This window comes from Hydrogenophaga sp. GW823-FHT04C09 (assembly GCF_058796355.1).
Genome location: NZ_JBXAIO010000009.1, coordinates 111,827 through 203,492, shown reverse-complemented (window position 1 = coordinate 203,492; position 91,666 = coordinate 111,827). Strand labels below are relative to the sequence as shown.

Annotated in this window: 92 protein-coding genes and 1 riboswitch (1 of these 93 only partly in view); of the genes, 45 read left to right on the top strand and 47 right to left on the bottom strand. The window is 69.4% G+C overall.

Annotation, left to right across the window (positions count from 1 at the left end; genetic code table 11):
* Positions 1-156: 156 nt before the first annotated feature.
* The 5 genes from AC1Q9M_RS22625 (at position 157) to AC1Q9M_RS22605 (ending at position 4,390) form a co-directional block, all read left to right on the top strand.
* A complete protein-coding gene (locus AC1Q9M_RS22625) occupies positions 157-1,089 on the top strand; it encodes a LysR family transcriptional regulator (protein WP_382156172.1) in 933 nt (310 codons plus the stop codon).
* 93 nt (positions 1,090-1,182) lie between these two features.
* A complete protein-coding gene (locus tag AC1Q9M_RS22620; protein WP_492435861.1) occupies positions 1,183-2,037 on the top strand; it encodes a hypothetical protein in 855 nt (284 codons plus the stop codon).
* Between the two features lie 28 nt (positions 2,038-2,065).
* Complete coding sequence (locus tag AC1Q9M_RS22615; RefSeq protein ID WP_382321047.1) at positions 2,066-2,641, top strand: RNA polymerase sigma factor; 576 nt, start codon at positions 2,066-2,068, stop codon at positions 2,639-2,641.
* A complete protein-coding gene (locus tag AC1Q9M_RS22610) occupies positions 2,638-3,576 on the top strand; it encodes an ankyrin repeat domain-containing protein (RefSeq protein ID WP_492435859.1) in 939 nt (312 codons plus the stop codon). The genes AC1Q9M_RS22615 and AC1Q9M_RS22610 overlap by 4 nt, the downstream gene beginning before the upstream one ends.
* A 22-nt stretch (positions 3,577-3,598) precedes the next feature.
* On the top strand, positions 3,599-4,390 hold the full coding sequence (locus tag AC1Q9M_RS22605) for an SDR family NAD(P)-dependent oxidoreductase (protein WP_492435857.1): 792 nt from the start codon (positions 3,599-3,601) through the stop codon (positions 4,388-4,390).
* A 13-nt stretch (positions 4,391-4,403) separates the two neighbouring features.
* On the opposite strand, the gene AC1Q9M_RS22600 is transcribed toward AC1Q9M_RS22605, so the two are convergent.
* Together AC1Q9M_RS22600 and AC1Q9M_RS22595 are read right to left on the bottom strand one after the other, a co-directional pair.
* Entirely contained in the window at positions 4,404-5,648 is a 1,245-nt protein-coding gene (locus AC1Q9M_RS22600) for an MFS transporter (protein WP_444687124.1), read from the bottom strand.
* Positions 5,638-6,102: a MarR family winged helix-turn-helix transcriptional regulator gene (locus AC1Q9M_RS22595; RefSeq protein ID WP_382321054.1), complete on the bottom strand. Its 465-nt coding sequence runs from the start codon at positions 6,100-6,102 to the stop codon at positions 5,638-5,640. Before AC1Q9M_RS22595 ends, AC1Q9M_RS22600 begins: the two co-directional genes overlap by 11 nt.
* A 52-nt stretch (positions 6,103-6,154) precedes the next feature.
* Here AC1Q9M_RS22595 and AC1Q9M_RS22590 point away from each other — a divergent pair, with 52 nt between their 5' ends.
* Both AC1Q9M_RS22590 and gloA read left to right on the top strand, forming a co-directional pair.
* Positions 6,155-6,697 carry a PaaI family thioesterase gene (locus AC1Q9M_RS22590; RefSeq protein ID WP_291121768.1) on the top strand — a complete coding sequence of 181 codons (543 nt, stop codon included), beginning with the start codon at positions 6,155-6,157 and terminating at the stop codon, positions 6,695-6,697.
* A 5-nt stretch (positions 6,698-6,702) separates the two neighbouring features.
* Complete coding sequence (gene gloA / locus AC1Q9M_RS22585; RefSeq protein ID WP_291121767.1) at positions 6,703-7,113, top strand: lactoylglutathione lyase; 411 nt, start codon at positions 6,703-6,705, stop codon at positions 7,111-7,113.
* A gap of 67 nt (positions 7,114-7,180) precedes the next feature.
* Here the strand turns inward: gloA and AC1Q9M_RS22580 are convergent, their stop codons facing one another.
* Positions 7,181-7,705, bottom strand: a complete 525-nt coding sequence (locus AC1Q9M_RS22580) for an OmpA family protein (protein WP_492435853.1) — start codon at positions 7,703-7,705, stop codon at positions 7,181-7,183.
* 50 nt (positions 7,706-7,755) lie between these two features.
* On the opposite strand from AC1Q9M_RS22580, the gene AC1Q9M_RS22575 reads away from it, so the two are divergent.
* On the top strand, positions 7,756-8,376 hold the full coding sequence (locus AC1Q9M_RS22575; RefSeq protein ID WP_382321060.1) for a gamma-glutamylcyclotransferase: 621 nt from the start codon (positions 7,756-7,758) through the stop codon (positions 8,374-8,376).
* A 44-nt stretch (positions 8,377-8,420) separates the two neighbouring features.
* Entirely contained in the window at positions 8,421-9,056 is a 636-nt protein-coding gene (pdxH, locus tag AC1Q9M_RS22570; protein WP_382156150.1) for a pyridoxamine 5'-phosphate oxidase, read from the top strand.
* Between the two features lie 12 nt (positions 9,057-9,068).
* On the opposite strand, the gene AC1Q9M_RS22565 is transcribed toward pdxH, so the two are convergent.
* The 7 genes from AC1Q9M_RS22565 to AC1Q9M_RS22535 all read right to left on the bottom strand — a co-directional run bounded on the left by AC1Q9M_RS22565 (position 9,069) and on the right by AC1Q9M_RS22535 (position 14,572).
* Positions 9,069-9,611, bottom strand: a complete 543-nt coding sequence (locus tag AC1Q9M_RS22565; RefSeq protein WP_382321063.1) for an RNA polymerase sigma factor — start codon at positions 9,609-9,611, stop codon at positions 9,069-9,071.
* Positions 9,612-9,613: 2 nt separating this feature from the next.
* On the bottom strand, positions 9,614-9,826 hold the full coding sequence (locus AC1Q9M_RS22560) for a YgaP family membrane protein (protein ID WP_382321065.1): 213 nt from the start codon (positions 9,824-9,826) through the stop codon (positions 9,614-9,616).
* Positions 9,827-9,932: 106 nt separating this feature from the next.
* The gene (gene folK, locus AC1Q9M_RS22555; protein WP_382325685.1) at positions 9,933-10,433 is read right to left on the bottom strand and encodes a 2-amino-4-hydroxy-6-hydroxymethyldihydropteridine diphosphokinase; all 501 of its coding nucleotides are present in this window, start codon (positions 10,431-10,433) and stop codon (positions 9,933-9,935) included.
* A gap of 20 nt (positions 10,434-10,453) precedes the next feature.
* A complete protein-coding gene (gene pcnB / locus AC1Q9M_RS22550) occupies positions 10,454-12,103 on the bottom strand; it encodes a polynucleotide adenylyltransferase PcnB (protein ID WP_382321067.1) in 1,650 nt (549 codons plus the stop codon).
* A complete protein-coding gene (locus AC1Q9M_RS22545; protein WP_382156140.1) occupies positions 12,100-12,768 on the bottom strand; it encodes a histidinol-phosphatase in 669 nt (222 codons plus the stop codon). The genes pcnB and AC1Q9M_RS22545 overlap by 4 nt, the downstream gene beginning before the upstream one ends.
* Positions 12,765-13,451 (bottom strand): DnaA regulatory inactivator Hda, encoded by a 687-nt coding sequence (gene hda, locus AC1Q9M_RS22540; RefSeq protein WP_382163911.1) that lies wholly within the window; start codon positions 13,449-13,451, stop codon positions 12,765-12,767. The genes AC1Q9M_RS22545 and hda overlap by 4 nt, the downstream gene beginning before the upstream one ends.
* A 23-nt stretch (positions 13,452-13,474) precedes the next feature.
* Positions 13,475-14,572: an AI-2E family transporter gene (locus AC1Q9M_RS22535; RefSeq protein WP_492435849.1), complete on the bottom strand. Its 1,098-nt coding sequence runs from the start codon at positions 14,570-14,572 to the stop codon at positions 13,475-13,477.
* Positions 14,573-14,731: 159 nt separating this feature from the next.
* On the opposite strand from AC1Q9M_RS22535, the gene purM reads away from it, so the two are divergent.
* On the top strand, positions 14,732-15,769 hold the full coding sequence (purM, locus tag AC1Q9M_RS22530; RefSeq protein WP_444687127.1) for a phosphoribosylformylglycinamidine cyclo-ligase: 1,038 nt from the start codon (positions 14,732-14,734) through the stop codon (positions 15,767-15,769).
* Between the two features lie 99 nt (positions 15,770-15,868).
* Here the strand turns inward: purM and AC1Q9M_RS22525 are convergent, their stop codons facing one another.
* The 9 genes from AC1Q9M_RS22525 to murJ form a co-directional block, all read right to left on the bottom strand.
* Positions 15,869-16,642, bottom strand: coding sequence for an ABC transporter ATP-binding protein (locus AC1Q9M_RS22525; protein ID WP_444687128.1), 774 nt, complete (start codon positions 16,640-16,642; stop codon positions 15,869-15,871).
* Positions 16,642-17,397: an ABC transporter permease gene (locus tag AC1Q9M_RS22520; RefSeq protein ID WP_444687129.1), complete on the bottom strand. Its 756-nt coding sequence runs from the start codon at positions 17,395-17,397 to the stop codon at positions 16,642-16,644. The genes AC1Q9M_RS22525 and AC1Q9M_RS22520 overlap by 1 nt, the downstream gene beginning before the upstream one ends.
* Positions 17,390-18,235, bottom strand: a complete 846-nt coding sequence (locus tag AC1Q9M_RS22515; RefSeq protein WP_444687130.1) for an ABC transporter permease — start codon at positions 18,233-18,235, stop codon at positions 17,390-17,392. Before AC1Q9M_RS22515 ends, AC1Q9M_RS22520 begins: the two co-directional genes overlap by 8 nt.
* A 9-nt stretch (positions 18,236-18,244) precedes the next feature.
* Positions 18,245-19,294, bottom strand: coding sequence for an ABC transporter substrate-binding protein (locus AC1Q9M_RS22510; protein WP_444687131.1), 1,050 nt, complete (start codon positions 19,292-19,294; stop codon positions 18,245-18,247).
* Positions 19,295-19,321: 27 nt separating this feature from the next.
* Complete coding sequence (locus AC1Q9M_RS22505) at positions 19,322-19,651, bottom strand: 4Fe-4S binding protein (RefSeq protein WP_382156127.1); 330 nt, start codon at positions 19,649-19,651, stop codon at positions 19,322-19,324.
* Entirely contained in the window at positions 19,648-21,285 is a 1,638-nt protein-coding gene (locus tag AC1Q9M_RS22500) for an FAD-dependent oxidoreductase (protein ID WP_444687132.1), read from the bottom strand. Before AC1Q9M_RS22500 ends, AC1Q9M_RS22505 begins: the two co-directional genes overlap by 4 nt.
* A 118-nt stretch (positions 21,286-21,403) precedes the next feature.
* Positions 21,404-22,036, bottom strand: coding sequence for an NAD-dependent epimerase/dehydratase family protein (locus AC1Q9M_RS22495; protein WP_444687133.1), 633 nt, complete (start codon positions 22,034-22,036; stop codon positions 21,404-21,406).
* Between the two features lie 120 nt (positions 22,037-22,156).
* Positions 22,157-23,014 (bottom strand): SirB1 family protein, encoded by an 858-nt coding sequence (locus tag AC1Q9M_RS22490; protein WP_291120952.1) that lies wholly within the window; start codon positions 23,012-23,014, stop codon positions 22,157-22,159.
* A 29-nt stretch (positions 23,015-23,043) separates the two neighbouring features.
* Positions 23,044-24,603, bottom strand: a complete 1,560-nt coding sequence (gene murJ, locus AC1Q9M_RS22485; protein ID WP_444687134.1) for a murein biosynthesis integral membrane protein MurJ — start codon at positions 24,601-24,603, stop codon at positions 23,044-23,046.
* A 126-nt stretch (positions 24,604-24,729) separates the two neighbouring features.
* Here murJ and rpsT point away from each other — a divergent pair, with 126 nt between their 5' ends.
* Entirely contained in the window at positions 24,730-25,029 is a 300-nt protein-coding gene (rpsT, locus tag AC1Q9M_RS22480; RefSeq protein ID WP_291120948.1) for a 30S ribosomal protein S20, read from the top strand.
* A 137-nt stretch (positions 25,030-25,166) separates the two neighbouring features.
* Here rpsT and AC1Q9M_RS22475 read toward each other — a convergent pair whose 3' ends face one another.
* On the bottom strand, positions 25,167-25,487 hold the full coding sequence (locus AC1Q9M_RS22475; protein ID WP_382156119.1) for a DUF3579 domain-containing protein: 321 nt from the start codon (positions 25,485-25,487) through the stop codon (positions 25,167-25,169).
* Between the two features lie 268 nt (positions 25,488-25,755).
* Between AC1Q9M_RS22475 and AC1Q9M_RS22470 the strand changes: the two genes are divergently transcribed.
* The 7 genes from AC1Q9M_RS22470 to kynA all read left to right on the top strand — a co-directional run bounded on the left by AC1Q9M_RS22470 (position 25,756) and on the right by kynA (position 31,980).
* Complete coding sequence (locus tag AC1Q9M_RS22470; RefSeq protein WP_382321083.1) at positions 25,756-26,955, top strand: aspartate aminotransferase family protein; 1,200 nt, start codon at positions 25,756-25,758, stop codon at positions 26,953-26,955.
* On the top strand, positions 26,952-27,893 hold the full coding sequence (argF, locus tag AC1Q9M_RS22465; protein ID WP_382321085.1) for an ornithine carbamoyltransferase: 942 nt from the start codon (positions 26,952-26,954) through the stop codon (positions 27,891-27,893). Before AC1Q9M_RS22470 ends, argF begins: the two co-directional genes overlap by 4 nt.
* Positions 27,893-28,822, top strand: a complete 930-nt coding sequence (locus AC1Q9M_RS22460) for a class I SAM-dependent methyltransferase (RefSeq protein WP_492435843.1) — start codon at positions 27,893-27,895, stop codon at positions 28,820-28,822. Before argF ends, AC1Q9M_RS22460 begins: the two co-directional genes overlap by 1 nt.
* A complete protein-coding gene (locus AC1Q9M_RS22455; protein WP_382321089.1) occupies positions 28,819-29,124 on the top strand; it encodes a YkgJ family cysteine cluster protein in 306 nt (101 codons plus the stop codon). Before AC1Q9M_RS22460 ends, AC1Q9M_RS22455 begins: the two co-directional genes overlap by 4 nt.
* 80 nt (positions 29,125-29,204) lie before the next feature.
* Positions 29,205-29,834: an arylformamidase gene (gene kynB, locus AC1Q9M_RS22450; RefSeq protein ID WP_382321091.1), complete on the top strand. Its 630-nt coding sequence runs from the start codon at positions 29,205-29,207 to the stop codon at positions 29,832-29,834.
* Entirely contained in the window at positions 29,831-31,114 is a 1,284-nt protein-coding gene (gene kynU, locus AC1Q9M_RS22445) for a kynureninase (protein WP_382328453.1), read from the top strand. The genes kynB and kynU overlap by 4 nt, the downstream gene beginning before the upstream one ends.
* 2 nt (positions 31,115-31,116) lie before the next feature.
* Positions 31,117-31,980: a tryptophan 2,3-dioxygenase gene (gene kynA, locus AC1Q9M_RS22440; RefSeq protein ID WP_382321093.1), complete on the top strand. Its 864-nt coding sequence runs from the start codon at positions 31,117-31,119 to the stop codon at positions 31,978-31,980.
* A gap of 10 nt (positions 31,981-31,990) precedes the next feature.
* Here the strand turns inward: kynA and AC1Q9M_RS22435 are convergent, their stop codons facing one another.
* The 3 genes from AC1Q9M_RS22435 to AC1Q9M_RS22425 are packed head-to-tail and all read right to left on the bottom strand — an operon-like array spanning position 31,991 to position 35,090.
* On the bottom strand, positions 31,991-33,100 hold the full coding sequence (locus AC1Q9M_RS22435) for a Rieske 2Fe-2S domain-containing protein (protein ID WP_382321095.1): 1,110 nt from the start codon (positions 33,098-33,100) through the stop codon (positions 31,991-31,993).
* An 18-nt stretch (positions 33,101-33,118) separates the two neighbouring features.
* Positions 33,119-34,096, bottom strand: coding sequence for a PDR/VanB family oxidoreductase (locus AC1Q9M_RS22430; protein WP_382321096.1), 978 nt, complete (start codon positions 34,094-34,096; stop codon positions 33,119-33,121).
* A 10-nt stretch (positions 34,097-34,106) separates the two neighbouring features.
* On the bottom strand, positions 34,107-35,090 hold the full coding sequence (locus AC1Q9M_RS22425; RefSeq protein WP_444687135.1) for a Bug family tripartite tricarboxylate transporter substrate binding protein: 984 nt from the start codon (positions 35,088-35,090) through the stop codon (positions 34,107-34,109).
* A gap of 101 nt (positions 35,091-35,191) precedes the next feature.
* Between AC1Q9M_RS22425 and AC1Q9M_RS22420 the strand changes: the two genes are divergently transcribed.
* Positions 35,192-36,079, top strand: a complete 888-nt coding sequence (locus AC1Q9M_RS22420; protein ID WP_492435839.1) for a LysR family transcriptional regulator — start codon at positions 35,192-35,194, stop codon at positions 36,077-36,079.
* Here the strand turns inward: AC1Q9M_RS22420 and AC1Q9M_RS22415 are convergent.
* Together AC1Q9M_RS22415 and AC1Q9M_RS22410 are read right to left on the bottom strand one after the other, a co-directional pair.
* A complete protein-coding gene (locus AC1Q9M_RS22415; RefSeq protein WP_492435837.1) occupies positions 36,049-36,576 on the bottom strand; it encodes an NYN domain-containing protein in 528 nt (175 codons plus the stop codon). The genes AC1Q9M_RS22420 and AC1Q9M_RS22415 overlap by 31 nt on opposite strands.
* A 257-nt stretch (positions 36,577-36,833) precedes the next feature.
* Complete coding sequence (locus AC1Q9M_RS22410) at positions 36,834-37,766, bottom strand: AraC family transcriptional regulator ligand-binding domain-containing protein (protein ID WP_492435835.1); 933 nt, start codon at positions 37,764-37,766, stop codon at positions 36,834-36,836.
* Between the two features lie 210 nt (positions 37,767-37,976).
* Between AC1Q9M_RS22410 and AC1Q9M_RS22405 the strand changes: the two genes are divergently transcribed.
* The 17 genes from AC1Q9M_RS22405 to AC1Q9M_RS22325 all read left to right on the top strand — a co-directional run bounded on the left by AC1Q9M_RS22405 (position 37,977) and on the right by AC1Q9M_RS22325 (position 55,362).
* The gene (locus tag AC1Q9M_RS22405) at positions 37,977-39,167 is read left to right on the top strand and encodes a lipid-transfer protein (protein ID WP_492435833.1); all 1,191 of its coding nucleotides are present in this window, start codon (positions 37,977-37,979) and stop codon (positions 39,165-39,167) included.
* Positions 39,164-39,604 (top strand): MaoC family dehydratase N-terminal domain-containing protein, encoded by a 441-nt coding sequence (locus tag AC1Q9M_RS22400; RefSeq protein ID WP_492435831.1) that lies wholly within the window; start codon positions 39,164-39,166, stop codon positions 39,602-39,604. Before AC1Q9M_RS22405 ends, AC1Q9M_RS22400 begins: the two co-directional genes overlap by 4 nt.
* A gap of 15 nt (positions 39,605-39,619) precedes the next feature.
* Positions 39,620-40,027, top strand: a complete 408-nt coding sequence (locus AC1Q9M_RS22395; RefSeq protein ID WP_291120917.1) for a MaoC family dehydratase — start codon at positions 39,620-39,622, stop codon at positions 40,025-40,027.
* 35 nt (positions 40,028-40,062) lie between these two features.
* Positions 40,063-40,893 carry an SDR family NAD(P)-dependent oxidoreductase gene (locus AC1Q9M_RS22390; protein ID WP_492435829.1) on the top strand — a complete coding sequence of 277 codons (831 nt, stop codon included), beginning with the start codon at positions 40,063-40,065 and terminating at the stop codon, positions 40,891-40,893.
* Positions 40,894-40,895: 2 nt separating this feature from the next.
* Entirely contained in the window at positions 40,896-42,047 is a 1,152-nt protein-coding gene (locus tag AC1Q9M_RS22385) for an acyl-CoA dehydrogenase family protein (RefSeq protein ID WP_492435827.1), read from the top strand.
* A complete protein-coding gene (locus AC1Q9M_RS22380; RefSeq protein ID WP_492435825.1) occupies positions 42,047-43,099 on the top strand; it encodes a CaiB/BaiF CoA transferase family protein in 1,053 nt (350 codons plus the stop codon). The genes AC1Q9M_RS22385 and AC1Q9M_RS22380 overlap by 1 nt, the downstream gene beginning before the upstream one ends.
* On the top strand, positions 43,092-43,880 hold the full coding sequence (locus AC1Q9M_RS22375) for an ABC transporter ATP-binding protein (RefSeq protein WP_492435823.1): 789 nt from the start codon (positions 43,092-43,094) through the stop codon (positions 43,878-43,880). Before AC1Q9M_RS22380 ends, AC1Q9M_RS22375 begins: the two co-directional genes overlap by 8 nt.
* The gene (locus AC1Q9M_RS22370; protein WP_492435821.1) at positions 43,877-45,817 is read left to right on the top strand and encodes an AMP-dependent synthetase/ligase; all 1,941 of its coding nucleotides are present in this window, start codon (positions 43,877-43,879) and stop codon (positions 45,815-45,817) included. The genes AC1Q9M_RS22375 and AC1Q9M_RS22370 overlap by 4 nt, the downstream gene beginning before the upstream one ends.
* 4 nt (positions 45,818-45,821) lie before the next feature.
* Positions 45,822-46,706 (top strand): branched-chain amino acid ABC transporter permease, encoded by an 885-nt coding sequence (locus AC1Q9M_RS22365; protein ID WP_492435819.1) that lies wholly within the window; start codon positions 45,822-45,824, stop codon positions 46,704-46,706.
* On the top strand, positions 46,706-47,755 hold the full coding sequence (locus tag AC1Q9M_RS22360; protein WP_492435817.1) for a branched-chain amino acid ABC transporter permease: 1,050 nt from the start codon (positions 46,706-46,708) through the stop codon (positions 47,753-47,755). The genes AC1Q9M_RS22365 and AC1Q9M_RS22360 overlap by 1 nt, the downstream gene beginning before the upstream one ends.
* Before the next feature lie 40 nt (positions 47,756-47,795).
* Positions 47,796-49,025, top strand: a complete 1,230-nt coding sequence (locus tag AC1Q9M_RS22355; protein ID WP_492435815.1) for an ABC transporter substrate-binding protein — start codon at positions 47,796-47,798, stop codon at positions 49,023-49,025.
* Between the two features lie 40 nt (positions 49,026-49,065).
* Entirely contained in the window at positions 49,066-50,298 is a 1,233-nt protein-coding gene (locus AC1Q9M_RS22350; RefSeq protein ID WP_382328439.1) for an ABC transporter substrate-binding protein, read from the top strand.
* A complete protein-coding gene (locus AC1Q9M_RS22345; RefSeq protein ID WP_382321127.1) occupies positions 50,295-51,116 on the top strand; it encodes an ABC transporter ATP-binding protein in 822 nt (273 codons plus the stop codon). The genes AC1Q9M_RS22350 and AC1Q9M_RS22345 overlap by 4 nt, the downstream gene beginning before the upstream one ends.
* Positions 51,117-51,260: 144 nt before the next feature.
* Positions 51,261-52,052, top strand: coding sequence for an enoyl-CoA hydratase-related protein (locus AC1Q9M_RS22340; RefSeq protein ID WP_382321129.1), 792 nt, complete (start codon positions 51,261-51,263; stop codon positions 52,050-52,052).
* Positions 52,053-52,058: 6 nt separating this feature from the next.
* A complete protein-coding gene (locus AC1Q9M_RS22335; protein WP_492435812.1) occupies positions 52,059-53,036 on the top strand; it encodes an NAD(P)H-dependent flavin oxidoreductase in 978 nt (325 codons plus the stop codon).
* A gap of 9 nt (positions 53,037-53,045) precedes the next feature.
* A complete protein-coding gene (locus AC1Q9M_RS22330) occupies positions 53,046-54,518 on the top strand; it encodes an AMP-binding protein (RefSeq protein WP_382321133.1) in 1,473 nt (490 codons plus the stop codon).
* Between the two features lie 115 nt (positions 54,519-54,633).
* Positions 54,634-55,362: a sulfite exporter TauE/SafE family protein gene (locus tag AC1Q9M_RS22325; RefSeq protein WP_382328674.1), complete on the top strand. Its 729-nt coding sequence runs from the start codon at positions 54,634-54,636 to the stop codon at positions 55,360-55,362.
* Positions 55,363-55,369: 7 nt separating this feature from the next.
* Here AC1Q9M_RS22325 and AC1Q9M_RS22320 read toward each other — a convergent pair whose 3' ends face one another.
* The gene (locus AC1Q9M_RS22320) at positions 55,370-56,263 is read right to left on the bottom strand and encodes a LysR substrate-binding domain-containing protein (protein ID WP_382321136.1); all 894 of its coding nucleotides are present in this window, start codon (positions 56,261-56,263) and stop codon (positions 55,370-55,372) included.
* Positions 56,264-56,377: 114 nt separating this feature from the next.
* Between AC1Q9M_RS22320 and phnA the strand changes: the two genes are divergently transcribed.
* The 6 genes from phnA to AC1Q9M_RS22290 all read left to right on the top strand — a co-directional run bounded on the left by phnA (position 56,378) and on the right by AC1Q9M_RS22290 (position 65,408).
* The gene (gene phnA, locus AC1Q9M_RS22315; RefSeq protein ID WP_382321138.1) at positions 56,378-57,601 is read left to right on the top strand and encodes a phosphonoacetate hydrolase; all 1,224 of its coding nucleotides are present in this window, start codon (positions 56,378-56,380) and stop codon (positions 57,599-57,601) included.
* Between the two features lie 50 nt (positions 57,602-57,651).
* A complete protein-coding gene (locus tag AC1Q9M_RS22310) occupies positions 57,652-58,617 on the top strand; it encodes a Bug family tripartite tricarboxylate transporter substrate binding protein (protein ID WP_382156052.1) in 966 nt (321 codons plus the stop codon).
* A gap of 20 nt (positions 58,618-58,637) precedes the next feature.
* A complete protein-coding gene (locus tag AC1Q9M_RS22305) occupies positions 58,638-60,332 on the top strand; it encodes a Na/Pi cotransporter family protein (protein ID WP_492435809.1) in 1,695 nt (564 codons plus the stop codon).
* A gap of 30 nt (positions 60,333-60,362) precedes the next feature.
* A riboswitch (cobalamin riboswitch) is annotated at positions 60,363-60,631 on the top strand.
* A 137-nt stretch (positions 60,632-60,768) separates the two neighbouring features.
* Positions 60,769-62,943 carry a TonB-dependent siderophore receptor gene (locus tag AC1Q9M_RS22300; RefSeq protein WP_492435807.1) on the top strand — a complete coding sequence of 725 codons (2,175 nt, stop codon included), beginning with the start codon at positions 60,769-60,771 and terminating at the stop codon, positions 62,941-62,943.
* A gap of 6 nt (positions 62,944-62,949) precedes the next feature.
* Positions 62,950-63,696, top strand: coding sequence for a siderophore-iron reductase FhuF (fhuF, locus tag AC1Q9M_RS22295; protein WP_382321144.1), 747 nt, complete (start codon positions 62,950-62,952; stop codon positions 63,694-63,696).
* A complete protein-coding gene (locus tag AC1Q9M_RS22290; RefSeq protein ID WP_492435805.1) occupies positions 63,693-65,408 on the top strand; it encodes an ABC transporter ATP-binding protein/permease in 1,716 nt (571 codons plus the stop codon). The genes fhuF and AC1Q9M_RS22290 overlap by 4 nt, the downstream gene beginning before the upstream one ends.
* On the opposite strand, the gene AC1Q9M_RS22285 is transcribed toward AC1Q9M_RS22290, so the two are convergent.
* Entirely contained in the window at positions 65,377-66,264 is an 888-nt protein-coding gene (locus AC1Q9M_RS22285; protein WP_492435803.1) for a LysR family transcriptional regulator, read from the bottom strand. The two genes, AC1Q9M_RS22290 and AC1Q9M_RS22285, sit on opposite strands and share 32 nt — an antisense overlap.
* Before the next feature lie 110 nt (positions 66,265-66,374).
* Here AC1Q9M_RS22285 and metE point away from each other — a divergent pair, with 110 nt between their 5' ends.
* Positions 66,375-68,666, top strand: coding sequence for a 5-methyltetrahydropteroyltriglutamate--homocysteine S-methyltransferase (metE, locus tag AC1Q9M_RS22280; RefSeq protein ID WP_382321150.1), 2,292 nt, complete (start codon positions 66,375-66,377; stop codon positions 68,664-68,666).
* A 20-nt stretch (positions 68,667-68,686) separates the two neighbouring features.
* Here the strand turns inward: metE and AC1Q9M_RS22275 are convergent, their stop codons facing one another.
* From AC1Q9M_RS22275 to AC1Q9M_RS22265, 3 genes are all read right to left on the bottom strand, one after another.
* Positions 68,687-69,862 carry an acyltransferase family protein gene (locus AC1Q9M_RS22275; RefSeq protein ID WP_382156041.1) on the bottom strand — a complete coding sequence of 392 codons (1,176 nt, stop codon included), beginning with the start codon at positions 69,860-69,862 and terminating at the stop codon, positions 68,687-68,689.
* Positions 69,863-69,939: 77 nt separating this feature from the next.
* Positions 69,940-70,932 (bottom strand): Bug family tripartite tricarboxylate transporter substrate binding protein, encoded by a 993-nt coding sequence (locus tag AC1Q9M_RS22270; protein WP_444687161.1) that lies wholly within the window; start codon positions 70,930-70,932, stop codon positions 69,940-69,942.
* A 192-nt stretch (positions 70,933-71,124) separates the two neighbouring features.
* Positions 71,125-72,327: an FAD-dependent monooxygenase gene (locus AC1Q9M_RS22265; protein WP_444687162.1), complete on the bottom strand. Its 1,203-nt coding sequence runs from the start codon at positions 72,325-72,327 to the stop codon at positions 71,125-71,127.
* A gap of 103 nt (positions 72,328-72,430) precedes the next feature.
* Between AC1Q9M_RS22265 and AC1Q9M_RS22260 the strand changes: the two genes are divergently transcribed.
* Entirely contained in the window at positions 72,431-73,138 is a 708-nt protein-coding gene (locus AC1Q9M_RS22260; RefSeq protein ID WP_444687163.1) for a DUF899 family protein, read from the top strand.
* 27 nt (positions 73,139-73,165) lie between these two features.
* Here AC1Q9M_RS22260 and AC1Q9M_RS22255 read toward each other — a convergent pair whose 3' ends face one another.
* The 16 genes from AC1Q9M_RS22255 to AC1Q9M_RS22180 all read right to left on the bottom strand — a co-directional run bounded on the left by AC1Q9M_RS22255 (position 73,166) and on the right by AC1Q9M_RS22180 (position 89,362).
* Positions 73,166-73,690 carry an SLOG cluster 4 domain-containing protein gene (locus AC1Q9M_RS22255; protein WP_492435799.1) on the bottom strand — a complete coding sequence of 175 codons (525 nt, stop codon included), beginning with the start codon at positions 73,688-73,690 and terminating at the stop codon, positions 73,166-73,168.
* A gap of 15 nt (positions 73,691-73,705) precedes the next feature.
* The gene (locus tag AC1Q9M_RS22250; protein ID WP_382321159.1) at positions 73,706-74,032 is read right to left on the bottom strand and encodes a hypothetical protein; all 327 of its coding nucleotides are present in this window, start codon (positions 74,030-74,032) and stop codon (positions 73,706-73,708) included.
* A gap of 15 nt (positions 74,033-74,047) precedes the next feature.
* On the bottom strand, positions 74,048-74,731 hold the full coding sequence (locus tag AC1Q9M_RS22245; protein ID WP_382321162.1) for an orotate phosphoribosyltransferase: 684 nt from the start codon (positions 74,729-74,731) through the stop codon (positions 74,048-74,050).
* The gene (locus AC1Q9M_RS22240; protein WP_382156022.1) at positions 74,728-75,648 is read right to left on the bottom strand and encodes a helix-turn-helix domain-containing protein; all 921 of its coding nucleotides are present in this window, start codon (positions 75,646-75,648) and stop codon (positions 74,728-74,730) included. Before AC1Q9M_RS22240 ends, AC1Q9M_RS22245 begins: the two co-directional genes overlap by 4 nt.
* A gap of 191 nt (positions 75,649-75,839) precedes the next feature.
* The gene (gene pyrC / locus AC1Q9M_RS22235; protein WP_492435797.1) at positions 75,840-76,889 is read right to left on the bottom strand and encodes a dihydroorotase; all 1,050 of its coding nucleotides are present in this window, start codon (positions 76,887-76,889) and stop codon (positions 75,840-75,842) included.
* 11 nt (positions 76,890-76,900) lie between these two features.
* The gene (locus tag AC1Q9M_RS22230; RefSeq protein ID WP_492435795.1) at positions 76,901-78,157 is read right to left on the bottom strand and encodes a hydantoinase/carbamoylase family amidase; all 1,257 of its coding nucleotides are present in this window, start codon (positions 78,155-78,157) and stop codon (positions 76,901-76,903) included.
* 21 nt (positions 78,158-78,178) lie between these two features.
* Entirely contained in the window at positions 78,179-79,129 is a 951-nt protein-coding gene (locus AC1Q9M_RS22225; RefSeq protein ID WP_382321173.1) for a dihydroorotate dehydrogenase, read from the bottom strand.
* Positions 79,122-79,970 carry a dihydroorotate dehydrogenase electron transfer subunit gene (locus tag AC1Q9M_RS22220; RefSeq protein WP_444687496.1) on the bottom strand — a complete coding sequence of 283 codons (849 nt, stop codon included), beginning with the start codon at positions 79,968-79,970 and terminating at the stop codon, positions 79,122-79,124. The genes AC1Q9M_RS22225 and AC1Q9M_RS22220 overlap by 8 nt, the downstream gene beginning before the upstream one ends.
* Positions 79,971-80,017: 47 nt before the next feature.
* Positions 80,018-81,229, bottom strand: a complete 1,212-nt coding sequence (locus AC1Q9M_RS22215) for an MFS transporter (RefSeq protein ID WP_444687167.1) — start codon at positions 81,227-81,229, stop codon at positions 80,018-80,020.
* A gap of 348 nt (positions 81,230-81,577) precedes the next feature.
* Positions 81,578-82,645 carry a VWA domain-containing protein gene (locus AC1Q9M_RS22210; protein WP_382156004.1) on the bottom strand — a complete coding sequence of 356 codons (1,068 nt, stop codon included), beginning with the start codon at positions 82,643-82,645 and terminating at the stop codon, positions 81,578-81,580.
* Positions 82,642-83,712 (bottom strand): DUF58 domain-containing protein, encoded by a 1,071-nt coding sequence (locus AC1Q9M_RS22205; RefSeq protein WP_492435792.1) that lies wholly within the window; start codon positions 83,710-83,712, stop codon positions 82,642-82,644. The genes AC1Q9M_RS22210 and AC1Q9M_RS22205 overlap by 4 nt, the downstream gene beginning before the upstream one ends.
* A 1-nt stretch (position 83,713) precedes the next feature.
* Positions 83,714-84,715, bottom strand: coding sequence for an AAA family ATPase (locus AC1Q9M_RS22200; protein ID WP_492435790.1), 1,002 nt, complete (start codon positions 84,713-84,715; stop codon positions 83,714-83,716).
* Positions 84,716-84,742: 27 nt separating this feature from the next.
* The gene (locus tag AC1Q9M_RS22195; protein WP_492435788.1) at positions 84,743-85,672 is read right to left on the bottom strand and encodes a S1C family serine protease; all 930 of its coding nucleotides are present in this window, start codon (positions 85,670-85,672) and stop codon (positions 84,743-84,745) included.
* 55 nt (positions 85,673-85,727) lie between these two features.
* Entirely contained in the window at positions 85,728-88,592 is a 2,865-nt protein-coding gene (gene acnA, locus AC1Q9M_RS22190; RefSeq protein WP_382155992.1) for an aconitate hydratase AcnA, read from the bottom strand.
* Positions 88,593-88,674: 82 nt separating this feature from the next.
* Positions 88,675-88,833 (bottom strand): DUF3309 family protein, encoded by a 159-nt coding sequence (locus AC1Q9M_RS22185; RefSeq protein ID WP_297403479.1) that lies wholly within the window; start codon positions 88,831-88,833, stop codon positions 88,675-88,677.
* 115 nt (positions 88,834-88,948) lie between these two features.
* Positions 88,949-89,362, bottom strand: coding sequence for a hypothetical protein (locus AC1Q9M_RS22180; RefSeq protein WP_444687170.1), 414 nt, complete (start codon positions 89,360-89,362; stop codon positions 88,949-88,951).
* Positions 89,363-89,496: 134 nt separating this feature from the next.
* Here AC1Q9M_RS22180 and AC1Q9M_RS22175 point away from each other — a divergent pair, with 134 nt between their 5' ends.
* A complete protein-coding gene (locus AC1Q9M_RS22175; protein WP_444687171.1) occupies positions 89,497-90,303 on the top strand; it encodes an MmyB family transcriptional regulator in 807 nt (268 codons plus the stop codon).
* 117 nt (positions 90,304-90,420) lie between these two features.
* Here the strand turns inward: AC1Q9M_RS22175 and acnB are convergent, their stop codons facing one another.
* Positions 90,421-91,666, bottom strand: partial view of a bifunctional aconitate hydratase 2/2-methylisocitrate dehydratase gene (acnB, locus tag AC1Q9M_RS22170; RefSeq protein ID WP_492435786.1) — the final stretch only. Its footprint extends 1,355 nt past the window's final position; only the last 1,246 of its 2,601 coding nucleotides appear in the window; its start codon lies beyond the right edge, outside the window — the gene reads right to left on this strand; it ends in the stop codon at positions 90,421-90,423.

Genomic DNA, 91,666 nt, shown 5'->3' with positions numbered 1-91,666 from the left:
TTCGATGCCTCTGCGGAGGGGTTTGCGTGCATCGATGGGATGAACTGTAAAGTTTCTGAATCAGAAGAAAAACAGCATTGAAACGACTATTGTGTTTCTAATTCAGCAATAATCACGGTTTTGACACCCGGGAAAACCCTTTAAAGGAGCTTTGTTATGGACCGCCTGGCCTCGATGCGTGCCTTCCAGAAAGTGATCGATGAAGGGGGTTTTGCGGCGGCGGCGCGCGCCATGGACATGTCGCCCGCCGTGGTCACGCGGCTGGTGGCCGACCTGGAAGACCACCTGGGCACCCGCCTGCTGCACCGCACGACGCGCCGCGTCTCCCTCACCGACGCGGGCGAGAACTACCTCGACCGGGTGCGCGTGATCCTGCAAGAGCTCGACGAGGCGCACGCGCTGGTGAGCTCGCAGACCAGCGAACTCGCGGGCGTGCTGCGCCTGCTGGCACCACCCGTGCTCGCCACGCACGTGCTCGCCCCCCTGGTCAGCGGCTTTCGGCAGGCCTACCCCAAGATCCTGCTCGACATCGACGTGGATTCCCCCCGCGAGCCCCCGATCCAGGACTACGACATCACGCTCATGGGCGCTCAGGCCTCGTTCGATGCCAACGTGATCGCGCGCAAGGTGCTCTCCAGCGTCACCGTGCTGCTGGCCTCACCCAAGTACCTGCAGCGCAAGGGCACGCCCGTGCGGCCCGAAGACCTGGAGCGGCACGACTGCCTGCGCTTCAAGCCCGCGACCGGCCGCACCCGGGGCTGGCGCCTGCTGCACGAGACGGACGAAGCCCGCTTCGTCGACATCGAGGTGCAGCCCGTGCTGTGGGCCAACCACACCGACACCCTGATGCACGCCGCGCTCGACGGCGCGGGCATCACCGCCACCACCATCGAACTGGCCGCGCCGATGATCGAGAGCGGCGACCTGGTGCGCGTGCTCAACCCCTGGATCACGGACCGGCTGACGATGTACGCGGCCCTGCCCAGCCGCAAGTTCATGCCGCGCCGCACCGAGGTGTTCCTGGACTACCTCATCGAGCAGACCCGAGCCCGCGTGAGCAGCGCGCTGGCGACCTGCAACAGCTGCTGACGCACTCCGTTACACAAAACCCGGCGCCGCCTCAACCCCGTCGAGGCGGTTCGTTCGTTTCAACCGGCTCCATCCACTGTTCGCGGAGCCCGCATGAAACCCCTCCCCTCTTTCCGCCTCGCCCTGTCCCTGGCCGCCGCGCTCGCGGCCCTGACCTCCTCGCCGGCCCAGGCCGTGGGCCGGCTCACCGACATCCAGGTGGTTGACCGCGACAGCGGCGAAACGCTCACGGTCTACCGCCACCAGGGCGAGCACTGGGTCGCCGGGCGGCCCGGCGCGCGCTACGCCGTGTCGGTGCGCAACGCCACGCCGGGCCGGGTGCTCGGCGTGGTCTCGGTCGACGGTGTGAACGTGATCTCGGGCGAGACCGCCGCCTGGCAGCAGACCGGCTACGTGCTCTCCCCGTGGCAACAGCACGCCATCACCGGCTGGCGCAAGAGCGATGCCGAGGTCGCGGCCTTCCACTTCACGGCATCGAGCGCCTCGTACGCCGAACGCACCGGCCGCCCGGCCCACGTGGGCGTGATCGGTGTGGCCGTGTTCCGCGAAAAACCCCTGCCACCACCGCCGCCGGCGGTGGTGCCCTGGCCCTCGCTGCGCGAGCAGAGCGGCGCGCAGAACCGCTCTTCGGCCGCCGACGCCGCCGCCGAAACGCAGGCCGAGAGCGAAGCACCACGCGAACGCGCCGAGTCGCTGGCCGCGCGCCGCATGGCCCCCGCCGCGCCGGCGCCGCGCCTGGGCACGGGGCACGGCGCGCGCGAGGATGCGCCCATCACCCACACCACCTTCGAGCGGCGCAGCGACCGGCCCGATGAAGTCATCCGCATCCGCTACGACAGCCGCGAGAACCTGATCGCCATGGGCATCATCCCCACGCAGGCTGTGCCGCCCAGGCCCAATCCCTTCCCCGGCGCCGTGCCCCCCGGTTACGCGCCCGACCCGAGTTGATGGTCCCCCGGCTCCCATAATCGCGGGCATGTCCGAAGAGGCCGTGCCCGCCGATGAAACCCTGATGCAGGCCTTTGCCGCGGGCGATGCGCGCGCCTTCGAAACCCTGTACGACCGCCACGCCCTGCCGGTGTGGCGCTTCGTGCAGCGCAGCGTGCACGACCGCGCGCTGGCCGATGACCTGGTGCAGGACGTGTGGTTCTCGCTGATCCGCCAGGCCCCGCGCTACGAACCCCGCGCGCGGTTTCGCACCTGGCTGTTCACCCTGGCCCACCACCGCCTGGTCGATCACTGGCGCACCCACAAGGCCCACGCCAGCCTCGATGCGGAAACCGACGACGGCGCCGCCCTCGCCGACACGCTGGCGGCCGATTCGGGCTTCGGCCCGGTGCGGCAGCTGCAGTCGCGCGAGCAGGCCCAGGCCTTGCTGGACGCGCTCGCCGCCCTGCCCCTGCCGCAGCGCGAAACCTTCCTGCTGCAGGCCGAAGGGGGCCTGAGCCTGGCCGAGATCGCGCAGGCCACGGGCGTGAACGCCGAAACCGCCAAGAGCCGGCTGCGCTACGCGCGCGAGCGCCTGCGCCAAGCCCTGGAGGCCTTTGCATGAAGCCGCAAGACGAACTGCTGCAGCGCTACCGGGAGGCCAACGCACACGACCCCGCGCGCCCCGACACAGCCCTGCGCGAGAAGGTGCTGGCCGAGGCGCGCACCGCCGCGGCCCAAGCCCGCGAAACCCCTGGGAACACAAAGCCGCCGGCCGCCAACGATTCGGCCTGGCGCTGGCGCGCCTTCGGTGGCCTGGCGGTGCTGGGCCTGGCCACGCTGGTGGTGCTGCAGTTCGATCGCGGCACACCCGAGGAACGGGAGATCGCCCTCGGCGAGGCCCAGGCGCCCTCCCGCGCAGCGGCACCGGCAGAGGCCCCGGCCGCCGCGCAGGAAGCCGCACCCGCAGCCGCGGTGCCGCCCGAACCCCGGCCCACCCCGCCGGCCGCACCGCGCCCCTTGTCCGAACGCCCGAAGCCGCGCGGTCCAGCACCGGCAGCCACCTTGCCGCCCCCCGCGCCGCCAGCTCCGGCGCCGGCAGAAGCCCCTCCTGTCGCCCCTGGTGTGGCCAACAGGGCAGCGGAGGCCGAAGCCCCTGCCGCCGCATCGACCGACATGGCGACCACGCCCCGTGCCCGTGGTCTGGCACAAGAGCAGGCCCCCGCCGCCCTGTCAGCGCGGCGTGGCGCACCCGCACCCCAGGCCATCGCACCGCTCTCGCCCGCCGCGGCCCTGCTGGCCGCCGCCGCGCGTGGCGCGGTCGCCGATGTGCGCGACGCGCTGGCCCAGGGGGCGGACGTGAACGCCGCCGACGCGCGGGGCCGCACCGCGCTCATGCTGGCCGCGCAGCGCGGCGATGCCCCGCTGGTGCGCCTGCTGCTCGGCGCAGGCGCCGACCCCGAGCGCACCGACCGCGATGGCCTGCGCGCCATCGATCTCGCGCAACAGGCGGGACACGCCGAACAGCTGCCGTCGCTGCAGGAGCGCGGACCGCGCTGAGTCCCGTCGCTACCATGGCGGCATGAACACCCCAGCCTCTTCCTCCTCCGTGCATTTCGGCCACCAGGGCCGCGTCGTCCTCGTCACCGGCGGGGCCCAGGGCATCGGCGAAGCCTGTGCGCGCCGCTTCGCGCGCGAAGGCGCCAAGCTGGTGATCGCCGACGTGGCCGACGCGCGCGGCCGCGCCCTCGCGCGCGAACTCGGCGGCACCTACATGCATTGCGACGTGGGCGACAAGGCCGACGTGGACGCCATCGTCGCACTGGCGCTGGACAGCCACGGCCGCATCGACGTGCTGGTCAACAACGCCGGCATCTTCAAGGCGGCCCACTTTCTGGACGTGAGCGAAGAAGACTTCGACGAGGTGCTGCGCGTCAACCTCAAGGGCGCCTTCCTCATGGGCCAGGCGGTGGCGCGCGCGATGGCGCAGCAGGCCGATGGCGGCAGCATCGTGAACATGAGCTCGGTCAATGGCGTGCTCGCCATCCCCAACATCGCCAGCTACAACGTGAGCAAGGGCGGCATCAACCAGCTCACCCGCGTGATGGCGCTGGCGCTTGCCGACCACGGCATCCGCGTCAACGCAGTGGCGCCCGGCACCATCGCCACCGAGCTCGCGGCCCAGGCCGTGCTCACCAGCGAAGAGGCGCGCCACAAGATCCTGAGCCGCACGCCGCTCAAGCGGCTCGGCGAACCCGACGAGATCGCCGACGTCGTGGCCTGGCTGGCCAGCGACGCGGCGAGCTACGTCACCGGCGAGATCGTCACCGTCGACGGCGGGCGCATGGCGCTGAACTACACCGTGCCGGTCTGAGCGCTGCCCTGCTTCACGCGGGCCGGGGCCGCGCCACCACGGCTTCGCGGATCGGCAGGTGGATCAGCGCCGCGCCCACGGCCAGCACGATGTCGATGTACCAGACCCAGTCGTAGCTGCCCGTGGCCTCGAACACCTGGCCACCCAGCCAGGCGCCGAGAAAGCCCCCCACCTGGTGCGCCAGCATCACGATGCCGAACAGCATGGCCATGTTGCCGGTGCCGAAGAACTTGGCCACCAGGCCCACGGTGGGCGGCACCGTGGAGAGGAAGGTCAGGCCCATCACGGCGGCGAAGGTCAGCATCACGGCCTCGGTCTTGGGCGCCAGCAGGAACACCAGCACCGCCACGGCGCGCGAGGCGTACACCAGCGAGAGCAGCGACTTCATGCGCCAGCGGCCCACGGCCCAGCCCATGGCCAGGCTGCCGATGATGTTGAACAGACCGATCACGCCCAGCGCCCAGGCACCCACCGGCGCCGGCAGGCCGCACGCGGCCACCACGCCGGGCAGGTGCGTGGCGAGGAAGGCCACGTGAAAGCCGCACACGAAGAAACCGGCCGAGAGCAGCAGGTAGCTCGGCGTGTTCAGCGCCTGGCGGATCGCCTGGCCGGTGGGCAAGGCCACCGGCGCGGGCGCCGCCCCGGCCTTCGCAGCCGGGCCCGGACCGCGCAACACCCAGGCCGCGGGCAGCGCCAGCAGCACGATCAGGCCCAGCGCCTGCAGCGCACCGACCCAGCCCAGGCCCAGCGTGAGCGCGGCGGCCAGGGGCGCCATGAGGAACTGGCCGAACGAGCCACCCGCGTTCACGATGCCGGTGGCCATGCCCCGGCGTTCGGCCGGAATCAGGCGCGCGGTCGCCGCCATCAGCACCGAAGGCCCGGCCATGCCGGCGCCGCCGGCGGCGAGCACGCCGATGGCCAGGATCAGGCCCCAGGTGCTGGTCATCAGCGGCGTGAGGTAGGTGCCCAGCGCCACCAGCAGCACACCCGCGAGCAGCACGCGCCCGGCGCCGATGCGGTCGGCCACGGCGCCCGCGAAAGGCTGCGTGAGCCCCCACCAGAGCTGGCCGAAGGCGAACGCCAGGCTGATGCTGCCCACCCCCAGACCGGTGGCGGTGTTCAGCGGCGAGAGGAAAAAGCCCATGGTCTGGCGCGTGCCCATGGTCAGCGCGAAAGCCCCGGCCGCGGCCAGCAGCACCAGCCACCACACATAGGGCGCGCGCGCGGGCGCGGCGGCGGTCAAGGTTTCAGTCTTCATGGGTGTCTTCCTCGTGAAACGCGGCCAGCCCCTGGTCCAGCAGCCCGTGCAGTGCCGCCACGGTGGCCAGGCCCAGCTTGTCGTTGAGTGAGAGTTGCGCGGCCTTCCAGCGCCGCTGCGCCTGGCGCCGCAGCTCCAGCCCGGCGTCGGTGATGTGCACGAGCCGGCTGCGCGCATCGACCCCTTCGCCCATCGCCAGCCAGCCCGCCGCGATCATGGGTTGCAGGTTGCGCGTGAGGGTGGAGGCGCCCATGTCCATGCGCCGGGCCAGCTCGCCGGGCGCCAGCGGACCGAGGCGGTCCACGTGCGTCAGCAGCGAGTACTGCGTGATCTTCAGCCCCGAGCCGGCCAGGTGCTGGTCGTAGTGCTGGGTCACGCGGCGCGTGAGCTGGCGCAGCTTGAAGTTGGTGCAACCCACCGGGGTCGGCGATGTCACCTGGGTGTCGGCATTCATGAGACGATTGTATCTACAATACTTGTACCTGCAAACAAAAAGGAATTCAACCATGACCGTCGAAGAAACCCAGGCCCAGTGGATCCAGCAATACGAGGCCGTCGTGGCCCGCATGAACGCCGGCGCGGGCGTGGGCCTGGCCAACCCCGCCGATCTCGCGGGCCTGACCGGCATGCAGCAGATGCAGGCCATGCTCGACGGCAAGCTGCCCTACCCGCACATCGCCGACACGCTGGACTTCTCGCTGGTGGAAATCGGTGAAGGCCGGGCCGTGTTCCAGGGCCAGCCCCAGCTCAAGCACTACAACCCGCTGGGCACGGTGCACGGCGGCTGGTACGCCACGCTGCTGGACTCCGCCGTGGGCTGCGCGGTGCACACCGTCATGCCGGTGGGCCGGGCCTACACGACGGCGGAACTCAGCGTGAACATCGTGCGCGCGGCCTCCTACAAGAGCGGCCCGCTGCGCGCCATCGGCACGGTGGTCCATGCCGGGCGGCAGCTGGCCACCGCCGAGGGCCGCATCGTGGGACCCGACGGCAAGCTGTACGCGCATGCCACAACGACCTGCCTGGTCTTTGAAGTGCCGTCAAAATAAGGCCCATGCGACTTCTACACACCATGCTGCGCGTGGGCAACCTCCAGCGCTCGATTCACTTCTACACCCAGGTGCTGGGCATGCAATTGCTGCGCACCTCCGAGAACCCCGAGTACAAGTACTCGCTGGCCTTCGTGGGCTACGAAGGCAACCCGGCCCAGGCCGAGATCGAACTCACCTACAACTGGGGCACCGAGAGCTACGAACTCGGCACGGCCTACGGCCACATCGCCCTGGGCGTGCCCGACGCCTACGCGGCCTGCGAGAAGATCAAGGCGGCCGGCGGCAACGTGACGCGCGAGGCCGGCCCGGTCAAGGGCGGCACCACGGTGATCGCTTTCGTGACCGACCCCGACGGCTACAAGATCGAGCTGATCCAGCGCGCGGAGAAGGAAGCGGGCCAGGGCCTGCGTTGAACGCCTGCCGGGCGTGGACGAAAAAAAGCCCGGCATGCCGGGCTTTTTTGTGGGCGCTCAGGCCAGCTCAACGCACGATCAGCACTTCCACACGGCGCGCTTCGGCGTTCTTGCCGGTGCCGGCGGTCTGCTCGGGCTTCTTCAGCTCCACCGCGCCTTCGGCCACGCCCGCGCCCACCAGGGCACTGCGCACGGCGATGGCGCGCTGCTTGGCCAGCTCGGCGTTGAAAGCCGGGTCGCCGGTCAGGTCGTGAAAGCCCGACAGCACCAGCTTCTTGCCGGCCTTGGCCGCGGCGATCGCTTCGCCCAGCGCATCGAGCGCGCCGGCGGCCAGGTCGGCCTTGCCAGACGCGAAGTAGAACTTGACCACGCCGTTTTCCACCACCACGCTGGCGTCGTCGCCCACCGGAGTGACCGTGGTCACAGCCACAACGGCCGCGACCGGAACCACTGCCGCCGGGCCGGCACTGGGCGCGGACTGGCGCGACTTGTAAATGCCCATGCCCAAGGCAAGGCCTACCGCCAACAGGATCGCGCTGATCAGCACCACCGCCACAACGCGGTACTCGGGTTCGTCATCCTGAGAGGACATGGGAAACACTCCGTGAAGAATAATGGGAAAGAACTCGACAAAGATTGTAAATGGCCGACCGTGACACCCCGAGGACGCGCGCGCTCCACGACCCTGCCCTGAGAAACGGCGCGCAGATGATGGCCCATACGCTGGCGCAATGGCGCGCGCAGGGGCCGCGTCCAGACCTCTGGGTGTTCGCCTACGCCTCGCTGGTCTGGCGCCCCGAGTTCGAGGCCGCCGAGCAGCGCCCGGCGCGCGTGCGCGGCTACCACCGCTGCCTGCAGATGTGGAGCCGCGTCAACCGGGGCACGTATGAATGCCCGGGCCTGGTGTTCGCGCTGATGCCCGGCGGCAGCTGCGCCGGCCTGGCGCTGCGCGTGCCGCACGAGCAGGTGGAAGCCCTCATGCCGGTGCTGTGGGCGCGCGAGATGCCCAACCCGGTCTACGACCCGAGGTGGCTACATTGCGACACGCCCCAGGGCCCGGTGCGCGCGCTGGCCTTCACGCTCTCGCGCCAGAGCCCCAGCTACACCGGCACGCTGAGCGACGAGCGCTACCGCGAGATCTTTGCCCGCTCCTGCGGGCGCTATGGCACCACGCTGGACTACGCGCGCCAGACCTTCGAGGGCCTGCTGCACCACGGCATCCACGACCGGGCACTGCAGAAGCTGCTGGCGCTCGCCGATTGACCCGACACAAGGCCCCGCCGGGGCCTCGCTCCTATACTGCCCGCATGAACATCGCCGACCTGCGCAAGAGCTACGAAAAGGCCGAACTCAGCGAGTCCGCCTCGCACGCCGACCCGCTGCAACAGTTCGACCAGTGGCTCAACGAAGCCATCCGTGGTGAGGTACCTGAACCCAACGCCATGACGCTGGCCACCGTGGGCTCGGACCTGCGCCCGAGCACGCGCATCGTGCTCATCAAGGGCTGCGACGAACGCGGCATCGTCTGGTACACCAACTACCAGAGCCGCAAGGGCCGCGAGCTCGCGGGCAACCCGTTCGCCGCGCTGCAGTTCCACTGGGTCGAGCTCGAGCGCGTGGTGCGCATCGAGGGCACGGTGGAAAAGGTGAGCGACGAAGAGAGCGACGCGTACTTCCACAGCCGCCCGCTGGACAGCCGCATCGGCGCCTGGGCCAGCCCGCAGAGCGAGGTGATCGAGAGCCGCACGGTGCTCGTGACCAACGCCGCGAAGTACGGCGCGCAGTTCCTGCTGAAACCGCCGCGCCCGCCGCACTGGGGCGGCTACCGACTCAAGCCCGACACCTGGCAGTTCTGGCAGGGCCGCAAGAGCCGCCTGCACGACCGGCTGCGCTACACCGCGCAGGCCGACGGCGGCTGGCTGCGCGAGCGGCTCGCCCCCTGAGGCCCGGCACGCTCAGCTTTTGGCGGGCGCGTCAGCGCCGAGCAGGTACTCGCGCACCAGTTCGCGGGCGCGGTGCAGGCGGCTCTTGACCGCGCCGGGCGGCTCGCTCAACCGTTGAGCCATCTCCGCGATGGTCAGTTCCTCGAAATCGCGCAGCAGCACCACCTCGAGGTAGTGGGCTGGCAGCGACTCCAGGGCATGGGCCAGGTCGATCCGCAGCGCACCATCCGGTCGGTCCAGCATCTGCGCTTCGGCGATGTCGTCGGTCAAGGGTTCATACCGGAACAGGCTGCGCGACAGTTTGCGGCACTCGCGCTGGATCACCGTGAACAGCCACGACGAGAACGCCGCGGCCGCCCGGAGACTTTGGACCTTTCGCGAGACCACCAGCAAGGATTCCTGGACCGCATCATCGACGTCGCTGGCGTGGCAGTGCTTGTGGGCATAGCGGCGCGCATCCGTCTGGCACAGGGCCAGCAGGCGGGCGATGGCGGCCGGGTCGCCGGTCTGTGCCACCAGGATGAGGTGGTCGCGGTCCGCCACGCTGTCCGCCATGCTCAGGCCCTCTTGTCGAGCTGGCGGCCCAACATCGCGCACATCGGGCAGAAGCCGACCAGGCCGCTCAGGGCCAGCACGGCGCCCATGACGCCGGCCCCCACGGCGACGTTCGAGACGCCCCAGTTGACCACCGCGAAAGCGATGGCCATGGCGCCCATGACCACCCGCACCACGCGCTCCCAGTTCGGGACATTCTTGACATAGATCACCATGCACTCCTTGTTGGCCGAGGAAGACCCTCAAACCCTAAGAGGCGGCAACGGAGGCAAACGGTTCGCGCCGGTGGCAAAAAAAACGCGCCATCGGGCCCCGGCTCCTTCAAGGCCGGACGCCCACCTCGATCGGCCCCGCGCGCTCGATGCGCTGGCCCGCCACCGCCCGCAGCGCGGCGGCGCTCACGAGTTGCGGCGCGATCTCCGCCAGAGGCACCTGCACGAAGGCGCGCTCGCCCATGCGGGGATGCGGCACGGTGAGCCGCGTTGAGTGAATGCGGGCCTCGCCGTACAGCAGCAGATCCAGGTCCAGCGTGCGCGGCGCGTTGCGGTAGGGCCGCTCGCGGCCTGCCGCCTGCTCGATGGCCTGCAGCGCGTCGAGCAAGGCGGGCGCGGTGAGCGTGGTGGCGACCTCGGCCACGGCGTTGAGGTAGTCCGGCCCGCTGGAATCCACCGGTGCCGTGCGGTACAGGCTGGAGGCGCGCTGCACCCGCACACCAGGAACGGCATCCAGGGCCGCAAGCGCCTCGCGCAAGGCCTTCCCGGCGTCCCCGAGGTTGGCGCCCAGGGCCACATGGGCCGTGACCTCGGCGCGCGGCGCGGCCATCACGGTGGTGTCAGCAGACCTCAGCCGCCGGCCTCGTCCGAGCCACCACCGCCACCTTCGACCGGTCCCGCGCCGTTGGGCTTGCGGCGGCGACGGCGGCGCTTCTTGGCCGGTGCCGAACCCTCGTCCAGCGGGGTGTCGTCCGACGGCGCATCCCCACCCTCGTCGCCTTCGACGGGGCGGAAACGCGGATCGACTTCGTTCGGTTCGGCAGCGGCCGCCGCCGGGTGGTCCGCGTCCGTGCGCTTGACGCGCCGGGCCTTGCTGGCGCCCGGCTTGGCCAGGTTCTCGCGGCGCTGCGCGTCCACCATGTCCTCGCGCATGGCGTCGCTCGCCGTGCTGAAGGTTTCCCACCAGTGCGCGAGTTCTTCCTCGACCTCACCGACCTGCCCGCGCAGGCGCAGGAAGTCGAAGCCAGCACGGAAACGCGGCTGCTCGACCAGGCTGAACGGGGAGGTGCCCACGCGCTTGTCGAAGCGCGGCTGCATCATCCAGATCTCGCGCATGTCCGCGCCGAGCTTGCCGCGGCCCGACACGTCGCCGATGCGGGCCTCGAAGGCGTCGTCCACCGCCGCCTGCAGGGCCGCGAAGGGCGCGGGCGGGCGCTGGTTCGGGCGCGGCGTGAGGTGCTGGTTCCAGGCCTTGCGCACGTCGGCCCAGAGCACGCAGGCCAACAGGAAGCTCGGCGCCACCGGCTTGCCTTCGCTCACGCGGCGGTCAGTGTCCTGCAGGGCCAGCTTCACGAAGTCGTCGTCGGCGCGCTGCACGACGATGTCGAGCAAGGGGTAGATGCCCGTGCCCAGGCCCACGGCCTTGAGCTGCTCGATGCTGGCCAGCGCGTGGCCGGTCTGCAGCAGCTTGAGCATTTCGTCGAACAGGCGGCTCTGAGGCACATCGGCCAGCAGCGTGTGCGACGAGGCCAGCGGCGCCAGCGTCTTGGCGTCGAAGGTGAAACCCAGGCCGCTGAGCTTGGCGGCGAAACGCACGGCGCGGATGATGCGCACCGGGTCTTCGCGGTAGCGCGTGGCGGCGTCGCCGATCATGCGCAGCGTGCGCTTCTTGGCGTCGCGGATGCCGTGGTGGAAGTCGACCACGGTCTGCGTCTCCGGGTCGTAGTACATCGCGTTGATGCTGAAGTCGCGCCGGGCCGCGTCCTGCTCGATCGGGCCCCAGACGTTGTCGCGCAGCACGCGCCCGCTGGCGTCCACCGCGTGCTTCATGCCCGCGAGTTCGCCCTTGCTGGTGCGTTCGTTGCCCGCCACCTGCTCGGCCGCGGCGTTGTCCATGTAGGCGCGGAAGGTCGAGACCTCGATGACCTCGTGCTCGCGCCCCCGGCCGTAGATCACGTGCACGATGCGGAAGCGCCGGCCGATGATGAAGGCGCGGCGGAACAGGCCCTTGACCTGCTCGGGCGTGGCGCTGGTGGCGACGTCGAAGTCCTTGGGCCGCAGGCCCAGCAGCAGGTCGCGCACCGCGCCGCCCACCAGGTAGGCCTCGAAACCGGCCTGCTTGAGGGTGTGCACCACGTCCAGCGCGCGCTGGTCCACCAGCGAACGGTCGATGCCGTGCACGCTGGCCGGCACGTCTTCGCGCTTGCCGAAGGGGTTGGCACGGCGGCCGGCAGGGGCGCTGGACTTGCCCAGCAGCCGATCGATGAATTTCTTGATCATTCGAATAGGTTCAGTGTGCGCCAGCCCCGCTCGAGGGCAATGGCGCGGAGCCGGGCATCCGGGTTGGTGGCCACGGGCTCGTTGACTTTTTCCAGCAGCGGCAGGTCGTTGATGGAGTCGCTGTAGAAAGTGCTGTGCTGCACGCGCGACCAGTCCAGTCCCCGTGCGGCCAGCCATTGTTCCACACGGGCGATCTTGCCCTCGCGGAACGACGGCGTGCCCCGGATGGCCCCGGTGGGTTCGCCGCGCGCGTCGCGCTCGAGTTCGATCGCGATCAGTTCGTCCACCCCGAAGGCCCGGGCGATCGGGCGGGTGACGAATTCGTTGGTGGCGGTGACGATGACCACCGTGTCGCCGGCGGCCTGGTGGCGCCGCAGCAGCGCGCGCGCGGGCTCGTGCATGGCGGGCTCGATCACCTCGCGCATGAAGCGCTCGTGCGCCTTCTGCGACACCGCCATGCCGTGCTCGCGCACCGCCTCGATGGCGAAGCGCACGTAGTGGTGGATGTCGAGCGTGCCGGCCTTGTAGTCGGCGTAGAAGCCGGCGTTGGCCTGGGAGAAACCTTGGGCATCGCGCCAGCCAAGCGAGACGGTGAACTCGCCCCAGGCGTAATCGGAATCGAGCGGGATCAGGGTGTGATCCAGGTCGAAGAGAGCCAATCTCATTCGTTTTCCAGCATGGATTTGATCAGGGGAATGGTGATGGCGCGCTGCGTGCGCAGCGCATAGGCGTCGAGCTGGTCGAGCAGCATCATCAGGCTGGAGAGATCGCGCGAGAAGCGGCGCAGCATGAAGTCCATCACCTCGTCGCTCAGGAACACGCCGCGGTCGTCCGCCGCGCGGCGCAGCACGGCGCGGCGTTCGGTTTCGCTCAGCGCCTGCAGCTGGAACACGTGGCCCCAGCCCAGGCGGGTGCGCAGGTCCTCGCGCAGGCGCAGGTCGGCCGGCGGGCAGGTCGCCGCCGCCAGCACCCAGCGCGAGGCGCCGTGCGCCGGGCTCTGCGCGTTGACGAACCAGTTGAAGGCCGCGGCCTGCTGGGCCGCGGTGTAGAGGTGGCAATCGTCGAGCAGCACCGCATCCCACTGGTCGTCGAACTCGGTCGGGTCCAGCACGGTGGCGTCCAGCCAGCCCACGCGGCCACCCTGCTCGCGCAGCGCCTCGCGCACCGCGCGCAGCAGGTGCGTCTTGCCGCTGCCGCTCTCGCCCCACAGGAAGGTGGGCACCGGCGAGCGCAGGGGGTTGTTGGTCCACAGGCGCAGGTGCTCGATGGCGGCCTCGTTGCCGGCCCCCACGAAGTTGGTCAGGGTGGGCAGCGGCGCGAAGCCGATGTCCAGCGCCATCTGGCGCATGGGGGGTGTGGGTCCGGCGGTGCTCATGCCTCGGGGCTTTCCGGCACCGCCGCGCGCGGGCCTTCCAGGTACAGCGCGCTGGCCATGTAGCTGCGGCGCAGGCGGCGGATCGCCACCAGCAGCACCGCGCTGGCGGGCAGCGCGATGAGCACGCCCACGAAGCCGAACAGGTGGCCAAAGGCCAGCAGCGCGAAGATGACGGCGATCGGGTGCAGGCCGATGCGCTCGCCCAGCAGGCGCGGCGTGAGGTAGAGGCTTTCCACCACCTGGCCCACGCCGTACACGGCGGCCACCAGGGCCACGCCCAGCACGGTCTGGAATTCGAGCAGCGCGGCCAGCAGGGCCAGCACCAGGCCCAGGCCGAAGCCCAGGTAGGGCACGAACACGGCCAGGCCGGTGAACACGCCGATGGGCAGCGCCAGGTCGAGGCCCACGAGCGCCAGTGCCACGGTGTAGAACACCGCGAGCACGCCCATCACCAGCAGTTGCCCGCGCAGGTACTGGCCCAGCACCGCATCGGTCTCGTCCAGGAAGCTCTGCACGCTGGCGCGCCAGCGCGGCGGGATCAGCGACTTGGTGCGCTCGACCAGGTTGTCCCAGTCCAGCAGCAGGTAGTAGGCCACGATGGGCATGAGAAACAGGTTGCCGAACACAGCGGCCAGCGCGCTGCCGCCGATGCGCAGGGACGCCAGCAGGCTCTCCAGGATCTCGCCTTCGTGACCGGACACCAGCTTGGTCAGCCAGCCGCGCACCAGGCTCACGTCCACCGACAGGCTCACGCCAAAGCGCCCGGCCAGCGGCGTGAGCCAGGCGTTGAGCCGGTTGAGCAGCTCGGGCACCTGCTCGCGCAGCAGCGGCACCTGTTTGGTGATGACGGGCACGATCAGCAGCAGCACCGCCAGCAGCACCATCATCAGCAGGGTGATGGCCAGCCCCGCGCCCAGCCAGCGCGGCACGCCCTTGCCGTGCAGGCGCTCCACCAGCGGGTGCAGCGCATAGGCCAGCGCCGCGGCCAGCAGAAAGGGCATCAGCACGGGGGCCAGCAGCGAAAGCAGCAGCCAGATGACGACCGCGATCGAGGCCCACAGCAGGGCTCGGATCTGGTTGGAGGTCAGGGGCATGGGGCGGGGGTTGGGCGGGGTGGGCAAGGGATGCGGGAGAGCAAACCCTTAAAATCAGGGGCAAATTCTATCGGGCCACCCCCCAGGGTACCCGAAAGTCCCCTCCCACCCGCGTCCAGCCCATCGACCCGCCCCGCCCTGCGCCGGGGCCGACCGCCCATGACCACCCCCTCCACCCCTCTTTCGTACAAAGACGCCGGCGTTGACATCGACGCGGGCGACGCCCTGGTCGAGCGCATCAAGCCGCTGGCCAAGAAGACCATGCGCGAAGGCGTGCTGGCCGGCATCGGCGGTTTCGGCGCCCTGTTCGAGGTGCCCAAGCGTTACAAGGAACCGGTGCTGGTCTCCGGCACCGACGGCGTGGGCACCAAGCTCAAGCTGGCGTTCGAATGGAACATGCACGACACCGTGGGCATCGACCTGGTCGGCATGAGCGTGAACGACGTGCTGGTGCAAGGCGCCGAACCCCTGTTTTTCCTGGACTACTTCGCCTGCGGCAAGCTCGACGTGGACACGGCCGCGGCCGTGGTCGGTGGCATCGCCAAGGGCTGCGAGCTCAGCGGCTGCGCGCTGATCGGCGGTGAAACCGCCGAAATGCCGGGCATGTACCCGGCCGGCGAGTACGACCTGGCCGGTTTCTGCGTGGGCGCGGTCGAAAAATCCAAGATCCTCACCGGCCAGAGCGTGCAAGCCGGCGACATGGTGCTCGGCCTGGCCTCGCACGGCGTGCATTCCAACGGCTTCTCGCTGGTGCGCAAGTGCCTGGAGCGCGCGGGCGCGAACCTGCCCGCCACGCTGGACGGCCAGCCGTTCCGCGAAGCGATCATGAAGCCGACCCGGCTCTACGTGAAGAACGTGCTGGCCGCGCTGGCCGCGCACCCCATCAAGGCGCTGGCCCACATCACCGGCGGCGGCCTGCTGGAGAACATCCCCCGCGTGTTGCCCGAAGGCACGGCCGCCCACCTGGTGAAGGGCAGCTGGCCGCAGACCGAGCTGTTCGCCTGGCTGCAGAAGACCGCCGGCATCGACGACATCGAGATGAACCGCACCTTCAACAACGGCATCGGCATGGTGGTGGTGATCGCCGCCGACCAGGCCGCCGCCTGCGCCGCCACGCTGCGCGGCCTCGGTGAAACCGTGCACGAGATCGGCAAGATCGCGGCACGCGGCGAAGGCGCCGCCGTGGTCGTGGCCTGAGTCCCGCCTTCCAGAGACACCGAGGGTCCGGCTTCGCCGGCCCAAGGTGTCGCCCCCCTTCAGGGGGGAGCGGCGAAGCCGCGCAGGGGGTGCTCCGTTTCAGCGCTTGAGCTGCCCGAGCACGCGCTGCTTGATCTGATTGAAGGCCGTGCCCGTGCGCTCGCGCGGGCGTGGCAGGTCCACATCGATCACGCTCTGCACCCGGCCCGGCCGGGGCTCCATCACCGCCACGCGGTCGCCCAGGAACACAGCCTCGTCCACGTCGTGCGTGACGATCACCACGGTGATGCGCCGCTCGCGCCAGATGCGCAGCAGTTCTTCCTGCATGTGAGCCCGGGTGATCGAATCGAGCGCACCGAAGGGCTCGTCCATCAGCAGGATGTCCGGCCGCGAGACCAGCGCGCGAGCGATGGCCGCGCGCTGCGCCATGCCGCCCGAGAGCTGGTGCGGCCAGGCTTGCGCGAACCCCGTGAGGCCCACGAGTTCGAGCTGTTCGCGGATGCGCGCCTCGCGCTCGCGCCGGCTCAGGTCCAGGCTGTCGAGCCCCAGGCCGATGTTGTCCGTGACGTTGAGCCAGGGAAACAGGCGGTGGTCCTGGAACACCAGGCTGCGCTCCACGCCCGGCCCGGCCACCGGTTCGCCATCGATCAGGATGTCGCCATCGAAGCGGTCGTCCAGCCCCGCGATCAGGCGCAGCAGCGTGGACTTGCCACAGCCCGAGGCACCGACGATGCCCAGGAACTCGCCGCGCGCGATCTCCAGGCCGATGCGCTGCAGCACCGGCAGGTCCTGCCCCTCGATCCGGTAGGTCTTGCCCACGTTGCGCAGGCTCAGGGCGGTGGGGGCGACCGCCTCCAGGGTGGGGGTGCTCATCAGCGGGTTCTCCAGGGAATGAGGCGCAGGAAAAGAAGCTGCGCGACGCGGCTCAGGCCGTAACCCACCAGGGCCATCACCAGCACACCGATCAGCACCAGGTCCATGCGGAACACGTCGCGCGCGGTGGCGAGGTAGGCGCCGATGCCCAGGCCGGTGCCGATCGCGTATTCGGAACCCACGGTGCCGATCCAGGCCGTCAGCAGCGCGAGCTCCACGCCGGTCAGCACCGAGGGCAGGATCGCGGGCAGCACCAGCCGGCGCAGCCGCAGCCAGGGCCCAAGCCGCACGATCGCGGCCACCTCGCGGTAGGCCGGCGCGATGCCGCGCACGCCCTGCTCGGTGTTGAGGAAGACCGGGAAGAAGGTGGAGATCGAGATGAACACGATCTTCACCAGATCGCCGTTGCCGAACCAGGCGGTGAGCAAGGGAATCCAGGCGAACAGCGCGACCTGGCGCAGGCCGTGCACGGTGGGCGCGACGGCCAGTTGCGCCGGTCGCGACAGACCGACGGCCACGCCCACGGCGATGCCCAGGCTGGCGCCGATGAGAAAGCCCAGTGCCACGCGCACCAGGCTGCTGGCGGCGGCCGACCAGATCTGGCGGCCCTGTTCGTCGAAAAACGGCGCGGCCAGCACCTCGTGCAGCGGCACCATCAGCGGGTGGGCAATGGCACCGGTGTCGACCAGCAGCAGCCAGGCCGCGCCGATGGCAAGCGGCAGCCAGGCGCCCGGGGGGATGCGGGTCTCAGCCATGGCCGGGCGCCCAGCGGCTCAGGCCACGTTCGAGCCGGCGCAGCAGCAGGTCCAGCGCATAGCCCGCCACCCCCACGACCACGATGCCGACGATCACGATGTCGAGCTGGAACAGCTTGCGGCCCCAGACCATCATGTAGCCGATGCCTTCGGTGGCCGCGAGCATCTCCACCACGATGAGCGCGATGAAGGCATGGCTCAGGCCGAGGCGGAAACCGCTGAACACCGTGGGCAAGCAGGCCGGCAGCGTGAGGCGGGTCAGGCGCGTCCAGGGCCGCAGGCGCAGCACGCGCGCGGCTTCGAGGTAGGCCAGCGGAATGTTCCGGATGCCACGGGAAGTGTTGAGCACCACGGGCACCATCACGGCCTTGGCGATCACGATGACCTTGAGCGCCTCGTCGATGCCGAAGATCAGGATGAGGATGGGAATCCAGCCCAGCGTGGGCACCGCGAACAGGGCGCGCAGCGTGGGCTCCAGGTGGCTGCGCGCGCGCGCCGACACGCCCAGCCAGATGCCCAGCGCCAGGCCGAGTGGCCCGCCGAGGGCCAGGCCCGAGCCGATGCGCTGCAGGCTGATGAGGAAGCCGTCGAGCAGCTCACCGCCGCGCGCGAGTTCCAGGAACGTGTCCCAGACCAGCGCGGGCGCGGGCAGGATCTGCGGCGGCACCCAGCCCCGCACCGCCGCCCACTGCCAGAGCGCGACGATCGCGGCCGGCAGGGCCAGCGCCAGCAGCAGGCGCCGCAGCGGGGCCGGCAACGCGGTGCGCCAGGGCCAGGCCGCGGTGCGCGGCAGCGGCGAGGCGCCGACCCCGTCGGCCAGGTGTTCGAGGGCCGCCATGGATCGGCCTCAGCGGCGCGCCACGAGGGCAGCGCGGTTCGTCCAGTAGGTCTGCAGGCCCTGGGCGCGCAGCGCGTTCTCCACGTACTGCGGTGCGGCCCACTTCGCCACGTCGATGTCGTTGCGGATCAGCTTGTTGTCCTTGGTGAAGTCGATCGCGTCGTCGTACTGGCTGAGCAGGAAGGCGTCCACGCGCGGATTGAAGGCTTCCTTGAGCGAGACGCCGTCGTAGTCGTCCTTGAAGGCCTGGTAGGGCATGCCCGAGAGCGTCCAGAGGCGGTAGGCCTCGTCGCGGTTGGCCTCCTGGCCCAGCCAGTGGGCAGCTTTCACCAGGCCGTTGGCGATGCGCTGCGTGGCGTCGGGGTACTGTTTCTCGAATGTCTCGCTCACCAGGATGCCACCGAAGCCCGAGGCTTTCGCGCCCTGGTCCTTGGACGAATAGAACACCTTGCCCACGCCCTTGTCGCGCAGGGTCAGCAGGCTGCTGGAGCCCACCGCCGCGTCCACGCTGCCGGCGCTCAGGGCCGCGAGCTGGTCGGCGGTCTTGAGGTCCACCAGCTGGATGTCGCGCAGCGTGAGGCCGTTGTCCTGCAGGGCCTTGAGCAGCGCCCAGTGCAGCACCGTGCCCTTGGCCACCGCCACCTTGCGGCCCTTGAGGTCCTTGAACGAGTTCACCTCCAGGTCCTTGCGGGCCAGCCCGAAGACGGTGGTGTAGCCGTAGGACGCGAGGATGCGCGTGGGCAGGCCGCCGGCCTTGCCGATGATGTTGGGCAGCGAGCCGTACTGCGCGACGTCGAGCCGGTTGTTGGCGATGGCCTCGTTGATCGCAGGACCGGTGCCGGTGAAATACTCGAAGCTGAGCTTCACGGGCGTGCCCTTGAACTCGTCGGCGATGAAGCCCTTGCCCTGCGCGATGGCGAGCAAGGCCACGCCATGGGGTTGGCCGAAGCCCTGGCCGAAACCGCCGAAGCGGATGGTCTCGGGCTGGGCCTGCGCGTGGGCGCCGAAAGCGGCGGTGGCGGCGAGCGCGAAGGCCGCCAGGTGTTTCCAGAAAGTCATGGTGGGTTCTCGTGGGATAGGGAAGATTCAGTGCGCGCGCCGCAGCAGTTCAAAACTCGCATCGAGCGCGGCGGTGGGCTGGCGGTCCTTGCCCCAGCCGACGGCGCGGCGGTAGCTGCCGATCCATTGCCGCACCTCGGTGCCCTCCTCGGCCACGGTGACGGCGTGGTCCGCCACCGGCGCGACGTACAGCGCATCGGTCGGGCAATACAGCTCGCACATGAAGCAGGTCTGGCAGTCCGACTGGCGCGCGATGCGCGGGATGCCGCCGGGCACCGCCTCGAACACCTGCGTGGGGCAGGCGCTCACGCAGATGTTGCAGCCGGTGCAGCGTTCGGGGCTGACGATTTCGATCATGCGGCGAGCCTTTCAAGGTCCAGGTTGACCGGTTGGCGAACGGTTTGCGGGCGCACCCAGACCTCGTCCAGGCCGCCGCTGACGAGGCGGTGCCGCTGGCCCAGGTCCAGGCCGGCGTGGTCCTGCCGGCGGGCCATGCCGCGCGTCTCGGTGCGCTGCAGGGCGCTGCGGTACATCCAGCGCGAGGTGGCCAGCATGGCCACGGCTTCGCGCGCACGCACCGCCTGCTGCAGGCTCGGCGCGCTGGCGTGGCGCACACGCGCCCACTGGGCGTCGAGCCGCTGCAGCGAGTCCTCCAACAGGTCGGCACGGCGCGTCCAGTTGCGTTCGTAGGGGAACACCTCGGCCTGCACCGCGCGCACCAGTTCTTCCGGGTCCCAGGCCGGGGCCCCGCCTTCCTGGATACCGGCGGTGCCCGCACGGTGCAGACGGCGCTTGACCAGGCTGCGTGCGCCATGGCTGAAGTCGGCCGCGCCCGCGCCGGCCCAGAAACCGGACGACATGGCCCAGGCCGCGTTGTGGCTGCCGCCGCCGGTGAAGGCGCCGCAGATCAGCTCGCGAGTGGCGGCGTCGCCGGCCGCGTACAGGCCGGGCACCGAGGTCGCGCAGTCGTCGCCGATCACGTGCAGGCCGCCGGTGCCGCGCACCGTGCCTTCCAGCCGCAGGGCCACCGGAAAGTGGTCCTTGAACGGGTCGATGCCCTGGCGGTCGAAGGACACGAAGAAATTGGGCTGCGCGTGGCGCATCCAGGCGCGGATCTCGGCGTCGGCCCGGTCCAGGCAGGCGAACACCGGCTGCGTCTGCAGCGTGCGCGCGATCACGCTGCGGCCGCGAGACGAGCCCGCGCCCTCGATGGCCACGCCGTCGCGGTCGTAGAAGGTGGCCCAGTTGTAGAACAGGGACTTGGTGACGGAGGAGAACGAAGGCCCCAGGCCGTAGGCGTTGGAGAACTCCATGCCCGAGAGCTCGGCGCCGACTTCGGCGCCCATCAGGTAACCGTCGCCGGTGAGCACGTTGCAGCCCAGCGCCCGGCTCAGGAAGGCGCAGCCGCCGGTGGTGATCACCACCGCGCCGGCCCGCGCCACCCAGGTCTCGCCGGTGGTGCGCGTGAGGCCGGTGGCGCCGGCCACATCGCCGTTCTCGTCGGTCAGCAGCTCCAGCGCCGGGCTGTGGTCGAGGATGCGGGCACCCGACTCCTTCACCTTCTTGCGCATCAGGCGCATGTACTCCGGCCCCTGCAGCGAGGTGCGCTGCAGCTGGCCTTCGGTGTCGATCGGGAAGGGGTAGCCCCATTCCGTGAGCGTCTCGGTGTTGAGCCAGGTTTGTTCGAGCACACGGTCCATCCAGGCGTGCTCGGCCAGTTCACCGCCCATGGCGTAGCGGCTGGCCTTGGCCTTCTCGCGCGCGGCCGCGTCGCGCGGCACGTGCCACAGGCCGGTGCCCGAGGGCGCGGTGGCGCCGGAGGTGCCGCAGAAGCCCTTCTCCACCAGGGTCACGCTGGCGCCGCGCGCGGCGGCCGCGATGGCCGCCCAGGCGCCCGCCGGCCCGCCCCCGATCACCAGGACATCGGTCTCGATCTGCTGCTGCCCGGCGGCATCGCTCAACAGCGGGGAAGAAAGGCCACGTTGCGCCATCGTCTGCTCTCCAACAAATGTGTTCAGAGGAGGCAGTCTAGGAACGGGTCAGCGCATCAACAACGATCGATTCCGAGTTTCCATATGCGAAAAAAAGCAGCCGCGCCGCGGCCGCCGCTCAGATCAGCGCTTCGGACGGCAGCACGTGCACGCCCGGCGCCGCCGCCAGCGCGGCCTGCAGCAGGTGGTGCGCGATGCGCTCGGCCGGCACCACGCGGTAGCGCCGCGGCAGCAGGGGCTGCACGCCTCGCGAGACCAGCACCGCCAGCCGTTCCAGGGGCCGGCTCTGCGGCCGCAGGCCGTCGATCAGGCCCGGGCGCACCAGCGTGAGCGAGGGGTAGCCCACGGCCTGCAGGTCGCGCTCGACCTCGCCCTTGGTGCGCGAATAGAACACGCGCGAACGCGCATCGGCCCCCAGCGCGGAGTTCAGGGCGAAGGCCCGCGCGCCATGGCGGCGCGCGAGGTAGGCCACCTCCAGCGGGTGGTCGTGGTCCACCTTGTAGAAAGCGGCCTGCGAGCCCGCCGCGCGGATGGTGGTGCCCAGGGTGCAGATCACCGCATCCACCCGCCACCAATCGGCGTCTTCGGGCAGGCGCTCGAAGTCCACCACGGGGTTGAGCAGTTTGGGGTGTGGGGCCAGCGGCTGGCGGGTCGGCGCGACCACGCGTTCCACGGCGGGGTCGGCCAGGGCCTGTCGCAGCACATGGCTGCCCACCAGACCGGTGGCGCCCACCAGCATCAGTTGTTTCATACCGTCGTTTTTCTTGTCGCCGGATTGGCGGGGGTTGGCGCGCATGGTCCCTGCGCGGCCGGCTCGCGTCAAACGGAATTACATGGCGACACATCCCCGCCCCCGCGGGCGGGCGGCGGCTCAGTTGAGCGCGCGGCGCAGTTCCTGCAGGCGCTGGGCGATGGCGTCGCGGTCCAGCGTGTCGTCGGCGTGTTCCACGTAGGTTTCCAGGTCGCCCACGGCCAGGCGCACGTCGCCCATCTCGGCCCAGGCCAGGCCCCGGTCGCGGTACTCGATCCAGGCGTCGGGCAACAGGATGAGCAGGCGGTCCAGCACGGCGATCAGGCGCAGCCAGTCTTCCTGCGTGCGGTGGATTTCCTTGAGGTTGCGCAGCAGGCGCGCCAGGATCTCGCGCGGCGTGGCGGCCTGCAGGTACAGGCCCACCGGCACGTCGAAGTCGTCCACCAGGCCGTTGCGGCGCTTGTAGGGCTCCAGCCGTTCCGAGAGGTCCTCGCGGCTGAGCGACTGGCCGGTGAAGGGGTCGATCACCACCTGGCCATTGGGCAGGTTGACCTTGACCATGAAGTGGCCGGGAAAGTTGACGCCACGCGCCTTCAGGCCCAGGCCCTGGGCCAGCTCCAGCCAGAGCACGGCCAGCGTGATGGGAATGCCCCGGCGCGTGCGCAGCACGGCGTTGAGAAAGCTGTTGTCGGGGTCGTAGTAGTTGTTGACGTTACCGCCGAACCCCATGTCGCGGAAGAAGAACTGGTTGAGCGTGCGCAGCCGCTGCAGCGGCCCGGCGTCGGCGGCGCAGCGCCGGCGCACGCGCGCGAGCATCTGATCCACATCGCCCAGCACCTGCTGCACGTCGAGGTCGGGGTATTCGTCCTGGGCCACGGCCGTGGCCGCCTCGAACAGGGGCAAAGCCTCGTCGTCGCCCACCAGGGCGGCAAAGTAGCCCAGGGGGGTCGGCGCGGGGTATTCGTACGCGGTCGGCATGGTGGGGAATCCGGTTTCCGCAGATTACGTCATTTTCTGACGAACTGCCTCAGGTTCAACCCCGCCAGCAGCAGCGTGAGGAAATAGACCAACATCCCGCCCAGCACGCACAGCGTGAGCAGGCCCACGCGCTGCAGGGCCTGGCCTTCGAAGCCCAGCCAGTTGAAGCGCGCCGCCACCCACATCAGGAACACCGCCAGCAAGGCGCTGGCCGCCAGCACCTGCATGCCGAAGCGGGCCCAGCCCGGTGACGGTTTGTAAGCGCCCCGGCGGATCAGCCCCACCAGCAGGAACAGGGCATTGACCATGGCGCCGATGCCGATCGCCAGCGCCAGCCCGGCGTGGGCCAGCCGGGGCACCAGCAGGACGTTGAGCACCTGGGTGAGCACCAGCACGCCAATGGCGATCTTCACCGGCGTGCGGATGTCCTGCCGCGCGTAGAAGCCCGGCGCCAGCACCTTGATCGCGACCAGGCCGATCAGGCCGGCGCCGTAGCCCATCAGGGCGGTGGCGGTGCGCTGCACGTCGGCACCGGTGAACGCCCCGTAGTGGTACAGCACGGCCACCAGGGGGTGGGCGAAGGTGAGCAGCGCCACCGCGCAGGGCACGGCCAGCAGCACCACCAGGCGCAGGCCCCAGTCGAGCAGGCCGCTGTAGCGGTCCGCGTCGTCGGACGCCTTGGCCGCCGCCAGCTGCGGCAGCAGCACCACGCCCAGCGCCACGCCCAGCATGGCGGTGGGGAATTCCATCAGGCGGTCGGCGTAGGTCAGCCAGCTCACGCTGCCGGCGCCCAGGTGCGAGGCGATCTGGGTGTTGATCAGCAGGGAGATCTGCGCCACGCTCACGCCCAGCAGCGCCGGCAGCATGAGGGTGGTCACCCGGCGGGTGCCGGGGTGGTGCCAGGCGGTTTTCAGCGCCGACCAGCGCAGGCTCACGCGCGGCAGCAGGCCCAGCCGGCGCAACGCCGGGATCTGCGCGCCCAGCTGCAGGGTGCCGCCCAGCAGCACGCCCCCGGCCATGGCGTAGATGGGCTCGATGCCCAGCGAAGCGAACCAGGGCGCGCCCCAGCCGGCGGCGGCGATCATGGCCACGTTGAGCAGCACCGGCGTGGCCGCCGGCACCGCGAAACGTTTCCAGGTGTTCAGAATGCCGGCCGACAGCGCCACGAAGGACATGAAGGCGATGTAGGGGAACATCCAGCGCGTCATGAACACGGCGGCGTCGAAGCCGGGGTCGTCCAGGCCGCTGGCCATGGCCCAGACCAGCACCGGCGCGCCCACCACGCCCAGCACGCAAGTGGCGGTGAGCGCCCAGGCCAGCACGGTGGCGATCTGGTTCACCAGCACCCGGGTGGCGTCGTCGCCCTCTTTTTCCCGCACGCCGGCCAGCACCGGCACGAACGCCTGGCTGAACGCGCCCTCGGCGAACAGCCGGCGCAGCAGGTTGGGGATGCGGAAAGCGACGTTGAAGGCGTCGGTCAGCGCGCTGGCGCCGAAGGTCGCCGCCATCAGCAGTTCGCGCACCAGGCCGGTGATGCGGGACGCCAGCGTGAGCAGCGAAACGAGGGAGGCGGACTTGAAAAGGGTCACGCGGCGAGTGTAACGACCGGGATCGCCCCCTCCCCCCGCCCGGCCGGCCACCCTTGCCAGCCCGGCAGGCCGTGCTAAAATCGCGGGCTTTGCTGGCATCATCCCCAAACACCGAAGGAACTCACCATGGCAACCAAGCCGAAGAAAAAGAACCCCCGCCTGGCGTCTGGCCGCAAACGCGTGCGCCAGGACGTCAAGATCAATGCAGCCAACACCTCGCTGCGCTCCAAATACCGCACCGCCGTCAAGAACGTTGAAAAAGCCGTTCTGACCGGTGACAAAGCCAAGGCGACCGAACTGTTCGCCAAGATGCAGAAAGTCGTCGACATCGTCGCCGACAAGGGCATCTTCCACAAGAACAAGGCCGCGCGCGACAAGAGCCGCCTGTCGGCCAAAGTCAAGGGTCTCGCAGCAGCCGCTGCCTGAACCCGCCCCGGTCTGGCCCCGCCAGACCACCAGCCCGGGCCCCCAAGGCCTGCCGTTTGAAACGGGTGCGCTGCCAGCAAAAGCAAAAAAGCCGTCGCAAGACGGCTTTTTTGTTGCCCGCGCCAAAAGCGGGGGGATCAGGTCTTGGACGGGGGATCGGGGAGGAGGCAGGCCTCGACCACCTGCAGGCCGTTGTCGCGCGCGAAGTTCATGCAGAAGTCCCAGGCCATGGGCTCGGCCTCGCGCAGGTCCGCATGCACCACCACGCACTTGATGCCGTTGATGTTGTTGGGCACGCACCAGGGGGAGTAGCTCAGGTGGCTGCCGGGGGTGGCGCCCCCGGGGCGGAACGAGCTCATCACCCCGGCCAGGCGCTCGGCCCAGTCACTGGGTCGGAACGTGCGGCCGTCCTTCGTGACACCCTGGATGAAAACTTGTTTGGCTGTCGGTGAAACCATCGGGGGGAGAGGCCTTCGGATGGAGGGCTCGACTGGAAGAATGCCGCCGCCGGACCGAGGATCGCTCGCCGGGGCAGGAGGCAGGTATTCTATCTTATATAAGACTTGGAACGAGGGATAACCCGGACCCGCTAGCGTACACCGGGCGCATTTCAGCGATGCCCAACAAGCAATGATGATGCCCGCCCGCTGCCCCTAAAATCGCGCTTCAACGGCTCAACCTTCGTTGAGCCGCTTTCTTTTTGGCCCTTCCCACCGGAGTCCCTGCATGAACGCCGCCCTCAAGCCCGTCGCCTCGCCCCACGTGATGAACACCTACGGCCGCCTGCCGATCGCGATGTCACACGGCCGAGGCGTGCGCCTGTGGGACACCAACGGCAAGGAGTACCTGGACGCGCTGGGCGGCATCGCCGTCAACACCCTGGGCCACGGCCACCCCAAACTGGTGCCCGCTCTGCAGGACCAGATCGCCAAGCTGATCCACTCCAGCAACTACTACCACGTGCCTGACCAGGAACACCTCGCGCAGATGCTGGTGGAGCGCTCGGGCATGACCAACGTGTTCTTCTGCAGCACCGGCCTGGAAGCCAACGAGGCCGCGCTCAAGCTGGCGCGCAAGTACGGCCACGACAAGGGCATCGAGCGCCCCGAGATCGTGGTCTACGAGAAAGCCTTCCACGGCCGTTCCATCGCCACCCTCTCGGCCACCGGCAACCCCAAGGTGCAGGCCGGCTTCGGCCCGCTGGTCGAAGGCTTCATCCGCGTGCCGCTCAACGACATCGAGTCGCTGAAGAAGGCCACCGCCGGCAACCCCAACGTGGTCGCCGTGTTCTTCGAGACCATCCAGGGCGAAGGCGGCGTGAACCCGATGCGCTCGCAGTACCTGAAGGACGTGCGCGCCCTGTGCGACGCCAACGACTGGCTGCTGATGATCGACGAAGTGCAGTGCGGCATGGGCCGCACCGGCAAGTGGTTCGCCCACCAGTGGGCCGGCATCGTGCCCGACGTGATGCCGCTGGCCAAGGGCCTGGGCTCGGGCGTGCCGATCGGCGCGGTCGTGGCCGGCCCCAAGGCCGCCAACATCTTCCAGCCCGGCAACCACGGCACCACCTTCGGTGGCAACCCGCTGGCCATGCGCGCCGGGGTCGAGACCATCCGCATCATGGAAGAGGAAGGCCTGCTGGAGAACGCCGCCCGCGTGGGCCAGCACCTGCGCACCGTGCTGGAAAAGGACCTGATCGGCAAGGCCGGCGTGAAGGAGATCCGCGGCCAGGGCCTGATGATCGGCATCGAGCTCACCAAGCCCTGCGGCGTGATCACCCAGCGCGCCGCCGACGCCGGCCTGCTGCTCTCGGTCACGGCCGACAGCGTGATCCGCATGGTGCCCCCGCTGATCATGACCACGGCCGAGGCCGACGAGGTGGCCGCCATCCTGCTGCCGCTGATCCACGCCTTCCTGGCCGAATGAGCGCCGCCCCCGCCATGACGATCCCGCACTACCTGCAGTTCAAGGACCTCGACGCCGCCACCTACGCCTACCTGTTCGAGCGCGCGGCCTTCATCAAGCGCAAGTTCAAGGCGGTCGAGAAGTACCAGCCCTTCGCCGACCCCGACCGCACCCTGGCCATGATCTTCGAGAAGGCCAGCACGCGCACCCGCGTGAGCTTCGAGGCCGGCATGTACCAGATGGGCGGCTCGGTGGTGCACCTGACCACCGGCGACAGCCAGCTCGGCCGCGCCGAGCCCATCGAGGACAGCGCGCGCGTGATCAGCCGCATGGTCGACATCGTGATGATCCGCACCTTCGAGCAGAGCAAGATCGAAGCCTTCGCGGCGCACTCGCGCGTGCCGGTCATCAACGGCCTGACCAACGAGTTCCACCCCTGCCAGATCCTGGCCGACATCTTCACGTTCATCGAGCGGCGCGGCTCCATCCAGGGCAAGGTCGTGGCCTGGGTCGGTGACGGCAACAACATGGCCAACACCTGGCTGCAGGCCGCCGAATTGCTGGGCTTCACGGTGCACGTGAGCACCCCCAGCGGCTACGAGGTGGACCCGGTGCTCGCCGGCATCCGCAACCCGGACTGCTACAAGGTTTTCAAGGACCCGCTCGAAGCCTGCGCGGGCGCCCACCTCGTCACCACCGACGTGTGGACCAGCATGGGCTTCGAGGCCGAAAACGAGGTGCGGCGCGCCGCCTTCAAGCGCTGGTGCGTGGACGAAGCCATGATGCGCACCGCCCAGCCCGACGCCCTCTTCATGCACTGCCTGCCCGCGCACCGGGGCGAAGAGGTCAGCGCCGAGGTGATCGACGGCCCGCAGTCCGTCGTCTGGGACGAGGCCGAGAACCGCATGCACGTCCAGAAGGCCCTGATGGAGTACCTGCTGCTCGGCCGCCTGGCCTGATGCAAGCCCTGCTCGACGCCATCGCGCGCCTCGAACCCGCCGCCGAGGCGCGGCGGGTCTTCCACGGCCGGGGCGGCCTGCACCCGGGCTGCGAGCAGTGGGCGCTGGACGCCTTTCCCCCGGTCTGGGTGCTGACCAGCTTCCAACCCGTGAACGAGGCCACGCTGGCCGTGTTGCACACCGCGCTGACCGAACGTTGGACCCAGGTGGCGCCCGGCGAACCGCTGAACTGGGTCTTCCAGTGCCGGCACGACAGCCAGACCGAAACCCGCCTGATGGCCGGCGCCGTGCCCGAACCCCACGTGGTGAGCGAGCGCGGCGCGCGCTTCCTGGTGCACGTGCTCAAGGGCCAGAACCACGGCCTGTTCCTGGACATGGCCGAAGGCCGCCAATGGGTGCGCGAGCATGCCGACAAACAAAAGGTGCTGAACCTGTTCGCCTACACCTGCGCCTTCTCGGTGGTGGCGCTGCAGGGCGGCGCGAAACAGGTGGTCAACGTGGACATGAGCGGCGGCGCCATGGTCATCGGCCAGCAGAACCACCCGCTCAACGGCCTCGCGGGCGGCGCCAGCTTCCTCGCGCACGACATCTTCAAGACCTGGGGCAAGATCACCCGCGGCGGCCCCTACGGCCTGGTCATCGTCGACCCGCCGAGCTTCCAGAAGGGCAGCTTCGTCGCCACCAAGGACTACCAGCGCCTGATGCGCCGCCTGCCCGACCTGCTGCTGCCCGGCGGCCGGGTGCTGCTCTGCCTCAACGCGCCCGAGCTCGACACCGCCTTCCTGCGGCAGCAGATGCAGGAAGCCGCGCCCGAGCTGGTGTTCGAACAGCGCCTGCCCAACCCCGAGGCCTTTGCCGACGCCTCGCCCGAGCGCGCGCTCAAGGTGCTGGTCTACCGCGCGCCGGCGCTCGCGCCTCGGGTTCCATGAGCGCCTGCACCAGTTGCGGCGCCTGCTGCGCCTGTTTCCGGGTCGATTTCTCCGTTCACGAGCTGGACGAGATGGGCGGCTGCGTGCCTGGCGGGCTGGCGGTCGAGGTCACCGAGCACACCGCCCGCCTGCGCGGCACCGACCATTCGCCGCCCCGCTGCGCCGCCCTCACCGGCAAGGTGGGCCAGAAGGCGGTCTGCGGCATCTACGAATGGCGGCCTTCGCCTTGCCGCGAGTTCGAGGAAGGCAGCGACGCCTGCGCGCGCGCCCGCCAGCGCCACGGCCTGCCGGCGCTTATTTGATTCAAGCCTCAACTATTTTCCGGGTCTGTTGGCAATAACCGACACCACGGAATTTTTCAGGGTGCTACCTTCCATGCACCATGAAACAGCTCTGGGACATCTCTCCGCCGGTGCACGCCGGCGCCCCGGTTTTTCCGGGTGACACCGCCTACACCCAGGAGTGGGCCGCCACCATCGGCCCGGGCTGCCCGGTCAACGTCAGCGCCATCACGCTCTCGCCCCACGTGGGCGCGCACGCCGACGCGCCGCTGCACTACGACGCCGACGGCGCCGCCATCGGCCATGTGCCGCTCGACGCCTTCCTCGGCCCTTGCCGCGTGATCCATGCCATCGGCTGCGGCCCGCTGGTCAGGCCCGAACACATCGCGCACGCGCTCACCGACCTTCCCCAGCGCGTGCTCGTGCGCGTGTACGAACACCAGCCGCAGGACCGCTTCGACGACGCCCTGCCCGCCTTCGCGCCCGACACCGTGGAACAACTCGCCGACCTCGGCGTGCTGCTCATCGGCATCGACAGCGCCAGCATCGACCCCGCCAGCAGCAAGACGCTCGACAGCCACCAGACCATCCGCCGGCGCGGCCTGCGCGTGCTGGAAAACCTGCTGCTCGACGGCGTGCCCGAAGGCGACTACGAACTCATCGCCCTGCCCCTCAAACTCACCACCGCCGACGCCAGCCCCGTGCGCGCCGTGCTGCGCCAACTGCCATGAACAACGCCCCCACCCTCGCCGACTGCCGCGCGCTCGACGCGCAAGACCCGCTGCGCGCCCTGCGCGACCTCTTCTTCATTCCCGAGGGCACCATCTACCTCGACGGCAACTCGCTCGGCGTGATGCCGCGCAGCGCCCCCGCGCGCGTGGCCGAGGTGGTGACGCAGGAATGGGGCACCGACCTCATCCAGAGCTGGAACAAGCACGGCTGGTTCGCCCAGCCGAAGAAGGTGGGCGACAAGATCGCGCGCCTCATCGGCGCCGAGCCCGGCACCGTGGTCGCCACCGACAGCACCTCGGTCAACCTCTTCAAGGTGCTCTCGGCCGCGATGGACCTCGCCAGCGTCGACCACCCCAAGCGCCGGCGCATCGTGAGCGAGCGCAGCAACTTCCCCACCGACCTCTACATCGCCGAAGCCCTGTGCCAGCAGCACGGTTTCGAGCTGATGCTGGTGGAGCCCGAAGAAATCCCCGCCGCCCTCACGCCCGAGGTGGCCGTGCTCATGCTCACCCACGTGAACTACCGCACCGGCGCCATGCACGACATGCCCGCCATCACCGCCGCCGCGCACGCCACCGGCGCGCTCATGCTGTGGGACCTCGCGCACAGCGCGGGCGCCGTGCCAGTGGACCTGACCGGCGCGGGCGCCGACTACGCCGTGGGTTGCGGCTACAAGTACCTCAACGGCGGCCCGGGCGCGCCGGCCTTCGTGTGGGTCAACCCGCGCCACGCCGACCGCTTCTGGCAGCCCCTGGCCGGCTGGTGGGGCCACGCCACGCCCTTCGAGTTCACGCCCGACTACCGGCCCGCGCCCGGCATCACGCGCTACCAGTGCGGCACCCAGCCCATGATCAGCCTGGCCGCGCTCGAATGCGGCGTGGACACCCTGCTCGCCGCCGAAGCCCATGGCGGCATGGCCGCGCTGCGCACCAAGTCGCTCGCGCTCACCGACCTCTTCATCGAACTCGTGGACGAACGCTGCCAGGGCCACGGCATCGGCCTGGCCACGCCGCTCGACCCGGCCGAGCGCGGCTCGCAGGTCTGCCTCACGAAGGACGAAGGCGCCTACGCCATCGTGCAGGCCCTCATCGCGCGCGGCGTGGTGGGCGACTTCCGCGCGGGCGATGGCCAGCGCCACAAAGACATCCTGCGCTTCGGCTTCACGCCCCTCTACATCGGCTTCGAAGACGTGTGGAACGCCGCCGACGAGCTGCGCCAGGTGCTGGAGACCGGCGAGTGGCGGCGCGCCGAATTCAACACCAAACACGCGGTGACCTGAGCATGTGCCCGCACCACACCGATCCGGCCTCGAAGCCCGAAGACATCGTGCACGAGGAAGGCGCGCAACTCGACTTCAGCCGCGACATGAGCTACGGCGACTACCTGCAGCTCGACGCCATCCTCAACGCGCAGAAACCGCTCTCGCCCGCGCACGACGAAATGCTCTTCATCGTGCAGCACCAGACCAGCGAACTCTGGATGAAGCTCATGCTGCACGAGCTGCGCGCCGCCATTCACAGCATCGCGAAAGACGAGCTGCAACCTGCTTTCAAGATGCTCGCGCGCACCTCGAAGATCATGGAACAGCTGGTGCACGCCTGGGACGTGCTCGCCACCATGACCCCGCCCGAATACAGCGCGCTGCGGCCCTACCTCGCGCAGTCCAGCGGCTTCCAGAGCCACCAGTACCGCTGCATCGAATTCGCCATGGGCAACAAGAACGCGGCCATGCTCAAGCCGCACGCCCACAGCCCCGAGCGCATGGCCGTCGTGCAGGCCGCCTACGAAGCGCCATCGCTCTACGACGAAGCCCTGCGCCTGCTCGCGCGGCGCGGCCTGGCCGTGCCCGCCAGCCACACGCAGCGCGACTGGACCCAGCCCTACGAAGCCAGCGACGCCGTCGAGCAGGCCTGGTTGCAGGTGTACCGCAACCCCAAGGACCATTGGGACCTGTACCAGCTCGGCGAAAAACTCACCGACCTGGAAGACGCCTTCCGCCTCTGGCGCTTCCGGCACGTGACCACGGTGGAACGCGTGATCGGTTTCAAGCGCGGCACCGGTGGCACCGGCGGCGTGAGCTACCTGCGCAAGATGCTGGACGTGGTGCTGTTCCCAGAGATCTGGCGTTTGCGCACCGACCTCTGAAACGCGTCCCTCACGCCTTCGCGCCCGCTTCGGCCGCGGCCAGGCGGTACAGGATCTGCCGCATCATCAGCCCCGGTTTGTCCGGCGCGAAGTTCAGGTCGAACTGCGGCTCGCTGTCGTTGCGCACCACATCCATGATCCACTCCAGCGCGTCCACGTCTTCCTGGTAGGCCTTGGTCGACGCGCTGTGCAGGTGTTCGTCGATGGCGGTGTCGTCCAGCTGGAAGTTGCGGCTGCAGAACCACCAGTAGTGGATCGAGTGGTTCGTCTCGGGCGTGAAGATGTGGCTGATGTTGAAGCGGTAGGTGCGCGGCTGCCCGCTCGGGTCGCGGTTGTCCACGATGCGCGCGTACGCCGTGTGCAGCGCGGGCGAGACGAAGCGCGCGTCCGAGAACCGGTCCACCGGCTGGCCCGTCAGGCCCGTGGGCATCGCGTACACGCCGGGCGGCGGTGAGTCGCGCAGCTCGCGGTCGATGATCACCATGCCGCCCTCCTCGCGCACCTTCAGCCGCGAGCGCGCGTACTCCGGCGTGCCGATGGCGCCCGGGTGCAGGAACGGGAAATGCGTCTGGTCCAGCAGGTTCTCGTGCATGGCCACGTAGTCGGATTTCAGGTGGAAGCCGCCGCTGACCGTCTTCCACTCGGGACTGCCCAGCCAGCCGGTGTCGGGCACCAGGGACTCGTCCGCGTGGTCGGCGTCGCCCATCCAGATCCAGATCAGCGTGCCGCGCTCCACCGTGGGAAAACTGCGCACGTTGGCGTTCGTCGGCACGATGGGCATGGCCGGCATGTGCACGCAGCGGCCCGAGGGGTCGAACCGCATGCCGTGGTAGCCGCACATGAGCACGTCGCCCACCAGCTGGCCCTTGGCCAGCGGAAACGAGCGGTGCGGGCAGCGGTTGCGCACCGCCACCGGCTCACCGGCCAGCGTGCGGTACAGCGCCACGTCCACCCCCAGCAGGCGGCGGCTGATGATCTCGCGCGTCACCTCGCTGGCCAGCGCGGCCACGTACCAGCAGTTGCGCACCAGCGGCGTGGTGTGGTCGGCGAAGCCGCCCGGCACGAACTCGCGCGAGGGTTCCACTTCGAACTCGGCGGGGCGTTCAACGATCATGTCCATGGGATGTCTTTCCAGCGTTCAGGCGTCCAGCACGAGCGACGGGCCGCGCGCGCGCGACACGCAGATGCACAGCGATTCGTCGGCGGCCTTCTCTTCGGGGGTGAGGTAGTGGTCGTGGTGTTCGATGCCGCCCTCGGCTTTCACCACCGGCAAGGGGCACAGGCCACATTCGCCGCGCCGGCAGTCCCACAACACGGGCACGCCCTCGGCCAGCAGGGCATCGAGGATGCTCACGTCGCTGCCCACCTGCACGGTCTTGCCCGTGCGCTGCAGGTGCACGCTGAAGGGCCGGGCGTCGCCCGAGATCGCGGCGGTGAAGCGCTCGCTGCGCACCCGCTCCGGTGCCCAGCCGAGCGCGGCAGCCGCTTCATGTGTGGCATCGATCATCGGCTTGGGGCCGCACACGTACACGGCGGTGCCCGCCGGCTGGGCCCGCAGCAGCGCCTGCAGGTCTGGCGTGCCCTGCGCGTCGCTGTGGTGGAAGCGCACGCGCTCGCCCGCGAGTTGCGCCAGTTCGCCGCGGTAGGCCATGCCGGCGGCCTCGCGGCCGGCGTAGAACACGCGGTAGTCGCAGCGGCGGCGGGCCAGGCTGCGCACCATCGAGAAGATGGGCGTGATGCCGATGCCGCCCGCGATCAGCAACACGTTCTGGTCGCGCCGGTCGAGCGGGAAGTTGTTCACCGGCGGCCCGACCCGCAGGCGCGTGCCCACCTCGAACGTGGCATGGATGTGCGCCGAGCCCCGGGCATGGTCCTCGCGCTGCACCGCGATGCGGTAGGTGTGGCGCGCATCGTCGTCCAGCGTCGCGCCGCCCACCAGCGAGTAGTGGCGCACGATCAGCCCGCGCTCGGGCGAGACCGTGTGCAGCGCGATGTGCGACCCGGCGGCATACGACGGCAGCGGGCTGCCGTCCACCCGGGTCAACTGGAACTCGCGCACCCGGTCGGTCAGCTGCCGCACGGCGCTGACCTGCACGTCGAAGTTGGGCCGTGCCATGGTCCAAGCCTCAGTCGAGCTTGATGCCGGACTTCTGGATCAACGGGCCCCAGGCCGCCACCTCCTGCTCCATCAGCTTGCCCATCTCGGCGGGCGACATGGTGTAAGGCTCGTAGGTGAACAGCGTCAGCTTGCTGCGCATGTCCGGCGTCTGCATCACCTTGGCGATGGCCTCGTTGAGCTTGGCCACGATGTCCCTGGGTGTGCCCTTGGGCGCGAGCAGGCCGTTCCACCCGCCCACCGCCCACGGCGCGGGCGCGCCGGTTTCGGCGGCGGTCGGCACCTTGTCGTAACCCGCGATGCGCGTGGGCGCGGCGGCGGCCAGGAAACGCACCTTGCCCGCCTGCAGCATCGCGCCGGCCGAGGCTGCCGAGCCGATCGCCCAGTCCAGCTCGCCATTGGCCACGCCGGTGTAGAGCTGCGAAGACTCCTTGTACGGCACGTGCGTCATGCGCGTGCCCGTGGCCGACTCCAGCATCAGGCCGCCCAGGTGCGCCGGGCTGGCCACGCCCCAGGAGCCATACGTCACGCCATCGGGCTTGGCCTTGGCGCTGGCGATCAGGTCGCCCATGCTCTGCCACTTGGAGGCCGTGGGCACCACGACGAAAAAGTAGTTGCGCACCAGCGGCGTGACGGGCTCGAAGTCTTGCGTGGCGCTGTAGGGCAGCTTGTTGAACAGGTGCGGCTGCGTGCCGATGTGAAAGCTGTCCATGTGCACCAGCGTGTAGCCGTCCGCCGGCGCCAGGCGCGCTGCCTGGAAGGCCACGAAACCGCTCGCGCCCGGCTTGTTCTCGATCAGCACCGGCTGCCCCAGCACCGGCCCCAATTTCTCGGCCAGGTTGCGCAAGAGCACGTCCGGCCCCTGGCCCGCCGGGAACGGCGTGACGATCCGGATCGGCCGGGCCGGGTAGCCGCTCTGCGCCAGCGCGGCACCGGGCAGCAGGTGGACGGCGGCGCCCGCCAGCAACGCGCCGAGGAACTGGTGTCTCTTCATGTCTGTCTCCTGGGATTCGAATGGGGCAGGCGAATTTTATTGATCTGAATCAAAGATAATTGAACTCAATTTTGGTTATCACTTGACTCTTTAAAGAACAAATGGACACCACCACCCACATCCGCACCTTCGTCGAGGTCGTGCGCTGCGGCGGCTTCTCCGAAGCCGCGCGGCAGCTCGGTGTGGTGCCCTCGGTGGTGGCCAAACGCATCGCCCAGCTGGAGGCCGAACTGCAGGCCCGGCTGTTCGAGCGCACCACGCGCAAGGTGACGCTGACCGAAGCCGGCGAAAGGCTGCACCTGCGCGCGGCCGGCGTGGTGGCCGAGTTCGAGGACCTGCTGCACGCCGTGCGGCGCGACGAAGGCAAACCCGAAGGCCACCTGCGCGTGATGGCCCCCACCACACTCACCATGGAGCAGCTCGGCGACGTGTTCTGCGCCTTCCTCGCCACGCACCCGCGCATCACGCTGGAGCTGTCGCTGGTCGACCGCTCCACCAACCCGGCCGAAGCCGGCTTCGACCTCGCCATCAGCGGGCGCGCCGCCAGCTACGAAGGCGTGGTGGACGTGCCGCTGTGCCCCGTGCAACCAGTGCTGTGCGCGGCGCCGGCGTACCTGAAAGAACGCGGCACCCCCACGCACCCGCGCGACCTCGCAGACCATGCCTGCATCGCCTTCGCGCCTACCGGCACCAGCTGGGCCTTTCAGAGCGCGCGCGGCGTGGTGACGGTCGACGTGCACCCGCGCCTGCTCGCCGACGACAACCGCACCGTGCTGCGCGCCACGCTGCAAGGCCTGGGCGTGGCGCTGCTGCCGCGCTACATCGCGGGGGCCGAGCTGGCCAAAGGCACGCTGGTGCCCTTGTTGCCCAAACACGAGCCGCAGGAAAACTGGTTCAAGGCCTATGTGCCGCGCCGCAAGATGGGCACGGCGCGGGTGAAGGCGCTGCTGGAATTTCTTCAGGAGAACTGGGCGGGCGGGTCGCTGTAGCTCGCACTGGGCGAGCGAGCGGCATCGTGTCTGTCATCGGCCCCGTGATCCAGAAACGCAAACCCATTGCAAGCCGCCACAAAACTCTTCGCGGCATCTTGCCGGCCAAAGCCATAGACCGGCACATCGGCTTCACGGGCGCGGGTGACCACGCCCGTGTAGTCGCTGTCCGATGACACGATGCAGAAACCATCCACCTTGCGTTGTGGGGCGAGCAGCATTTCCATCATGTCCATGATCAACGCGGAGTCGCTGGCGTTCTTGCCGTGGCGGTAGTGGAACTGTTGCACCGGCCGGATCACGTTGGCCTCCAGCACCTTGCGCCAGGAAGCGACGTGCGGGTTGGTCCAGTCGGCGTACGCGCGGCGGATGAGCAGGTGGCCGCGTTCGGCCGCCAGCTTCATCACGGGTTCGCAGCATGTCCAGCTCATGTTCTCGGCGTCGATCAGCAACGCGAGTCGGAGCGGTCGGGGGAAAAAGAACGGTGCTTGCTTCATGGGCCTTCCTGTTGCGATGAGTTCCACCACCACCCTTTTGAGGTGGCGGTGGCCCGAACAGGTTGGCGTACCGAGACAGCTTGCACCATCGGCGAGACTTGCGTCTCCCCATCCGGGCCACCATAAAAGGAAAGCACAGACGAAGAAGATGATGGCCGCAACGCCGAAACATTGCAGCCATCTCAAAACGCAAGCTGTCAGCAGGACGCCAATCCTGATCGCACTTTTGTACGACGAAAGAAGTATAGCTTCGGCGTTCAGCGCCGCCGATACGCCCCGCAGTGTTTTCCCGTCCACTTCTTGAACGCGCGCTGAAAGGTCGGGCTGTCGCTGAAGCCGAGTTCGCTCGCCAGCTGCACCAGCGACACGCGCGATGACGACAGGCGCGAGATCGCGAGGTCGCGCCGCAGGTCGTCCTTGAGCCATTGCAGCGAGGTGTGTTCGGCCGAGAGGTGCCGCTGCAGGCTCGATGGTGAGGTGTGCAGGTGTTCGGCCACGGCCTCCAGCGAGGGCCATTGCGGGTAGCTGCGCATGAGGTGGTTGCGCACCCGCTGCGCCACGGCCCCGAAGTCGCGCGGCGGCGAAATGACCTGCGTGTACGCGTCGGTGAGGAACACGCGCAGGGCCGGCTCGTCGCGGCTCACCGGGGTGTCCAGTTCCTTGGCCTTGAACCAGAAACCGAAAGCCGCCTGCCCGTAGCGCCGGGGCGCGGGGAACACGAGGTTGTAGCCCTCCTGGCCGTCGGGCTCGGGGTAGCTGAAGTCGAAGTGCGTGATGGGCAGCGGCGCGTTCAGCAGCCAGGCGGCCAGGCGCCAGAGCACGCGCACCATGGTCTCCTGCGCGAACACGGGCGTGGCGTGGTCGGGGGCGATGGTCTGCATGTGCAGGCCGGCTTCGTCGCCGTTGACCTGCAGCGAGAAAAAGATGTCGTCCTGCAGCAGGTTGAGCGCCGCGCTCATGCGCTTGAGCGCGCGCCGCAGGTCGTGCGCGGACAGGCCTTCGCGCGCCGTCAGCGCGAAGCTGCCGGGCTTGAACGGGCGCGAGAACAGGCCCATGCATTCGTCCTTCATGTCGTTGAGCAGCGCATAAAAGAGCGCGACGTACTGCATGGGCGTGACGCCCGGGTGGCCGGGTTGGCGCAGGGCATGCGGGTCCACCCCGACTTGACGTAGATAGCCATCCATGTTCATGCCCCGGCTTTCCGGCCCGGAGAGCATGCCGAACACGAAAACAGGGGCAATGAAGGCCCCCGGGTTTTCCCGAGGTTTTCGGTGTTTGAGGTCTTTTGCCATGGTTTCAGGGTGTTCGGCTATCGCTAGGAAATGGGGCGGAGCCTAGCATCCGCCCCGTCTTCTGACCAATTTTTCGGGGCCGCCGCCCCATCGCACAAAGGACCGTTCATGAAGCAAGACGTGTATGTCGTGGGGGTCGGCATGGTGCCGTTCACCAAACCCGGGGCGAGCGAGCCCTATCCGCAGATGGCCGCCAAGGCGGTGCACGCGGCGCTGCGCGACGCGGGCCTGGACTACGCCAAGGTGCAGCAGGCCTACGTGGGCTATGTGTACGGCGACTCCACCGCCGGCCAGCGCGCGCTGTACGAGGTGGGCATGACGGGCATCCCCGTCGTGAACGTGAACAACAACTGCTCCACCGGTTCCACCGCCCTCTTTCTCGCACGCCAGGCGGTGATGAGCGGCGCGGCCGACTGCGTGCTGGCGCTGGGCTTCGAGCAGATGAACCCGGGCGCCCTCGGCTCGGTGTTCAAGGACCGCGCGAGCGCCTTCGAGCGTTTCGACGACGCCACGGAAGAGCTGGTGGGCCATGGCGAGATTCCGCTGGCGCTGCGCTACTTCGGCGGCGCGGGCCTGGCGCACATGCAGGAGTTCGGCACGCCGCTGAACACCTTCGCCAAGATCCGCGCCAAGGCGAGCCGCCACGCGTCGAACAACCCGCTGGCGCTGTTCCGCACGGTGGTGACGGAAGAGGACGTGATGAACGCGCCGGTGATGTGGCCGGGCGTGATGACGCGCCTGATGGCCTGCCCGCCCACCTGCGGCTCGGCGGCCGCCATCGTGTGCTCGGAAGCCTTCGCGAAGAAGCACGGCCTGAACACCGCCGTGCGCATCCGCGCGCAGGCGATGACGACCGACAGCCCGGCCACCTTTGAAGCGAAGGACATGCGCGAGGTGGTCGGCTTCAGCATGGCCAAGGCCTGCGCCGAGCAGGTGTACGCCGAAGCCGGCCTGGGCCCGCGCGACGTGCAGGTGGTGGAGCTGCACGACTGCTTCGCGCACAACGAGCTGCTGAGCTACGAGGCCCTGGGCCTGTGCGAACGCGGCGGCGCGCAGAAGTTCGTGGAAGACGGCGACAACACCTACGGCGGCCAGGTCGTCACCAACCCCTCGGGCGGTCTGCTCTCCAAGGGCCATCCACTGGGTGCGACCGGTCTGGCGCAGTGCACCGAGCTCGTGCAGCAACTGCGCGGCCAGGCCGAGAAGCGCCAGGTGGAAGGCGCGCGCATCGCGCTGCAGCACAACCTGGGCCTGGGTGGCGCCTGCGTGGTGACGATGTACGAAAAGGTGGCCGCATGATCGACAGGAAATTCATCGGCCACCGGTTGAAGCCCTCGGTGCTCACGGTGGACCGCACACGCCTGCAGTTCTTCGCCAAGGCCATCGGCGAGAAGGACCCGGTCTACGTGGACCTGGCCGCGGCCCAGGCCGCCGGTTACGCCGACGTGCCGGCGCCCCCCACCTTCCTGTTCGCGGCCGAGCTGGACAGCGGCGCGAACGACCAGCTGCTGGCCGACCTGGACATTCCACTGGCCAAACTGCTGCACGGCGAGCAGTCGTTCCGCTACCTCCAGCCGGTGTGCGCGGGCGACACGGTGACCGTGCAATCGACCATCACCGACATCTACGACAAGAAGGGCGGGAAGCTGGAATTCGCCGTCAAGGATTCGCAGGTGACGAACCAGCGCGACGAACTGGTCGCCGAGCTGCGCACCGTCCTTGTGGTTCGCCACTGAAAGGGAAAGAACACCATGACCGCATCGATCAAGGTCGGCGACCGCCTGCCCGCCCTGCAACTTCCGCCGGTGGACCGCGCCACGCTCGCGCTCTTCGGCGGCGCCTCGGGCGACCACAACCCCATCCACATCGACCTGGATTTCGCGCGCCGCTCGGGCATGCCCGACGTGTTTGCGCAAGGCATGTTGGGCATGGCCTGGGTGGGCCGGCTCATCACGCAATGGGCGCCGCAGGCGCGCCTGCGCCAGTACGACGCGCGCTTCGCCGGCATCACCCACCTGGGCAACGCCATCACCTGCAGCGGCGAGGTGGTGGAACTGCTGGACCGCGACGGCGAGGCCTGCGCGCGCGTGGCCGTGAGCTCGTCGAATCAATACGGCCAGAACAAGATCGTCGGCGAGGCCATCGTCGCGCTCGCCTGAACAACGCATTCAAGACAGCAAGAGGAAACAACGCAATGACGAAGAAACTCGACGGCAAGGTGGCCCTGATCACGGGCTCGGGGCGCGGCATCGGCCGTGAAATCGCCCTCAAGCTCGCCCAGGACGGCGCGCGCCTGGTGATCAACGACCTCGACGCCGATCCGGCGCAGGAGACCGTGGAGGCCATCAAGGCCCTGGGCGGCGAGGCCGTGGCCTGCGTGGGCAGCGTGACCGCGCCCGATTTTTCGGAGCGCTTCATCGGCACCGCCGTGGAGAACTTCAAGGGCCTGGACATCATCGTCAACAACGCCGGCTACACCTGGGACAACGTGATCCAGAAGATGACCGACGAGCAGTGGTACGCCATCATGGACTGCCACCTCACCGCGCCCTTCCGCATCCTGCGCGCGGCGCAGCCGGTGATCCGCGCCCTCTCCAAGGCCGAGACGGACAGCGGCGTGCGCAAGGTGCGCAAGGTGGTGAACATCTCGTCCATGGCCGGTGTGTTCGGCAACGTGGGCCAGACCAACTACTCGGCGGCCAAGGCCGGCATCATGGGCGTGACGCAGGCGCTGGCCAAGGAATGGGGCCGCATGAACGTGACGGTGAACTGCGTGGCCTTCGGCCTCATCAAGACGCGGCTGACCGGCAGCACCGCCGACGGCGCCACCACGAACATCGACGGGCGCGACATCAAGGTGGGCGTGAACCCCGGCCTGCTGTCGATGATGGAACAGACCATTCCCCTGGGCCGGGGCGGCACACCGGAAGAGGCCGCGGGCTCGGTGTACCTGTTCTGCATCCCCGAGTCGGACTACGTCAGCGGCCAGACGCTGATCTGCTCCGGCGGCCTCACGGGCATGTGAGCATGCTGCCGCGCCTGCACCAGCACGCCTGGATGGACGCCGACATCGAAGCGTTCCGTGAGCAAGTCCGCCGCTGCGTGGCGGACAAGCTCGCACCCAAGCTCGATGCCTGGCGCCGCCAGGGCTTCATCCCCCGCGAGTCCTGGCGCGCCCTGGGCGAGCTGGGCTTCCTGTTGCCCGAAATGCCCGAGGCCTATGGCGGCCCGGGCGCGAGCATCGCCTACCAGCTGGTGGTGCAGGACGAGCTCTCCAAGCAGGAGATCCCGGCCAACACCGGCGTGCACTCCATCGCTTCGCACTACATCCTGGACTACGGCACCGAAGCACAGAAGCAGCGCTGGCTGCCCAGGCTCGTCAGCGGCGAGATGCTGGCCGGCATCGCCATGACCGAGCCCGGCGCGGGCTCGGACCTGAAGGCCATCCGCACCAAGGCCCGGCTCGATGGCGACCACTACGTGGTGGACGGCGCCAAGACCTTCATCACCAACGGCTTCACCGCCAACCTGCTGGTGGTGGTGGTGCGCACGGGTGAGGCCGGTGCCAAGGGTGTGTCCCTGATCGTGATGGAAACCGAGAACCTGCCCGGCTTCAGCGTGGGCCGGCGGCTGGAGAAGCTGGGCCAGCACGCCTCGGACACCGCCGAACTCTCGTTCGACGGCGTGCGCGTGCCGGCTTCGCAACTGCTCGGCGGCCAGGAAGGCGAAGGCTTCAAGCAGCTGATGAGCCAGCTCACCTACGAGCGCCTGCTGCTCGCGGTGAACGCGGCGGCGGTGATCGAGCGCGCGGTGGAACTCACGGTGGACTACACCAAGCAGCGCAAGGCCTTCGGCCAGGCGCTGGCCGACTTCCAGAACACCCGCTTCAAGCTGGCGGAGTGCGCCACGATGGCGCACGTGGTGCGCACCTTCGTGAACGACTGCATCCAGCGCCAGCTGGACGGCACGCTGGACAACGAGGCCGCCTACATGGCCAAGTGGTGGTGCTCGGAGCAGCAAGGCAAGGTGACGGACGAATGCCTGCAGCTCTTCGGCGGCTACGGCTACATGGCCGAGTACCCGATCGCGCGCCTCTACGCCGACTCGCGCGTGCAGCGCATCTACGGCGGCGCCAACGAGATCATGAAAGACCTGATCGCGCGCAAGGTGCTCGGCTGATGAAACCGCTGAACCACTTGCACGTGATCGAGTTCGAGGGCATCGGCCCCGGCCCGCTGTGCGGCCGGGTGCTGGCCGACCTGGGCGCGCGCGTCACGGTGATCGCGCGGCCCGGCACCTCGTCCGTGGTCGACAAGCTCTCGGGCGGCGGGCAACCGCCGCTGCGCGAAGGCAAGACCGTGGTCGAACTCAACCTCAAGCACGCCAACGACGTGGCCCAGGCCTTGGGCCTGGTGGCCAGCGCCGACGCGCTGATCGAAGGCAACCGCCCGGGCGTGATGGAGCGCCTGGGCCTGGGCCCCGCGGCCTGCGCGGCGGTGAACCCCAGGCTGGTCTACGGCCGCATGACGGGCTGGGGCCAGCAGGGCCCGCTGGCCCAGGCGGCCGGGCACGACATCAACTACGTCGCGCTCAGCGGCATGCTCTCGCTCTCGGCGGTGCACGGCCAGCTGCCCGTGTCGCCGCCCACGGTGCTGGGCGATGCCGGCGGCGCACTCGGCCTGGCGCTGGGCATCGTCAGCGGCGTGCTGCAGGCGCGCCAGAGCGGCCAGGGCTGCGTGGTGGACGCCGCCATCGTGGACGTGGTCGCCATGCTGGGCGGCCTGGCGCAATGGATCGCCGGCACCGGCGGCCTGGGCGGCCAAGGCAACGACCGGCCCAGCGTGTTCCACGACTCGCCGTTCTACGACGTCTACCGCTGCGCGGACGGCGGCTTCGTCACGCTGGGCGCGATCGAGCCGCAGTTCTACGCGCTGCTCGTGCACAAGCTCGGCCTCGCCGACGTGGACCCGGCCGCCCAGTTCGACACCGCCGCCTGGCCGGCCCTGAAAGAGCGCGTGCGCGCCCTCTTCCTCACGCAACCGCGCCAGCACTGGTGCGAGCTGCTCGAAGGCACGGACGCCTGCTTCGCCCCGGTGCTCACGCTGGACGAGGCCGCCCGCCACCCGCACAACGTGGTGCGCGGCCTGTACGCGCAGACGCCTTCGGGCGAACGCCGCACCGGCGCCGCTCCCCGCTTCACCCCCTTGCAAGAGGTCCCTACCCATGACTGAAGCCCGGCGTTCCCACGCCGCCATGCTGGAGGCGCGCGACCTCACGCTGAAATTCGGCGGCGTCACCGCGCTGTCCGAGATTTCGGTGGACATCGGCCACCAGGAGCTGGTGGCCCTCATCGGCCCCAACGGCGCGGGCAAGAGTTCGCTGCTCAACGTGCTCTCGGGCTTTTACCGCCCGAGCACGGGCACGGTGCGGTTCGAGGGCCAGGACATCGGCCGCTGGCCGGTGCACCGCGTGGCCCAGGCCGGCCTGGCGCGCACCTTCCAGGGCACGCACCTGCTGCCGCACATGAGCGTGCTCGACAACATCCTGGTCGGCCGCTACATGCACATGAAGAGCACGCTGACCACGGCCTTCCTCTACTACCCCTTCGCGCACCGCGAAGAGGTGGCGCACCGCGCCGTGGCCGAGGAGATCCTGGGCTTTCTCGAACTTGAGCACCTGCGCCACCACACGGTGGGCACGCTGGGCTACGGCATGCGCAAGCGCGTGGACCTGGGCCGCGCGCTGGCCATGGAGCCGCGCATGCTGCTGCTGGACGAGCCCATGGCCGGCATGAACAGCGAAGAGAAGGAAGACCTGGCGCGCTTCATCCTGGACATCCGCGAATCGCGGCAGATCCCGGTGGTGCTGGTGGAGCACGACATGGGTGTGGTGATGGACATCGCCGACCGCGTGATCGTGCTGAACTTCGGCCGCAAGATCGCCGACGCCTCGCCCGCCGCCGTGCAAAAGGACGAAAACGTGATCTCGGCCTACCTGGGGGCCCACGCATGAGCACCACCCCCAACAAGACCCCGCAGACCCTGCCGCAATGGCTGCTGCACAACGCCGCCACGCGCGGCAGCGAGGTGGCTCAACGCCACAAGCGCGACGGCGTGTGGCACGAATTCAGCTGGGCCGACGTGCGCGACGAAGTGCGCGCCCTGGCCCTGGGCCTTCGCGCCCGTGGTGTTCAGCGCGGCCAGACCGTGGTGCTGCTGAGCGAGAACCGGCCCGAGCTGTACTGGGCCGAGTGGGCCGCGATGGCGGTGGGCGCCAAGGTGGTGGCGCTCTACCCCGACGCGGCGGAAGCCGAGGTGGACTACATCGTGGCCGACGCGCAAGCGGTCTGCGTGTTCGCCGAAGACCAGGAGCAGGTGGACAAGGTGCTGCCCGTGATGGCGCGCCACGGCGGCCTGCACACCGTGGTGTGGTGGGAGTCGGGCGGCCTGTGGTCGTACCGGCACGAAGGCCTGCTGGGCTGGGACGCGTTCCGCGCGCCGGCCGAGGACGCGGCCTGGTTCGAGCAGTCGGTGATGCAGGGCCAGGCCAGCGACATCGCCGTGTTGTCCTACACCTCGGGCACCACCGGCGCGCCCAAGGGTGTGATCACCACGCACGCCTCGCTGATGCACAACGCCGAGCTGATCGGCCAGACCATGCAGGTGCCCGAGGGCGGCGAGTACCTGTCGTACATCCCGCTCTCGTGGGCCACCGAGCAGTGGGTGGGCGTGACCATGGGCCTGATGCGCCCGCTGCGCGTGAACTTCGCCGAGCGGCCGGACCAGATCCAGGAAGCGATCCGCGAGCTGGCCTGCGAGATGGTGTTCTTCGGCCCGCGCCAGTGGGAAAGCCTGGCCGCGCGCGTGCACGCCCGCATGCTCGACGCCGCGCCCTGGCGCCAGAAGGTGGTGGACTGGGGCCTGCGCATCGGCAAGCTGGCGCGCGCGGACCAGATGGACACCCGCGCGCGCTCGTGGTGGGTGCGCGCCCAGCTGCCGCTGGCCGACGCGCTGGTGCTGCGCCCGCTGCGCGAGCAGCTGGGCCTGAAACGCGCGCGCATCGCCTTCACCGGCGGCGCGGCGGTGGCGCCCGACATCTTCCGCCTGTTCGCGGCCATGGGCGTGATGCTGCGCAACGTGTACGGCTGCAGCGAGTTCGGCCTGATCACGGTGCACCAGGGCGAGCGCGTCAACGCCGAGACCATCGGCGAGACCGTGGCCATGGCCAGCGCCTGGGGCGTGCCCATGGAGTGGCGCGTGACCGATGGCGGCGAGCTGGAGGTGCGCGGCGGCGCGGGCTTCTCGGGCTACTGGGGCAAGCCCGAGAAGAGCGCCGAGAAGATGAACGAAGGCTGGTTCCAGACCGGCGACGCGGTGGGCCAGGGGCCCAGCGGCACCGAGCTCATCTACTACGACCGCGTGGAGCACATGAACCGGCTGCAGGGCGGCCACCTGTTCTCCAAGCAGTTCATCGAGGTGCGGCTGCGCTTCTCACCCTACATCCGCGAGGTGATGGTGGTGGGCGACCCGACGCGCTCGCACGTGACCGCGCTGGTGAACATCGACGGCGAGGTGTTCGGCCGCTGGGCCGAGCGCAACGGCGTGTCGTTCACGACCTTCACCGACCTGTCGCAGCGCCCCGAGGTGCTGGCCCAGGTGGCCAAGGAGATCGCGAGCGTGAACCGCACGCTGCCCGAGGCCGCGCGCCTGAAGCACTTCGTGAACCTGCCCAAGGAGCTGGACGCCGACGAGGGCGAGCTCACCCGCACCCGCAAGCTCAAGCGCGACTTCATCGAGCAGCGCTACGGCGCGCTGATCGACGCGATGTACGACAACCGGCCCGGCACGACCATCGAAATCCCCGTGCGCTACCAGGACGGCCGCGCTGGCGTGCTGCGCGCCGACGTGACCACCGGCCATGTGCCGGCCTCGCGCGCCCAGGAGACCTGACCCCATGACCGACTTCTTCAACTACCTCTTCAACGGCTTCCTGCAAGGCCAGATCTACGCCCTGCTGGCGCTGGGCTTCATGGTGATCTACCGCGCCAGCAAGGTGTTCAACTTCGCGCAGGGCGAGCTGATGATGCTCGGTGCCTACGCGGTGTGGACGCTCACGCTGGGCGCCAACCTCCCGCCCTGGCTGGCGATTCCGCTGGCCTTCGTCTGCGCGCTGGTCTACGGCTGGCTGATCGAGCGGCTGTTCTTCGAGCGGCTGGTGGGCGAGTCGGTGTTCTCCATGGTGATGGTGACCATCGGCCTGGTGATCCTGATCCGCGGCATCGTGCTGGTGGTGTGGGGCGCAGCGGACCGCCAGTTCCCGGTGCTGCTGCCGCCCACGCCCTTCATCGTCGGCGACATGATCTTCCCCTCGTCGCTGGTGATCGGCGCCATCCTCACGCTGGTGGTCACGGTGGGCATGTCGTGGTTCTTCAACCGCACCCGCGCCGGCCTCACGCTGACCGCCGTGGCGGAAGAGCCGACCACGGCGATCTCGCTCGGCATCTCGGTCAAGCGCGCCGTCACCCTGGCCTGGATGATGGGCTCGGTGATCGCCACGGCCGGCGCCATCGTGCTGCTCAGCGGCCGCTCGCTCACGGTGGGCACGGCCGACGTGGCGCTCGCCGCGCTGCCGGTGGCGCTGCTCGCCGGCCTGGAATCCATCGGCGGGCTGATCCTGGCCGGTGCCATCGTCGGCATCGTGCAGGCCCTGGTGGCGGCCTATGTGGACCCTGCGATCGGCGGCTCGGCCTCGTCCATCGTGCCCTTTGTTTTCATGCTGCTGATCCTGCTGGTGCGCCCCACCGGCCTGTTCGGCTGGCGCCATGTGGAGCGTGTGTGATGGACCCGTCCGGCATTTTCTTTACCAGCCACGCGGGCGACCGCTCCCTGATCCGCACGCGCGCGCAGTGGGTGGGCCTGCTGGCCCTGCTGCTCGTGCTGGCCACGCTGCCCTGGTGGGCCTCGGACCGCTGGGTCAGCATCGGCTACACCACCTTCATCACCGCCGTGGCCGTGATCGGCCTGCAGATCTGCACCGGCTACGCGGGGCAGATCAACCTGGGGCAGTCGGCCTTCATGGGCGTGGGCGCCTACGGCGCGGCGCTGGCCATGTCGGCCGGGTGGGACGCGCTCGCGGCGCTGCTCATCGGCGGCGCGGGCGCGGCCCTCTTCGGCGTGATGTTCGGCCTGACGGCGGCGCGCATCAAGGGCTTCTACCTCGCGCTCACCACCATCGCGGCGCAGGCGCTGTTCCACTTCCTGGTGCTCAACCTGCCGCAGGCCTGGCTGGGCGGCGCGGGCGGCCTGCACGTGGAGTCGGCCACCGCCCTGGGCATCTCGCTGAACAACGACCGCGCGATCTACGGTTTCTCGTTCATCGTGCTGGTGGTCATGACCATCGGGGCCTTCGGCATCGTGCGCTCGCGCCACGGCCGCAGCTTCGAGGCGGTGCGCGACGACGACGTGGCCGCCGGCATGATGGGCATCCCCGTGGCCGCCACCAAGGCGCGCGCCTTCCTGGTCAGCGCCTTCTACGCCGGCGTGGCCGGCGGCCTGTGGGTGGTGGCGCTGCGCCACGTGTCGGTGGAGCAGTTCACGCTGTTCAACGCCATCTGGATGATCGCCATGATGATCGTCGGCGGCCTGGGCTCCATCGTCGGCGCGCTGATCGGCACCGTGCTGATCCAGCTGGCGCGCGAGGGCGTGACCAGCCTGGGCCCGAGCGTCATCCAGTGGGTGCCCGCCGTGGGGCAGGACTTCGTCTTCGCCGCCATGAACGTGCTGCTGGGCACCGTGATCATTCTGTTCCTGCTCTTCGAGCCCAAGGGCGTGATGCACCGCGTGCAGATCACCAAGCAGGCGTACCGACTCTGGCCGTTCCCGTACTGACCGCCAGGGGGCGGCACCCATCACGACAACAGGAGACAACATGCAAACACTCAAGAGCTGGGCGGCCCGCACCGCCACCGTGGCCGGGCTGTGTCTGTCGGCGGCCCTGCCGGCCACGGCGCAGACCGTGTACCAGGTGCCCGCGATGTCCGATTTCTCCGGGCCGTTCTCGTCCATCATGCCGATGATGGCCGGCGGCCGCGAGGCGGTGGCGACCTGGTGGAACGCCGAGGTGGGCGCGAAGATGGGCGTGAAGATCGAGGTGAAGAGCTACGACACGCGCTACGACGCGGCGCAGACCGCCAGCCTGTGGCCCGGCGTGCTGGCCACCAAACCGCTGGTGGGCCTCTCGGCCGGCGGGCCCGACACCGCCGCGCTGCAGCAGCGCCTGCCCACCGACAAGGTGGTGATGATCTCGGGCTCGGCGGCCAACGGCTCGGGCTGGCGCCCCAACCAGTGGGTGCTCACGCCCCGGCCCACCTTCGTGCACGAGATCACCGGCTTCATCGAGTGGTACCAGAAGACCAAGACCCCGGGCCGCCCGGTGAAGGTGGCGATGTTCACCACCGAGGCCTCGCCCAGCTTCGCCGACATGGCCAAGGGCGTGTCGGCCTACGCCAAGGCCAGCCCCAACCTGGTGAACCTGGTGGAGATGGTCTTCGTGGACGTGCAGCCCACCGACGTGACGCTGCAGTTGCGCCGCGTGCTCAACGCCGGCGCCGAAGTGATCCTGGTGCCGACCAACATCCAGCAGGCGGTGGCGGTGAAGCGCGCCATGCAGGCCCTGGGCAAGAACGTGCCCATCGTGCACGGCCTGCAGAACTCACCCGGCATGCTGCAGAAGCTGGTGGGCAGCATGGCCGCGATGGAAGGCGACTACGAGGTGCACGGCGGCGTGATCACCAGCGAGGAGGACACCGAAGCCAAGCGCTTCTACGACCTGCTGGTGGCCAGGCACGGCATGAAGGTGCCGTGGCACGCCATCACCTCGCTCGGCATGACGCAGACGCTGCTGGCCGTGCGCGCCATCGAGGTGGCCGCGAAGAAGCACGGCCCCGACAAGCTCAGCGGTGAACTGATCTACACCACGCTGCTCGAGACCACCTTCCCCGCGAAGGACTTCTTCGGCCTCACCGGCGGCGACCTCGACTTCTCGGTGGAGGCGCCCTTCCCCACCAAGGACCCGCGCATCAACATCGGCCAGGTGGTGGGTGGCAAGTTGACCACCGTGGCCAAGGGCGTGCCCGTGCCCAGGCTGGGCAAGTGGTGAGCCCCTTTTCCGCCAACCTTCATTCCAACCAGGAGACGTCATGAAAGCACTGAAACACTGGGCCGCGCAAGCCGCCCTGCTGGCGGGCATCACCGCCTCGGCCATCGCGCCCGCGAGCGCGCAGACCGTGTACCAGATCCCCGCGCTGTCCGACTACTCGGGCCCGTTCGCGGCCATCATGCCCATGGTGGGCCCGGGCCGCGAAGGGGTGGTGAACTGGTGGAACGCGGAGGTGGGCAACAAGCTGGGCGTGAAGCTCGAGCTCAAGACCTACGACACGCGCTACGACACCGCGCAGACCGCCAGCCTGTGGCCCGGCGTGCTGGCCACCAAGCCGGTGATCGGCCTGTCGCTCGGCGGACCCGACACCTCGGCCCTGCAGCAGCGCCTGCCCACCGACAAGGTGCCCATGATCCTGGGCTCGGCGGCCAACGGCTTCGGCTGGCGCCCCAACCAGTGGGTGCTGGCCACGCGGCCGACCTTCGTGCATGAAGTCTCCGGCTTCATCGACTGGTTCCAGAAAACCAAGACCCCGGGCCGCCCGGTCAAGGTGGCGATGTTCACCACCGAGGCCTCGCCCACCTTCGCCGACATGGGCAAGGGCATCATCGCCTACGCCAAGGCCAACCCCAACGTGGTGACCCTGGTCGAGATGGTGTACGTGGAGCCCCAGCCGGCCGACGTGACGCTGCAGCTGCGCCGCGTGCTCAACGCCGGTGCCGAGGTGGTGCTGGTGCCGTCGAACATCCAGCAGGCGGTGGCGGTGAAGCGCGCCATGCAGACCCTGGGCAAGAACGTGCCCATCGTCTACAGCCTGCAGAACTCGCCCGCCATGCTGCAGAAGCTGCTCGGAAGCCTGTCGGCCATGGACGGGGACTACGAGGTGCACGCCGGCGTGATCGCCACCGACGAGGACACCGAGGCCAAGAAGTTCTACGACATGCTGGTGGCCAAGTACGGCGTGAAGGCGCCCTGGCACTCGATCACCACCATCGGCATCAACCAGACCCTGGTGCTGGTGCGTGCGGTGGAGGCGGCGGCGAAGAAGAACGGCGGCGACAAGCTCACCGGCGAGATGCTCTACAACACGCTGATCGAGACCCACTTCCCGGCCAAGGACTTCTTCGGCTTCACCGGCGGTGGCGACATCGACTTCTCGGTCGAAGCCCCCTTCCCCATCAAGGACCCGCGCGTCAACATCGGCCAGGTGGTGGGCGGCAAGCTGACCACCGTGGCCCGGGGCGTGCCGGTGCCCAAGCTGGCGAAGTGGTGAGCGAGAGCAGCGCCGTGTCGGAACCGCTGATCGCCCTGAACAACGTCGAGGTGCTCTACGCCGACGTGATCCTTTCGCTCAAAGGCATCACGCTGGCCGTGGCCTCGGGGGGTTGCACCGTGCTGCTCGGCCCCAACGGAGCCGGCAAGAGCACCACCCTCAAGACCATCTCCGGCATGCTGGACGTGGAGGAAGGCCGCGTCGCCTCGGGCAACGTGCGCATGCTGGGCCAGGACATCACCGGCGCGTCCGCCGAGCGGATGGTGGCCGACGGCGTGGTGCACGTGGTCGAAGGCCGCAAGGTGCTGCGCCACATGACCGCCGAGCAGAACCTGGTGGTGGGCGGGCACCGGCTCACGCGCATGGCCGATGTGAAGGACGGCCTGGAACGGGTCTACGGCCTGATCCCGCGCCTGGCCGAGCTGCGCACGCGCACCGCCGGTTACCTCTCGGGCGGCGAACAGCAGCTGCTGCTGATCGGCCGCGCCATGATGGCCCAACCCAAGCTGCTGATGATCGACGAGCCCTCGCTGGGCCTGGCGCCCATGATGGTGAGCGAGATCTTCGGCCTGCTGGCCAAGCTGCGCGCCGAGGGCGTGTCGCTGCTGATCGTGGAGCAGCACGCCCAGGCCGCGCTGGAGCTGGCCGACCACGGCTACATCCTGGAAAACGGCCGCGTGGTGCTCGAAGGCACGGCCGCCGAGCTGCGCGCCAACGAGGACATCCAGGAGTTCTACCTGGGCCACCAGGCCAGCGGCGAGCGGCGCAATTACCGCGAAGTCAAACACTACCGCCGGAGAAAGAGATGGCTGGGCTGACGCCCACCCCCCGCGCCGCCTTCGGCGTCACCCCCTGGGGGCGATGCCTGCCGACTGGCGAAGCCAGATCGGCGGCATCTCTGGAGGGGGCATTTCAAGCGTTGCGTGTCGTGCTTCGATGCGCTGGACAAACGGAACAACACCATGACAGAGATGAATGGCATCGAGTGGAACGTGGACAGCCAGGGCGTGGGGCGCATCGTGCTCAACCGGCCCGAACACAACAACGCGCTGGGCCCGTCGAACGCGCCCGCGCTGGTGCGCGCCATCGACGAGGTGCTCGCGGGGCAACCGCGCGCCGTGGTGATCGAGGCGCGCGGGCCGATCTTCTGCGCGGGTGGCGACATCCGCGAATTCGTGAAGGCGGGCGACCGGCTCGATGAGCTGGTGGACGAGATCCTCGACGAGCTGCTGCCGGGTTACCTCAAGCTCGCGCAGGCCACCTGCCCCATCGTCACGGTGGTGGGCGGCCCGGTGGGCGGCGCGGGCGTGGGCCTGGCGCTGTGCGGCGACTTCGTGCTCGCCAGCGACACCATGAAGCTGCGCACGGGGTACGCGGCGATCGGTCTCTCACCCGACGTGGGCGCCTCCTACTTCCTGGCGCGGCGCGTGGGCCCGGTGCGCGCGCAGCAGTGGCTGATGCTCAGCGACCCCATCGACGCCGCGCAATGCCTGGCCGCCGGGGCGGTGGACCAGGTGTTTCCCGCCGCCGAACTGGAGGCCGCCGCGCAGGCTTTGGTGCAGCGCCTGTGCGCCTCGGCGCCGGCCTCGCTCGCGGCCATGAAGCGGCTCTCGCTCGAAGGCCCCGCGCTCTCGCTGCAGGCCTACCTCTCGCTGGAGCAGCAGCTGCTCAAGGCCTGTGCCCGCACCGCCGACGCGCGCGAAGGCACCTCGGCCTTCGTGGCCAAGCGCGCGCCCACGTTCACCGGCCGCTGAGTCGCCATGGCCTTGCCCGCCGAATGGCGCACGCGCCTGCGGCTGCCGCTGATCGCGGCGCCCATGCTGCACGTGTCCGGGCCAGCGCTGGTGGCGGCCGCCTGCCGTGCGGGCGTGATCGGGGCCTTCCCGGCCGCCAACTGCCGCCGGCACGGTGAACTGGCGGCGTGGATCGCCAGCATCCGCGAGGCCATCGGCGACACCACGAAGGCCGCGCCCTTCGCCGTCAACCTCATCGTGCGCAGCGCCACGCTCGCCGACGACCTGGCCTGCGTGCTGCGCGAGAAGGTGGAACTCGTGATCACCAGCGTGGGCTCGCCGGCCGCGCTGGTGGAGCCGCTGCACGGTGCGGGCTGCCGCGTGTTCGCCGACGTGGCCACGCTGGCGCACGCCGAGAAGGCGCTGGCCGCCGGCGTGGACGGCCTGGTGCTGCTGTGCGCGGGCGCGGGCGGGCAGACCGGCTGGGTCAGCCCCTTCGCCGGCGTGCGCTCGCTGCGCGCGCTGTTCGACGGCCCGCTGGTGATCGCCGGCGGCCTGAGCGACGGCCACGCGCTGTGGGCCGCGCAGGCCCTGGGCGCCGACCTCGGCTACATGGGCACGCGCTTCATCGCCACGCCCGAGAGCCTGGCCAGCGAGGCCCACCGGCGCATGCTGGTGGACGCGGGCTGGGACGACATCGTGCCGTCCAGCGCGTTCACCGGGCTGCCGGTGAACTGGCTGCGCGCCTCCCTCGTCGATGCGGGCCTCGACCCCGATGCGCTCGATGCCAGCGCCTTGAAAGCCGACGCCGCCGAGCTGTACGGCACCCGCGACACCCAGCAACGCCCCCGGCGCTGGACCGAACTCTTCAGCGCCGGCCACTCGGTGGCCGGCGTGCACGGCGTGTTGCCCGTCGCCGCGCTGGTGGACGAACTCGCCGGCCAATTCGATGCCGCGCGCCAGCGCGGCCTGGGCTTCGCACCCGCCGGCCCCTCCCGTTTTTAGGATGACGCCATGACCTCCGCCCTGCCCACGCTGATCGACCTGCTCGCGCACAACGCCGTGGCCCACGCCGACCGCCCCGCCGTGATCGACGACGGCGCGCCGCAGTCCCACACCATGCTCTACGAGGCCGTGCAGCGGCAGGCCGCCGCGCTGTCGGCCCTGGGTGTCGGCCAGGGCGACCGCGTGGTGCTGATCGCCGGCAACCGCGCCGAGGTGCTGGTGATGCTGGGCGCGGTGGCCTGGCTGGGCGCGATGCTGGTGCCGCTGAATCTGCGGCTCTCGCCGGCCGAAATGGCCCAGCAGGCGCGCGACGCCGCGCCGGTGCTGGCCGTGGTGGACGCCGCCTGCGCGCCCCTGTGGCAGGCGGCCTGGCCCGAGGGCATGCCCGGCGTGCCCACGGCGGTGCTCGGCGCGGCCAACTGGCCTTCGCTCGCCGTCGCCGGCCCGCCCACCGCGCCCCCGGTGGCACGGCGGGACGCGCCGGAACTCGGCGCGGTCATGCTGTTCACCGCCGCCGTGGAAGGCCACGCGCGCGGCGCGGTGCTGGCGCAGTCGCAGCTCACCGCCTCGGCCCGGCAGATCGGCGAGGTGTGGTCACTCGGTGTGGACGACCGCTGGCTCGGTGTGCTGCCGCTGTTCCACGCGGCCGGCATCGGCCTCTCGCTCGCGTTGCTGGCCGCGGGTGGCACCTGCGTGCTGCTGCCGCGCTTCGACCCGGCCGCCGCCGTGGCGGCGGTGGAACAACACCAGGTCACCGTGAGCGCCACCTTCGCACCCATGCTCGGCGCCATGCTCGACGCGGCCCAGGCCAGCGGCGCTTCGCTGGCCAGCCTGCGCATCGGCATGGGCCTGGAACCCCCGGCCACGCTGGAGCGCCTGGCCGCGCTGTGCCCGGGCGCCGGCTTCTGGTCGGCCTATGGCCAGGCCGAGGTGTCGAGCATGGTGTGCCTGGGCCTGCAGAGCGAGCGCCCCGGCGCCGCCGGCCGCGCCGTGCCGCCTTCGCAGATCCGCATCCAGGACGCGGCCGGCCAGCCCGTGGCCGCCGGCGTGGAAGGCGAGATCGCGGTGCGCGGCCCCACGGTGTTCCTGGGCTACTGGGACGTGGCGCAGCAACGCCCCTTCAAGCCCGCCGACCCCTGGCACCGCACCGGCGACCTGGGCCGCCTCGATGGGGACGGCTGGCTGTGGTTCACCGGCCGCGCGGCGCACAAGCAACTCATCAAGAGCGGCGGTGAAAACGTCTACCCGGCCGAGGTGGAGCAGGTGCTGCTCGAACATCCGGCCGTGGCCGAGGCCTTCGTGTTCGGCCGGGCGGATGAGAAATGGGGCGAGGCCGTGCACGCGGCCTGCGCGCTCAAGCCCGGCGCGACGGCCACCGAAGCCGAGCTGATCGGTTTCGTGGAACAGCGGCTGGCGCGCTACAAGCGGCCGCAGCGCGTGAGCTTCGGGCCCGCGCCACTGGAACGCGTGGCGCGGACCTGAGCAGCGCCTGCCGGTGCTTCGAGGGCTCGCCGGGGTCGGGCCACCCTGCGGCGCGCGGAAGCTGGTTACAGTTCTGCCCAGCCCGACAACCCTCATTCATTCAGATCCCATGTCCATGGACTTCACGCTGGTGCTCGTGCTCGGGCTGGTGGCCGGCACGGTGGGCGGCGTCGTCGGCTTCGGCACCTCCATCATGTTGATGCCGGCCCTGGTGCTGGTGTTCGGGCCGCGCGAGGCCGTGCCCATCATGGCAATCGCTTCGATGATGGCGAACGCCTCGCGGGTCGCCGCCTGGTGGCGGGAGGTGGACTGGCGCGTGGTCGGCGTCTACAGCGCGACCGGCATGCCCGCCGCGGCACTCGGCGCGGCGACGCTGCTGGTCCTGCCAGGCCGGATCGTGGAGGCGGTGATGGGCCTGTTTTTCCTCGCCATGATCCCCTTGCGCCGCTGGATGGCGCGCCAGGCCCTGGTGCTCCGGCTCTGGCATCTGGCCCTGGTCGGCCTGGGCATCGGCTTCCTGACAGGCATCGTCGTCAGCACCGGTCCCATCAACGCGCCCTTCTTTCTGGCGCACGGACTGGTCAAAGGGGCGTACCTGGGCACGGAGGCGATGAGCTCACTGGGTGTCTATGCCGCCAAGACGCTGGCCTTTGGCACGCTGGGCGGGCTGCCCCTGGCGTCCGTGGCGAAGGGCCTGGTGATCGGATCGTCGTTGATGGCCGGCGCGTTCATCGCGAAGCGCTACGTCCGCCAGCTCGACGCGGAGAGATTCCGGCTGCTCATGGATGGCCTGTTGCTGGTGGCGGGCGGCACCATGCTCTGGAGCGCCGTGGCCAACCACTAGGCCGCGGCTACTGCGCGGCACGCTCGCTGGCGGCGTGCAGCCATGCGAGGAACTCGCGCAGGTGCTTGGGTTTGTCGGAGTCCAGTGGCACCAGCACGAAGTAGGCGCTGCCCGGCACCTGCCACCGCGGGAACGGCGTGACCAGCCGGCCGAGCTCCACGTCGGCCGCCAGTGTGGGGAAGGTGCCGATGCCGAACCCCATGCCGTCGACCACGGCCTGCAGCGTGACGAAGAAGTGGTCGAAGCGCAGCGTCTGCATCGGGCGCAGGTCCGCGCAACCCGCCGCGCCGAGCCAGTTCTCCCAGTCGCCAGGCCGGGACTCGGTGGACAGCAGCACCGCCTTCTCCAGATGCCGCGGCGTTTTCAGCGCGCGCCCCCGGAGCAGCGTTGCGCTGGCAATGACGGTCGTGTTTTCGGTGAACAGCGGCGCCACCTCGAACTGCGTCTGGTCGCCGGGCGCCCGGCGAATGGCCACATCGAAGCTGCCCTTGAGGACCGGGTCGTGGCTGAAGGCCGTGGAAATGCGCACTTCGGTGGCGGGATGGCGCGCGCGGAACTCCGCCAGCTGCGGGATCAGCCAGCGCATCGCCAGCGTGGCCGGGGCGTTGACGCGGATCACCTTGCTCGCGGCGTTCTTGCCATAGCGCCGGGACGCGTCGCTGATGTGGTCGAACGCGGCACTGATCTCGCGCGCGAAGGCCTTGGCATGTCCCGTCGCCACCATGCGCTGGCCTTCCTTGCGGAACAGGGGCTGGCCCAGCGAGTGCTCCAGCAGCTGGATCTGCCGGCTCACCGCACCGTGGGTGAGGTTCAGTTCTTTCGCGGCCTCGGTGTAGCTGCCGGCGCGTGCCGTCACTTCGAAGATGCGCAAGGCGTTGAGGGGCGGGAGCTGGTGGGGCATGTTGGGCGGGCCAGGTGGGTGGGGACGGAAACCATTTGATCCGTGATTTTTACTCACGGCAAGACGATTATTTATCGATGGTGTCAGTTTATCTATCCAAATAAGCTTCGACCCATGAACACAGCCACCCTCACCGTCAACCAGCGCACCTACAACACCCCTGGCACACCGACCGTCATCGTCTGCATCGACGGTTGTGAGCAGGAGTACATCAACCAGGCCGTGCAGGCGGGGCATGCGCCCTTCTTCGCCCGGCTGTCACAAGGGGGCACCGTGCTGTCGGGCGACTGCGTGATGCCCTCCTTCACGAACCCGAACAACCTGTCGATCGTCACCGGCGCGCCGCCCAGCGTGCACGGCATCTGCGGCAACTACTTCTTCGATCCCGAGCAGAACGCCGAGGTGCTGATGAACGATGCGCGCTACCTTCGCGCGCCGACCATCCTGGCGCAGCTCGCGCAGGCCGGGGGGACGGTGGCGGTCGTCACGGCCAAGGACAAGCTTCGCAGCCTGCTCGGCCACGGGCTCCAGGGCATCTGCTTCTCCGCGGAGAAGGCCGACCAGGCCACCCTGAAAGACAACGGCATCGAGGACGTGCTGGCCAAGGTCGGCCTGCCCTTGCCGTCGGTGTACAGCGCGGACCTCTCGGAGTTCGTGTTCGCGGCGGGGGTGATGCTGCTGCGCACCGAGCGGCCGGACCTCATGTACCTGTCGACCACCGACTACGTGCAGCACAAGTTCGCGCCGGGCACCGAAGGCGCGAACAGCTTCTACGCCATGATGGACCGCTACCTGCAGGAGCTGGACCGGCTCGGGGCGGTGATCGGCATCACCGCGGACCATGGCATGAACGCGAAGAGCGATGCGCTGGGCAAGCCCAACATCGTGTTCCTGCAGGACCTGCTGGACCGCACCGCCGGCCTGGGCAAGGCCCGCGTGCTGCTGCCGATCACCGACCCGTACGTGGTGCATCACGGCGCCCTGGGTTCGTATGCCACGGTCTATGTGTCGAACCCGGCGGACATCCCCGCGATCCAGCAACAGCTGCTGCGGATCCCCGAGGTGGAAGACGTGCTGGACCGGGCGAGCGCCGCCGCCCGCTTCGAGCTGCCGCCCGACCGCATCGGGGATCTGGTGGTGCTGAGCCACCGGCTGTCGGTGCTGGGCACCTCGAGCAGCCAGCACGACCTGTCGGGGCTCACGGTGCCGCTGCGCTCCCACGGCGGGCTGTCCGAGCAACGCGTTCCCCTTCTCTTCAACCGCGTGCTCACGGGCGTGCCGCAACGGCGGCTGCGGAATTTTGACGTCATTGACCTGGCGCTGAACCACACAGCCTAGGCCACTGGCCATCGGTGCGTTCGAAAACTTCAACAAAGGAGACATCCCCCATGATCAGCTGGAAGCAAAAAGGAATCCTGGTTTGCCTTGGACTCTGGGCGGCGGGATCCGCCACCGCCCAGGCCTTCCCGAACAAACCGGTCCGCATCGTGGTGGGGTTCGCCGCCGGAGGGTCCACCGACAAGCTCGCCCGTGTGCTGGCCCAGCGCATGACCGAACTGCTGGGCCAGTCGGTGATCGTGGACAACCGGCCCGGCGCGGCCGGCAACCTCGCGGCCGAGATGGTGGCCGCGGCGCCGCCGGACGGCTACACCGTCTTCATGGCGACGCTCAGCAGCCAGGCGATCAACCCCCATCTCTACAAGCTCAAGTTCGATCCGATCAAATCGTTCGAGCCCATCGCGCTGGTGGCCAAGTACCCCTTGCTGCTCGTCGTGCCGCCCCAGCTGCGCGTGAACTCCGTGCCCGAACTCATCGCCCATGCGAAGGCCAACCCGGGCACGTTCTACGCCTCGTCGGGCAACGGCTCGCCGGCCCACCTCGCAGGGGAGATCTTCAAGAGCGCCACCGGCACCGACGTGCAGCACATCCCCTACAAGGGCGGCGGCCCTGCCATGGTCGCGCTGATGTCGAACGAGGCGCAGTTCGGCTTCGAGACCATGCCCAGCGCCATCGGCCACGCGCGCGGCGGCAAGCTCAAGGGCCTGGCCGTGACCTCCGACCGGCGCTCCACCGCCGCCCCCGAGCTGCCGACGATGCAGGAGGCGGGCGTGAAGGACTTCTCGGTGACCTCATGGGCCGGCCTGCTCGCGCCCGCCGGCACACCGAAGCCGGTGCTCGAGCGCCTGACCCAGGCGGCGCAGAACGCGATCGGCAGCCCCACCGTCAACGCGGCCCTGGCCAGCGATGGCGCCGAACCCGGCACGGGCGGCGGCGCCGAATTCAAGCGCTTCATGGACGACGAGCTCCAGGCCTGGGGCAAGGTGGTGCGGGCATCGGGGGCGAAGGTCGACTGAGCTTGCGATCGGCTGCCGACATGAAACACCTGTTGAATCTTCTGGCGGCGATCGCCCTGCTCGTCTGGTCCACCCAGCTTGTGCGCACCGGCATCCTGCGCGTGTTCGGTGCCAACCTGAGGCAGGTCCTGGCGCGCAGCATCGGCAACCGCTTCACCGCGGCCCTCTCGGGCCTGGGCGTCACGGCCCTGGTGCAGTCGAGCACGGCGACCGCGCTCATCGTGTCGTCCTTCGTCGGGCAGGGGCTGCTGAGCCTGCCGGTGGCCCTCGCGGTGATGCTGGGTGCCGACATCGGCACCAGCCTGATGACGGTGGTGTTCTCTTTCGACCTGTCCTGGCTGTCGCCGCTGCTCATTCTCGGTGGGGTGGTGATGTTCATCTCCCGCCAGCAAACGGCCGTCGGCCGTGTGGGCCGGGTGCTGATCGGCCTGGGGCTGATGCTGCTGGCGCTGCGCCTGGTGTCGCAGTCCACCGAGGTGCTGACCCAGTCGCCCGTGGTGAAGGCGCTGCTGGTCTCCGTCAACAGCGATCTGCTGCTGGAGATCACGGTGGGCGCCGCGCTGGCCCTCATGGCCTATTCCAGCCTGGCCATCGTGCTGCTGACCGCCACCCTCGCGGCGTCCGGTGTCGTGCCCACGGACATGGCCCTGGGCATGGTGCTGGGCGCCAACCTGGGCAGCGGTCTGCTGGCCGTGGTGACCACGGCGCGTTCGGCCATCGAGGTGCGCCAGGTGCCGCTGGGCAACCTGATGTTCAAGGCCTTGGGCGTGCTGCTGGCGGCGCCGCTGGCGCCGGAATGGCTGCACGGCATGCAGCCCTATGTGGCGGACCCGGCGACGCTGGTGGTGCTGTTCCACCTGAGCTTCAACATCGCCGTCGCCCTCCTGTTCATCGGCGTCACCCAGATCGTGGCGCGCTGGGTCGAGCGCCTGCTGCCCAAGCCCGACAAGAACCGGGTGGCCGGGCGGCCGCACCACCTGGACCCGTCGGCGCTGGCCACGCCCTCGCTGGCGATCTCCTGCGCGGCGCGCGAGGCCATGCACCAGGCCGACGTGGTCGAGACCATGATGGTCGGCATGCTGGCCGTGATCAAGAACAACGACCTGCGCCTGGCCGAGGAGTTGCGCAAGCTCGATGACTCGGTCGACGAGCTGTACTCGGCCATCAAGTACTACCTGACCAAGATCTCCCGCGAGGCGCTGGCCGAAGAAGAAAGCCGGCGCTGGGCCGACATCATCAGCTTCACCATCAACATGGAGCAGATCGGCGACACCGTCGAGCGCGTGCTGCTGGACATCGAGGACAAGAAGATCAAGATGGGGCGCAATTTCTCGGACGCCGGCATGGCCGAGATCTGCGAGCTGCACGCCCGGCTCATCGACAACCTGCGCCTGGGCATGAGCGTGTTCCTCAACGGCAACGTGCGCGACGCGCAAAAGCTGCTGGAGGAAAAGGCGCGCTTCCGGGACCTGGAGCGCGCCTACGCCACCAGCCACCTCGTGCGCCTGACCGACAACACCGTGCAAAGCATCGAGACCAGCTCGCTGCACATCGACCTGATCAGCGATCTCAAGCGCATCAATTCGCACATCTGCTCGATCGCCTACCCCATCCTGGATTGCGCGGGCGCGCTCGCGCCGAACCGCCTGCGGGCGAGCCAGGGCCTGGCGGAACACGGCCTCCGAACCGAGGCGATACCCCTGCGGGTTCTATAATCGCCGGCCGGTTCGACCCTTCCATCGGGTCGAACCGCACGGTTCGAAGGTGCCCCGCCGCCAGCCATGGCGATGGGGTTAAACGGGAAACAGGTGACGGCGTCTTTCACGGCGCAACAAGCCTGTGCTGCCCCCGCAACGGTCAGCGGATTCGGGAACGCTCACGCGATGCCACGGCATCGGCAGCCACTGCGCCTCCAGGCGTGGGAAGGCGAGAAGTTCCTGTCGCGAGCATGCCCACAACGCCTGCACGACGACGCTCCGCGAGCCCGGATACCGGCCTTCGCATCGCCTTCGGACGCTGCGGGAGTGCGTGGTCCGGGCCAAGCCGAGCTGCGTCCGCCAGCGCCGGCGCCGCCCCACCATCACGTTCCCTCCCCACGCGTTTTTCTGTCGTTGGGCCTGCGGGGACGCGGGCCGTTGGAGGAGAGTTCTCATGCGTCATTCATTGCCCGCGCGTCAGCGCCAGGGCCGGGCCTTTCGCGGCCACCGTTCATCCGTTTGCACCGTGGCCCTGATGGGCGCGCTGTCCTCGGCCGCCCTGGCGGCGCAGGACGCGGGGACGCTGGCACCGGTCGAGGTGCGCACCGAAGGCCTGCGCGCCAGCGAGGCGGCCACGGCCACCAAGAGCGCCACCCCCATCGAGCGCCTGCCGCGCTCGGTGAGCGCCGTCACCGACACCGAGATGAAGGCGCGCGACGCGCAGTCCGTCATGGAAGCGCTGGAGCACGCGCCGGGTCTGTACGGCGGTGGTTATTCGAGCGGTGCGCTCACGCGCGAGTACCCCATGGTGCGCGGCTTCCTGGTCTACCAGTACCTCGATGGCCTCAAGCTGCACGACAGCAACTGGGCCGAGGAGCCTTACGGGCTCGAACGCGTCGAGCTGCTGCGCGGCCCCGCGTCGGCGCTCTACGGCCAGGGCAGCCCCGGCGGCCTGATCGACCTGCGCACCAAGCGCCCCACGGCCGAGACCGTGCGCGAGGTGGGCCTGCGCGTGGGCAGCCATGGGCTGCGCCAGGGCCAGTTCGACCTGGGCGGCGCGCTGAACGCCGACGCCACCTGGCAGTACCGCCTCACGGGCCTGGTGCGCAAGGGCGATGGCGAGATCGACCACACCCAGTCCGATCGCCGCTACTTCGCCGGCGCCCTCACCTGGAAGCCCGACGCCGCCACCCGGCTCACGCTGATGGCCAACCGCCAGGAAGACCCGAGCCTCACCGTGCACCAGCCGCTGCCGCGCGTGGGCACCATCGTGCCGGGCGCCAACGGGCGCTTCATCTCGCGCGGCCTGTTCCTCGGTGAACCGGCGCGCCACGACTCGGACAAGGACGCCTGGCGCGTGGGCTATGCGTTCTCGCACCGCTTCAACGAGGTCTGGTCCATCGAGCAGAACGCCGCCTACAAGAAGGTGGACATCCATGTGGACGAGATGCAGGCCACGGGTGTGGCGGCGGGCGCCACCGGCTGGACGCGGCGGCTGTTCGCGGCCGACTACACCATCGTGACCAAGCAGGTCGATACGCGCGTGGTGGCGCGGTTCGATGCCGTCGGCACGAAGCACCGCGTGATGCTGGGCCTGGACGCGGCGCGCGTGCCCAACTACCAGGGCACCGGCACCCGCGCGGCCCCGGCCTTCGCGCTGGACCTCTACAACCCGGTGTACGGCCAGGCCTTGCCGGCCAACCCCATCACGTCCAAGCGCGAGCAGCGCCTGCGCCAGACCGCGCTCTACGTGCAGGACCAGATCGACTGGGGGCGGCTGTCGGTGCTGGTCGGGCTGCGCCGCGACAAGGCCACGCTGGACCAGAAGACCGCCGTGCTCAACACCGTCACCGGGCGCTTCAGCGATCCTTCGTACACCCCCAAGCGCGACCTGGCCACCACCGGCCAGCTGGGCGCCAGCTACGACCTGGGCGGCGGCTGGTCGCCGTTCGTGAACTACGCGGAGTCGTTCTCGCCCGTCACCGGCACCAGCGCGGCAGGCCGCCCGTTCGAGCCGCACACCGGCAAGCAGATCGAGGCCGGGGTCAAGTGGGTGCCGCCGGGCCGCGCCCTCGTGGCCACGGCCTCGGTCTACGAACTCAAGCAGCGCAACGTGCTCACCAACGACCTGGCCAACCCGGGCTTCGCCACGCAGACGGGCGGGGTGCGCTCGCGCGGGGGCGAGATCGAGCTCAAGGCCGGGCTCGCGCGCGGCCTGGACGCCATGCTCTCGTACTCGGCGACCGACGCGGTCGTCACCGCGACCAACACCGTCAACGGGGTGGGCAAGCACCCGGTGGGCGTGCCCGAACAACAGGCCTCGGCCTGGCTGTCGTACCGCGTCGGCGCGGGCGCGCTCCAGGGCCTGAGGTTCTCGGTCGGCCTGCGCCACGTGGGCGAGTCGGCCGGCGACGCGCTCAACACCTTCGAGGTGCCGTCCGCCACGCTGTTCGACCTGGGCGTGCAGTGGAGCCTGGTGAACCTCTCGCCCTCGCTCAAGGGTTGGGAGACCTCGCTGGTGGTGAAGAACCTGGCCGACCGCCGCTACGTGGCGAACTGCGACAACGCCACGAACTGCTACTACGGCACGGGCCGCCGCGTGGCCCTGACCGCCTCGAAGTCGTTCTGAGCGGCCATGATGGCCTCGCCCTGGGACGGTGCCGAGCTCGACGCCGCGTTCGGCGGCCCCATGGCGCCGTTCCGGGGCCGGCTCGGCATCGGGCCACCGCCGGACGGACAGCACACCGTCGGCGTGCAGGCGCTGATGACGCCGGCGCACCTGGCCCGGGTGCGCCGGTTTTTCGATGCCGCGCACGGCGCGACCGACGCGCGCGTGGTGGCGTCGATCTGGTCGAAATGGCACTTCGCCATCGTGATGCCGGCCTGGTTCATCGGCCGCGTGCTGATGGGCCGGCGCCTGCCCACCGCGCTCGATGGCGTGAGCTTCGACCAGGACGCGCAAGGCCGCACGCTCTGCCTGCGCCTGCCCGCGCCGGGCGAACCCGACGGCGAGGCCGGCGACCCCGACACGTCCTGGCACGAATTCCTGCACCAGCACCTCGTGCCCTTTGTCGAACAGATGGCCGAGCGCACCGGCGTCACGCGCCGCGTGCTGTGGAGCAACGCGGGCAACCTGTTCGAGGCCTTCATCCGCCGACTGGATGAGACCCACCCCGGCTTGCGCGGCCTGGCGCCCGCGCGCGAGTGGCTGGAGATGCCCACCCCCCTGCACCGCCCGGTGATCTACCTGCCGCGCGCCGAGGGCGTGCACCGCATGCGGCGCATCTGCTGCATGCGTTACCTGGTGCCGGACCGCGTGTTCTGCACCACCTGTCCGAGTCCCCTGCTCAACGCGTCCAACAGCGCGTGCCGACCCCCATGACCACCCCATCGAAACGCAGCCTGTGGCGCTCCCTGAAGGACGGCATCCGCCTGGCGCGGCCGTACTTCGGTTCATCGGAGCGGGCCATGGCCCGCGCCCTGTTCATCGGCGTGATCGCGCTCCAGCTGGCCATGGTCGGCATCGACGTCGCCATCAACCACTGGCGCGGCGCCTTCTTCGAGGCGCTGCAGCAGCGCAACGGCGGCGAGTTCATGCGGCAGATGTGGATCTACTGCGGGATCGGCGTCGGCTTCGTGCTGGTGAACACCTTCCAGACCTACGTGACGCAATGGCTGTCGATCCGCTGGCGCCGCTGGATGAGCGACGGGCTGGCCGCGCGCTGGCTGGACGGGCCGGTGCACTACCGCCTGCAGGTCATGGGCGACGGGCCGGACAACCCGGACCAGCGCATCGCCGAGGACGTGCGCTCGTTCGTGCGCCTGGCGATCTCGCTCACCGTCGGCCTGATCGGCGCGCTGGTCTCGCTGGCGTCCTTCGTGTTCATCCTGTGGGAGCTGTCGGCGAAGGCGCCACTCACCTCGCTCGGTCTGTCGTGGGACCTGCCGGGTTACCTGGTGTGGGCCGCGCTCGCCTACGCGATCGTCGGCACGGTGATCACGCACCTCGTCGGCCGCCCGCTGATTCCGCTGGAGGTGGAGCAGGAGCGGCGCGAGGCGGACTACCGCTACGCGCTGGTGCACGTGCGCGACGACGGCGAGGCCATTGCCCTGGCCCGCGGCGAAGCGTGGGAACGCGCCGGGCTGGCGCGCCGGTTCGAGGCGCTGATGCGCAACACCTTCGCGCTGATGCGCCGGCAGCGCTCGCTCTCGTTCTTCACCATGAGCTACCGCCACGCCTCGCTGGTCTTCCCCTACATGATCATGAGCCCGCTGTACTTCGCCGGCAAGATGACGCTGGGCGTGCTGATGCAGGCGGGCTCGGCCTTCGCGCACGTGCGCACCGCGCTGTCGTACCTGATCACCTCGTACACCACGATCGCGGAAGCCGCCGCGGTGATCCAGCGGCTCACCGAGTTCGAGGCGGCGATCGAGCAGCGCCGCCAGGCGCGCACGGCCTTGCCGATCGCGCCCACCGCCGCGGAGGGTCTGTCGGTGCGGGGGTTGAGCGTGGGCGCGCCCGGCCACGGAGCGCCCATCGCCCAGGTCGATGCGCTGCAGGTGCGGGCCGGTGAACAGCTGCTGATCGTGGGCGCGCCGGGCGCGGGCAAGACCAGCGTGATGCGCGCCGTGATGGGCGCCTGGCCGCTGGCCTCGGGCGAGGCGGCCAGCGGCTTCCTACGGCCCTGGGTGGTGCAGCAGCAGAGCTACCTGCCCCTGGGCGGCAGCCTGCGCGAGGGCCTGCTGTACCCGATGGACGCGGCCGAGGTGCCGCTCGCGTCGGCGGCGGCCGCGCTGGAGGCGGTCGGGCTGCAGCGGCTCGTCGAGCCGCTGTCGACCGACGCGCCGTGGAACGAAGCGCTCTCCGCCGGCGAACGCCAGCGCCTGGGCATCGCGCGGGCCCTGCTCGTGCGCCCCGATGTGCTGTGGCTGGACGAGGCCTTCAGCTCGCTGCCGGCCGATGAAGGACGGCGGCTCTACGGGCTGCTGCGGCGCGAGCTGCCGGCCATGGCCATCGTGGCCCTGGCCCACGAGGCACCGGCGTGGCTGAGCCCGACCCGGGTCATTGCGCTCGCCGGCGCGCCAGGTCGATGAAGGCCTGCAGGTAGTCGGTCTGCAGATCGGCCTCGCGCGCGCCGAGAAAGATCTGCTTGGCGATGCCGCGCGGCCCCAGGCGCACGGGCACCACGTCGACCTTGGCCGCGTACTCCTCCACCAGCCAGCGCGGCAGGGCCGCGACGCCCCGGCCGCTGGCCACCATCTGCAGCATGATGTCCGTGGTCTCGATGGTCTTGTGGCGCCGCGGCGTGATGCCGGCGGGCTGCAGGAACTGGTTGTAGATGTCCAGGCGGTCGGTCTCCACCGGGTAGGTGATCAGCACCTCCTGCGTGAGCTGCCGGGGCTTCACGTAGGGCAGCCCGGCCAGCGCATGGCCCCGCGCGACCACCAGCACCTGTTCGTAATCGAACACCGGCTCGTAGCGCAGCCCGGGCTTGTAGAGCGGGTCGGGCGTGACCAGCAGGTCGATCTCGTGGCCGAACAGCGCGCCGATGCCGCCGAACTGGAATTTCTGCTTCACGTCCACGTCCACGTCGGGCCAGGCCGCGAGGTAGGGCGAGACGACTTTCAACAGCCACTGGTAACACGGGTGGCATTCCATGCCGATGCGCAGGCTGCCGCGTTCGCCTTTCGCGAACTGGCGCAGCTGGTCTTCCGCCTGGTCCAGCTGCGGCAGCACGCGCCCGGCCACGGCCAGCAGGTACTGCCCGGCCTGCGTGAGGCGCAGGCTGCGGCCTTCGCGCAGCCAGATGTCGGTGCCCAGCTGCTGCTCCAGCTTCTTCATGCTGTGACTCAGCGCCGATTGCGTGACGCACAGCACCTCGGCCGCCGCCGTCAGCGAGCCCTGTTTCTCGACTTCCTGCACCACGGCGAGATGGATGCGTTCCAGCATGATGAATGAGTGAAATTCATGAATACGTGAAATAAGACCATTTTACTTCATCGATCCATTTGCCTACCATCCGCCGCTCTTTCCTTTCAATTTCCACCTCAGAGCGGCCCATGACCACCCTCCACAACCTCGGCTTTCCCCGCATCGGCGCCCGGCGCGAACTCAAGTTCGCGCTCGAGTCCTACTGGAAGGGCGAGTCCTCGCGCGACGCCCTGAAGGCGCTCGGCGCGCAATTGCGCCAGCGCCACTGGGCCGACCAGGCCGGCCTGGACTTCGTGCCCGTGGGCGACTTCTCGTTCTACGACCAGGTGCTGGACATGAGCTTCACGCTGGGCAACCTGCCCCAGCGCGTGAGCGGTTTCCATGGTGATGCGCTGGACAACCTGTTCCGCGTGGCCCGGGGCCGCTCGGCCCAGGCCGTGGAAGAGCACGGTGCCTGCTGCGGCGGCGTGGCCGCGGGCGAGATGACCAAGTGGTTCGACACCAACTACCACTACATCGTCCCCGAGTTCACGGCCACCACCGACTTCCAGCTCGACGCCTCGCGCCTGCTCGCGCAGCTCGCCGAAGCCCAGGCCCAGGGCGTGAAGGCCAAGCCGGTCATCGTGGGCCCGGTGACCTACCTGGCGCTGGGCAAGGCCAAGGACGGCAGCGACAAACTCGCGCTGCTGCCGCGCCTGCTGCCGGTCTACACGCAGCTGCTGGACGCGCTGGCCGCGCAGGGCGTGGAGTGGGTGCAGATCGACGAACCGCTGCTCGTCACCGAACTCGACGCCGAGTGGCAGCACGCGTTCAACACCGCCTACCACCACCTGAAAATCTGCCGCACCAAGCTGCTGCTGGCCACCTACTTCGGCCCCCTGCTGGAGAACAAGTACCTGGCCGCGAACCTGCCGGTGGCCGGGCTGCACATCGACACCCTGGACGCGCGCGACGACGTGCTGCCCCTGATCCACCTGATGCCCGCGCACAAGGTGCTGTCGCTGGGCGTCGTCAGCGGGCGCAACATCTGGAAGACCGACCTCACGGAACTGCTGGACTGGCTGGAGCCGCTCGCGCAGCGCCTGGGTGAGCGGCTGTGGATCGCGCCCTCGTGCTCCCTGCTGCACGTGCCGGTGGACCTGGGCAGCGAACAGAAGCTGGACGCCGAGGTGAAGTCCTGGCTGGCCTTCGCGCTGCAGAAGCTCGATGAACTGAAATTGCTGGGGCGCGCGCTGAACGAAGGCCGCGACGCCGTGCGCGACGAACTCGCCGCCAACCGCGCGGCGCTGGCGGCGCGCCGGGCGTCGGCGCGCGTGCACAAGCCGGCGGTGCAGGCCGAGGTCGCGGCGATCGACGCGCGCCTCGGCCAGCGCCAGAGCCCCTATGCCGAGCGCGCGCCGCGGCAGGCCGCGCTGCTGAAGCTGCCGGCCTACCCCACCACCACCATCGGCTCGTTCCCGCAGACGGCGGAGATCCGCCACGCGCGCAGCGAGTTCAAGGCCGGGCGCCTCGACGCGGCGGGCTACCGCGCGGCCATGCAGGCCGAGATCGCGCGCAGCGTGCGCGAGCAGGAAGCGCTGGGCCTGGACGTGCTGGTGCACGGCGAGGCCGAGCGCAACGACATGGTGGAGTACTTCGGCGAGCAGCTCGACGGCTATGCGTTCAGCCAGTTCGGCTGGGTGCAGTCCTACGGTTCGCGCTGCGTGAAACCGCCCATCCTGTTCGGCGACATCGCCCGGCCCCGCCCGATGACGGTGGAATGGATCACCTACGCGCAGTCGCTCACGGACAAACCCATGAAGGGCATGCTCACCGGGCCGGTCACGATCCTGAACTGGTCCTTCGTGCGCGACGACCAGCCGCGCTCGGTCTCCTGCCAGCAGCTCGCGCTGGCGATCCGCCAGGAAGTGCTGGACCTGGAACAGGCCGGCGTGCGGGTGATCCAGATCGACGAGGCGGCGCTGCGCGAAGGCCTGCCGCTGCGCCGCTCGTCATGGCAGGACTACCTGGGCTGGGCGGTGGAATCGTTCCGCCTCACCGCCAACGGCGTGCGCGACGAGACGCAGATCCACACCCACATGTGTTATTCGGAGTTCAACGACATCCTCGCCTCGATCGCCGACATGGACGCCGACGTGATCACCATCGAGACCTCGCGCTCGGACATGGAGCTGCTCGACGCGTTCGACCACTTCAACTACCCGAATCAGATCGGCCCGGGCGTCTACGACATCCACTCGCCCAACATCCCCACGCAGGACCACATCGTGCAGCTGATGAAGAAGGCGGCGCGGCGCATCCCCGCCGAGCGCCTGTGGGTGAACCCGGACTGCGGGCTCAAGACCCGCCAGTGGCCCGAGGTCATCCCGGCGCTGGGCAACATGGTGGCCGCGGCGCGGGCCTTGCGCGCATCGGCCTGAGGCCAGCCCCCCGGCCGGGATCAGGCCAGGCCGCCGGCCGCGCCGGGCAGGTCGCGCCGGGGCCGGGGGTGGCGCTTGCCATTGAGCAGCTGGCTGATCCAGGTGTGGCGCACGAAGAGCTGGTAGCTGCCCAGGCAGACCAGCGTGGTGGCCGTGATGTTGATGGCGATCTTGAGCAGGGCGGGCAGTGGCAGCTGGTACAGCAGCGCGCCGAACAGGATGGTGAACGGGAAGTGCACCAGGTAGACCCAGTAGGCGCTCTCCGCGAGGTAACCCAGCACCCTGTGGCGCGACTGCAGGAAGCGCAAGGCCAGGCCGATCGACGCGAAGGCCCAGAGCCAGGCCGCGCAATGGAAGCTGTAGGCGCCCAGCAGCATGGGGCCGTGGCGCTGCGTCACCAGGCCGGACAGCAGGTAGAACCCCAGGCCGAGTGCCGCGAAAAGCCCCCAGCGGCGCTGGAACTGCGCGAACAGCACCGCCTGCTGCCCATGCAGCATCAGCCCGAAGCCGAAGTACACGCCGTAGTGCACCCACTCGTTCCACGGCGGCAGGAAGGAGCCCGAGTTCACGATGAAGCCACGCGGGTAGCCGGCGGTGGCGGCCAGCAGCGGCAGCGCCAGCAGCGCGAAGCCCCAGGGCCGGCGCGCCACCCAGGCGAGCACCGCGCCAGCGGGCGCGAACCAGCGCCGGGGCAGGCGCATCAGCCCGGCGGTGATCACGCAGAACCACAGCAGCAGCCACAGGAACCACATGTGCATGGTGCTGATGCCGCGGTCGGGCACGTTCGCGGCCACGGCCAGGTCGAACCCCCATTGGTTGAGCGCCAGCCGGTTCAGGAACAGCAGCGCCGCCAGGCTGGTGAGCACCCACAGGATGGGCCAGAAGATCGCGAACGGCAGGGCCAGGCGCGCGAGCCGGTTGCGCAGCAGGCCGCCCGGGCCGCGCGATTCGGCCAGCAGCGCCGCGAAAAAACCCGCCAGGATGAAGAAGGCGGGCATGCGGAACACGTGGATGAAGCTCACCAGGGCATCGGCGAAGGCCGTGCGCTGCTCGTCGAGCCAGACGTTGGGCATGGGGTGCGTCGTGTAGACCGCCGCCACATGCAACACGATGCCCAGCCACATGAGGATGGCGCGCAGGTTGTCCAGCGCGTGGAGGCGGACCCCAACGGGCGCGGGCGCAGCGTGTTCACTCATGAGAGCGCGACATTAGCAGTTCGTGGGCGTTCGCGCCACCACCCGCGAGACCCCGCCAGCCGGCGGGGAGCGGCCGCTCAGCCCGGGCGGATGTGGTTGCGCTGGATGACCTCGGCCATGGCGGCCGTGTCGCTCTTGATGCGGCGCGCCAGGCCTTCGGGGCCGGTGCCGGCGACCTGCCAACCCTGGCCGAAGATCTTCTGGCGGATGTCCTCGCGGCGCACGATCTCGGTCAGCAGGGTGGCCAGGCGGTTCACGTGCGCCTTGGGCAGGCTGTTGGGCGCGGCCACGGCGTTCCAGATCTCGAGCTGGAAGTCGCGCACGCCGGCCTCGCTCAGGCTGGGCACGCCGGGCACCAGGCTGCTGCGGCCGGTCGACGTGACGCCGATGGCCTTGAGCTTGCCCGCCGTCACCTGCGGCATGGCCAGGCCCGGGGGCAGCAGCGACATCTGCACCTGGCCCCCCAGCATGGCGGTGATGACCTGCGGGTTGCCCGGGTACGGCACGTGCACCGGCGCGATGCCGGCGCGGCTCTTGAGCAGCTCCATGCCCAGGTGGGCCACGGTGCCCACGCCGGGCGTGCCGTAGTTCCACTTGTCGCCGGAGGCGCGCGCGGCGGCGATGTAGGCCGCGCCGCTCTCGGCCACGCTGGCGGGCACGCTGAGCACCAGGGGCGCGACGGCGATCAGCGAGACGGGGGCCAGCTCGGTGATCGGGTCGTAGGTGGTGTCGGGGTTGAGGATCTTGGCGATCGTCATGTTGCCGTTGATCATCAGGCCGATGGTGTGGTCGTCGGTGGCGCGGGCCACCGCCGCGGCGGCGATGTTGCCGCCGGCTCCGGGCCGGTTCTCGATCACCACCGGCTGGCCCAGGGCCTGCTGCAGCGGCTCGGCGAGGAGGCGCGCGGTGAGGTCGGGCGAGGAACCGCCGGGGAAACCCACGATGATCTTCAGCGGCCGGCTGGGCCAGGCGGCCTGGGCGTGCGCGCTGGGCAGCACGGTGGAAGCGGCCACGGCGGCGGCGGTGGCCAGGGCATGGCGGCGGGTGACGGGGGTGTTCTGGAAGTTCATGTCTGCCTCTGGTTTCGGGATGGATGCACAAGGATTCTCACTGCTCCGGAGCGCGAGCCGCAACGAAAGAAGTGCACCCTCCAGAGGCATCAAGGGTCCGGCTGCGCCGGCCCGAGATGCCGTCCCCCCTCGAAGCGCCGGAGGCGCGCCACGGAGGGGGGAAGCCGCGCAGCGGCGCAGGGGGGTGTCTCATCATCTCATCGGCTCGGGCGGTCCGTCGTAGAGCCACGTATTGTCCAGCAATCGTTCGCCCAGCATGCTCATGGCGGAGTCCCGCGCCCAACGCAGCATGCCCTGGGCGTGGAAGACCACGCCGTTGCGCTGCGAGAGCTTCTGCACGCGCGCGTTGCGCTGCCAGCGGGTCCGGGCGTAGCGCGACAGCCGCAGCGCCCAGTCGCTGCCGGCCTCGCGGTCCTGCACCAGGCGCCCGAGCGTCCAGGCGTCCTCGATGGCCATGGCCGCGCCCTGCGCGAAATAGGGCCGCATGGGGTGGGCCGCGTCGCCCAGCAGGGCCACGCGGCCGCGCGCCTGTTCGTGCGGGCCGCGCAAGGCGGGCCGGTCGTTCAGCGGCCACAGCGTCCAGTCGGGCACGGCCGCGACCATGGCCATCAGCTCGCCGCAGGCCGGGCCCAGGGCGCGCCGCAGGTCGCTGGCGTGGGCCTCGTGCGTCCAGCCCTGGGGGTCGTCGCCGGGCGGCAGCTGGCCTTGCACCACCGCCACGAGGTTGAACCAGTCGCCCTGCTTCACCGGGTAGTGCACCACGTGCAGGCGCGGCGCCAGCCAGGCCGTGACTAGGTTGGCGCGCAGGGGCGTGGGCAGGTCCACCGAGCGCACCATGCCCCGGTAGGCCAGGTGGCCGGTGGCGCGCACGGGCGGCCCGCCGAGCAGGCCGGCGCGCACCCGGCTCCACAGGCCATCACAGCCGATCAGCGCCTCGCCCGACAGCGTCTCGCCCTCCTCCAGCGCCACCTGCACGCCCTCGCCGTCTTCCGTCCAGCTCGCCAGCCGCGCGCCCAGGCGCAGCTGCACCTCGGGCCGGCGCTGCACCGCGCTCAGCAGCAGGCCGTGCAGGTCGGCGCGGTGCAGGGTGGCGTAGTGCTGCCCGTGGCGCGCCAGCGCCAGGGCGCCCAGGCGCAGGTGGCCGAGCTGGTTGGCCCGGTGGGCGTCGCGCACGCGCAGCGCCTCCGGGAACGCGGCGCAGGATTGCAGGGCGTCCATCAGGCCCCACTCGGCCAGCACGCGCACCGCGTTCGGCCCGAGCTGCAGGCCCGCCCCCACCTCGCCAAAGGCCTCGGCCTGTTCCAGCACCACCGAGCGCACGCCCGCGCGGGCCAGCGCCAGGGCGCAAGCCAGTCCACCAATGCCACCGCCCGCCACGATCACTTGTTGGTTCATGCGCGCGATTGTGCCGCCCCGGCCGGGCTGCGTGAGGTAGCGCACCAACAAGGCTGGGGGAACGCGATAGGCTGGCACTTCGATCACCCGGAAAGGACCTCCGATGACCGCCTCGCTCCAGCCCGCCACCGCCCTGGCCCGGGCGGCCAGCCAGCCCTACCCCAACGACAGCAGCGAGTACCGCGCCGCGCGCACGGCGCTGCTGGCCGAAGAGATCGAATTGCGGCGCCACATCGAGCGCGTGGCCGCGCAGCGGCGCGCGCTGCCGCCGGGCGGCGTGGCGGCCGATTACGAGTTCCGCGACGAGAACGGCAAGACGGTGGGCTGGAAGGCGCTGTTCGGCGCGCACGACACGCTGGTGACCTACTTCTGGATGTACGGGCCGCAACGCGAGCGGCCCTGCCCGATGTGCACCGCGTTCATCGGCTCGCTCGACATTCCCGCGCGCGACCTCTCGCAGCGCGTGGCGCTGGCGGTGATCGGCCGCTCGCCGGTGGAGCGGCAACTGGCCTTCGCGCGCGAGCGGGGCTGGAAGAACCTGAAGTTCTACGCGACGGTGGGCGACCGCTTCGCGCGCGACTACCGGGGCCTGGCACCCAATGGCGAGGAGTGGCCCGCGCTCGATGTCTGGGTGCGGCGCGACGGCCAGGTGCGGCACTTCTGGGGCTCCGAGCTCGGCGGCACGGCCGACCCGGGCCAGGACCCGCGCGGCGCGCCCGACCCCACGCCGCTGTGGAACATCCTGGACCTCACGCCGGGCGGGCGCGGCACGGACTGGTACCCCAGACTGGACTATGGCAACGGCGCCTGAACGCGCGCTTGCCGAGGGGCGAAGGGATCAGGCTTTCAGCCGGTCTTCGATGAACGCGACGACGCGCTCGAGGCGCTGCACGACCAACAGCTCGCCCGGCATGTCCGCGAACTGCGCCCGCGGCCCGAAGGCGATGACGGGTTTGTGGAACGCCAGGCACAGGCGCACCTCATCGCGGGTGCCGTGCGCACCCGGCAAGGCCACGACGACGTCGCTGCTCAGCACGTTCACGTGGTTGCGCGTGTGCAGCCCGGGTGGATCGGATGCGGCGCGGCGCGGGAGCGGCGTGACGATCCGGATGTCGACATGCGCGTTGGGGTAGCCCTCCAGCGGCCGGAAACCGTGCTCGGGGTCGGCCAGGGTGGGCAGCACCCCGATGGCGCAACCGCGCCGGCCGGGGTGTTCGTGAAACGCCTTGCCCACGCTCGCCATCACGCCCTGGCCACCGCCTGTGAGCAGGTGGTGGCCGGCCTCGGCGATCCACGCGCCCAGTGGTCTGGCGAGCCGGTTCCAGGGTCGGGAGCCCGAACCCATGACGCCGATGACGGCCATGGCACCCGGGGACGTTCAGAACGCCTGGACGTTCCACTCGTAGTCGAGCGCCACGGCGCTCACCGCGGCCAGGCGCTCCTCGGGCGACTGGGACAGCGACGCCAGCAAGCGCGCATTGAAGGCGTCGAGCGTCGCTTTGGCCTGGTCCGCCTGCGCGGGGTCCACCGCCTGGTCTTCGAACTTCTGCACATAGGAGTGGGCCGCGACGCCCACCACGAAATACAGCGCGGCGTTGTCCGGATCCGTCTTCATGAGGGCGAACGCGCCTTTGTAGAACGCCTTGAACTGGTCGGTTCCCGCCAGGCCCTGCGCAAACGTCTGCGCGATGTGTTGAAAAGTCATGCCGGAGGTTCTCCTTTAAGCGGGGACAGGGGACACGGGGGAGGATGCGATGCCACCATGGGCCTCGGACCACGCCCCCGGGGTTCGAAGAAATGCGGCCCATTCCGCGAGGGCCGATGGGTCGAACCCATCGCGCCCGCGCGCGGCATCCAGCACGTCCTGCCAGGTGCACAGGGCATGGACCCGCATCTGGTGCGCGTGCAGCATCGCGGTGGCATCGAAGGTGCCGTAGTCGAAGACCACGAAGACGTCGCGGACCACGGCACCCCGCGCGCGCAGTGCCTGGCAGAAGGTGAGCTTGGACAGGCCCGCGGCCATCAGGTCGTCCACCAGCAGCACCGCCGAGCCGGGCGCCACCACCCCTTCCACCTGCGCCTGGCCCACGGCCCGCTTGCGAACGTATTGCAGGGGCAGGTTCAAGGCATCCGCCATCCAGGCCGCGAAGGCGATGCCGCTGGACTCTCCTCCCGCCACGGCGGCCAGGCCCTCCAGGGCGCCGGCGGCGCGAAGCCGGGCCAGGGCCTGCTCCAGCAGCACCTGCCGCGTCCGTGGAAACGAAATCAGTCGCCGGCAATCCATGTACACCGGGCTGGCCCAGCCCGATGGCAAGCGGAAAGGCTCGTCGGTCCGGCAGCTGACGCAGCCCGCCTCGATCAGCAGCTCGGCCACCGCGTGGGCGGAGGATGGGTTGGGCATCATGGCAACTCCGTCAATGGATCCACCCGCTCCAGCAGGCGCCGCAAGCGCTGCGCGCCCGTGCGGCCCTTGTAGGCGCTCTTCCAGAGGCGGCCGATCATGTCCTCGTACAGGCGCACGGCTTCGGGTGAGGCGGTCACGGTGGCAATGCCGTTGCGCACGTTGGGCAACTCGCCCAGCCGGAAAGGGCTCACCGCCAGCACGGTGCGCTGGTTCCCGGAGAACAGCTGGAAGGTCGACGAGGGCATGGCATCGTCGATCAGGCCGATCTGCACATTCAGCGGCTCGCTCTCCATCAGATCGGCAATGCGCACCACTTCGTTGCGCGCGGCCCGCACGCGCTGCATCCGGACCTCGTGCGGGAGATCGACCCGCCCGACCAGCCCCGTCAGCACGAAGCGCTCCAGCTCGCGCATGCCGATCAGGCTCACGATGCTCATGCGGCGCTGCTCGAAGAACCGCCGACGCTCGGCCAGGATGGTCAGCATGTCCTCCACTTCGCCCTGGCGCGCTTTGCCCTGGGACTTCGGCGAGGCCTCGAGCAGCATTTCCCGCAGGTGCGTGAGGTACTCGTCGGAGGTCAGCAGCAAGGAAATGGGTTCGAAGTGGGCCAGGATGCGGTCGGATGTCTGCTCGAGCTGGCGCATGCGTTCGAACAGACCCAGGGCGTTCGAGTAGTACTCGACCTCCACCCCCAGCAAGGAGGCCAGCGACGTGTTCAGCAGCTGGGCCAGCCTTTCCAGGGTCTCGATCTTGACGATCTCGCCCTTCTCCATGCGGTACACCACCGCGCGCGACACGCCGAGCTGCTCGGCCACATCCTCGGCCTGCAGCGACGCGCCGATGCGATAGGCCTTGAGCCGGTTGCCCAGGTCCGCATAGTCAATCGAGGAAGCTGGCGGCAAGACGGGTGTGCTCATCTCTTTTTCACTCGGTCGAATCAAAAAAGAGAATATAGGGCACCTGCTGGAAAAGACATACCGGCATCGGGCGGGTGAGCCAGTCCCGCCGCGCACCGTTCGGCGGCGCACCCGCATGCCAGGGGGAAGAACGGACGAATTCATGGGCAGGCTCCGGGCCGTGGGTGCTCGATGGGAAAAGGGGGTCGTGCTCATGGCGCCGGGCGCACCTGCCAGGGCACGGTGCTCCCGCCCAGGAAAGGGTGGATCGCCGCGCCGCCGGGCAGCGCCACGTTGTCAGGCACCGCTTGCGGCGCGCGCAGCAGGGTGAGGGTGTCCTCGTTGGGCGAGAGGCCGTAGAACCGGGGCCCGTTGAGGCTCGCAAAGGCCTCCAGGCGATCGAGCGCGCCGGCCTGATCGAAGACCGTGGCGTAGGCCGCCAGGGCGGTGGGCGCGTTGAAGATCCCGGCGCAGCCGCAGGCGGATTCCTTGAACGCGCGCGCGTGGGGCGCCGAGTCGGTGCCCAGGAAAAAGCGCGCGTCGCCCGAGGTCGCCACCTGGATCAGGGCCAGCCGGTGGCGCTCCCGCTTCAGGATCGGCAGGCAGTAGAAGTGCGGCCGGATGCCCTGGGTGAAGATGGCATTGCGGTTGAACAGGAGGTGCTGCGGCGTGATGGTCGCGCCCAGGCGCCCGCTGTGATCGGACCGCACCACCTGCGCCGCCTCTTCGGTGGTGATGTGCTCCAGCACCACCTTCAGCGCGGGGAAGTCGCGCAGCAGCGGCTGCAGCGTGCGCTCGAGAAACACCGCCTCGCGATCGAACACGTCCACCGCCGGGTCCGTGCTCTCACCGTGCAGCAGCAGCGGCATGCCGATGGCCTGCATGCACTCCAGCGCCGGGGCCACCTTGGCCATGTCCGTCACGCCAAATTCCGAATGCGTGGTGGCGCCCGACGGGTACAGCTTGACGGCGCTGAACACGCCCTCTTCGTGGCCGCGGCGCAATTCGTCGGGCGGCGTGTGATCGCAGAGGTAGGCGGTCATCAGGGGCGTGAAGCGATCGCCCGCGGGCACCGCGGCCAGGATGCGCGCCCGGTAGGCGCGGGCCGCCTCCACCGTGGTCACCGGCGGCTGGAGGTTGGGCATGACCATCGCCCGGCCGAACGACCCTGAGGTGTAGGGCAGCACGGTGGCCAGCACGTCGCCATCGCGAAGATGCAGGTGCCAGTCGTCGGGGCGTCGGATCGTGATCAGGTCGGTCATGGTCGGCCTCTTCAGGCGATGCGGCTGGCCGCGACGGAGAGCGCCTGCACGCCCAGCATGAAATCGTCGAGGTCCATGGACTCGTGCGGGTTGTGCGAGCCGTTCTGGTTGCGGATGAACAGCATCGCGCTGGGAATGCCCGCGTTGGCGAACAGCGCGGCGTCGTGCCCGGCGCCGCTGGGCAGGACCTCGTAGGCCGCCCCCTGATCCGCGCAAGCCTGCGACAACAGGGCGCACAGGCGCTCGTCCATGGTGGCGGGCTCGCTCAACAGGCGGCGGTCGAAGTGGAAGCTCACACCCCGCTCACGGGCGATCGCGCTCACCTCGGCCTGCACCAACTGGTAGAAGGCTTCGAGCGTGTCCGTGCTTTTGCTGCGCGCCTCCAGGCTGAAGCCCACCTGACCGGGAATGCGCGAAATGGAGTGTTCCGCCGGGTCCGTCTGCAGAATGCCCACCGTCACCACCAGGTCGGTGCCGCGTTCCAGCAAGGCCCGCCAATGGGCGTCCAGCCGCATGACCAGGTCGGAGACGGCGAAGACGGCGTCGTGGCGGAGCCAGCGCGGCACCACGCCGGAGTGCTGGGCATCGCCCAGGCACTCGATGCGGTTGTGCCGGACGTTGCCACGGATGCCCGACACCACGGCCAGCGGCAGCTGGCGCGCCACCATCACCGGCCCCTGCTCGATGTGGAGTTCGATATAGGCCTTGACCGCCGCCTTGTCGATGAGCACGTCCTGCGCGCGGACCGCCTCGATGTCGGCGCCGCTGTGCTTCATGCAATCGGCCAGGCACTCGCCGGTGCTGCGCTGGCGCAGCGCCAGGTCCTCGGCGCCCAGCTTGCCGAACAGGGCGCCGGAGCCCATGTAGGCCTTGCCGAACCAGGCGCTTTCCTCGCCCCGGAAGGCGATGGTCTGGATGGGCACCGCGGGACTGACGCCCTGGCGCCGCAGGGCCACCTGGCACAGCAGGCCCGCCACGACCCCGGCCAGACCGTCGAAGTTGCCGCCTTGCGGCACCGAGTCGATGTGCGAACCGATCCAGACCGAAGGCCGGTCCACCGGCGCGTCCGGCAGCGAGAACACCACGTTGGCGGCCCGGTCCGAGGTGGCCACCAGCCCCTCCGAGCGCGCGAAGTCCCGCAGGTAGTCCGCCGTGGCGGTTTCGCCCGGGCCGTAGCTTTCCCGCGTCACGCCCACCCCGTCGAACGAGAGTTCACGGACATCGGCAAAGAGTTTTTCGGCCAGGGGCCGAAGTTCAACAAGGTTCATGGCAGTCGCCGGCGGTGGGCATCAACCCGATTGCTGGGCAAAGCGCAACCAGCGGTCGGACAGCTGCCGATCCAGCCGGACCTGACCGGTCAACTCGCGGACGTGGGTCACGCCGGTCTCGTCGCAGAAGGCGTGAAGCCCATCGATGATCTTCTGCATCGCACCGGGATCGATGAACGACGCGGTGCCGACCTGGACGGCACTGGCACCGGCCAGCATGAACTCGACCGCGTCCTCGGCGTTGGAGATGCCGCCGCAACCGATGACCGGGATGCGCACGCTGCGGTAGCACTGGTGCACCATGCGCAAGGCAATCGGCTTGATGGCGGGCCCGGACAAGCCGCCCATCACATTGCCCAGCTTGGGCTTGCGGGTGCGGACGTCGATGGACATGCCCAGCACCGTGTTGCCCATCACCAGGGCGTCCGCCCCGGCTTCCTCGGCGGCTTTCGCCACGGCGGCAATGTGCGATGCGTTGGGGGTGAGCTTGACCCAGAACGGGTGCTGGGTTCGCCGCCGGATGGCGCTCACCACCTTGTAGGTGGTTTCGGGCGTCATCGCGAAGGCCATGCCATCGGCCTCCAGGTTGGGGCACGAGATGTTCGCCTCGATCACGGCGACCTCCGGCAGCGACATCTCCTCGATGGCCTGCGCGAACTCGTCCACCGTGTCGGCCGAGATGGACACGACGACCGGCGTGTCGAACCGCGTGTAGGGCGGCAGCACCTCGCGCCGGTAGTGTTCCAAGCCTTTGCTCGGGATGCCAATGGAATTCATCATCCCGCCGTGGGTTTCGGTCACCCGCGGCGTGGGGTTGCCCGCGCGGGGTTTCGGCGAGACGCTCTTGATCACCAGCGCGCCCAGGCGGTTGAAGTCCAGCGCTTCGGCGTATTCGATCGCGAAGCAGCCGGAGGCGGGCATGACGGGGTTGCGCAGCGCGACGTCGCCCACTTTGACATTGAGATCAGCCAAACTCCACCTCCCCCACCACCTGATCGATCGAGAACACCGGGCCTTCGCGGCAGACGCGCAGGAACCGCTTGTCGCCGCCGTGATCGAACAGCCGCACACAGGAGAGGCAGACCCCCATGCCACAGGCCATCCGCTGTTCCATGGCGACTTCACCGCGCGTCTGCGGATAGTCCTTCAGCACCTGCTGCAGCAACATGAGCAGGCGGTGCGATCCACAGGTGTAGACCACGTCGTGGTGCTGCGCGTCCATCAGCCGGCGCACCAGGGCCTCGACCGCCTCGACCGACGAGCTGCCATCGCTGTCATGGACCACGTGCACATCGGCCTGCGCACCGCGCAGGAATTCGTCGCGCATCAGGTCCTGGGGTGCGCGTGCCGACATCACCGCCGTGATGGCGATGCCCGAGCGCGCCGCCAGTTGCAGCAAGGGCGCCATGGTGGCCAGGCCGACGCCCCGCGCCACCACCAGGATGCGCCGGACACTGGCGTCCAGCACGAAGGTGTTGCCCAGCGGGCCGACGATGTCCATCTGCCCCCCCACGGCCAGCGTCGCCAGGGCCTTCGTGCCCAGGCCGGTCACGTTGTAGAGGAATTCGATCGTGCCGGGTGCGGGGCCGACGCCATAGACGCTCATCGGCCGCAGCAGGAAGGGCTTCATGTCGTCGGTCGACGGGCACTTGAGCTGGTAGAACTGCCCGGGCCGGGTGATGGCGGCGAGATCCACCTCGGTGGTGAGCCGGAGGTACTTGTAGCGGTCGTTGACCCAGCGGTGCTCCACCACCTCGCAGCGGTGCGAGGCCACCGCCTCGGCATTGCGCTGGAAGCAGGCGCGCTCGGTCATGGTGGCGCAGGCCCGTGGTGCGGCCGGGAGACGCTGGAGCGCTTCGGTCATTCCAGCTCCTTGCCCTTGAGTTCGGGAATGAGGAACACCGTGGCCACCATGTCCAGCAGGTAGATGGCGGCCAGCAAGGCGATGGCGATCTGGAACGAATAGGCACTGACCAGCGCCCCCACGACCACGGGCCCGAACCCACCCACGCCGCGGCCGATGTTGAACAGCACGTTCTGCGCCGTGGCACGGGCCTCCGTCGGGTAGGCCTCCGACATCAGCGCACCGTAACCACCCAGCATGCCGTTGACGAACATGCCCAGCACGGCACCCGCCCACAACATCTGGATGGGGTCGGTCAGTTGCGAATAGAACAGCACCATGGCCACGGCGCCCGCCTGGAACAACAGGAAGCTGGGCTTGCGGCCGATGCGATCGGCCAGCTGGCCGAAGATGAAGATGCCAGCCATCATCCCGAGGATGGTCACCGAGGTCCACAGGGCCGATTTGGTGAGGTTGAATCCGAGCTGCTTGGCCAGAAAGCTGGGCATCCAGATCATGATTCCGTAGTAGCCGAAGTTCTGCACCGAGCACAGCACCACGATGCCCGCGCTGATCTTCGTGGTCGCCTTGTCCTTCACCAGCAGCCTGAAGGCCTGCCCCTTCGACGCCGGCCTGGCGGCCTGGCGCACGAACACCTCGGGTTCATGCAGCTTGTTGCGGATCACCCAGGCCACCAGGGCGGGCAGCACCCCCACCAGGAACATGCCACGCCAGCCGATGACGGGCAGGAGCAAGGGCGTCAGCAAGGCGGCGCCGAGCACGCCACATTGCCAGCCCAGCGCCACGTACGAGGACACCCGCGCGCGGTGTTTGGCGGGCCAGGCCTCGGCCGCCAGCGCCATGCCGATGCCGAACTCCCCGCCCAGGCCGATGCCCGCGATCGTGCGGTAGATCAGCAAGTCCCAGTAGCCCTGCGCGAACGCGCACAGGCCGGTGAAGACGGCGAACAGCACGATGGTCCAGGTGAGCACCCGGATGCGCCCGTACCGATCGCTCAGCGCCCCGAAGACGATGCCGCCAAAGACCGCGCCCACCAGGGTCCAGGTCACCAGGGACCCGGCCTGGCTGGGCGTCAGTTGCAGCTCGGCCGAGATCGCGCTGAGCATGAAGCCCAGGATCAGCAGGTCGAATCCATCCATCGCATAGCCCACCGCCGAGCCCGCCAGGGCTTTCCAGCTGTAGCCATCCACCGCATCTTTCTTGCTCATTTGAGTCTCCACCCCACAGGGCTTTCGTTGCACGGGACATCGCCGCAAGGCTTCGGCGAGGTTCGACATCTCTTCTATGTTTTGATACTAGTATCTTTTTTGATACTTGTCTCGATCATGAGATAAGTGTTTTCCCGGATGCGACGGCCGGTGATGCGGCGTCGAGGCGCGCGCAGAGGCCCGCGCCTCATGGCCGAGGGCGCGGTGCGATGGGAGGGAAATGGGAGGCGCTCAGCACCGGTTCTGCAGGCGCAGCCGGTGGGCCGGAACGGTTCGCCGTTCAGGCCTTCTTCGTGGCGCGCCGACGCACGGGCCGCTGCGCCACGTGCCGGCGCGTGCCCTCGGCGTTCAGAGGATGCGGTTGAACCAGAGCACCGACAGGCCTGCCGACAGCAGCGCGAGCAGCGAGGCGGCCAGGGCCAGCAGACCGGAGATTTCGGTTTCCTTCTTCTCCACCGTCAGCCGCGAGCTCAGGGTCTCGTAGACCTTCTTGAGGTTCTCGGCGGTGCCGGCGTAGTAGTACTCGGCCTGCGTGGCGCGCGCCACTTCCTTGAGGCTTTCCTCGTCGAGCCGCACGCGCATGGACCAGCCTTCGAAGCCGATGATCTCGCCGTCCACCGTGCCCACGCCCACGGTGTAGACGCGCACCCCGCGCTCGGCCGCCATCTTCGCGGCCTCGGCGGTGTCCACGCCGGTGGTGCGCTGGCCGTCGGTGAGCAGGATGATCGCGGCCGAGGTGTAGGAGCCCGGGGCCACCGGCGTGAAGGTCTTCTCGTCGGGCTTGGGCTGGTCGAGCGAGCGGCCCTTGGGCGCGAACGGATCGGTGTTGCGGCTGTAGGTCATGTCGCCGAGGTTGATGCGCTGCTCGGGGAACAGCTCGGAGAGCGAGACCACGATGGCACTGCCGATGGCGGTGGCGCGCTGCAGCTGGAACTTGTCGATCGCGGTGACCAGGTCTTCGCGGCTGAGCGTGACGGGCTGCACCACCTGCGCCGAGCCCGCGAAAGCGACGATGCCGACCTTCACATGGCGCGGCAGTTCGGCCAGGAAAGCCTTGGCCGCGTTCTGCGAGGCCACCAAGCGGTTGGGCTTGACGTCTTCGGCGCGCATGCTGCCCGAGACGTCCATCGCCAGGATGATGGTCTGCTGGGTCGAGGGCAGCACGATGGTGGCCATGGGCCGCGCCGAGGCCAGCAGCATGATGCCGATAGCCAGCAACAGCAGCACCGGGGGCACGTGGCGGCGCCAGCCCGGGCCCTTGCCCATGGCCTCGCGCACGATGGACAGGCTGGCATAACGCAGCGCGGTCTGCTTGCGCCTTCGCAGCAGCCACACGTAGAGCAGCACCAGCAGCGGCAGCGCGAGCAGCAACCACAGCAACTGCGGCCAGAGAAAGGTGACGGGCCAGTTGTTCATGATGGACGGGCTCCTTCGCGTGGGACGCCGCTGAAGCTGCGGCGGTCCCGGGTAGGCAACTGGGTGGGCACAGGGCGTGCGCCGGTGCCGTTGCGCGTCTCGCGCAGGCGGCGCTTGCGCAGGTCGATGAAACGCAGCACGGCCTCGGCCAGGTCGTCGTCGGTGGACAGCTCCAGGGTGTCGACGCCGGCGCGGCCCAGGCTTTCACGCAGCTGCGCCTCGCGCTGCGCGGCGATGCGCGCGAAGCGCTGGCGAAAGCCCGAGTCGTGCGTGTCGACCAGTAGCTGTTCGCCGGTCTCGGCGTCCCGAATCGGGATCAGGCCGAGGTCGGGCAAGTCGAGTTCGAGCGGGTCGAGCAGGCGCACGGCGACCACGTCGTGGCGGCGCGCGAGTTCGCCCAGGGGTTTCTCCCAGCCGGGCTCGCTGATGAAGTCGGACACCACGAACACGGTGCCGCGCTGGCGCACGGTGTGCACGGCGGCCTTGAGCAGGTCGGCGAGCTGGGTCACGCCGTTCTTCGCGTTGGCGTGCACCGGCGGCTGCAGCACCATCTGCATGAGCCGCAGCACCTGGGTGCGGCCGCCGCGCGCGGGCAGCACCGCGTCCACCACGGGCTGGCCGCGCGAGCCGTAGAGCACGGCGCCCACGCGGTTGCCGTGGCGCCCGATCAGGCGCGCGAGCACGGCGGTGAAGTCCAGCAGCACCTGGCTCTTGCGCTGCTCGCCCGAGCCGAAGTCCACCGAGGGGCTGAGGTCGAGCAGGAACCAGGCGGCCATCTCGCGGTCTTCGGTGAACACGCGCACGTGCGGCGTCTGCAGGCGCGCGGTCACGTTCCAGTCGATGTGGCGCACGTCGTCGTGGTGCTGGTACTCGCGCAGGTCGGCGAGGTCGAGGCCGGAGCCGCGCATGAGGGTGCGGTAGTCGCCCTGCAGCAGGCCGTCGAGCCGGCGCAGCACGGTCCATTCGAGCCGGCGCAGCAGCGCCTCGGCCCGGCGCGCGACCGGCGTGGCGGCGGCCGCGGCGCTCGCCGGGGCCCCGCCCTTCTTGCCGAACAGCCGCCCAAGCATGTCAAGCCACCTTTTTCTCGTGTTCCAACGGCCGGGCCGGCGCGGGAATGTGTTTCATGATGCGGCCGATCAGGGTTTCGCTGGTCAGGCCTTCGGACAGGCCCTCGTAGGACAGCACCACGCGGTGGCGCAGCACGTCGGGCACGAGATCGGTCATGTCTTCGGGCAGGGCGTAGTTGCGCCCGCGCAGCATGGCCAGGGCGCGCGCGCCTTCCACCAGGCCGATGGTGGCGCGCGGGCTGGCGCCGAAGGTGATGAGGTGCGCCATGTCCTTGATGCCGTGTTTCTCGGGCGTGCGCGTGGCCGAGACCAGCTTGACCGCGTACTGCACGAGCGAAGGATCCACGTACACCTGCCGGCATTGCGCCTGCAGCGCGGCGAGCTGGTCGGTGGTGGCCACCGCGTTGACGTTGACGGCCGGGCCGGTGACGCGCTCGACGATGACGAACTCCTCTTCGTCGCTCGGGTAGTCCACCATCACCTTCATCATGAAGCGGTCGACCTGCGCCTCGGGCAGCGGGTAGGTGCCTTCGGTCTCGATCGGGTTCTGCGTGGCCATCACCAGGAAGGGGTTGGGCACCTTGTGCGTTTCGCCGGCGATGGTCACCTGGCGTTCCTGCATCACCTCCAGCAGCGCGCTCTGCACCTTGGCCGGCGCGCGGTTGATCTCGTCGGCCAGCAGCAGGTTGGCGAACACGGGGCCCAGCGAGGTGCTGAAGTCGCCGGTCTTCTGGTTGTAGATGCGCGTGCCCACGAGGTCGGCGGGCACCAGGTCGGGTGTGAACTGGATGCGCTTGAAGCGGCCCTGCACGACGCTGGCCAGCGTCTTCACGGTAAGGGTCTTGGCCAGGCCGGGCACGCCCTCGACCAGCAGGTGGCCCTGGGCCAGCATGGCGACCATGACACGTTCGAGGAACCGGTCCTGCCCGACCACCACGCGCTTGACCTCGTACAGGATCTGCTCCATGAGCTGGGCGGTGTCGGGGGCGGTGCTTTGGTCCATGGAACGCTCCTGTGAAGAAAGGAAGAACTAGAACGGGGGCAGACCGGCGGCGCTGGCGGCGCTCTCGATCGGCACAGCAAAACCGATGCCAAGGAAGGTGCGGTGGCTGGTCGGGTTGAGGATGCCGGTGACGATGCCGACGACCTCGCCGTCCATGGTGACCAGCGGGCCGCCCGAGTTGCCGGGGTTGGCCGCGGCATCGAACTGGATCAGGTTGCCGATCTCCTGCTCGCCCTCGGGCGACTTGAAGGCGCGGTCGAAACCGGAGATGACGCCCGACGAGGTGGAGGGGCCGATGCCGAAGGGAAAGCCCACCGCGACCACCTCGTCGCCGGGCACGAGGTCGCCGGTGGATCGCATGGTGGCGGCGATCAGGTCGTCCGGGATGGTGTGGGCCTGCAGCACGGCCAGGTCGTTCTGGGCCTGCACGCCGGTGATGCTGGCGCCGGATTCGGTGCCGTCGGCGAACACCAGCTTGATGGTCTGCGCGTGCTGCACCACGTGCAGGTTGGTCAGGATGATGCCCTTGTCCACGATCACCACGCCCGTGCCCACCCCCATTTCCTGCTCCTCGCCCTTCTTGTCCTTGCCGTAGGACATGACGCGCACCACGGCGGGGCGGATCTTCTCCGCCGCGCGCGCGGCCTTGGACGGGATGTTCTGGGTGGTGAGGGTGCGCAGCACGGCCGCGTCGATGTCCTTCTGCGTCAGCGCCTTGGGCCCGTTCGCGCTGCCCTGCCAGGCGCTGGCCGCCAGCAGGGCCGCGAGCAGGGCCAGGGCTGACCACATGACGCGCGGGCTGGCCGCCCAGCGGGCGACGGCGGCCCGCCAGCGGCGCCGGCGCGGGATGGGTGCCACCGGGGCGTCGGCCTGTGCAGCGGCCGGCCCGGCGCCTTGAGCGCCCGCCTTCGGCACCCCGGGGCGGGTGGACGGGCTGTACAAGGCAGGCTTTCGCATGGCGACTCCCGAAGGGCAGAACGAAAACACATCATGCCGCGTTGCGGCATCGGGCTCAAGCGCTCAACAATTGCCTGAGGACGTAGGGGAGGATTCCGCCGTCGCGGTAATAGTTCACCTCCACCGGCGTGTCGATGCGCAGAATGACGTTCACCTCGCGGCGCTCGCCGTTGGCGCGGGTGATGACCAGCCGGGCCTCGCTCTGCGGCAGCAGGTCGGGGTGCGGGACCACGTCGATGGTTTCGTCACCGGCCAGGCCCAGGCTTTCCCAGGAGTCACCGGCCTTGAATTGCAATGGCAACACACCCATGCCGACCAGGTTGGAGCGGTGGATGCGCTCGAAGCTGCGCGCCACCACGGCCTTGATGCCCAGCAGCTGGGTGCCCTTGGCGGCCCAGTCGCGGCTGGAGCCGGTGCCGTACTCCTCGCCCGCGAACACCACGGTGGGCACGCCGGCGGCCTGGTAGCGCATGGCGGCGTCGAAGATGCTCATCTTCTGGCCCTGGCCCACGCCGTCGAGCTGGTAGATCGTCCAGCCGCCCTCCTCGCGCGATCCGCCGGGCAAGGGGGCCAGCATCAGGTTCTTGATGCGCACGTTGGCGAAGGTGCCGCGCATCATCACCTCGTGGTGGCCCCGGCGCGCGCCATAGCTGTTGAAATCGGCCTTGAGCACGCCATGCGCCAGCAGCCACTGGCCAGCGGGCGAGTTCTCGGCGATGTTGCCGGCCGGCGAGATGTGGTCGGTGGTGATGGAATCGCCGAACAGCGCCATGACGCGCGCGCCACGCACCGCCGGCGGCTCGGCGGACGCCGTGGCCGCGAGCTGGAAGGTTTCGAAGAACGGCGGCTCGGCGATGTAGGTGCTCTTGGGCCAGGTGTAGGCGTTGCCCGAGACGCCCTTGATGTGCTCCCACAGCTTGCCGGGCTCGCTGGCCACGCGCGCGTAGTTCTCGCGGTAGGCCTTGCCGTTCATGGCGAACTTCATGAGCTGGTAGATCTCGTCGCTGCTGGGCCAGATGTCGCCCAGGAACACCGGCTTGCCGCCCTTGCCCTTGCCCACCGGCTCGGTCATGAGGTCTTTCATGACGTTGCCGGCGATGGCGTAGGCCACCACCAGCGGCGGGCTGGCGAGGAAGTTGGCCTTGAGGTTGGGGTGGATGCGGGCCTCGAAGTTGCGGTTGCCCGAGAGCACCGCGGCGCAGATGAGGTCGTTCTGCGTGATGACGGCGTTGAGCTCGGGCGCGAGGTCGCCCGCGTTGCCGATGCAGGTGGTGCAGCCATAGCCGGCGAGCGCGAAGCCGAGCTTTTCCAGGTAGGGCAGCAGGCCGGTCTGGGTGAGGTATTCGGTGACGATGCGCGAGCCGGGGGCCAGCGAGGTCTTGATGTGCGGCTGCACCTTGAGGCCGGCTTCCACCGCCTTCTTGGCCAGCAGGCCGGCGGCCAGCAGCACGCCGGGGTTGCTGGTGTTGGTGCAGCTGGTGATGGCGGCGATCAGCACGTCGCCGTTGCCGATGGTGAGGTCGCCACGCGGTTCCTTGACCGGCGCGCTGGCACGCACCGGCCGGTTGGCCACCATCTCCACCTCGAAGCGCGGCGCGCCTTCGGGCGTGGGCTTGGCCGAGGGCACGGCCACGGGCGCCATCTCGTTGTCGATCGCGTGGTAGCGCGTGTGCAGCAGCTCGGCCGGACGGTTGAAGCCGTTCTGCTCGTTGGGCTTGCTGAACAGGTCGCAGAACTGGCGCGCCACCTGGCCGAGTTCGATGCGGTCCTGCGGGCGCTTGGGGCCGGCCAGGCTCGGCGTGACCAGGCCGAGGTCCAGTTTGACGACCTTGGAGTAGTCGATCTCGCCGCTGGCCGGCACGCCGAACAGGCCCTGGGCCCGGAAGTAGGCCTCGAAGGCCTCGATCTCGGCGGCGCTGCGGCCGGTGCCGCGGAAATAGGCCAGCGTCTTCTCGTCCACCGGGAAGAAGCCCATGGTGGCGCCGTACTCGGGCGCCATGTTGGCGATGGTGGCGCGGTCGGGCAGCGCGAGCGAGGCCGTGCCTTCGCCGAAGAACTCGACGAACTTGCCCACCACCTTGTGCTGGCGCAGGATCTCGGTGACGGTGAGCACCAGGTCGGTGGCGGTCACGCCTTCGCGCAGGCGGCCGGTGAGCTCGAAGCCCACCACGTCGGGCGTGAGGAAGTACACCGGCTGGCCCAGCATGGCGGCCTCGGCCTCGATGCCGCCCACGCCCCAGGCCACCACGCCGATGCCGTTGATCATGGTGGTGTGGCTGTCGGTGCCCACCAGGGTGTCGGGGTAGTACATGCCGCCCTTCATGTGCACGCCGCGCGCCAGGTACTCCAGGTTCACCTGGTGCACGATGCCGAAGCCCGGAGGCACCACGCCGAAGGTGTCGAAGGCCTGCATGCCCCACTTCATGAACTGGTAGCGCTCGTTGTTGCGCTGGAATTCCAGCTTCATGTTGAGGTCGAGCGCCTGCTTGGTGCCGTAGTGGTCGACCATCACCGAGTGGTCCACCACCAGGTCCACCGGCACCAGCGGCTCGATCTTCTTCGGGTCCTGGCCCAGGCGCTGGGCCACGCTGCGCATGGCGGCCAGGTCGGCCAGCAGGGGCACGCCGGTGAAGTCCTGCAGCACCACGCGCGCCACGGTGAAGGGGATTTCGTCGGTGCGCGCGGTGTTGGGCTGCCATTGCGCGAGCTGCGCCACGTGGTCGGGCGTCACGCGCTCGCCATCGCAATGGCGCAGCACGCTCTCCAGCACGATGCGCAGCGACACCGGCAGGCGCTTCACAGAGGGGTACTGTCTGGCCAGCGCCGGCAGGGAATAGAAGCGGCCGCTCTTGCCCGAGGCGGTCTTGAAGGTCTTGACGGTGGAGGCGAAGGGATGGGCGAAATGGCTGGTCGTGGGCATGTGGGGCTCCTGACGGAATCGGTGAAACACCGGTCCATTCTGTCAGGAGCCCGCTAATCCGTGCTGACGGCCATGAATTGCGTCACAAACGGCCGGTGAGCAGCAGCACGATCACGATGATGAGCACCACCCCGAGCACCCCGCTGGGCCCATACCCCCAGCCGCGGCTGTGAGGCCAGGTGGGAAAGACGCCGAGCAGGATCAGGATGAGGATGATCAGGAGGATGGTTCCAAGCGTCATGGTTGTTTTCCTTGTTCAAAAAGACCGATGGGCACCCGCGACGGCCGGTCCGTCGCGGGCGCCCATCCAGCGTAGGCGCTCGGTGCGCGCACATCTGTGCGCTGGCGCACACGCCTCAGGCCAGGGCGGCCGGCCGCTGGCGACGCAGCGCCATCCATTGCAGCTCGGCCAGCACCAGCACCGCCACCGCCTGCACCACCAGGTAGGCCTGGCCCAGCGGCGTGGGCGAGACCAGGCCGCCGAACAGCAGCGCGAGGCAGGCCGCCATCCAGGCGAAGTTGCCGAGCACCAGCACGCCCAGCAGCGCGCGCGACGGCGTGGCCTGCAGGGCCAGCGTGCCGGCCAGGGCGACGTAGAGCAGCAGCAGGATGCCCGAGGCGCTGAGCAGCGCGCCGGGCAGGCCCAGCAGGGCGGACAGCGAGCCGGTCAGGGCCAGGTGCAGCACGGCGGTGCCGGAGCCGGACAGGGCATCGGCCCAGAGCACGCGGCGCAGGCCGACCGGGGAGGTGAGGGAAGCGATGAGGGACATGGTGCACTCCTTGATGAGGTGAGGACGGATGGAATTCAGGGCATCCGGGGTGCATGGTCGGCCGGCGGGTGCTCGGCGTCCATGACGTGGCAGGTCATGGCCGGGCGGCGCCCGGGTGCCCTACCATGCCGCCCATGAACGCCCTGTCCACCCCCTCCCCGTTCGGCGAACGCCTGCGCCACTGGCGCCAGCGGCGCCGCCTGAGCCAGCTCGACCTGGCGCACGTGGCCGATGTGTCCACCCGGCACCTGAGCTACGTGGAGACCGGCCGCGCCAGCCCCAGCCGCGACATGGTGCTGCGCCTGGTCGACCGCCTCGAGGTGCCGCTGCGCGAACGCAACGCGCTGCTGGAAGCCGCCGGGTACGCCCCGATGTACCGCGAGCGCCCGCTGGACGCGCCCGACATGGCCTCGGCGCGCGCGGCGGTCAAGCGCATCCTGGACTGCCACGAACCCTGGCCCGCGCTGGCGATGGACCGGCACTGGAACCTGGTGATGGCCAACCGCCTGGTGCCGCTGCTGATGGTGGGGGCCTCGCCCCGGCTGCTGGAGGGCCCCGTCAACGTGCTGCGCCTGAGCCTGCACCCCGAGGGGCTGGCGCCGCGCATCGCCAACCTGCGGCAATGGCGCGAGCACCTGTTCGAGCGCCTGCGCCAGCAGATCCACGCCACCGGCGATGAGGCGCTGGCCGCGCTGCTGGCCGAACTCAAGGGCTACCCGGCATCGTTCGGCAACGACGCCGGCACGCTGCCGGGCGAACACCATGGCGTGCTGATGCCTTTCCAGTTCAACACCGGCCATGGCGTGCTGAACCTCGTGAGCACGACCACGGTGTTCGGCTCGCCGGTGGACATCACCCTGCAGGAGCTGGCGCTGGAGACCTTCTTTCCAGGCGATGAAGCGTCTGCAGAGTTGCTCAGGCAACTCGCCGCGCAGGCGTAAAAAAAGCCGCTGCAACCGCAGCGGCTTTTTTGATCCAGGGCGCCGAGGGTCCGGCTCCACCGGCCCTCCAGCGCCGCCCCCGGGGGGTGACGCCGAAGGCGGCGCGGGGGGTCCCTTTTACGCCGTCACACCCTTCGCGGCCTCGGCGTACTCCTCGATCTGGTCGAAGTTCATGTACTGGTAGATCGCCGCGCCGTCCTTGTTCACCACGCCCATGGCTTCGTGGTACTCGGCCACGGTGGGGATGTGGCCCAGCTTGGAGGCGATGGCCGCGAGTTCGGCCGAGGCCAGGTACACGTTGGTGTTCTTGCCCAGGCGGTTCGGGAAGTTGCGGGTGGAGGTGGACACCACGGTCGCGCCTTCGCGCACCTGCGCCTGGTTGCCCATGCACAGCGAGCAGCCGGGCATTTCGGTGCGGGCACCGGCGGTGCCGAACGCCGAGTAGTGGCCTTCCTTGATCAGCTCGCTCTCGTCCATCTTGGTCGGCGGCGCGACCCACAGCTTGACGGGGATGTCGCGCTGGCCGCCCAGCAGCTTGGCCGCGGCACGGAAGTGGCCGATGTTGGTCATGCACGAACCGATGAAGGCTTCATCGATCTTGGTGCCGGCCACGTCGGACAGGGTCTTGGCGTCATCGGGGTCGTTCGGGCAGCAGAGGATGGGTTCCTTGATGTCGGCCAGGTCGATCTCGATCACGGCGGCGTACTCGGCGTCCTTGTCGGCTTCGAGCAGGCTGGGGTTGGCCAGCCAGGCTTCCACCTTCTCGATGCGGCGCTTCAGGCTGCGGGCATCGGCGTAGCCCTGGGCGATCATGTTCTTCATCAGCACCACGTTGCTGGTGAGGTATTCCTTCACCGGCTCGGGGTTGAGCTTGATGGTGCAACCGGCGGCCGAGCGCTCGGCCGAAGCGTCGCTCAGCTCGAAGGCCTGTTCGACCTTCAGATCCGGCAGGCCTTCGATTTCCAGGATGCGGCCCGAGAAGATGTTGATCTTGCCGGCCTTGGCCACGGTCAGCAGACCGGCCTTGATCGCGTACAGCGGGATCGCGTGCACCAGGTCGCGCAGGGTCACGCCGGGCTGCATCTGGCCCTTGAAGCGCACCAGCACGGATTCGGGCATGTCCAGCGGCATCACGCCGGTGGCGGCGCCGAAGGCCACCAGGCCGGAGCCGGCGGGGAAGCTGATGCCGATCGGGAAACGGGTGTGCGAGTCACCGCCGGTGCCCACGGTGTCGGGCAGCAGCAGGCGGTTGAGCCAGCTGTGGATCACGCCGTCGCCCGGGCGCAGGGCCACGCCGCCGCGGTTGCTGATGAAGGCGGGCAGCTCGCGGTGGGTCTTCACGTCCACCGGCTTGGGGTAGGCG

Bases quoted from the DNA above. Each gene is read 5' to 3' on its own strand.
- AC1Q9M_RS22625 (WP_382156172.1), top strand. From the start codon at position 157: ATGGACCGCCTGGCCTCGATGCGTGCCTTCCAGAAAGTGATCGATGAA.
- AC1Q9M_RS22620 (WP_492435861.1), top strand. From the start codon at position 1,183: ATGAAACCCCTCCCCTCTTTCCGCCTCGCCCTGTCCCTGGCCGCCGCG.
- AC1Q9M_RS22615 (WP_382321047.1), top strand. From the start codon at position 2,066: ATGTCCGAAGAGGCCGTGCCCGCCGATGAAACCCTGATGCAGGCCTTT.
- AC1Q9M_RS22610 (WP_492435859.1), top strand. From the start codon at position 2,638: ATGAAGCCGCAAGACGAACTGCTGCAGCGCTACCGGGAGGCCAACGCA.
- AC1Q9M_RS22605 (WP_492435857.1), top strand. From the start codon at position 3,599: ATGAACACCCCAGCCTCTTCCTCCTCCGTGCATTTCGGCCACCAGGGC.
- AC1Q9M_RS22600 (WP_444687124.1), bottom strand. From the start codon at position 5,648: ATGAAGACTGAAACCTTGACCGCCGCCGCGCCCGCGCGCGCGCCCTAT.
- AC1Q9M_RS22595 (WP_382321054.1), bottom strand. From the start codon at position 6,102: ATGAATGCCGACACCCAGGTGACATCGCCGACCCCGGTGGGTTGCACC.
- AC1Q9M_RS22590 (WP_291121768.1), top strand. From the start codon at position 6,155: ATGACCGTCGAAGAAACCCAGGCCCAGTGGATCCAGCAATACGAGGCC.
- gloA (WP_291121767.1), top strand. From the start codon at position 6,703: ATGCGACTTCTACACACCATGCTGCGCGTGGGCAACCTCCAGCGCTCG.
- AC1Q9M_RS22580 (WP_492435853.1), bottom strand. From the start codon at position 7,705: ATGTCCTCTCAGGATGACGAACCCGAGTACCGCGTTGTGGCGGTGGTG.
- AC1Q9M_RS22575 (WP_382321060.1), top strand. From the start codon at position 7,756: ATGGCCGACCGTGACACCCCGAGGACGCGCGCGCTCCACGACCCTGCC.
- pdxH (WP_382156150.1), top strand. From the start codon at position 8,421: ATGAACATCGCCGACCTGCGCAAGAGCTACGAAAAGGCCGAACTCAGC.
- AC1Q9M_RS22565 (WP_382321063.1), bottom strand. From the start codon at position 9,611: ATGGCGGACAGCGTGGCGGACCGCGACCACCTCATCCTGGTGGCACAG.
- AC1Q9M_RS22560 (WP_382321065.1), bottom strand. From the start codon at position 9,826: ATGGTGATCTATGTCAAGAATGTCCCGAACTGGGAGCGCGTGGTGCGG.
- folK (WP_382325685.1), bottom strand. From the start codon at position 10,433: ATGGCCGCGCCGCGCGCCGAGGTCACGGCCCATGTGGCCCTGGGCGCC.
- pcnB (WP_382321067.1), bottom strand. From the start codon at position 12,103: ATGATCAAGAAATTCATCGATCGGCTGCTGGGCAAGTCCAGCGCCCCT.
- AC1Q9M_RS22545 (WP_382156140.1), bottom strand. From the start codon at position 12,768: ATGAGATTGGCTCTCTTCGACCTGGATCACACCCTGATCCCGCTCGAT.
- hda (WP_382163911.1), bottom strand. From the start codon at position 13,451: ATGCGCCAGATGGCGCTGGACATCGGCTTCGCGCCGCTGCCCACCCTG.
- AC1Q9M_RS22535 (WP_492435849.1), bottom strand. From the start codon at position 14,572: ATGCCCCTGACCTCCAACCAGATCCGAGCCCTGCTGTGGGCCTCGATC.
- purM (WP_444687127.1), top strand. From the start codon at position 14,732: ATGACCACCCCCTCCACCCCTCTTTCGTACAAAGACGCCGGCGTTGAC.
- AC1Q9M_RS22525 (WP_444687128.1), bottom strand. From the start codon at position 16,642: ATGAGCACCCCCACCCTGGAGGCGGTCGCCCCCACCGCCCTGAGCCTG.
- AC1Q9M_RS22520 (WP_444687129.1), bottom strand. From the start codon at position 17,397: ATGGCTGAGACCCGCATCCCCCCGGGCGCCTGGCTGCCGCTTGCCATC.
- AC1Q9M_RS22515 (WP_444687130.1), bottom strand. From the start codon at position 18,235: ATGGCGGCCCTCGAACACCTGGCCGACGGGGTCGGCGCCTCGCCGCTG.
- AC1Q9M_RS22510 (WP_444687131.1), bottom strand. From the start codon at position 19,294: ATGACTTTCTGGAAACACCTGGCGGCCTTCGCGCTCGCCGCCACCGCC.
- AC1Q9M_RS22505 (WP_382156127.1), bottom strand. From the start codon at position 19,651: ATGATCGAAATCGTCAGCCCCGAACGCTGCACCGGCTGCAACATCTGC.
- AC1Q9M_RS22500 (WP_444687132.1), bottom strand. From the start codon at position 21,285: ATGGCGCAACGTGGCCTTTCTTCCCCGCTGTTGAGCGATGCCGCCGGG.
- AC1Q9M_RS22495 (WP_444687133.1), bottom strand. From the start codon at position 22,036: ATGAAACAACTGATGCTGGTGGGCGCCACCGGTCTGGTGGGCAGCCAT.
- AC1Q9M_RS22490 (WP_291120952.1), bottom strand. From the start codon at position 23,014: ATGCCGACCGCGTACGAATACCCCGCGCCGACCCCCCTGGGCTACTTT.
- rpsT (WP_291120948.1), top strand. From the start codon at position 24,730: ATGGCAACCAAGCCGAAGAAAAAGAACCCCCGCCTGGCGTCTGGCCGC.
- AC1Q9M_RS22475 (WP_382156119.1), bottom strand. From the start codon at position 25,487: ATGGTTTCACCGACAGCCAAACAAGTTTTCATCCAGGGTGTCACGAAG.
- AC1Q9M_RS22470 (WP_382321083.1), top strand. From the start codon at position 25,756: ATGAACGCCGCCCTCAAGCCCGTCGCCTCGCCCCACGTGATGAACACC.
- argF (WP_382321085.1), top strand. From the start codon at position 26,952: ATGAGCGCCGCCCCCGCCATGACGATCCCGCACTACCTGCAGTTCAAG.
- AC1Q9M_RS22460 (WP_492435843.1), top strand. From the start codon at position 27,893: ATGCAAGCCCTGCTCGACGCCATCGCGCGCCTCGAACCCGCCGCCGAG.
- AC1Q9M_RS22455 (WP_382321089.1), top strand. From the start codon at position 28,819: ATGAGCGCCTGCACCAGTTGCGGCGCCTGCTGCGCCTGTTTCCGGGTC.
- kynB (WP_382321091.1), top strand. From the start codon at position 29,205: ATGAAACAGCTCTGGGACATCTCTCCGCCGGTGCACGCCGGCGCCCCG.
- kynU (WP_382328453.1), top strand. From the start codon at position 29,831: ATGAACAACGCCCCCACCCTCGCCGACTGCCGCGCGCTCGACGCGCAA.
- kynA (WP_382321093.1), top strand. From the start codon at position 31,117: ATGTGCCCGCACCACACCGATCCGGCCTCGAAGCCCGAAGACATCGTG.
- AC1Q9M_RS22435 (WP_382321095.1), bottom strand. From the start codon at position 33,100: ATGGACATGATCGTTGAACGCCCCGCCGAGTTCGAAGTGGAACCCTCG.
- AC1Q9M_RS22430 (WP_382321096.1), bottom strand. From the start codon at position 34,096: ATGGCACGGCCCAACTTCGACGTGCAGGTCAGCGCCGTGCGGCAGCTG.
- AC1Q9M_RS22425 (WP_444687135.1), bottom strand. From the start codon at position 35,090: ATGAAGAGACACCAGTTCCTCGGCGCGTTGCTGGCGGGCGCCGCCGTC.
- AC1Q9M_RS22420 (WP_492435839.1), top strand. From the start codon at position 35,192: ATGGACACCACCACCCACATCCGCACCTTCGTCGAGGTCGTGCGCTGC.
- AC1Q9M_RS22415 (WP_492435837.1), bottom strand. From the start codon at position 36,576: ATGAAGCAAGCACCGTTCTTTTTCCCCCGACCGCTCCGACTCGCGTTG.
- AC1Q9M_RS22410 (WP_492435835.1), bottom strand. From the start codon at position 37,766: ATGAACATGGATGGCTATCTACGTCAAGTCGGGGTGGACCCGCATGCC.
- AC1Q9M_RS22405 (WP_492435833.1), top strand. From the start codon at position 37,977: ATGAAGCAAGACGTGTATGTCGTGGGGGTCGGCATGGTGCCGTTCACC.
- AC1Q9M_RS22400 (WP_492435831.1), top strand. From the start codon at position 39,164: ATGATCGACAGGAAATTCATCGGCCACCGGTTGAAGCCCTCGGTGCTC.
- AC1Q9M_RS22395 (WP_291120917.1), top strand. From the start codon at position 39,620: ATGACCGCATCGATCAAGGTCGGCGACCGCCTGCCCGCCCTGCAACTT.
- AC1Q9M_RS22390 (WP_492435829.1), top strand. From the start codon at position 40,063: ATGACGAAGAAACTCGACGGCAAGGTGGCCCTGATCACGGGCTCGGGG.
- AC1Q9M_RS22385 (WP_492435827.1), top strand. From the start codon at position 40,896: ATGCTGCCGCGCCTGCACCAGCACGCCTGGATGGACGCCGACATCGAA.
- AC1Q9M_RS22380 (WP_492435825.1), top strand. From the start codon at position 42,047: ATGAAACCGCTGAACCACTTGCACGTGATCGAGTTCGAGGGCATCGGC.
- AC1Q9M_RS22375 (WP_492435823.1), top strand. From the start codon at position 43,092: ATGACTGAAGCCCGGCGTTCCCACGCCGCCATGCTGGAGGCGCGCGAC.
- AC1Q9M_RS22370 (WP_492435821.1), top strand. From the start codon at position 43,877: ATGAGCACCACCCCCAACAAGACCCCGCAGACCCTGCCGCAATGGCTG.
- AC1Q9M_RS22365 (WP_492435819.1), top strand. From the start codon at position 45,822: ATGACCGACTTCTTCAACTACCTCTTCAACGGCTTCCTGCAAGGCCAG.
- AC1Q9M_RS22360 (WP_492435817.1), top strand. From the start codon at position 46,706: ATGGACCCGTCCGGCATTTTCTTTACCAGCCACGCGGGCGACCGCTCC.
- AC1Q9M_RS22355 (WP_492435815.1), top strand. From the start codon at position 47,796: ATGCAAACACTCAAGAGCTGGGCGGCCCGCACCGCCACCGTGGCCGGG.
- AC1Q9M_RS22350 (WP_382328439.1), top strand. From the start codon at position 49,066: ATGAAAGCACTGAAACACTGGGCCGCGCAAGCCGCCCTGCTGGCGGGC.
- AC1Q9M_RS22340 (WP_382321129.1), top strand. From the start codon at position 51,261: ATGACAGAGATGAATGGCATCGAGTGGAACGTGGACAGCCAGGGCGTG.
- AC1Q9M_RS22335 (WP_492435812.1), top strand. From the start codon at position 52,059: ATGGCCTTGCCCGCCGAATGGCGCACGCGCCTGCGGCTGCCGCTGATC.
- AC1Q9M_RS22330 (WP_382321133.1), top strand. From the start codon at position 53,046: ATGACCTCCGCCCTGCCCACGCTGATCGACCTGCTCGCGCACAACGCC.
- AC1Q9M_RS22325 (WP_382328674.1), top strand. From the start codon at position 54,634: ATGGACTTCACGCTGGTGCTCGTGCTCGGGCTGGTGGCCGGCACGGTG.
- AC1Q9M_RS22320 (WP_382321136.1), bottom strand. From the start codon at position 56,263: ATGCCCCACCAGCTCCCGCCCCTCAACGCCTTGCGCATCTTCGAAGTG.
- phnA (WP_382321138.1), top strand. From the start codon at position 56,378: ATGAACACAGCCACCCTCACCGTCAACCAGCGCACCTACAACACCCCT.
- AC1Q9M_RS22310 (WP_382156052.1), top strand. From the start codon at position 57,652: ATGATCAGCTGGAAGCAAAAAGGAATCCTGGTTTGCCTTGGACTCTGG.
- AC1Q9M_RS22305 (WP_492435809.1), top strand. From the start codon at position 58,638: ATGAAACACCTGTTGAATCTTCTGGCGGCGATCGCCCTGCTCGTCTGG.
- AC1Q9M_RS22300 (WP_492435807.1), top strand. From the start codon at position 60,769: ATGCGTCATTCATTGCCCGCGCGTCAGCGCCAGGGCCGGGCCTTTCGC.
- fhuF (WP_382321144.1), top strand. From the start codon at position 62,950: ATGATGGCCTCGCCCTGGGACGGTGCCGAGCTCGACGCCGCGTTCGGC.
- AC1Q9M_RS22290 (WP_492435805.1), top strand. From the start codon at position 63,693: ATGACCACCCCATCGAAACGCAGCCTGTGGCGCTCCCTGAAGGACGGC.
- AC1Q9M_RS22285 (WP_492435803.1), bottom strand. From the start codon at position 66,264: ATGCTGGAACGCATCCATCTCGCCGTGGTGCAGGAAGTCGAGAAACAG.
- metE (WP_382321150.1), top strand. From the start codon at position 66,375: ATGACCACCCTCCACAACCTCGGCTTTCCCCGCATCGGCGCCCGGCGC.
- AC1Q9M_RS22275 (WP_382156041.1), bottom strand. From the start codon at position 69,862: ATGAGTGAACACGCTGCGCCCGCGCCCGTTGGGGTCCGCCTCCACGCG.
- AC1Q9M_RS22270 (WP_444687161.1), bottom strand. From the start codon at position 70,932: ATGAACTTCCAGAACACCCCCGTCACCCGCCGCCATGCCCTGGCCACC.
- AC1Q9M_RS22265 (WP_444687162.1), bottom strand. From the start codon at position 72,327: ATGAACCAACAAGTGATCGTGGCGGGCGGTGGCATTGGTGGACTGGCT.
- AC1Q9M_RS22260 (WP_444687163.1), top strand. From the start codon at position 72,431: ATGACCGCCTCGCTCCAGCCCGCCACCGCCCTGGCCCGGGCGGCCAGC.
- AC1Q9M_RS22255 (WP_492435799.1), bottom strand. From the start codon at position 73,690: ATGGCCGTCATCGGCGTCATGGGTTCGGGCTCCCGACCCTGGAACCGG.
- AC1Q9M_RS22250 (WP_382321159.1), bottom strand. From the start codon at position 74,032: ATGACTTTTCAACACATCGCGCAGACGTTTGCGCAGGGCCTGGCGGGA.
- AC1Q9M_RS22245 (WP_382321162.1), bottom strand. From the start codon at position 74,731: ATGATGCCCAACCCATCCTCCGCCCACGCGGTGGCCGAGCTGCTGATC.
- AC1Q9M_RS22240 (WP_382156022.1), bottom strand. From the start codon at position 75,648: ATGAGCACACCCGTCTTGCCGCCAGCTTCCTCGATTGACTATGCGGAC.
- pyrC (WP_492435797.1), bottom strand. From the start codon at position 76,889: ATGACCGACCTGATCACGATCCGACGCCCCGACGACTGGCACCTGCAT.
- AC1Q9M_RS22230 (WP_492435795.1), bottom strand. From the start codon at position 78,157: ATGAACCTTGTTGAACTTCGGCCCCTGGCCGAAAAACTCTTTGCCGAT.
- AC1Q9M_RS22220 (WP_444687496.1), bottom strand. From the start codon at position 79,970: ATGACCGAGCGCGCCTGCTTCCAGCGCAATGCCGAGGCGGTGGCCTCG.
- AC1Q9M_RS22215 (WP_444687167.1), bottom strand. From the start codon at position 81,229: ATGAGCAAGAAAGATGCGGTGGATGGCTACAGCTGGAAAGCCCTGGCG.
- AC1Q9M_RS22210 (WP_382156004.1), bottom strand. From the start codon at position 82,645: ATGAACAACTGGCCCGTCACCTTTCTCTGGCCGCAGTTGCTGTGGTTG.
- AC1Q9M_RS22205 (WP_492435792.1), bottom strand. From the start codon at position 83,712: ATGCTTGGGCGGCTGTTCGGCAAGAAGGGCGGGGCCCCGGCGAGCGCC.
- AC1Q9M_RS22200 (WP_492435790.1), bottom strand. From the start codon at position 84,715: ATGGACCAAAGCACCGCCCCCGACACCGCCCAGCTCATGGAGCAGATC.
- AC1Q9M_RS22195 (WP_492435788.1), bottom strand. From the start codon at position 85,672: ATGCGAAAGCCTGCCTTGTACAGCCCGTCCACCCGCCCCGGGGTGCCG.
- acnA (WP_382155992.1), bottom strand. From the start codon at position 88,592: ATGCCCACGACCAGCCATTTCGCCCATCCCTTCGCCTCCACCGTCAAG.
- AC1Q9M_RS22185 (WP_297403479.1), bottom strand. From the start codon at position 88,833: ATGACGCTTGGAACCATCCTCCTGATCATCCTCATCCTGATCCTGCTC.
- AC1Q9M_RS22180 (WP_444687170.1), bottom strand. From the start codon at position 89,362: ATGTCCCTCATCGCTTCCCTCACCTCCCCGGTCGGCCTGCGCCGCGTG.
- AC1Q9M_RS22175 (WP_444687171.1), top strand. From the start codon at position 89,497: ATGAACGCCCTGTCCACCCCCTCCCCGTTCGGCGAACGCCTGCGCCAC.